This window comes from Sphingomonas sp. 3P27F8 (genome assembly GCF_005502745.1).
GTDB lineage: Bacteria > Pseudomonadota > Alphaproteobacteria > Sphingomonadales > Sphingomonadaceae > Sphingomonas.
The window spans coordinates 57,672-171,170 of record NZ_SCNL01000002.1 but is presented as its reverse complement, the minus strand read 5'-3'; the positions used below and the strand labels follow the sequence as shown (position 1 = coordinate 171,170).

Annotated in this window: 105 protein-coding genes, 3 tRNA genes and 1 pseudogene (2 of these 109 running past the window's edge); 69 read left to right on the top strand and 40 right to left on the bottom strand. The window is 64.7% G+C overall.

Going from position 1 to position 113,499, the window contains the following annotated elements; translation table 11 throughout:
* Positions 1-827 carry the 3' portion of an ATP-dependent Clp protease ATP-binding subunit ClpX gene (clpX, locus tag FFS35_RS03405; RefSeq protein WP_137785716.1) on the top strand. The gene continues 439 nt to the left of window position 1, outside the view, so only the last 827 of its 1,266 coding nucleotides appear in the window; the start codon falls outside the window, past its left edge; its stop codon occupies positions 825-827.
* Positions 828-919: 92 nt separating this feature from the next.
* Here clpX and FFS35_RS03400 read toward each other — a convergent pair whose 3' ends face one another.
* Complete coding sequence (locus FFS35_RS03400) at positions 920-1,699, bottom strand: DUF4019 domain-containing protein (protein WP_137785715.1); 780 nt, start codon at positions 1,697-1,699, stop codon at positions 920-922.
* A gap of 191 nt (positions 1,700-1,890) precedes the next feature.
* Between FFS35_RS03400 and FFS35_RS03395 the strand changes: the two genes are divergently transcribed.
* The 33 genes from FFS35_RS03395 (at position 1,891) to FFS35_RS03235 (ending at position 39,634) form a co-directional block, all read left to right on the top strand.
* The gene (locus FFS35_RS03395) at positions 1,891-3,009 is read left to right on the top strand and encodes an ionic transporter y4hA (RefSeq protein WP_137785714.1); all 1,119 of its coding nucleotides are present in this window, start codon (positions 1,891-1,893) and stop codon (positions 3,007-3,009) included.
* A complete protein-coding gene (locus tag FFS35_RS03390; RefSeq protein ID WP_137785713.1) occupies positions 3,006-3,590 on the top strand; it encodes a GNAT family N-acetyltransferase in 585 nt (194 codons plus the stop codon). The genes FFS35_RS03395 and FFS35_RS03390 overlap by 4 nt, the downstream gene beginning before the upstream one ends.
* A gap of 384 nt (positions 3,591-3,974) precedes the next feature.
* Positions 3,975-6,371 carry an endopeptidase La gene (gene lon / locus FFS35_RS03385; protein ID WP_137785712.1) on the top strand — a complete coding sequence of 799 codons (2,397 nt, stop codon included), beginning with the start codon at positions 3,975-3,977 and terminating at the stop codon, positions 6,369-6,371.
* A 161-nt stretch (positions 6,372-6,532) separates the two neighbouring features.
* Positions 6,533-6,805 carry an HU family DNA-binding protein gene (locus FFS35_RS03380; protein WP_137785711.1) on the top strand — a complete coding sequence of 91 codons (273 nt, stop codon included), beginning with the start codon at positions 6,533-6,535 and terminating at the stop codon, positions 6,803-6,805.
* Between the two features lie 75 nt (positions 6,806-6,880).
* Positions 6,881-6,955: transfer RNA gene (locus FFS35_RS03375), tRNA-Val, on the top strand.
* 197 nt (positions 6,956-7,152) lie between these two features.
* Complete coding sequence (locus tag FFS35_RS20275; protein ID WP_249341428.1) at positions 7,153-7,800, top strand: PEPxxWA-CTERM sorting domain-containing protein; 648 nt, start codon at positions 7,153-7,155, stop codon at positions 7,798-7,800.
* 274 nt (positions 7,801-8,074) lie between these two features.
* Entirely contained in the window at positions 8,075-8,905 is an 831-nt protein-coding gene (locus tag FFS35_RS03365; protein WP_137785710.1) for a type II secretion system protein N, read from the top strand.
* On the top strand, positions 8,902-11,088 hold the full coding sequence (gene gspD / locus FFS35_RS03360) for a type II secretion system secretin GspD (RefSeq protein ID WP_137785709.1): 2,187 nt from the start codon (positions 8,902-8,904) through the stop codon (positions 11,086-11,088). The genes FFS35_RS03365 and gspD overlap by 4 nt, the downstream gene beginning before the upstream one ends.
* Entirely contained in the window at positions 11,085-12,626 is a 1,542-nt protein-coding gene (gspE, locus tag FFS35_RS03355) for a type II secretion system ATPase GspE (protein ID WP_137785708.1), read from the top strand. The genes gspD and gspE overlap by 4 nt, the downstream gene beginning before the upstream one ends.
* Before the next feature lie 23 nt (positions 12,627-12,649).
* A complete protein-coding gene (gene gspF, locus FFS35_RS03350; RefSeq protein ID WP_137785939.1) occupies positions 12,650-13,873 on the top strand; it encodes a type II secretion system inner membrane protein GspF in 1,224 nt (407 codons plus the stop codon).
* Between the two features lie 8 nt (positions 13,874-13,881).
* Positions 13,882-14,325 carry a type II secretion system major pseudopilin GspG gene (gene gspG / locus FFS35_RS03345; RefSeq protein WP_137785707.1) on the top strand — a complete coding sequence of 148 codons (444 nt, stop codon included), beginning with the start codon at positions 13,882-13,884 and terminating at the stop codon, positions 14,323-14,325.
* Positions 14,300-14,866 carry a GspH/FimT family pseudopilin gene (locus tag FFS35_RS03340; RefSeq protein WP_137785706.1) on the top strand — a complete coding sequence of 189 codons (567 nt, stop codon included), beginning with the start codon at positions 14,300-14,302 and terminating at the stop codon, positions 14,864-14,866. Before gspG ends, FFS35_RS03340 begins: the two co-directional genes overlap by 26 nt.
* Entirely contained in the window at positions 14,859-15,272 is a 414-nt protein-coding gene (gspI, locus tag FFS35_RS03335) for a type II secretion system minor pseudopilin GspI (protein ID WP_137785705.1), read from the top strand. Before FFS35_RS03340 ends, gspI begins: the two co-directional genes overlap by 8 nt.
* A complete protein-coding gene (gspJ, locus tag FFS35_RS03330) occupies positions 15,269-15,994 on the top strand; it encodes a type II secretion system minor pseudopilin GspJ (RefSeq protein WP_137785704.1) in 726 nt (241 codons plus the stop codon). Before gspI ends, gspJ begins: the two co-directional genes overlap by 4 nt.
* Entirely contained in the window at positions 15,978-16,955 is a 978-nt protein-coding gene (gene gspK / locus FFS35_RS03325) for a type II secretion system minor pseudopilin GspK (RefSeq protein WP_249341427.1), read from the top strand. The genes gspJ and gspK overlap by 17 nt, the downstream gene beginning before the upstream one ends.
* On the top strand, positions 16,952-18,040 hold the full coding sequence (gene gspL / locus FFS35_RS03320) for a type II secretion system protein GspL (RefSeq protein WP_249341426.1): 1,089 nt from the start codon (positions 16,952-16,954) through the stop codon (positions 18,038-18,040). The genes gspK and gspL overlap by 4 nt, the downstream gene beginning before the upstream one ends.
* Positions 18,037-18,510, top strand: coding sequence for a type II secretion system protein GspM (gspM, locus tag FFS35_RS03315; protein WP_137785703.1), 474 nt, complete (start codon positions 18,037-18,039; stop codon positions 18,508-18,510). Before gspL ends, gspM begins: the two co-directional genes overlap by 4 nt.
* Positions 18,507-19,229, top strand: a complete 723-nt coding sequence (gene gspN, locus FFS35_RS03310) for a type II secretion system protein N (protein ID WP_137785702.1) — start codon at positions 18,507-18,509, stop codon at positions 19,227-19,229. Before gspM ends, gspN begins: the two co-directional genes overlap by 4 nt.
* A gap of 86 nt (positions 19,230-19,315) precedes the next feature.
* Positions 19,316-19,392: transfer RNA gene (locus FFS35_RS03305), tRNA-His, on the top strand.
* 93 nt (positions 19,393-19,485) lie between these two features.
* Positions 19,486-20,538, top strand: coding sequence for a Glu/Leu/Phe/Val dehydrogenase dimerization domain-containing protein (locus FFS35_RS03300; protein ID WP_137785701.1), 1,053 nt, complete (start codon positions 19,486-19,488; stop codon positions 20,536-20,538).
* Positions 20,539-20,599: 61 nt separating this feature from the next.
* Positions 20,600-21,325, top strand: coding sequence for a heme ABC transporter permease CcmC (gene ccmC / locus FFS35_RS03295; RefSeq protein ID WP_137785700.1), 726 nt, complete (start codon positions 20,600-20,602; stop codon positions 21,323-21,325).
* A gap of 97 nt (positions 21,326-21,422) precedes the next feature.
* Positions 21,423-21,857, top strand: a complete 435-nt coding sequence (ccmE, locus tag FFS35_RS03290; protein WP_137785699.1) for a cytochrome c maturation protein CcmE — start codon at positions 21,423-21,425, stop codon at positions 21,855-21,857.
* Positions 21,854-22,498, top strand: a complete 645-nt coding sequence (locus FFS35_RS03285; protein ID WP_137785698.1) for a hypothetical protein — start codon at positions 21,854-21,856, stop codon at positions 22,496-22,498. The genes ccmE and FFS35_RS03285 overlap by 4 nt, the downstream gene beginning before the upstream one ends.
* Before the next feature lie 164 nt (positions 22,499-22,662).
* Positions 22,663-24,543, top strand: coding sequence for a potassium transporter Kup (locus FFS35_RS03280; RefSeq protein WP_137785936.1), 1,881 nt, complete (start codon positions 22,663-22,665; stop codon positions 24,541-24,543).
* Between the two features lie 505 nt (positions 24,544-25,048).
* Positions 25,049-26,425 carry a M24 family metallopeptidase gene (locus FFS35_RS03275; protein ID WP_249341425.1) on the top strand — a complete coding sequence of 459 codons (1,377 nt, stop codon included), beginning with the start codon at positions 25,049-25,051 and terminating at the stop codon, positions 26,423-26,425.
* A gap of 24 nt (positions 26,426-26,449) precedes the next feature.
* Complete coding sequence (locus tag FFS35_RS03270; RefSeq protein WP_137785697.1) at positions 26,450-28,171, top strand: hypothetical protein; 1,722 nt, start codon at positions 26,450-26,452, stop codon at positions 28,169-28,171.
* Positions 28,172-28,289: 118 nt separating this feature from the next.
* Positions 28,290-31,370 (top strand): TonB-dependent receptor, encoded by a 3,081-nt coding sequence (locus FFS35_RS03265; RefSeq protein WP_137785696.1) that lies wholly within the window; start codon positions 28,290-28,292, stop codon positions 31,368-31,370.
* 65 nt (positions 31,371-31,435) lie between these two features.
* Positions 31,436-32,869 carry a M20/M25/M40 family metallo-hydrolase gene (locus tag FFS35_RS03260; protein WP_171007485.1) on the top strand — a complete coding sequence of 478 codons (1,434 nt, stop codon included), beginning with the start codon at positions 31,436-31,438 and terminating at the stop codon, positions 32,867-32,869.
* A gap of 51 nt (positions 32,870-32,920) precedes the next feature.
* Complete coding sequence (locus FFS35_RS03255) at positions 32,921-35,152, top strand: prolyl oligopeptidase family serine peptidase (RefSeq protein ID WP_137785694.1); 2,232 nt, start codon at positions 32,921-32,923, stop codon at positions 35,150-35,152.
* A 1-nt stretch (position 35,153) separates the two neighbouring features.
* A complete protein-coding gene (locus FFS35_RS03250) occupies positions 35,154-36,827 on the top strand; it encodes a DUF885 family protein (protein WP_137785693.1) in 1,674 nt (557 codons plus the stop codon).
* Positions 36,828-36,840: 13 nt separating this feature from the next.
* Positions 36,841-37,320 carry a DUF3830 family protein gene (locus FFS35_RS03245; protein ID WP_137785692.1) on the top strand — a complete coding sequence of 160 codons (480 nt, stop codon included), beginning with the start codon at positions 36,841-36,843 and terminating at the stop codon, positions 37,318-37,320.
* 12 nt (positions 37,321-37,332) lie between these two features.
* Positions 37,333-38,232: a bile acid:sodium symporter gene (locus tag FFS35_RS03240; RefSeq protein WP_137785691.1), complete on the top strand. Its 900-nt coding sequence runs from the start codon at positions 37,333-37,335 to the stop codon at positions 38,230-38,232.
* 115 nt (positions 38,233-38,347) lie between these two features.
* The gene (locus FFS35_RS03235) at positions 38,348-39,634 is read left to right on the top strand and encodes an FAD-binding oxidoreductase (protein WP_137785690.1); all 1,287 of its coding nucleotides are present in this window, start codon (positions 38,348-38,350) and stop codon (positions 39,632-39,634) included.
* A 98-nt stretch (positions 39,635-39,732) separates the two neighbouring features.
* Here FFS35_RS03235 and FFS35_RS03230 read toward each other — a convergent pair whose 3' ends face one another.
* Entirely contained in the window at positions 39,733-40,206 is a 474-nt protein-coding gene (locus FFS35_RS03230) for a MarR family winged helix-turn-helix transcriptional regulator (protein ID WP_171007484.1), read from the bottom strand.
* A 519-nt stretch (positions 40,207-40,725) separates the two neighbouring features.
* On the opposite strand from FFS35_RS03230, the gene FFS35_RS03225 reads away from it, so the two are divergent.
* The gene (locus FFS35_RS03225; protein WP_137785688.1) at positions 40,726-41,895 is read left to right on the top strand and encodes an aminotransferase class I/II-fold pyridoxal phosphate-dependent enzyme; all 1,170 of its coding nucleotides are present in this window, start codon (positions 40,726-40,728) and stop codon (positions 41,893-41,895) included.
* A gap of 83 nt (positions 41,896-41,978) precedes the next feature.
* On the opposite strand, the gene FFS35_RS03220 is transcribed toward FFS35_RS03225, so the two are convergent.
* From FFS35_RS03220 to purM, 4 genes are read right to left on the bottom strand one after another with little or no spacing between them, the layout of a single operon-like run.
* Entirely contained in the window at positions 41,979-42,566 is a 588-nt protein-coding gene (locus FFS35_RS03220; RefSeq protein WP_137785687.1) for a hypothetical protein, read from the bottom strand.
* A complete protein-coding gene (locus FFS35_RS03215; RefSeq protein WP_249341424.1) occupies positions 42,563-42,943 on the bottom strand; it encodes an MmcQ/YjbR family DNA-binding protein in 381 nt (126 codons plus the stop codon). Before FFS35_RS03215 ends, FFS35_RS03220 begins: the two co-directional genes overlap by 4 nt.
* A gap of 41 nt (positions 42,944-42,984) precedes the next feature.
* Positions 42,985-43,548 carry a phosphoribosylglycinamide formyltransferase gene (gene purN / locus FFS35_RS03210; protein ID WP_137785686.1) on the bottom strand — a complete coding sequence of 188 codons (564 nt, stop codon included), beginning with the start codon at positions 43,546-43,548 and terminating at the stop codon, positions 42,985-42,987.
* A complete protein-coding gene (purM, locus tag FFS35_RS03205) occupies positions 43,545-44,648 on the bottom strand; it encodes a phosphoribosylformylglycinamidine cyclo-ligase (protein WP_137785685.1) in 1,104 nt (367 codons plus the stop codon). Before purM ends, purN begins: the two co-directional genes overlap by 4 nt.
* A gap of 64 nt (positions 44,649-44,712) precedes the next feature.
* Here purM and FFS35_RS03200 point away from each other — a divergent pair, with 64 nt between their 5' ends.
* Genes FFS35_RS03200 through FFS35_RS03185 form a run of 4 tightly spaced genes read left to right on the top strand, consistent with a single transcriptional unit; the run spans position 44,713 to position 50,200 of the window.
* Positions 44,713-45,945 carry a heavy-metal-associated domain-containing protein gene (locus FFS35_RS03200; RefSeq protein WP_137785684.1) on the top strand — a complete coding sequence of 411 codons (1,233 nt, stop codon included), beginning with the start codon at positions 44,713-44,715 and terminating at the stop codon, positions 45,943-45,945.
* Complete coding sequence (locus FFS35_RS03195; protein ID WP_137785683.1) at positions 45,942-46,565, top strand: DnaA/Hda family protein; 624 nt, start codon at positions 45,942-45,944, stop codon at positions 46,563-46,565. The genes FFS35_RS03200 and FFS35_RS03195 overlap by 4 nt, the downstream gene beginning before the upstream one ends.
* Positions 46,562-48,739, top strand: coding sequence for an RNA degradosome polyphosphate kinase (locus FFS35_RS03190; protein ID WP_137785682.1), 2,178 nt, complete (start codon positions 46,562-46,564; stop codon positions 48,737-48,739). The genes FFS35_RS03195 and FFS35_RS03190 overlap by 4 nt, the downstream gene beginning before the upstream one ends.
* A gap of 9 nt (positions 48,740-48,748) precedes the next feature.
* Complete coding sequence (locus FFS35_RS03185; protein WP_137785681.1) at positions 48,749-50,200, top strand: Ppx/GppA family phosphatase; 1,452 nt, start codon at positions 48,749-48,751, stop codon at positions 50,198-50,200.
* A 6-nt stretch (positions 50,201-50,206) separates the two neighbouring features.
* On the opposite strand, the gene FFS35_RS03180 is transcribed toward FFS35_RS03185, so the two are convergent.
* Both FFS35_RS03180 and rnd read right to left on the bottom strand, forming a co-directional pair.
* Complete coding sequence (locus tag FFS35_RS03180) at positions 50,207-50,494, bottom strand: I78 family peptidase inhibitor (protein ID WP_137785680.1); 288 nt, start codon at positions 50,492-50,494, stop codon at positions 50,207-50,209.
* Positions 50,491-51,669: a ribonuclease D gene (gene rnd / locus FFS35_RS03175; RefSeq protein WP_137785933.1), complete on the bottom strand. Its 1,179-nt coding sequence runs from the start codon at positions 51,667-51,669 to the stop codon at positions 50,491-50,493. The genes FFS35_RS03180 and rnd overlap by 4 nt, the downstream gene beginning before the upstream one ends.
* A 131-nt stretch (positions 51,670-51,800) precedes the next feature.
* Here rnd and aspS point away from each other — a divergent pair, with 131 nt between their 5' ends.
* Entirely contained in the window at positions 51,801-53,621 is a 1,821-nt protein-coding gene (gene aspS, locus FFS35_RS03170; RefSeq protein ID WP_137785679.1) for an aspartate--tRNA ligase, read from the top strand.
* 44 nt (positions 53,622-53,665) lie between these two features.
* A complete protein-coding gene (locus FFS35_RS03165; RefSeq protein ID WP_137785678.1) occupies positions 53,666-54,436 on the top strand; it encodes a polyphosphate kinase in 771 nt (256 codons plus the stop codon).
* Positions 54,437-54,456: 20 nt separating this feature from the next.
* Here FFS35_RS03165 and FFS35_RS03160 read toward each other — a convergent pair whose 3' ends face one another.
* A complete protein-coding gene (locus FFS35_RS03160) occupies positions 54,457-55,086 on the bottom strand; it encodes a carbonic anhydrase (protein ID WP_137785677.1) in 630 nt (209 codons plus the stop codon).
* 54 nt (positions 55,087-55,140) lie between these two features.
* On the opposite strand from FFS35_RS03160, the gene lipA reads away from it, so the two are divergent.
* The gene (gene lipA, locus FFS35_RS03155) at positions 55,141-56,058 is read left to right on the top strand and encodes a lipoyl synthase (protein WP_137785676.1); all 918 of its coding nucleotides are present in this window, start codon (positions 55,141-55,143) and stop codon (positions 56,056-56,058) included.
* Complete coding sequence (locus FFS35_RS03150; RefSeq protein WP_137785675.1) at positions 56,045-56,527, top strand: type II toxin-antitoxin system RatA family toxin; 483 nt, start codon at positions 56,045-56,047, stop codon at positions 56,525-56,527. The genes lipA and FFS35_RS03150 overlap by 14 nt, the downstream gene beginning before the upstream one ends.
* Here FFS35_RS03150 and FFS35_RS03145 read toward each other — a convergent pair.
* The 3 genes from FFS35_RS03145 to FFS35_RS03135 are packed head-to-tail and all read right to left on the bottom strand — an operon-like array spanning position 56,464 to position 58,636.
* Positions 56,464-56,991, bottom strand: coding sequence for a CinA family protein (locus tag FFS35_RS03145; protein ID WP_137785674.1), 528 nt, complete (start codon positions 56,989-56,991; stop codon positions 56,464-56,466). The genes FFS35_RS03150 and FFS35_RS03145 overlap by 64 nt on opposite strands.
* On the bottom strand, positions 56,988-57,515 hold the full coding sequence (locus FFS35_RS03140; protein WP_137785673.1) for a hypothetical protein: 528 nt from the start codon (positions 57,513-57,515) through the stop codon (positions 56,988-56,990). The genes FFS35_RS03145 and FFS35_RS03140 overlap by 4 nt, the downstream gene beginning before the upstream one ends.
* Positions 57,512-58,636 (bottom strand): bifunctional 2-C-methyl-D-erythritol 4-phosphate cytidylyltransferase/2-C-methyl-D-erythritol 2,4-cyclodiphosphate synthase, encoded by a 1,125-nt coding sequence (locus tag FFS35_RS03135; RefSeq protein WP_137785672.1) that lies wholly within the window; start codon positions 58,634-58,636, stop codon positions 57,512-57,514. The genes FFS35_RS03140 and FFS35_RS03135 overlap by 4 nt, the downstream gene beginning before the upstream one ends.
* A gap of 269 nt (positions 58,637-58,905) precedes the next feature.
* On the opposite strand from FFS35_RS03135, the gene FFS35_RS03130 reads away from it, so the two are divergent.
* Positions 58,906-60,195, top strand: a complete 1,290-nt coding sequence (locus tag FFS35_RS03130; protein WP_137785671.1) for an MFS transporter — start codon at positions 58,906-58,908, stop codon at positions 60,193-60,195.
* On the opposite strand, the gene rsmD is transcribed toward FFS35_RS03130, so the two are convergent.
* Together rsmD and FFS35_RS03120 are read right to left on the bottom strand one after the other, a co-directional pair.
* Complete coding sequence (rsmD, locus tag FFS35_RS03125) at positions 60,192-60,731, bottom strand: 16S rRNA (guanine(966)-N(2))-methyltransferase RsmD (protein ID WP_137785670.1); 540 nt, start codon at positions 60,729-60,731, stop codon at positions 60,192-60,194. The genes FFS35_RS03130 and rsmD overlap by 4 nt on opposite strands.
* Before the next feature lie 269 nt (positions 60,732-61,000).
* Positions 61,001-61,702, bottom strand: a pseudogene (locus FFS35_RS03120) (pseudouridine synthase); the annotation flags it as partial.
* Positions 61,703-61,844: 142 nt separating this feature from the next.
* Here FFS35_RS03120 and FFS35_RS03115 point away from each other — a divergent pair.
* The gene (locus FFS35_RS03115; protein ID WP_137785932.1) at positions 61,845-62,276 is read left to right on the top strand and encodes a response regulator; all 432 of its coding nucleotides are present in this window, start codon (positions 61,845-61,847) and stop codon (positions 62,274-62,276) included.
* A 2-nt stretch (positions 62,277-62,278) separates the two neighbouring features.
* Here the strand turns inward: FFS35_RS03115 and FFS35_RS03110 are convergent, their stop codons facing one another.
* The 15 genes from FFS35_RS03110 to FFS35_RS03040 all read right to left on the bottom strand — a co-directional run bounded on the left by FFS35_RS03110 (position 62,279) and on the right by FFS35_RS03040 (position 75,832).
* Entirely contained in the window at positions 62,279-62,713 is a 435-nt protein-coding gene (locus FFS35_RS03110) for a DUF6628 family protein (RefSeq protein WP_137785668.1), read from the bottom strand.
* Positions 62,714-62,781: 68 nt separating this feature from the next.
* The gene (locus FFS35_RS03105) at positions 62,782-64,131 is read right to left on the bottom strand and encodes a bifunctional folylpolyglutamate synthase/dihydrofolate synthase (RefSeq protein WP_137785667.1); all 1,350 of its coding nucleotides are present in this window, start codon (positions 64,129-64,131) and stop codon (positions 62,782-62,784) included.
* Positions 64,132-64,140: 9 nt separating this feature from the next.
* Entirely contained in the window at positions 64,141-64,998 is an 858-nt protein-coding gene (gene accD / locus FFS35_RS03100) for an acetyl-CoA carboxylase, carboxyltransferase subunit beta (protein ID WP_137785666.1), read from the bottom strand.
* Complete coding sequence (gene trpA / locus FFS35_RS03095) at positions 64,995-65,795, bottom strand: tryptophan synthase subunit alpha (protein WP_137785665.1); 801 nt, start codon at positions 65,793-65,795, stop codon at positions 64,995-64,997. Before trpA ends, accD begins: the two co-directional genes overlap by 4 nt.
* Complete coding sequence (gene trpB, locus FFS35_RS03090) at positions 65,792-67,000, bottom strand: tryptophan synthase subunit beta (protein ID WP_137785664.1); 1,209 nt, start codon at positions 66,998-67,000, stop codon at positions 65,792-65,794. Before trpB ends, trpA begins: the two co-directional genes overlap by 4 nt.
* Positions 66,997-67,632: a phosphoribosylanthranilate isomerase gene (locus tag FFS35_RS03085; RefSeq protein ID WP_137785663.1), complete on the bottom strand. Its 636-nt coding sequence runs from the start codon at positions 67,630-67,632 to the stop codon at positions 66,997-66,999. Before FFS35_RS03085 ends, trpB begins: the two co-directional genes overlap by 4 nt.
* A gap of 93 nt (positions 67,633-67,725) precedes the next feature.
* Entirely contained in the window at positions 67,726-68,400 is a 675-nt protein-coding gene (pyrF, locus tag FFS35_RS03080; RefSeq protein ID WP_137785662.1) for an orotidine-5'-phosphate decarboxylase, read from the bottom strand.
* On the bottom strand, positions 68,397-68,711 hold the full coding sequence (locus FFS35_RS03075) for a lipopolysaccharide assembly protein LapA domain-containing protein (protein ID WP_137785661.1): 315 nt from the start codon (positions 68,709-68,711) through the stop codon (positions 68,397-68,399). Before FFS35_RS03075 ends, pyrF begins: the two co-directional genes overlap by 4 nt.
* A 54-nt stretch (positions 68,712-68,765) precedes the next feature.
* Positions 68,766-71,063, bottom strand: a complete 2,298-nt coding sequence (locus FFS35_RS03070; protein WP_137785660.1) for a patatin-like protein — start codon at positions 71,061-71,063, stop codon at positions 68,766-68,768.
* On the bottom strand, positions 71,060-71,755 hold the full coding sequence (locus FFS35_RS03065; protein WP_137785659.1) for an endonuclease/exonuclease/phosphatase family protein: 696 nt from the start codon (positions 71,753-71,755) through the stop codon (positions 71,060-71,062). Before FFS35_RS03065 ends, FFS35_RS03070 begins: the two co-directional genes overlap by 4 nt.
* 109 nt (positions 71,756-71,864) lie before the next feature.
* Positions 71,865-71,940 (bottom strand) — tRNA-Thr (locus FFS35_RS03060).
* Between the two features lie 33 nt (positions 71,941-71,973).
* Positions 71,974-72,831, bottom strand: coding sequence for a hypothetical protein (locus tag FFS35_RS03055; RefSeq protein ID WP_137785658.1), 858 nt, complete (start codon positions 72,829-72,831; stop codon positions 71,974-71,976).
* On the bottom strand, positions 72,818-73,162 hold the full coding sequence (locus FFS35_RS03050; protein ID WP_137785657.1) for a hypothetical protein: 345 nt from the start codon (positions 73,160-73,162) through the stop codon (positions 72,818-72,820). The genes FFS35_RS03055 and FFS35_RS03050 overlap by 14 nt, the downstream gene beginning before the upstream one ends.
* Positions 73,159-74,529, bottom strand: coding sequence for a serine hydrolase (locus FFS35_RS03045; RefSeq protein ID WP_249341423.1), 1,371 nt, complete (start codon positions 74,527-74,529; stop codon positions 73,159-73,161). Before FFS35_RS03045 ends, FFS35_RS03050 begins: the two co-directional genes overlap by 4 nt.
* The gene (locus FFS35_RS03040) at positions 74,513-75,832 is read right to left on the bottom strand and encodes a replication-associated recombination protein A (RefSeq protein ID WP_137785656.1); all 1,320 of its coding nucleotides are present in this window, start codon (positions 75,830-75,832) and stop codon (positions 74,513-74,515) included. Before FFS35_RS03040 ends, FFS35_RS03045 begins: the two co-directional genes overlap by 17 nt.
* A 97-nt stretch (positions 75,833-75,929) precedes the next feature.
* On the opposite strand from FFS35_RS03040, the gene FFS35_RS03035 reads away from it, so the two are divergent.
* Together FFS35_RS03035 and FFS35_RS03030 are read left to right on the top strand one after the other, a co-directional pair.
* On the top strand, positions 75,930-76,526 hold the full coding sequence (locus FFS35_RS03035) for a PadR family transcriptional regulator (RefSeq protein ID WP_137785655.1): 597 nt from the start codon (positions 75,930-75,932) through the stop codon (positions 76,524-76,526).
* A complete protein-coding gene (locus FFS35_RS03030) occupies positions 76,523-76,813 on the top strand; it encodes a DUF2218 domain-containing protein (protein ID WP_137785654.1) in 291 nt (96 codons plus the stop codon). Before FFS35_RS03035 ends, FFS35_RS03030 begins: the two co-directional genes overlap by 4 nt.
* Here FFS35_RS03030 and FFS35_RS03025 read toward each other — a convergent pair.
* The 3 genes from FFS35_RS03025 to FFS35_RS03015 all read right to left on the bottom strand — a co-directional run bounded on the left by FFS35_RS03025 (position 76,810) and on the right by FFS35_RS03015 (position 81,216).
* On the bottom strand, positions 76,810-77,949 hold the full coding sequence (locus tag FFS35_RS03025) for a glycosyltransferase family 1 protein (protein WP_137785653.1): 1,140 nt from the start codon (positions 77,947-77,949) through the stop codon (positions 76,810-76,812). The genes FFS35_RS03030 and FFS35_RS03025 overlap by 4 nt on opposite strands.
* A gap of 48 nt (positions 77,950-77,997) precedes the next feature.
* Positions 77,998-79,776: a cation:proton antiporter gene (locus FFS35_RS03020; RefSeq protein WP_137785652.1), complete on the bottom strand. Its 1,779-nt coding sequence runs from the start codon at positions 79,774-79,776 to the stop codon at positions 77,998-78,000.
* 219 nt (positions 79,777-79,995) lie between these two features.
* A complete protein-coding gene (locus tag FFS35_RS03015; protein WP_137785651.1) occupies positions 79,996-81,216 on the bottom strand; it encodes an NADP-dependent isocitrate dehydrogenase in 1,221 nt (406 codons plus the stop codon).
* Positions 81,217-81,359: 143 nt separating this feature from the next.
* On the opposite strand from FFS35_RS03015, the gene FFS35_RS03010 reads away from it, so the two are divergent.
* Together FFS35_RS03010 and FFS35_RS03005 are read left to right on the top strand one after the other, a co-directional pair.
* Positions 81,360-82,094: a phosphatidylserine decarboxylase gene (locus FFS35_RS03010; protein WP_137785930.1), complete on the top strand. Its 735-nt coding sequence runs from the start codon at positions 81,360-81,362 to the stop codon at positions 82,092-82,094.
* A 22-nt stretch (positions 82,095-82,116) separates the two neighbouring features.
* A complete protein-coding gene (locus tag FFS35_RS03005) occupies positions 82,117-82,908 on the top strand; it encodes a phosphatidylcholine/phosphatidylserine synthase (protein ID WP_137785650.1) in 792 nt (263 codons plus the stop codon).
* On the opposite strand, the gene FFS35_RS03000 is transcribed toward FFS35_RS03005, so the two are convergent.
* Entirely contained in the window at positions 82,850-83,203 is a 354-nt protein-coding gene (locus tag FFS35_RS03000; RefSeq protein ID WP_137785649.1) for a hypothetical protein, read from the bottom strand. The two genes, FFS35_RS03005 and FFS35_RS03000, sit on opposite strands and share 59 nt — an antisense overlap.
* A 142-nt stretch (positions 83,204-83,345) precedes the next feature.
* On the opposite strand from FFS35_RS03000, the gene rpsB reads away from it, so the two are divergent.
* From rpsB to FFS35_RS02935, 13 genes are all read left to right on the top strand, one after another.
* Positions 83,346-84,131, top strand: coding sequence for a 30S ribosomal protein S2 (gene rpsB / locus FFS35_RS02995; RefSeq protein WP_137785648.1), 786 nt, complete (start codon positions 83,346-83,348; stop codon positions 84,129-84,131).
* A gap of 137 nt (positions 84,132-84,268) precedes the next feature.
* On the top strand, positions 84,269-85,216 hold the full coding sequence (gene tsf, locus FFS35_RS02990; RefSeq protein WP_137785647.1) for a translation elongation factor Ts: 948 nt from the start codon (positions 84,269-84,271) through the stop codon (positions 85,214-85,216).
* A gap of 220 nt (positions 85,217-85,436) precedes the next feature.
* Complete coding sequence (pyrH, locus tag FFS35_RS02985) at positions 85,437-86,168, top strand: UMP kinase (RefSeq protein ID WP_137785646.1); 732 nt, start codon at positions 85,437-85,439, stop codon at positions 86,166-86,168.
* Positions 86,168-86,725 carry a ribosome recycling factor gene (gene frr / locus FFS35_RS02980; RefSeq protein ID WP_137785645.1) on the top strand — a complete coding sequence of 186 codons (558 nt, stop codon included), beginning with the start codon at positions 86,168-86,170 and terminating at the stop codon, positions 86,723-86,725. Before pyrH ends, frr begins: the two co-directional genes overlap by 1 nt.
* Positions 86,726-86,762: 37 nt before the next feature.
* Positions 86,763-87,494, top strand: a complete 732-nt coding sequence (locus tag FFS35_RS02975) for an isoprenyl transferase (RefSeq protein WP_137785644.1) — start codon at positions 86,763-86,765, stop codon at positions 87,492-87,494.
* Between the two features lie 32 nt (positions 87,495-87,526).
* The gene (locus tag FFS35_RS02970; RefSeq protein ID WP_283214514.1) at positions 87,527-88,282 is read left to right on the top strand and encodes a phosphatidate cytidylyltransferase; all 756 of its coding nucleotides are present in this window, start codon (positions 87,527-87,529) and stop codon (positions 88,280-88,282) included.
* Complete coding sequence (locus FFS35_RS02965; protein ID WP_137785642.1) at positions 88,279-89,436, top strand: 1-deoxy-D-xylulose-5-phosphate reductoisomerase; 1,158 nt, start codon at positions 88,279-88,281, stop codon at positions 89,434-89,436. Before FFS35_RS02970 ends, FFS35_RS02965 begins: the two co-directional genes overlap by 4 nt.
* The gene (rseP, locus tag FFS35_RS02960; protein ID WP_137785641.1) at positions 89,433-90,566 is read left to right on the top strand and encodes an RIP metalloprotease RseP; all 1,134 of its coding nucleotides are present in this window, start codon (positions 89,433-89,435) and stop codon (positions 90,564-90,566) included. The genes FFS35_RS02965 and rseP overlap by 4 nt, the downstream gene beginning before the upstream one ends.
* A gap of 118 nt (positions 90,567-90,684) precedes the next feature.
* Positions 90,685-93,381: an outer membrane protein assembly factor BamA gene (gene bamA, locus FFS35_RS02955; protein ID WP_137785929.1), complete on the top strand. Its 2,697-nt coding sequence runs from the start codon at positions 90,685-90,687 to the stop codon at positions 93,379-93,381.
* Positions 93,382-93,398: 17 nt separating this feature from the next.
* Complete coding sequence (locus tag FFS35_RS02950; RefSeq protein ID WP_249341422.1) at positions 93,399-94,031, top strand: OmpH family outer membrane protein; 633 nt, start codon at positions 93,399-93,401, stop codon at positions 94,029-94,031.
* The gene (fabZ, locus tag FFS35_RS02945) at positions 94,028-94,510 is read left to right on the top strand and encodes a 3-hydroxyacyl-ACP dehydratase FabZ (RefSeq protein ID WP_137785639.1); all 483 of its coding nucleotides are present in this window, start codon (positions 94,028-94,030) and stop codon (positions 94,508-94,510) included. Before FFS35_RS02950 ends, fabZ begins: the two co-directional genes overlap by 4 nt.
* Before the next feature lie 97 nt (positions 94,511-94,607).
* Positions 94,608-94,838, top strand: coding sequence for a 50S ribosomal protein L31 (gene rpmE, locus FFS35_RS02940; protein WP_137785638.1), 231 nt, complete (start codon positions 94,608-94,610; stop codon positions 94,836-94,838).
* Positions 94,839-94,882: 44 nt separating this feature from the next.
* A complete protein-coding gene (locus tag FFS35_RS02935; RefSeq protein WP_137785637.1) occupies positions 94,883-95,215 on the top strand; it encodes a PilZ domain-containing protein in 333 nt (110 codons plus the stop codon).
* A 111-nt stretch (positions 95,216-95,326) separates the two neighbouring features.
* Here FFS35_RS02935 and FFS35_RS02930 read toward each other — a convergent pair whose 3' ends face one another.
* Positions 95,327-95,791 (bottom strand): Hsp20 family protein, encoded by a 465-nt coding sequence (locus FFS35_RS02930; RefSeq protein ID WP_137785636.1) that lies wholly within the window; start codon positions 95,789-95,791, stop codon positions 95,327-95,329.
* 207 nt (positions 95,792-95,998) lie between these two features.
* Between FFS35_RS02930 and FFS35_RS02925 the strand changes: the two genes are divergently transcribed.
* The 5 genes from FFS35_RS02925 to FFS35_RS02905 all read left to right on the top strand — a co-directional run bounded on the left by FFS35_RS02925 (position 95,999) and on the right by FFS35_RS02905 (position 101,774).
* Entirely contained in the window at positions 95,999-98,473 is a 2,475-nt protein-coding gene (locus tag FFS35_RS02925; RefSeq protein WP_137785635.1) for a TonB-dependent receptor, read from the top strand.
* A gap of 295 nt (positions 98,474-98,768) precedes the next feature.
* Positions 98,769-100,019: a lipoprotein-releasing ABC transporter permease subunit gene (locus FFS35_RS02920; RefSeq protein WP_137785634.1), complete on the top strand. Its 1,251-nt coding sequence runs from the start codon at positions 98,769-98,771 to the stop codon at positions 100,017-100,019.
* Complete coding sequence (locus FFS35_RS02915; RefSeq protein ID WP_137785633.1) at positions 100,012-100,686, top strand: ABC transporter ATP-binding protein; 675 nt, start codon at positions 100,012-100,014, stop codon at positions 100,684-100,686. Before FFS35_RS02920 ends, FFS35_RS02915 begins: the two co-directional genes overlap by 8 nt.
* Entirely contained in the window at positions 100,683-101,276 is a 594-nt protein-coding gene (locus tag FFS35_RS02910) for a GNAT family protein (RefSeq protein ID WP_137785632.1), read from the top strand. The genes FFS35_RS02915 and FFS35_RS02910 overlap by 4 nt, the downstream gene beginning before the upstream one ends.
* A gap of 18 nt (positions 101,277-101,294) precedes the next feature.
* Entirely contained in the window at positions 101,295-101,774 is a 480-nt protein-coding gene (locus FFS35_RS02905) for a glutathione peroxidase (RefSeq protein ID WP_137785631.1), read from the top strand.
* A gap of 4 nt (positions 101,775-101,778) precedes the next feature.
* Here the strand turns inward: FFS35_RS02905 and FFS35_RS02900 are convergent, their stop codons facing one another.
* Complete coding sequence (locus tag FFS35_RS02900) at positions 101,779-102,321, bottom strand: DUF308 domain-containing protein (protein ID WP_137785630.1); 543 nt, start codon at positions 102,319-102,321, stop codon at positions 101,779-101,781.
* A 90-nt stretch (positions 102,322-102,411) separates the two neighbouring features.
* Here FFS35_RS02900 and dnaE point away from each other — a divergent pair, with 90 nt between their 5' ends.
* Complete coding sequence (gene dnaE / locus FFS35_RS02895; RefSeq protein WP_137785629.1) at positions 102,412-105,909, top strand: DNA polymerase III subunit alpha; 3,498 nt, start codon at positions 102,412-102,414, stop codon at positions 105,907-105,909.
* Here the strand turns inward: dnaE and FFS35_RS02890 are convergent.
* Complete coding sequence (locus FFS35_RS02890) at positions 105,906-106,532, bottom strand: peptidylprolyl isomerase (protein ID WP_137785628.1); 627 nt, start codon at positions 106,530-106,532, stop codon at positions 105,906-105,908. The two genes, dnaE and FFS35_RS02890, sit on opposite strands and share 4 nt — an antisense overlap.
* A 136-nt stretch (positions 106,533-106,668) precedes the next feature.
* On the opposite strand from FFS35_RS02890, the gene FFS35_RS02885 reads away from it, so the two are divergent.
* Positions 106,669-107,073: a phasin family protein gene (locus tag FFS35_RS02885; protein ID WP_137785627.1), complete on the top strand. Its 405-nt coding sequence runs from the start codon at positions 106,669-106,671 to the stop codon at positions 107,071-107,073.
* A 92-nt stretch (positions 107,074-107,165) separates the two neighbouring features.
* On the opposite strand, the gene FFS35_RS02880 is transcribed toward FFS35_RS02885, so the two are convergent.
* The 4 genes from FFS35_RS02880 to FFS35_RS02865 form a co-directional block, all read right to left on the bottom strand.
* Positions 107,166-108,608, bottom strand: coding sequence for an efflux transporter outer membrane subunit (locus FFS35_RS02880; protein ID WP_137785928.1), 1,443 nt, complete (start codon positions 108,606-108,608; stop codon positions 107,166-107,168).
* The gene (locus tag FFS35_RS02875) at positions 108,608-111,823 is read right to left on the bottom strand and encodes a multidrug efflux RND transporter permease subunit (protein ID WP_137785626.1); all 3,216 of its coding nucleotides are present in this window, start codon (positions 111,821-111,823) and stop codon (positions 108,608-108,610) included. Before FFS35_RS02875 ends, FFS35_RS02880 begins: the two co-directional genes overlap by 1 nt.
* A gap of 3 nt (positions 111,824-111,826) precedes the next feature.
* Positions 111,827-113,023 (bottom strand): efflux RND transporter periplasmic adaptor subunit, encoded by a 1,197-nt coding sequence (locus tag FFS35_RS02870; protein ID WP_249341421.1) that lies wholly within the window; start codon positions 113,021-113,023, stop codon positions 111,827-111,829.
* Positions 113,024-113,159: 136 nt separating this feature from the next.
* Positions 113,160-113,499: the end of an enoyl-CoA hydratase-related protein gene (locus tag FFS35_RS02865; protein ID WP_249341420.1), read on the bottom strand. 434 nt of this gene lie beyond the right edge of the window; only the last 340 of its 774 coding nucleotides appear in the window; its start codon lies beyond the right edge, outside the window; the stop codon is at positions 113,160-113,162.

Here is a 113,499-nt window from a genome sequence, read left to right as displayed (position 1 = left end):
CGCTGACCGAGGCCGGATATGTCGGCGAGGACGTCGAGAATATCATTCTCAAGCTGCTTCAGGCGTCCGACTATAATGTCGAGCGGGCGCAGCGCGGCATCGTCTATATCGACGAAATCGACAAGATCAGCCGCAAGGCCGAAAACCCCTCGATCACCCGCGACGTTTCAGGTGAAGGCGTTCAGCAGGCGTTGTTGAAGCTGATGGAAGGCACGACCGCGAGCGTGCCTCCGCAAGGCGGGCGCAAGCATCCACAGCAGGAATTCCTGCAGGTCGACACGACGAACATCCTGTTCATCTGTGGCGGCGCTTTCTCGGGGCTGGAAAAAATCATCGGCGACCGCCTGCAGGGCAAGTCGATCGGTTTTGGCGCTTACGTGGCTGCGCCGGAGGAAAGGCGCACCGGCGAGATGCTGCGCCAGACCGAGCCGGAGGATCTGCTCAAGTTTGGTCTGATCCCGGAATTCGTCGGCCGACTGCCGGTGATCGCGACACTCGAGGATCTCGATATCCCGGCGCTCGTCAAGATTCTTTCCGAGCCGAAGAATGCACTGGTAAAGCAGTATCAGAAGCTGTTCGAGATGGAGGAGGTGAAGCTTGGCTTCACCGACGACGCGCTCGTTTCGGCCGCCAAGAAGGCGATCGAACGCAAGACTGGCGCGCGTGGTCTCCGCTCGATCCTTGAGGCGATTTTGCTCGATACGATGTTCGACCTGCCAGGGATGGAAGGCGTCGACGAGGTGATGATCGACAAGGATGTGGTGGAAGGTCGCAAGGAGCCGATCCGCGTTTACGCGGAGAAGAAGAAAGCGGGCGATGCCGCCTGATAGTTTTCCAGTCTGAACACGAATAACGGGCGTCGCGATGAGCGGCGCCCGTTATTGTTCGGGGGGCGGCTTCGATCGCCCAATGCTGATCGCTATTCCATCGTCACACCTGCGACCCGCCATTCACCGTCCTCGCGTTCCAATGTCACGGTTTCAAGAACGTTTGCCTTGTTTGAGAAGGTGGTTCGGAATCTGACCACTTCATAACCGTTCGGAGGGGCGGCGAAATTCTCCTGACTGATTAGGGTGCGGGTGACAATCGCGCCAAGAGGCGCTCGCGCTCTTTCAGATGTCTCCTTCCATAGCTGGAGCGTATTCGCCTTGCGGAAGAAGCTATTTGTCGCCCGATAGCTATCGGACCATTGTCTTTGATCGATCGAGTTGAGCCAGTTCCGCGCGAATTCGACGACTTCGGCATCCGGCGTTCGATCCTGTGTCGCCGGTGACGGCAGCGAATTGAAGCCGACATTCGATATTCCCGCGAATGCCAGCAATCCAAGCGTAAGGGTCATGACAATAGCTCCTGCGATCAAGGGATAGCGGAATGACCGCTTCGCGCCGCGAACCGGCGCACCGCCCTGATCGGCTGGGGAGACGATCGTGCCATCCCCGAAAATCACGTGTCCAACTGATTTGGAGCTAATGCCGACACCATCCCCGATTTCCGCTTCAAGCAACAGTCGCGCTGCCTCACGACTGCTCGATACGGCCATCTTTCGCCGCGCGTCCCGAAGTCTCTCGTTGACCGTGTGCACCGACAGCCCGAGACTACGCGCCATCGATTTTGCGTCGTGCCCGCGGACGATCAGGCGGAGCGTCTGTTTCTCTTTTTCGGAAAGCGCCCAGAAATTTTCTTTGTCAGGCATATTCATACCGAGACGGAATTAAGATGCGCGGCTGAGCGCAGCTACCCCGAAAAATTTGTGCTTCGTCGGCGAGTTGCAGCGGGGTTCCTTCCGATCCTCCAACGGAGCTTCGGCTGCGAATTCGGCCGGCCCGGTCAAATGGGTGGAAAGATTCGCCCGCGTCATGCATTCGTTACCTGGACGCAGCGGGAGGATTGATGAGCGCCGAAGACAGCGCCTTGACAGAAGAACGAGGGTCGAAAGGTGGCGGGATCGACCTGCCCTGGTGGTCGATCGCGTTTCCGATCCTGGCCATTATTGCCGTGCCGCTTGGCCTGGCGAAGATGGGCACGATCGGCGTGGTGGTCGCGGCGATTGTGCTGATCGGCAGCGTATTGGCGGCTGTGCATCACGCTGAGGTGGTAGCGCACCGTGTTGGCGAACCGTTTGGCACACTCGTGCTCGCGGTCGCGGTGACGGTGATTGAGGTGTCGCTGATCGTCAGTCTGATGATGTCCGAAGCGGGCGATGCCTCGGCCCTCGCACGCGACACGGTATTTGCTGCGATCATGATCATCCTGAACGGCATTGTCGGCATTTGTCTGCTCGCGGGCGGTGTCCAGTTTCGCGAGCAGCGTTTCTCGCTGCGCGGCGTTTCCGCGGCGCTCAACGTACTGGTGGCGATGGCGGTTCTCACGCTGGTATTGCCTAACTATGTCGATAGCGCACCGGGGCCGACTTATGCGCCATCGCAACTCGTGTTTGTGGCGGTGGTCTCGCTGATCCTCTACGGCACGTTTGTCCTGGTGCAGACGGTTCGGCATCGCAGTTATTTCCTGCCGGAGGGCGACGCGGAAGAGGAGCACGTCGAACCTCCCGCGATGCGCACGGTGTGGACGGCTTTCGGCATCTTGCTTATCGCGCTTTGCGGCGTGGTGCTGCTGGCCAAGGGGCTGGCGGCGACGGTGGAGAAAGCGGTGCTGGAGGCCGGACTGCCGCTGGCCATGGTTGGCGTCGTAATCGCGGGTGTCGTACTCGCGCCCGAGAGCCTGGCAGCGTATCGCGCGGCGCGTCGGAATCGCCTGCAGACCAGCCTCAACCTCGCGCTCGGCTCGGCGCTGGCGACCATCGGACTGACGATCCCGAGTGTCGCAGTCGTGTCTCTATTGCTCGGCTTGCCACTGGCGCTGGGCATCGGGGTTAAGAGCCTGACGCTGCTGGTGCTGTCGCTGTTCTCGATCACGTTGTCGCTGGGCACTGGGCGCACCACGATCCTTGGCGGCGTGGTGCATCTCGTGATCTTTGCGGTTTATCTGTTCGTCACGGTGGTGCCATGACGATCTGCACGGCCGGTAACGCCGATCGGGACATGGTGGCCGCGATGCTGGCGCGTGCCTTTCAGGATGACCCGGCGACATCGTGGATACTGCCGGACCACGCTGATCGCGCACGCCGCCTGCCGCGATTGTTCCGCTTGCTGTTCGACGGAGACGCGGGCGGGATGCGGCTGATCACGCCGGGGGGAGAGGCGGCGACTTTGTGGCGCGGGCCGGGTCAGGCTGACATTTCGCTGTGGGAGATGGTGCGCAACGCGCCCGCATTGCTGCACGCGCTTGGCATGGCTGGCGCGCGACGTGCGTTGCTAGTGTCCGGTGCAATCGCGGCGCATCACCCGCCGGGTGATTACTGGTACCTGCATATCGCGGGCTGCGATCCGGCGATGCAAGGCAAGGGGCTCGGCGGCCTTGCGGTGCGGGCTGGCCTGCAGCGCGGTGCTGGACGTTTGCCAGCTTATCTTGAGACGGCGACGGAGCGTAACCTCGGATTCTATCGCGCGATCGGGTTCGAGATCGTGGACGAATGGAATGTGCCGAACGGTGGTCCGCGCTTCTGGTCGATGCTGCGTCCGGCGGGGTAGGGGCCAGTTTCAGCTTCTGCCGGCAATTGCTGCGCTTGGTCCGATATCGTTTAAATGCGCTTGAAGCATATGCGGTGGTGAAAGTTGACGCCAAGAGCATCGATCCATCAGCTGAGTGACCAGCGAATTTCCAACCTGCGAGAATTGGCGAAACGTGTTCGGGTGATCGAGGATGAACTGGGCGCGTCCTGGTAGCGGCGTTGCGAGATTGTTAAGTCTGCCTGGCATCAGGCAGCGTCTCTTTTTCTGGCGGCGACGCGACCACCGCGTTGGTGGCTAGCATCGTCGTCGGCCTGCGATACCCCACAGCAAGATTGATGCATCGCGCTGCATCACCATATAAGCCGAAAGAGCCGCCCTCATTCTGGCGGCTGTGGAGTATCCATGAGCCAGACCTATCCCGTTCTTCCGTTGCGCGACATCGTTGTGTTTCCGCAGATGATCGTGCCGCTGTTCGTCGGTCGCGACAAGTCGGTCGCCGCGCTTGAGGCGGCGATGGCGGGCGATAAGGAGATCTTCCTGGTCGCGCAGCTCGATCCCGCCCAGGACGATCCCAAGGAGGACGATCTTTACGATATCGGTGTCACCGCTACCGTGCTGCAACTGCTCAAGCTGCCCGACGGCACGGTTCGCGTTCTTGTCGAAGGCAAGACGCGCGGCCGGCTCGGCGGCCTTATTGAAGTGGACGGATATCTTACCACCCAATCCGTACCCGTCGAGGAGAAGGCGGCCGATGGCCTGGAAACGAGCGCGCTAATGCGCTCGGTAGTGGATCAGTTCGATAATTACGCGAAGCTAAACCGCAAGCTGCCGGCGGAAACATCCGTGCAGCTTGGCGAAATCGAGGAGGCCTCGCGGCTTGCCGATGCAGTTGCAGGCAATATCGCGATCAAGGTTGCCGACAAGCAGTCGCTGCTGGTGGAACTGGATCCGGTCAAGCGGCTGGAGATGGTCTACGCCTTTATGGAGGGCGAGCTCGGCGTTCTGCAGGTGGAACGCAAGATCAAGAGTCGCGTCAAGCGTCAGATGGAGAAAACGCAGCGCGAATATTATCTCAATGAACAGCTGAAGGCGATTCAGCGCGAACTCGGCAACGAAAGCGATGACGGCGATGGCGACGAGATCGCCGAGCTCACCCAGAAGATCGCGACGCTGAAGCTCTCCAAGGAAGCGCGGACCAAGGCTACCGCAGAGTTGAAGAAGCTCAAGACGATGGCGCCAATGTCAGCCGAGGCGACCGTCGTGCGAAACTATCTTGACGTGCTGCTCGGGCTGCCATGGGGCAAGAAATCCAAGCTGAAGAAAGATATCGCTGCGGCGCAGGCAATCCTGGACGAGGATCATTACGCGCTGGAGAAGGTGAAGGATCGTATTGTCGAATATCTCGCCGTGCAGGCGCGGACGAACAAGCTGAAAGGGCCGATTCTGTGTCTCGTCGGGCCGCCCGGCGTCGGCAAGACATCGCTGGGTAAGTCGATCGCCAAGGCGACCGGGCGCGAATTCATCCGTCAGTCGCTTGGCGGCGTTCGCGACGAGGCAGAGATCCGGGGGCATCGGCGCACGTACATCGGGTCGTTGCCGGGAAAGATCGTTACCAATCTTAAAAAGGCTGGTGCGTCGAACCCGCTGTTCCTGCTCGACGAGATCGACAAGCTTGGGCAGGATTTCCGTGGGGATCCCGCATCTGCGCTGCTCGAGGTTCTCGATCCCGAGCAGAACGGCAAGTTCAACGATCACTATCTGGAGATCGACATCGATTTGTCGGACGTGATGTTCGTCACCACGGCGAATACGCTGAATCTGCCGCAGCCGTTGCTGGATCGGATGGAGATCATCCGGCTGGAGGGCTATACCGAAGACGAGAAGGTAGAGATCGCCGAGCGTCATCTGATCGCGAAGCAGATTGAGGCGCATGGTTTGAAGGAAGGCGAGTTCGCGCTGACCAACGAGGGGCTCCGCGCGCTCATCCAGCGTTATACGCGTGAGGCGGGGGTTCGGACGCTGGAGCGCGAAATAGCGAAACTCGCCCGCAAGGCGTTGCGCCGTATTCTGGAGGGCAAGGCGGAATCGGTGACGATCACGCCTGATAATCTCCACGAATATGCTGGTGTGCAGAAATTCCGCCACGGCTTGTCCGAGCAGGAAGACCAGATCGGCGCCGTCACGGGTCTCGCCTGGACCGAGGTGGGCGGCGAATTGCTGACGATCGAGAGCCTCACGGTGCCGGGCAAGGGGGCGGTGAAGACCACCGGCAAGCTGGGCGACGTGATGAAAGAATCGGTGCAGGCCGCCTTCAGTTTCGTTCAGGCGCGCGCGCCGTCGTTCGGGATCAAACCGAGCCTGTTCCATCGAAAGGATATCCACATCCATTTGCCGGAGGGCGCGGTGCCGAAGGATGGGCCGTCGGCGGGCATCGGCATCGTTACGTCGATCGTCTCGACCTTGACCGGCATTCCAGTGCGGCGCGAGGTGGCGATGACCGGCGAGGTCACGCTGCGCGGTCGGGTGCTTCCGATCGGGGGGCTCAAGGAAAAGCTGCTGGCTGCGCTCCGCGGTGGCATCACGACGGTGCTGATCCCGGAGGAGAACGAGAAGGATCTGGCCGAAATCCCGCAAAACATTCTCGATGGGCTCAAGATCGTGCCAGTCGGGCATGTCGACGAGGTGCTCAAGCTCGCACTCTCAGCGCCGCTTGAAGCGATCGACTGGACGGATGCGGACGAGCTCGCCGCGTTACCACTTGCGCCGATCGCGCCGGCGGGCGGCGAGTTGCATCACTGAGCGGTACTGGCGCGGATGATCGATCGATCCGCCGTTTGGTGACGTCGCAGCGGATTCGTTTGACAGCGGCGAAACCACGCGCCTTACTGCGTCGATCGGCCGCGCGCCGCGAATCCATTATCAATTAATCCGTTTTTCCAGCCATTGGGGGGTCACTGGGCATGAACAAGCAGGAACTGATCGCGGCGGTGGCGAATGCCTCCGGCCTCGGCAAAGGCGATGCCGGCCGGGCCGTCGAAGCGGTATTCGATACCATCTCGGGCAGCCTGAAGAAGGGTGACGAAGTGCGTCTCGTCGGCTTCGGCACCTTTGCGGTGTCCAGGCGCAAGGCCTCCACCGGGCGCAATCCGCGCACCGGCGAGCCGATGACGATCAAGGCTTCCAGTCAGCCGAAATTCAAGGCCGGCAAGGTTCTGAAGGACTCGCTCAACTGAAATGATCTGACGGGCTGGACAGGCAGGATCGCCGCGCCTAAAGGCCCGCTTCCGGTTTAGTCGCTAGCGGCGGCCGGGCGCGTAGCTCAGCGGTAGAGCACACCCTTCACACGGGTGGGGTCACAGGTTCAATCCCTGTCGCGCCCACCATTTTAAGCCCGTCGGTCCCGCGACCGACGGGCTTTTTGCTGCAGTTGCGGCGATTTGTCCCAAATTGGGGCGTAGCGCTTTGGGGCGCCCGTAAAACGGTTAATTCTGTTGAAACATTTTGCGGGTCGGCTAGTTCTCGTGGGCAAGTGAAAAGCGAACAGGTCGCGAGTCGAAATTGGTCGAATAGGGAGGCCCTAATGCGTACATACCTGACGATTGCCGCTATCGCGGCTGCCGCCATGGCCGTCCCGGCCAATGCGGCGCCGGTTATCACGTCTGCCGCGGTAACGGGTCCTTCTGGAACCGTGTGGAACACCGCTGTTGACGGCTATTACACGCTGTTCGTTCAGCACCCGTACGGCACCACGCTCAACCCGAACGATAACTTCAGCTCCGCGCCTGTCGGTGCAGCAGGAGATTCGGATTACCAGGTGGCGGGCGATGGCTGGCCGCTGGGTGCCAAGTTCGGTAACTCGGACCCGTTCTATAACATAACGGTGGCTCTCACGGAGAACAATGTTACCAAGACGCTTACCGGCGTGTTCACCGAGGCAACGGGAACTTTTACCGCGATCAACGGCGTGGCGAGCTTCTCGAATGTTGATTACACGCTAACCGACTTCAACTGGGTGCGTGGTCTGTCGAACATTGTTGGTTCGTACAGCGTTGGCAGTGCGGTTTACGCCGGTCAGCCAATTGGTTCGAAGTCCGATTACCAGGGCGCGTTCACCATCAGTGCTTCCCCGGCGGTTCCAGAGCCTGCCACCTGGGCATTGATGATCGTTGGTTTTGGCGCGGTAGGTGCCACGATGCGTCGTCGCCGCTCGGTCGCTGCGATCGCCTAATCCTGGAATAGTATTGAGATTGAGCCGGCCGGTCGAAAGATCGGCCGGCTTTTTTGTTTTAATTCGACGAGGTCTGCAGTGGCGATTGCGCGCGCCCGATTTGCGCTGCGGACACCATAAGATCGCGTTTGAGCGTTTGCAGGACCGACGCACCCGTTGACGAGTGCCCGCTTCGGGCCGGATGACAGCTAGCTCGACAGAGAATTATTTACACGAGCGGGCCTTCGCGGGATAGGGTCATTTCTTCCGGCTGTGCGGGGAATGGTCACGCCACATGAAATTGACGTTTGACGCCCGCTCGCGAGCGATTTTGAGACGATTACCAGCCGTCAACATCTATTCGATGCTCGAAATCATTTTGCTCTTCGCTTTTGCCGTACAGGTTGCGCGGTTGGCGTGGGGGCTCGTCACACCTGTTGGCCCACTTGGTGAATGGCATCCTGCTAGTCCGACGATCCCGGCAGTCCCGATGGAAGCGCTTCGTGGTGCTGATCCGTTCTATCGGGCGGGTGGACAGGCTGATGGCGCACCGGCTGTGGTTACTTCTCTGCGCCTCACGCTGTTCGGGACCACGACCAACGAGGTTACCGGGCGAGGATCCGCGATCCTGTCCGGCCCGGACGGAGTGCAGAAAAGCGTAGCGGTTGGGGAAGAGGTTATTCCAGGGGTTCAGCTGAAAGAGGTGGCTTTCGATCATGTGACGATTGAGCGCGGAGGTGTGCGCGAGGATTTGTTCCTTGATCAGTCCGGCACTGCGGCTTCCCCCGGGGCGGTCTTCCCCCCTGCTGCTGCGGTTGCGCCAAACGGCGCGCCGGGCGAGGCAATCAATATCCGTAAGTTTCAGTCCGAGGTCGGCTTTGTGCCCCGTATCGATGGCGGGCGGATAACCGGGCTTGTTGTGCGGCCACAAGGTTCCGGCGCGTCGTTTCGTGCCGCCGGGTTGAGAGAGGGCGATATTATTACCGCGATTGCAGGTCGGCCGGTAAACAGTCCGGCCGATTTCGATAGCATTGCAACGGGCCTTGCTGACGGCGGCACCCTGGCACTTACAGTGCAGCGAAACGGGCAGACCGAAACGATCTCCATTCCGGTGGCGGGCCGATGAGGCTGGTTTCTCTCGCAACCGCGCTTGCGCTGGCTTTGGCAGCACCGGTGTATGCCCAGACCACCCTTAATGTGCGCGATGCGGATATCCGCGCCTTCATCGCCGATGCTGCGAAGGTTACGGGGCGCGTCTTCATCATCGATGGGCGGGTGCAGGGCAAGGTTACGGTGGTTACGGACCGGCCGTTAAGCAGATCGGAATATTTCGAGGTATTCCTTTCGACGCTTCGCGCCAACGGGCTGGTCGCCGTGCCGACCAGCAACGGGGCTCTACGTGTACAGCCGCTGGACAACGCAGCGGCGCAGCCCGGCCGCGTCGGCCTCGCCGGGGCGGCGCGTAACCAGTTCGTCACCGAGATCGTCCGCCTACGTTCGATCGATGCGCAGAGCGCGGTGGACACGGTGCGTCCGCTGGTCAGTCCCCAAGGATCGGTGACCGCCAACCGAGGTGGCAATTCAATCGTCGTCGCGGATTTCGCGGATAATATCCGCCGCGTGCGGGAGGTTTTGCAGCGGATTGACAACGATAACGCCTCGACGCGCGTGATCGCGCTGAAGAATGCGGGCTCGCGCGATATCGCGACCGCGCTTCAGGGGCTGATCGGTACGCCGGCACAGGGCGGCGGCCAGCAGACGACGGTGGTCGCGGTCGAAGGGGCAAACTCGGTCGCGTTGCGCGGCGACCCCTCAACCGTGGCGCGGCTGTCGCAGATAGCGTTGGATCTTGACCAGAAAGCCAAGAGCGGCACTGAGATTCGCGTCGTTTTTCTCGAACATGCCGACGCGGCGCAACTGCTGCCGGTGCTGCAGCAACTCGTGGGACAGACACCGGATCAAATCCCGCAAACCACACTGACGCAATCGAATTTCGGCGCATCATCGTCGTCCACCTCCGGCCGCTCGGGCAGCAGTGCGCCTTTGGCATCGACTGGATCGCAGGGGCAGGCGGCGCCGGGGAGCGGTAATAGCGGCCAGGCGGCGATTTCGACGCAGGGCGGGCGGGCGCCGGCGGTGGTGACACGGTTCGTCGGCGCCAACGCGATCGTGATCGCCGCACCGGCGGACATCCAGCGACAGCTTTCGGAAGTCGTGCGACAGCTCGATACCCGCCGCGAGCAGGTGCTGGTGGAGGCGATCGTCGCCGAGGTTTCGGACACGACGGCCAACAAGCTGGGCTTCCAGTTCCTGATCGGCAGCCTGAAGGGCGGCGCGTTCGGCGCCACCAGCTTTTCCAATTCGGCGCCGAACCTGTTGACGATTGCGGGCGCGATCGGCGCGCGCCAGCTCGCGACGACGACAACGACCGTGAACGGCAGCACGACCGTTACCACCACCAACAACACGATCAGCGACGCGCTGGCGCAACAGGCGGTCAACTCGATCCTCGGCGCGGGCGGCGCGTTCGCCGGTTATGGCGGCCAGATCGGGGACACGATCTTCGGCTCCATCATCAACGCGGTGAAATCCGACACCACCTCGAACCTGCTCCAGTCGCCGAGCCTCATCACGCTCGACAATCAGGAGGCGCGCATCCTGGTGGGGCAGGAAATCCCGATCACGACCGGGCAGGCGCTGAGCCAGAATTTCGACAACGCCTTCCGCACCGTGCAGCGCGAGAATGTGGGCATCCAGCTCGAGGTGCGCCCACAGGTCAACTCGTCCGGCTCGATCAAGCTGTTCCTGCACCAGCAGGTCAGCTCGATCGCCGGGCCGGTATCCAGCGACAATTCCGACCTGATCCTCAACAAGCGCGAGGTGGAGACGACGCTGACGGTGGATGACGGGCAGATCGCGATCATCGGCGGCCTGCTGGACGATAACGAGCGCCGCACGATCGAGAAGATCCCCCTGCTCGGCGACATACCGGGGCTGGGGCAGCTCTTCCGCTCGAAGGCCAAGACCCGCACCAAGACCAATCTGATGGTGTTCATCCGCCCGACCATCCTGCGTTCGGCGGACGACAACCGCAAGGTGACGGAGCAACGCTATGGCTATCTGCGCCTGAAGCAGGGGATGCAGGACCCCGCGCGCGAGCCATCGATCGACGAACTGGTGCGCGACTATATGGGTGCCGCCCCGCCGATCCCGCCCGCGCCGGTGCCCGGCAACATCGAGGATCCGCGCGTCAACGTGCCGGTGCAGCGCAATTCGACGACGATCCTGAAGCGCGGGAAACCGAAATGAGCGACGCGGGCGGCCAGCCCGGGTTCGAGAGCGCCGAGGCCTCAGCGCCCGCACCGGCGGTGATCGCGCCCGTGCAGCTTCCCTATGGCTTCGCACGCCGCTTTGGCGTGATCCTCGACGGCGCCAGGGTGGCATTGCGCGAGGGCGCCGATCCGAGGGCGCTGATCGAGGTGCGCCGGGCGGTGGGGCATCCGTTCGATGTCGAACGGCTCGACCAGGCCGCCTTCGACCGGCTGCTCAGCGACAATTACGCGATGGACGGCCAGGCCACGGCCCTGGCGGCGGTGGGCATGGGCGATGAACTCGATCTGCTCGCGGACGGCATCCCCACCGCGGAGGATCTGCTCGACACCGCCGATGACGCCCCGGCGATCCGCCTCATCAACGGCGTGATCGCCGATGCGGCGCGGCATGGCGTGAGCGATATTCATGTCGAGCCCTACGAAACCGGCCTTGTCGTGCGGATGCGGATCGATGGCGTGCTGCGCGAAACGCTGCGCATGCCGCCGCATGTCGCGCCGGTGGTGGTCAGCCGCATCAAGGTGATGGCGCGGCTCGACATCGCGGAACGGCGCGTGCCGCAGGACGGGCGCATGGCGCTGACGCTGGGCGGCAAGCTGCTCGACGTGCGCGTCTCGACGCTGCCGAGCCGCGCGGGCGAACGCGTGGTGCTGCGTATCCTCGACAAGGACAATGCCGGGATCGACCTCGATTCGCTGGGCATGAGCAAGCGGATGCACGCGCTGATCGAAAATGCGATCCGCGAACCGAACGGCATCGTTCTCGTCACCGGGCCGACCGGCAGCGGCAAGACCACCTCGCTCTACGCCGCGCTGCGCATGCTGAACGACGGCAGCCGCAATATCCTGACGGTCGAAGACCCGGTCGAATATGCGGTGGACGGCGTGGGGCAGACGCAGGTGAACCCCAAGGTGGGGCTTACGTTCGCCGCCGGGCTGCGCGCGATCCTGCGGCAGGACCCCGACGTTGTGATGGTCGGCGAAATCCGCGATCGCGAAACGGCGGAGATCGCGGTGCAGGCATCGCTGACCGGGCATCTCGTGCTTTCCACCGTCCACACCAACGATGCGATCGGCGCGATCACGCGGATGCGCGACATGAAGGTGGAGCCGTTCCTCCTCGCGTCCACGTTGCGCGCCGTGGTGGCGCAGCGGCTGGTGCGGCGGCTGTGCCCTGCCTGCCGCGTGGCTGTCGAGGCGGACGATGTGGTCGCGCGGATGCTCGGCATCGCGCCGAAGTCCACCGTCTATGAAGCGCGTGGTTGCGAGGCGTGCGGGCATAGCGGCTACAAGGGCCGGATCGGCGTGTTCGAGGCGGTGCGGGTGGACGATACGATCCGCCGCCTCATCAACGAGGGCGCGGACGAGGCGGAGATCGCGCGCCACGCCTTCGCCGTGAGCGAAACGCTGGCAGACGCCGCGCGCGGGCTGGTCGAGCGCGGCATCACGACGCCGGAAGAGGCGGTGCGGGTGTCGCGGCATGACGCGATGGATGTGGCGGAGAGCATCGATGAATGATCGCCGCCGCCGGCCCGCCCGGCATGGCTGATTTCGACTATGTCGCGATCGACACGCGCGGAAACGAAACGCGCGGTCAGATCGCCGCCGTCGATGCGGACACCGCACGGGCGATGCTCGATCGTCGCCGGCTCTATGTCGTGCGGATCGATGCGGGAACCGCGCAGCCGGGCCGGGGAAGGCCGCTGTTCGGGTTGCAATTGCTGCGCGGCCGGATGTCGTCGAAGCAGCTTACGCTCTTCACGCGGCAGCTCGCGACGCTGAACCGGGTGGCGCCGCTGGAAGAATCGCTGCGCACGATCACGCGCCAGACGGAGCAGGAGAGCGTGCAGGCGATCGTCGCCAATGTCCATGCGGGCGTGGTCGAGGGCCGGCGGCTGGCGGACGCGATGGCGCGGGAGGCGCGCAGTTTTCCGATATTGTATCGCGCCATGGTATCGGCCGGCGAAAGCTCCGGCACGTTGCCGACGATACTCGACCGGCTGGCGATCCTGCTCGAACGGCAGGCGGAAATACGCGGCAAGATCCTGACGGCCATCACCTATCCGGCGATCCTGGCGATCGTTGCGATGGGGGTGGTGCTCGCGCTGATGGCGTTCGTCGTGCCGCAGGTGGTGGAACAGTTCGACACGGTCGGCCAGCAACTGCCGCTGCTCACGCGGATCGTGATCGGCCTGTCGAACCTGTTGGTCGGCTGGTGGTGGCTGATGCTGCTGGTGCTGGCGGGGCTGGCGGCGCTCGCATGGGCGGCGCTGCGCCAACCGGCGATCCGGCTGCGCTTCGACAGCTGGGTGTTGCGCGTGCCGTTGCTGGGCCGGCTGATCCGCGATCTCCATGCGGCGCGGATGGCGCGAACGCTCGCCACGATGGTGGCGAGCCGGCTGCCGCTGATGGAGGGGCTGGCGCTGACGACGGGGACGGTGCGCAACCGCCGGCTGCAACTCGCGACGGAGGAGATCACGATCGCGATCCGTGGGGGCGGCAGCCTTTCGGGCGCGATGCGGCGGAGCGGCGTGTTCCCGCCGCTGCTGACCTATCTCGCCGCATCGGGCGAGGCGGCGGGGCGGCTGGACGAGATGCTGGAGCGCGCGGCCGATTATCTGGAGCGCGAGTTCGATCGCTTCACCGCGACCGCGCTTTCGCTGCTCGAGCCTGCTATCATCGTCGCGATGGGCGGTGTGGTGGCGACGATCGTCCTGTCGATCCTGCTGCCGATTCTCCAGCTCAACACGCTCGCAGGCCAATGAGGAAGTCCATGATTACCAAGGAAGAACGCCGCCGCCGTCGCCGCGAGGAAGGCTTCACGCTGGTGGAGCTGATGGTGGTGATCGTCATCATCGGGCTGCTGGCCACGATCGTCGCGCTCAATGTACTGCCCTCGGGCGATACCGCCCGCATCCAGAAGGCCAAGGCCGACATCGCCAATATCGAGCAGGCGCTGGAATTGTACAAGCTCCAGATCGGCACCTATCCCACGACGACGCAGGGGCTGGGCGCGCTCGTTTCCGCCCCGCAGGGCGTGGACGCGGCGCGCTATCAGGCGGGCGGCTATCTGAAGAAGCTGCCCAACGATCCGTGGAATCGCGCCTATCTGTATGCGGCCCCGGGCAAGCATTCGGCCGCCGATGTCTGGAGCCTTGGCGCCGACGGCAAGGAAGGCGGCGAGGGCGTCGATGCCGATATCGGCTCCTGGGAATAGGGCCGCGAACCGCGCCAGCGCCCCGGCGACCGCACGGTCGTCTGCCGGACGCGGCGCAATCGCTGCGCCCGGTTCCGTCGAGCGGGGGGGCGCACCGCGCGGACGCTCCGCGCAACATGGCTTCACGCTGATCGAGCTGATGGTGGTGGTGCTGGTGATCGCGCTGGCATCGACGGCGGCGGTGCTGGCGATGCCGGATCCGCACGGCCGGGTGATCGACGAGGCGGCGCGATTTGCGCTGCGGGTGCGCGCGGCGCGCGACGGGGCGATCGTCACCGCTCAGCCGACCAGCGTATGGGTGACACCGGGCGGCTATGGCTTCGATCGCTGGGACGGCGGACGCTGGGTGGCGATGGACGACAAGCCGCTGAAGGTCGCGCAATGGGGGCGGGGCACCAGCGTGTCGATCGGCGACCGGGTGCGCGTGATCTTCGATACCACCGGCATGGCGGATCGCCCGCTGTCGATCCCGCTGCTGCGCGAGCGCGCCCGTGCCACCGTGACGATCGGCGCCACCGGGGCGGTGCAGGTCGATGGCTGAACGACGCACGGGAGACGGCTTCGCACCTTGGAAGCGCTCCGCCGAACACGGTTTCACGTTAATCGAGATAATGGTTGCGCTGGCGGTGTTCAGTCTCGCCATACTGGCGCTGATCCGGCTGGAGGGCGCGACGATCCGCTCGACCGGCACGCTCGATTCGACGCTGCTCGCGCAGACGGTCGCCCGCAATGTCGCGATCGATGCGGTAACGGACGGGCGGCCCCCGCTCGCCGGCAGAAGCGAAGGGAACGAACGGAACGGCGGGCGGGACTGGCATTGGGTGCGCGACGTGCGCGCGATCGGCGACGGGCAGGTGATGCGCATCGACGTGTCGGTGACCGATCGCGACGGTCGCGTGATCGGCCGCCTCATGATGGTGCGGCCGGAAGCGATCGCGGCGCCATGAGAGCGCTGCCTCCCCAGCGTTCCGCCGAACCCGGCTCCGGGCTTTTCGAGCGTTCCGCCGAACACGGCTTCACGCCTTTCGAGCGTTCCGCCGAACACGGCTTCACGCCTTTCGAGCGTTCCGCCGAACACGGCTTCACGCTTGTCGAGGTGATGATCGCGCTGCTGATCTTCGGCATGATCGCCGCCGCCGGAGTGGCGATGCTGTCCTTCAGCATTCGTGCGCAAGATGCGGCTGGCGCGCGGCTGGATGATATCGGCGCGATCGAGCGGCTGTCCTCGATCCTCGGCGCCGATCTGGCGCAGGCGATGGACCGGCCGACCCGCGACGAGCGCGGGCTGCGTCTGCCGTCGTTCGCGGGCAATGCCGGCGGGCTGCGGCTGGTGCGCGGCGGATGGAGCAATCTGGACGAGGCGCCGCGCCCATCGCTCCAGAAGGTGGAATACCGGCTCGACGGCGACACGATCGACCGGATCGGCTACCCGATGCTGGACGGGGCGGACCCCTATCCGCCCGGCGCGATGCTGGAGCGCGTGAAGGCGATCACGCTGCGCTATCGCTTCAACGGCGCATGGAGCGATCGCTGGGACGGCACGCAGGGGGCGCCGCTGCCCCATGCGGTGGAACTGGTGGTCACACGGCGTGACGGCACGTTGCTGCGCCAGCTGTTCCTGGTGGGCACCGGCTATGCGCCCAGGAAGAGTGGTGGCCGTGCCGGCTGAGCGCGAACGCGGCGCCGCGCTGCTCACGGTGTTGCTGCTGGTCGCGGTGATCGCGGTGATGGCCGCGACCGGGCTGGAGAAGCTGCGGCTCGCGACGCGGCTGGGAAGCAACGCGATCGCGCTCGATCAGGCGCGCGCTTATGCCCAGGCGGTGGAGGCGCTGGCGACGACGCGGGTGACGGCGCTGCTGAAGCAGGACGCGACCCGCGTTACGCTGGCGGGGGGGTGGAGCGGACGCCCCTTCGCGCTGCCGGTGCCGGAGGGGACGGCGGTGGCGATCGTCACGGATGGCGGCAATTGCTTCAATCTCAACAGCCTCGTCACGCCCGAGCCGGACGGACGCTATATCGCCAACCCATCCACGGTGGAGCAGTTCGGGCGGCTGCTGCGCCTGCTGAACCTTTCGAACAGCGCCGCGATCGCCGCCGCCGCCGCCGACTGGATCGACAGCGACGATACGCCGCTTCCGGGCGGCGCGGAGGATCCCGCGTATCTGGGCGGCCAGCCCGCCTATCGCACCGCGGGAACGCTGATGGCCGACCCGAGCGAGCTGCGCGCGGTCGCGGGCGTATCGGCGGAGGCTTATGCCAGGCTGCGTCCATGGATCTGCACAATCCCGCGCGCCGAACGATCGGTGATAAACGCCAATACGCTTTTGCCCGACCAGGCGCCGCTGCTCGCGATGCTGCTGCCGGAAGGAGCCGGCATGGCCGGCGCGCGCGCGATCCTGATGCGCCGGCCGCCGGCAGGATATGCGAACCGCGACGAGCTGTGGAAAGCCGCGGGGCTGGCCGCGGTCACGCCCGATCCGGCCGCGCGCGATCAGGCGGACGTCACCTCGCGCTGGTTCGCGCTGCGCGTCGACGTGGCGCTTCGCGGCACCACGTTGCGCGAACGCGGGCTGATCGACGCAAGCGCTCTTCCCGCGCGGCTCGTATCGCGGCAATGGGGGGAACAGTGACGATCGCGACGCTGCTCTTTCTGCCGCCCCGCATGGGGGAACCGTGGCGCTGGCTGCGGATCGAGGGCGATGTGGTCGCCGAGCGGGGCACCGGCGTGCCGGTGGCCGATGGCGCGCCGATCGTGGCGGTAGCGCCCGCCGATGCGGTGACGCTGCATTGGGCGAGCCTGCCGGATCGCTCGCTGGCGCAGGCGGCCGCTGCCGCGCGGATCGTGGTGAGCGAGGCGAGCGCGACCCCGCAGGAGGGGCTGCATGTCGCGGTAGGGGTGCCGGATGGCGGCGATCGCCCGATCGGCGTCGTCGCGATCGAACGGATGCGGGAGTGGCTCGATTCGCTGCGCGCGATCGGAATGGACCCGGCGGTGCTGCTTCCCGCGCCGCTGCTGCTGCCGCCGGTCGAGCAAGGGTTCGTGCGGGCCGACCTCGGCGGGCAGGGCGTGGTGCGCGGGCAGGCGGCCGGGTTCGCCGACGAAGCGGGGCTGACCGAATGGGTCACTGGCGGCATCGCGCCCATGCTCATCGCCGGTGAGACGCTTGAACATGCGCTGGCCCACGCTGCGGCCAATCCGTCGCTCAACCTGCGGCAGGGGGCGTTCGCGCGCCGCCGCCGGCACGCGATCGACTGGGCGATGGTGCGCCGGGCGGCGCTGCTTCTCGCGCTGCTGCTGCTCTCGACGCTGGCGATCGATCTGGTGACGATCGCGCGATATTCGCTGGCGGCAAGCCGCGTGGAGGCGCAGGCCGACGCGATCGCGCGACAGGCGTTGCCGCGCGGCGCGGCCGAACGCACCGATCCGGCCCAGGCGCTCGACGAGCGGCTTTCGCGCCTGCGTGGGCCGGGGCAGGGCTTCACGCGCACCACCGCCGCCGTGGTTTCGGCGGTGCGGGCGACCCAGGGCGTTGAGATTGCGGCGCTCGATTTCCAGCCGAACGGCGATCTTCTCGTTACCGTGACCGCGGATGGCGACGCGCAGACGAGCGCGCTTCAGGCGCGCTTGCGGGAGGCTGGTTTCGGGGTAAGCGGCGGCACGTTCGAAGCCGCCGGCGGCCGGCTGAAGGGGCAGATCACGGTGACTTCGCGATGACGGCGCTGCGGAGCTGGTTCGATTCGCGCGCACCGCGCGAGCGCTGGCTGATCCTCGTGATGATCGCGCTGTTCGCGCTGACGATCGTGTGGGCCGGCGTGATCCGTCCGGTGCGCGACGGGCTCGCGTCAGCGCACGAGCGATACAATGACGCGGTAATCCGGCGCGGCGAAACGCAGGCTCGCGCCAACGCGGTGCATGCGATTCTGCGCGGCCATCCGCAGCCGCTGGGCGCGCCGCTGCCCGATGCCGTGCGCGAACGCGCCGATGCGGCTGGCTTTACGCTCGGCACGGTCGATCCCGGCGGGGATAATGTGCGCGTCGTGATTCCCAGCGCCAAGGCCGCGCCGCTGCTCGGCTGGCTTGCCGGAATGGAGGGAGACGGCGTGCTGGTCGATGCCGCGACGATCACGGGCAATGGCGACGGCACGGTCGCCGCGCAGCTCACGCTGAAGGCGCGCCGGCCATGATGCGCATCCGCCTTTCCACCGGACGCGGTACGCTGTTTCTCGCGGCGCTTGTCGTGGCGCTGATCGCGCTGCTGCCGATGCGGCTGGCGCTGGCCTGGTTCGGCCTGGCGGAGGCGGGGATGAGCGCGCGCGAGGTGCGTGGCAGCATCTGGTCGGGCGCGCTGACGGAGGCGCGGTTCGGCGATATCGCGCTGGGCGATCTTTCCGCCCATGTCTCTCCCCTGCAACTGCTGCTCGGGCGCGCGCGGGTGTCGCTCGCGGCGCCGGACAGTACGGGCGCCGCCCGCGTGACCGGCGCAATCGACGTGACGCGCCACAGCGTGGGCCTGAACAACCTTACCGCCAGCCTGCCGGTCGGCAGCGCCTTCGCCCCGGTGCCGGTGCGAACGCTGGAGCTCGAGGGCGTGAACGTCGGCTTCACCGACGACAGCTGCACCCACGCCGACGGCCGCGTACGTGCGGTGCTGAGCGGCGATGTCGCGGGCCAGCCGATCCCCCCGTCGATGAGCGGCACCCCGCGATGTGACGCGGGCGCGCTCCTGCTGCCGCTCACCAGCCCGGCGGGTGAGGGCTCTACGATCCGCATCTGGCCCGATGGGCGCTATCACGCCGACCTCACGCTAGCGGGCGGCGATCCCGCGCGCGCGGCGCGCTTGCAGGCGTCGGGCTTCGTCGAAACGCAGCACGGCTGGCAGCTCGCGATCGAGGGACGGTTCTGAGCGACGCGGGCCGCGTGCAACCGCAATCGCATTCTGATAGCTTGACCAGATGCCCGCACCACCGCTAGGGGCGCGCATTCCTTGCGGCGATCGTAGCTCAGTTGGTTAGAGCATCGGTTTGTGGTACCGAGGGTCGCGGGTTCAAGTCCCGTCGATCGCCCCATTTTCCCTCATCATAGCGAATTGGCTGGCGTTTGGCCGTCCATAACTTTATTGCGCCCATCGGTGTTTTTCTTGCGCGCTAGGTGAGATTGCGATGACCATCGACTGGGGCTTTCCGGATTTTGACGCCCATGAGGGCGTTCACCTGTTCACCGATCCCGGCTCGGGCCTTCACGCGATCATCGCGATCCATTCCACCACGCTTGGCCCGGCGGCGGGCGGCGTTCGCTTCTGGCATTACGCCTCCACCGATGGCGCGATCACCGATGCGCTGCGCCTGTCGCGCGGGATGAGCTACAAGAATGCGATGGCCGATCTCGCGCTGGGCGGCGGGAAGGGCGTGGTGCTCGCCCCCGCGGCCGGCGCGACGATCAGCGAGGCGCAGCTCAAGGCGTTCGGCCGCGCGGTCGAATCGCTGGGCGGCCGCTACGTGACCGCCGAGGATGTCGGCATGTCCGAGGCGCGCATGAAGGTGATCGCCGGCGAGACGCGCTATGTCTCGGGCCTGCCGGTCGCGAGCGGCGCGGCGGGCGGCGATCCCGGGCCATACACGGCGATGGGCGTCTATCTCGGCGTCAAGGCGGCGGCGAAGCGCGGGCTTGGTGCCGGCGACATGAAGGGCGTGCGGATCGCGGTGCAGGGGGTAGGCTCCGTCGGCGGCGGTGTCGCGCGGCTGCTGGCGAACGACGGCGCGATCCTGACGATCGCGGACGTGGACCGGGCGCGCGCCGAGGCGCTGGCGGCGGAGATCGGCGCGAACGTCGCGTCAACGGATGAGATCCTGTCGCTCGATGTCGATCTGGTCAGCCCCAATGCGCTGGGCGCGATCCTCGACGAGGCATCGATCGCCGCGATGAAGGCCAAGGTGGTCGCCGGCGGGGCGAACAATCAGCTCGCCACCAGTGCCGACGGGCGGCGAATCCACGAACGGGGCATTCTCTATACCCCCGATTACGTCATCAACGCCGGCGGGATCATCAACGTCGGGCTGGAGTATCTCGGGCAGGGCGACGAGGCGGAGGTGCGCGCGCGGATCGCCCGCATCCCGGATCGGCTCAATCAGGTGTGGGACGAGAGCGAGGCGAGCGGGGCGCCCGCGTCCGAAGTGGCGGATCGGATCGCGCAACGGCTGATCGGGCGCGGCTGACCATCTCAGCCGATCGTCGGGGGGTGACGCCCGGGCGATCTTGCCATATTGGCCCAGCATCGTGCCCGCGCTCCACGCCTTTGCCAATCCAGCCCGCTTCCTGAAGCTGGCGCGACCGCTCACCCCGGTGGCGACCTGGCTGGGCGTGGCGCTGATCGCGATCGGCTGCTGGGCCGGGCTGACCCAGACCCCGCCCGACTATCTGCAGGGCGAGACGGTGCGCATCCTCTATATCCATGTGCCCGCCGCGTGGCTCGGCATGGGCGGGTGGAGCGGGATCGCGCTGTCGAGCACCGCCTTCCTCGTCTGGCGCCATCCGCTCGCGGACGTGGCGGCGCGGGCGATCGCGGTGCCCGGCGCCGCCTTCGCGCTGATCTGCCTCTTCACCGGGGCATTATGGGGGCGGCCTACCTGGGGCACCTATTGGCAATGGGACGGGCGGCTCACCTCGATGCTGCTGCTGTTCTTCGTCTATCTCGCCTATATCGCGCTCGCCCGCGCGGATCGCGAGCGCGGCGGCGACGGGCGGATTCCGGCACTGTTCGGGATAGCGGGCACCGTGCTGTTGCCGATCATCCGCTATTCGGTCGTCTGGTGGAACACGTTGCATCAGGGGCAGAGCATCGGGCTGACCGGCTCGAAGATCGCTCCCGAACTGCTATGGCCGCTGCCGATCATGCTGGCCGGCTTCAGCCTGCTTTTCATCGGCATCGTCCTGATGCGGATGCGCGCGATCCTGGCGACGGCCAAGGCGGAGGCGCGGCTGCGCCGGAAGGCGGCGGCATGAGCCCGTGGCCCTTCGTCATGGCCGCCTATGCCGTCACGCTGGGCGGCGCGGCGCTCGTCGCTTTGTGGAGCTGGCGGGCGATGCGGAAGGCGGAGAAGTGAAGGCCAAGCATCAGCGGCTGACGCTGGCGCTGCTGGCGCTCGCGGCGGTCGTCGGCGCGGCGTTGCTCGCGCTTTCCGCGCTCAAGGATCAGGCAGCGTTCTTCTACGCGCCGTCGGACGTCAGCGCGCAGACGCTGCCACTGGGAAGGGCGGTGCGGCTCGGGGGTATGGTGCAGAACGGCTCGATCAAGCGCGCGGGCGACGGGGTGACGATCCATTTCGTCGTAACCGACGGCAAGGCGACCACCCCGGTGACGTTCACCGGCATCGCACCCGATCTGTTCAAGGAAAATTCCGGCGTGGTGGCGGAAGGCGAGTTCCGCCCCGACGGCTCGTTCGTCGCGAGCAATCTGCTTGCCAAGCACGACGAGAAATACATGCCCCCGGAAGTGGCGGGCAAGATGCACGAAACGAAGACGCTGGAGCAATGAGCGGCTATCTCACCCTGGCGCTGTTCGGGCTGCTGGCATTTTCGGCACTTGTCATCTTCCGGTTGCCGCGCGTCCTGTGGTCGATCGCCGGCGCCGCGCTGTTCCTCGGTGCGGCGGGCTATGCGTGGCAGGGGCGGCCCGGACTCGCTGCGCATCCCGCCACGCCGACGACCGAGCCGATCGCGGTGGAGCCGGCCGTGATCGCCCTGCGTGACCGGATGATCGGGCGCTACACCGCCGACACCGCCTATGTGATGGCATCGGACGCGATGCTGCGCACCGGCGATACCGCCGCCGCCACCCAGGTCGTGCTTGGTGGCATTCGGGCGATTCCCGGCAGCTACATCCTGTGGACCCAGCTCGGCACCAATCTGGCGCTGCATGACGGCAACCAGATGTCTCCGCCCGCGCTGGCGGCGTTCCGGCAGGCGATTCGTCTCGCGCCGCGCCATCCGGCGCCGGTCTATTATATGGGGCTCGCCTATGTCCGCGCCGGGAATCTCCCGGCGGCGCGCCCGCTGTGGAAGCGGGCGGCGCTGCTGTCCGCGCCCGGATCGGACTATGGCAAAGAGATCGTGCGCCAGTTGATAATGCTCGATCGGGTGCTGGCATTGCCGCTACGGAATCCGGGTCAGCGCTGAACAGCTTGAAACCGGCGGCGACGGGCCCGGCCATCGCGGCCCGCCGCGCTGTTGCGGGCCCAATGGGGCCGTGCTAGGCGCGCCGCTTCAACAGGTGATTGCAGGCTATCTGCCGTGAATCCGGTTTCCGCGACTCTTTCGTGAGCACATCCCAAACCCCGGGCGTGCCGCACGGCCACGACCTGCGCCGCGACAGCCTTGCCAAGCTGGCGGTGGGAGCAATCGGCGTCGTCTACGGCGATATCGGCACCAGCCCGCTGTATTCGATGAAGGAAGTGTTCGTCGGCCACCACCCGCTGACGGTCGATCAGCTGCATATCTTCGGTGTCGTCAGCCTGATCTTCTGGTCACTCGTGCTGATCGTCACGTTCAAATATGTGATGGTGATCCTGCGCGCCGACAATGAAGGCGAAGGCGGCAGCCTCGCGCTGCTTGCGCTGATCCAGCGCCGCAGCGCGACGGGCAAGCGATGGGGCACGAGCCTCGTCATCCTCGGCGTGCTGGCGACCGCCCTGTTCTTCGGCGATTGCATGATTACCCCGGCGGTGTCGGTGCTGTCCGCCGTCGAAGGGCTTGCGACCGTGGAGCAGGGATTCGGCAGCTTCGTCATCCCGATCGCCGTCGCGATCCTGGTAGCGCTGTTCTATTTCCAGTCGGTCGGCACGGCCAAGGTCGGCAATCTGTTCGGGCCGATCATGGCGATCTATTTCGTCACGATCGCGGTGCTCGGCGTGATCCACATCCTGCACCAGCCGCAGATCCTGTTGTCGCTCGATCCACGCTGGGCGGTGCGGTTCGCGGCGAGCGATGGCCGGCTGGCGTTTCTGGCGCTTGGCTCGGTCGTGCTCGCGTTGACCGGGGCGGAGGCGCTGTACGCCGATATGGGGCATTTCGGCCGGCGCCCGATCGCCGTGGCGTGGCTGTGGTTCATCTTCCCCGCGCTGATGCTCAACTATCTCGGGCAGGGGGCGCTGTTGCTCGGCAATCCGGCCGCCGCCGAGAATCCGTTCTTCCTTATGGCCAGCGAGCAGTGGCGGCTGCCGCTCGTCATCCTGGCGACGGTGGCGACGGTGATCGCCAGCCAGGCAGTCATCACCGGATGCTATTCGGTCGTGCATCAGGCGATCCAGCTCGGCCTGATGCCGCGCCTGCGCATCAGCCATACCAGCGCATCGGAGGCGGGCCAGATCTACATCGCCTCGGTCAACTGGTCACTGATGGTGATGGTGCTGCTGCTGATTTTCGGTTTCCGCGAATCGTCCAACCTCGCGGCGGCCTATGGCATCGCGGTGACGGGGACGATGTTCATCTCGACCTGTATGGTCGGGGTGTTGATCTATCGCGTTTGGCGCTGGCCGCTGTGGACGGTGGCGCCGTTCGTCGGCGTGTTCGTGTTTATCGACGGCCTGTACTTCACCTCTAACCTGACCAAGATCTTCGACGGTGGCTGGTTCCCGTTGCTGGTCGCGGCCGTCTGTTTCGTGCTGCTTACGACCTGGGCCACGGGGCGCAAGCTGATGATCCACCGGATGCGCGAGGGCGCGATGCCGATCAAGGTGTTCATCGGCTCGGCCGCCAACTCTGCCACGCGCGTGCCCGGCACCGCGGTGTTCATGACCTCGACGCCGGAGGGCGTGCCGCATGCGTTGCTCCACAACCTCAAGCACAATCGCGTGCTGCACGAGCGGGTGATCCTGTTAACCGTGAAGGTCACCGACATGCCCTATTTCCCCGAGGATGATCGCTTCCTGCACGATGATCTCGGGCAGGGTTTCCACCGGGTCATCCTGCGCTATGGCTTCATGGAGGCGCCGGATGTGCCCGCCGCACTGAAGCGGTTCCATGGTTGTGGCGCGGATATCCGCATGATCGACACCAGCTTCTTCCTCTCGCGGCAGACCCTGCTGCCGTCCGAGCGACCGGGTATGATGATCTGGCGCGAGAAACTGTTCGCCTGGATGTTGCGCAACGCCGAAAGCGCGATGGAATTCTTCCACCTGCCGACGAACCGTGTGGTGGAACTGGGCACGCAGATCGAGATCTGACGCGGCGCGAGCGCGGGCAAGCCGATGTCGGGAAGCAACGATCGATAGGCGCAATCGGCAGGATAAACCGCCGATGGTGCGGCTGATCGACGGCGGATAGATCATCGTCCGCGGGGTCAGGCCGGACCGGGCTTCGGCCGCTCTGATCTTTCAGCCGCGCCTTTGAAACCGGTGCGCGTGTTCTGCCGCGATTGATATCCCGTCAGTCCGGGAATCACTCTTCCCGCCGGATCCCGATAAACCATCACGCCCTTGCGGATATGCGGGCGATAAAGCGTGCTGTCCCGGTTTCGGGATAACGCTCCCCGCAACGATCAAGGGCCCGCTCGCGCGTCTCCGGCGGTGAAAGCTTGCGCTTTCCGGGCAATCGAACGGACCGATTTCGGTGGCGGCCGTAGCGCCCGCCCGCCGTTCGGTGAAAATTGACATACAACTGAAATATGTGCATTAGCATACGATAATGCATTCAATATGCGCCGGGGGGATCATGGGAAGAACGAGGTTTATGGCGCGCGTGGCAGGCGCGACTCCAATTGCTGCCGTGCTGGCGCTGGTCGCTCCGGCGGCTGCGACGGGTCAGGTTCCGCTCGCGGCGGTCCCCATGTCGGACGTCGAGCAGCAAGCCCCGGCCCTTCCGCAAATCCTCCCGATCCGGGAGCGCGCCGCCCTCGAGAACCGCATCCTCGCCGACCGGCTCGACACGGTGGTGCCGCGTCTGATGCGCGATCAGAAAATCGCGATGTGGGTGCTGATGGCGCGCGAGTATTTCGAAGAGCCCGTGGTCGCGACCATGCTGAACGCGGAGAGCCTTCATGCACGGCGCCGCACGATCCTCATCTTTTTCGATCCCGGCGGCGGCAAGCCGATCGAGCGTCTGACGGTCAGCCGCTACGGATTGGGCGGCCTGTTCAAGCCAGCATGGAACCCCGATGCGCAGCCCGATCAATGGAAGGCCGTTGCGGACATCATCGCGGCGCGCAATCCCGGCTCGATCGCCATCAATACCTCCGCGCTCTCCGCCTTCGCCGACGGCATGACGCTGAGCCAATTTGGCGAGATGAAGGCGGCGTTGCCCGAACCCTATCGTTCGCGGATCGTTTCGGGCGAGAAGCTGGCGATCGGCTGGCTCGAAACGCGCACGCCGCAGGAAATGCAGATTTATCCGGGTATTCTGCGGATGGCGCATGCGGTCATCGGCGAAGCCTTTTCGCGAAAGGTCATCACGCCGGGCAAGACCACGACGGACGACGTGGTGTGGTGGTATCGCCAGCGGCTGAGCGATCTGGGGCTGAAGACGTGGTTCCAGCCCTCGGTCGCGGTGCTTCGCCAGGGGCAGAAGGAGATGCTGGAGGGCGATACCGTCATCCAGCCGGGCGACATGCTGTGGACCGATTTCGGCATCACCTATCTCCGCCTCAACACCGACACCCAGCATCTGGCCTATGTGCTGAAGCCGGGCGAGACGCGGGCGCCGGAGGGGTTGCGCGCCGGATTGCGGGCCGCCAACGGCGTGCAGGACGCGCTGCTCGCCTCCTTCCGCGAAGGCGCGACCGGCAACGAGGTGCTGGCCGCGGCGCGCGCGAAGGCGATCGCGGCGGGGCTGAAGCCGTCGATCTACTCACACCCGCTGGGCTATCACGGCCATGCGGCGGGCACCGCGATCGGGTTCTGGGACAATCAGAACGGCGACGAGCGGGGGCTCTATCCGATCCATGCCAATACGACGTGGTCGATCGAACTGGCCGCGTACGCTCCAGTCCCGGAATGGGGCGGGCAGGAGGTGCAGTTCCGGTCAGAGGAGAACGCTTATTTCGATGGGCGCAAGGTGCGCTTCCTCGACGGGCGACAGACCGAGATCACGCTCATCAAGGGCGACCAGTAACGGCTATTGCAGGGGGGTAAGGCCATGAACTGTGGGAAGTTCTTGTTATCGGCAGCGGCAGCGTCGCTTGCGCTGGGCGCCGTGCCGGCGATGGCGGAGACATTCAAGGTAACCGTGCCGGCGTCCGCCACGGACGCATCGTTTGATGGTCGGATCATGGTGATCCTGACCCCGGACGGCGAAACCGAGCCGCGCTTCCAGACCCGGCCGGACTATTTCGGCGCCCAGATGTTCGGCGTGACGGTGGACGGGCTCAAGCGCGGTGAAAGCGCCACCATCGGCGGCGACGTGCTCGGCTTTCCGGCCGAGGCGCTCGGCAAGGTTCCGGCCGGGCGCTATCATGCGCAGGCGGTGCTTCACCGCTACGACACCTATCGCCTGGCCAGCGGCAAGACGGTGAAGCTGCCCGCCCCGCGCGGCGCGGGCCAGAACTGGCGGCTCGAGCCGGGCAATCTGGTGAGCACCCCGCAGGTTATCGATTTCGACCCGGCGAAGCCCGGCGCGATCGAACTGACGCTGGACAAGGTAAATCCCGCGATCGCCGAGCCGAAGGACAGCGAGTTCATACGGCGCTTCAAGTTCCGCAGCGAGAAGCTGTCGAAGTTCTGGGGCCGCGACATCTATCTGCGTGGCCATGTGCTGGTGCCGAAGGACTTCGACAAGCATCCCGAGGCGCATTATCCGCTGATGATCTTCCACGGCCATTTCCCGGCCGATTTCGGCGGATTTCGCACCACGCCGCCCGATCCCGACCTGAAGTGCGAACCAAGCGAGCGCTTCAATCTGCCGTGCTACAACCGCACCGAGCAGGAAGAGGCCTATAACTTCTACAAACAGTGGGTTTCGGAAAAATTCCCCCGCTATCTGGTGGTCGAGATCGACCATTCCAATCCGTATTACGACGATTCCTATGCGGTAAATTCTGCCAATATCGGGCCGTATGGCGATGCCATCACGTACGAATTCATTCCCGCGCTGGAAAAGAAGTTCCGCGGCCTGGGCAAGAACTGGTCACGCTTCATGTACGGCGGGTCGACCGGCGGCTGGGAAGCGCTGGGCGTGCAGGTGAAATACCCGGATCAATACAATGGCGCATTCGCCGCCTGCCCGGATCCGATCGATTTCCGCCAGATGATGCTGACCAACATCTACAAGGACAAGAACGCATATTATCACGAGGGGCCGTTCACGAAGGTCGCCCGCGCCGGAAAGCGCGATTATCTCGACAACTCCCCCTACACGATGGAGATGGAGAACCGCTGGGAACTGGTGATGGGCGACAAGACCCGTTCCGGCGGACAGTGGGATATCTGGGAAGCGGTGTTCTCGCCGAATGGAGCGGACGGCTATCCTCAACGTATCTGGGACAAGCGCACCGGCGTGATCGATCCGAAGGTCGCGGATTACTGGCGCGAGAATTACGATCTTCGCCATATCCTTGAGCGTGACTGGAAGACGCTGGCGCCAAAGCTTCAGGGGAAGATCCATATCTATGTGGGGGATATGGATAATTTCTATCTGAACAACGCAGTCTATCTGATGGAGGATTTCCTGAAGAAGGCCGATCCGCCGTATCAGGGCGAGGTGGATTACGGGGATCGCGCGGAACATTGCTGGAGCGGCGACCACGCCAATCCGAATGCCATTTCGCGACTGCGGTACAACACATTCTATCTGCCGAAGATACTTAAGCGGATCGAGGCGTCTGCCCCGCCGGGGGCGGACCTCACAAGCTGGCGATATTGATCGGCGAAAGCACGGCAACCGCCAGCATTTTTTGAGCACGAGCAAGCAGACGGGTCGCCAGCCGGCGGCCCGAACCGGGAGACGCGTCGCGCGCGGCGCATGAGGGGAAGGGTTACCAATGACCACGACATTTCAACGAATGGCGCTTTTGACGGGCACGGCCGTCATCGGGATCGTGACCGCGCAGATCGCGCAGGCGCAGGAGGCATCCGCGCCCGTATCGCCTGCCAGCGCACCGCTTTCGGACACGGCTGATTCCGGCTCGGCCACTGGCGGTGATGTGGTCGTCACCGGCTCGCGTATCCGCTCCGCGAACCTGGAGAGCGTAAGCCCGGTCGTGCAGATCGGCGCGGCGGAATTCACCAGCCGCGGCGTGAGCCGCGCCGAGGATCTGGTGAACCAGTTGCCGCAGGTGTTCGCCGCGCAGGGCTCGGCCAACTCGAACGAGGCGACCGGCACCGCCCAGGTCGATCTTCGCGGCCTAAGCCCGTCGCGCACGCTGGTGCTCGTGAACGGCCGGCGGCTGCCCTACGGTTCGCCCAAGTCGACGCCATCGGACATCAACCAGGTGCCCGCGGCGCTGGTCCGCAATGTCGAGGTGCTCACCGGGGGCGCCTCCGCCGTTTATGGTTCCGACGCGATCGCGGGCGTCGTCAACTTCAACCTCATCGACGATTTCCAGGGCGTGAAGATCACCGCCAATGTCGGCGGCTATCAGCATGGCAACGGTGACAAGGGCCTGCGCAGCCTGCTCGATGCGAACAACGCGCTCGTGCCGGGCGCCTATCCCAAGCCGGACAAGAACGTCTGGAACGGCTTCACGCAGGATTATTCCGTCGTCATCGGCAGCAACATGGCGGACGGTCGCGGAAACGTGACCGCCTATGGCACCTATCGCAAGATCAATCCCATCCTGCAGGCCGACTATGATTACAGCGCCTGCGCGCTGGGCGCGACCGGGCAGAACGGCAGCCAGTATTCGTGCAGCGGCTCCGGCTACAACTTCCCGTCGAACTTCGCCAACACCGGCGGGCTGGTGAACGTGCCGACCCAGTTCCGGGCGGACAACAAGACGTTCGTGGCCGGGCGCCGCACATACAATTTCGCGCCGGCCAATTATTATCAGCGGCCGGACGAGCGCTACACGCTGGGCGCCATGGGGCATTATGAGATCAGCGAACACGTCGTTCCGTATTTCGAAGTCAGCTTCATGGATGACAAATCCACCGCGCAGATCGCGCCGGGCGTCATCGCCGGCGGCATCTTCGGCAGCGCTGGCGGCCTGAATTGCGACAACGCCTTCCTCAGCGCGCAGCAGTCGCAGTTCCTGTGCGGCGCCGCGGGGCTGTCGACGGCGAGCAACTATGACGCCAACGGCAATTATGTCGGCGCGGCCGCCATCGCCAACGGGCTCATCATCAATCGCCGCAATGTCGAGGGTGGCAATCGTCGCGACAGCATCCACCACAGCACCTTCCGCCTTGTCGGCGGCGTGCGCGGCAAGATCGACGAAGCGTTCAGCTACGACGTGTTCGGATCCTATTCGAAGGTAAGCTACAACAGCCGCTTCGTCGGCAATGTCAGCACCGCGCGACTGGGCAATGCGCTGAACGCGGTGATCGACCGCCGGACCGGATCGGCCCCCAACGGCCAGATCGTCTGCGCCATCAACGCCGACGCAAGCTCGCTCAACGACGATTCGCGCTGCGCCCCGCTGGATCTCATCAGCGGCAACCCGGCCAGCGCCGCATCCGTTGCCTATATCGCGCAGGATCAGCAGATCACCGGCGAAACCGCGCTGACCAACATCGTCGCGTCGGTGAACGGCGATCTGGGCAAATACGGCGTCGTGCTTCCCTGGGCGACGCATGGCGTGGGGATCGCGTTCGGCCTGGAATATCGCAAGAACACGCTGAGCCTCAATCCCGACGAGGCATATCAGACCTCGCCGGAACCGGAATATCCGGTGAGCGGCTCGACGGTGGCGAAGGAATTGTTCGCCGAGCTTAACGTGCCGCTGGTTGAGAGCCGACCGTTCTTTGAACTGCTCTCGTTCGAAGGCGCATATCGCTATTCGGACTATAGCACCGGTTTCAAGACGAACACCTATAAGCTGGGGCTGAACTGGTCGCCAGTTCACGCGCTGCGGCTGCGTGGCAGCTATCAGCGCGCCGTCCGCGCGCCGAACGTCGTGGAGTTGTTCGCTTCGCAGTCGATCTTCGAGGTGGAACTGACGGAGCTGGCGAACGGCAGCTACGATCCGTGCTCGGGCGCGACGCCGCTGGCGACGGCGGCGCAATGCGCCAACACCGGTGTGACGGCGGCGCAATATGGCAACATCATCGACAACCCCGCAGGGCAGTTCAACTCGCTGATCGGTGGCAATCGGAACCTGAAGCCGGAAAAGGCCGATACCTGGTCGCTTGGCGCGGTGTTCCAGCCGGATTTCATTCCGAGGTTCACCATGTCGGTCGATTACTTCAACATCACCGTCAACGACCTGATCGGCAGCGTGAATCCGAACCTTGCGCTCAAGAACTGCCTGTACAACGCCGATCCGCGTTCGTGCGCCGCGATCCGCCGCGGGCCCGGCGGCACACTGTTCCTGACGTCGCAGGGGTATTTCGAGCGCTTCAACGTCAACACCGGATCGCTCAAGACCAGCGGCATCGATTTCTCCGTCGACTATCGCCTGCCGCTGAATTCGATGGGTACGTTCAACTTCAACCTTGTCGGCACCTATCTGCGCAGCTTCCGCACCCAGCCGCTGCCCAGTTCGCCCGCGGCGGACATCTATGAGTGCGTCGGCCTGTACGGCGGGCTGTGCGGCCGCCCGCGTCCGGAATGGCGGCACAAGCTGCTGACCACGTGGTCGAGCCCGTTCGGCGTCGATGTCGGCCTTACCTGGCGCTACGTTTCTTCGGTGAAGATTTCGCAGACCAGCAATCAGGAAGCGCTCAACGGCAGTTTCGCCGACGTGAACCGCTCGCTGAACAGCCGGAGCTATTTCGACCTGTCGTTTGGTTACGACCTGCTCGAGAACGCGCGCCTCACGCTGGGTGTGAACAACATTCTCGACAAGTCGCCGCCGCTGACGACCACCTCGGCGATCGAGGATGGCGGCAACGGCAATACCTACCCGCAGTTCTACGACGCGACGGGGCGGTATCTGTTCGCCAGCGTATCGGTAAAGTTCTGACGGACGGCCCGGCCGCTCTCCCTTCAGGGGGGCGGCCGGTGCACATCAAAAGGATAGGATTGCCCTTGCCCAAGCCCTGGTCCCTCCTCTTGCTTGCGGCGAGTGCCGCGATCCCCGTTTCCACTCTGGCCGCCGCGCCGCCCCAGCGCTGGGAGGCGACCGACAAGGATCGCGCCGACGCGCGCGCGCTGCTGGAGGAGATCGTCGCGATTCCGACGGCGAAGGGGCGCGGGAACGTCCCCCGGCTGATTGACGTGCTGGCGGCGCGGCTGAAGGGGGCAGGCTTCAGCGATGCCGATATCATCCGCGTTCCCGTAACGATCGACGGCGAGGTGACCTCGGGGTTCGTGGTGCGATACGCAGGGCGTAACACGGCGCTTCGGCCGGTCGCGTTGCTTGCGCACATGGACGTGGTGGATGCGGTGGCGGAAAACTGGTCCACCGATCCCTACAAGCCGGTGGAGAAGGACGGCTATCTTTACGGCCGCGGCACGCAGGACGACAAGTTCGGCGTCGCGCTCCTGGTTTCCACCTTCGCCCGGCTGAAGCGCGCGGGCTGGGTGCCGGAACGCGATCTGCTGCTCGCTTTTTCCGGCGATGAGGAAACGGGCATGCTCTCGACCCGCGCGGTGATCGCCAATCCGCTGGTGCGGAAGGCGGAATTCGCGCTCAACGCCGATGCCGGCGGCGGCTCCGTGACGAGCGCAGGCGTGCCGCTCGATTTCGGCATGCAGGCGGCCGAGAAGACCAACGCGACGTTCGAGGTGACGGCGCTCAACAAGGGCGGCCACAGCTCGGCACCTCGCGACGACAATGCGATCTACGATCTCGCAGCGGCGCTGACGCGGATCAAGGCGCTGCGCTTCCCGGTCATCTTCAATCCGATCACCCGCGCGATGACCGAAAAACTGGCGGCGGAGAAGGGCGGAGAAACCGGCACCGCGCTGCGCGCGCTGCTTGCGGATCCCAAGGATGCCAACGCGCTGGCGGTCGTGCGCCGGGATCCGTCCGCCGGCAACTTCCTGTGGACGACATGCGTGGCGACGATGCTGCGCGCGGGGAATGCGCCGAACGCACTTGCGCAGAATGCTGTCGCGACCGTCAATTGCCGCATCCTGCCCGGCACGCGCGTGGCCGATGTGCAGGCAGAGATCGCCAAGGCGGCCGGCAATCCGGCGATCGCGGTAAAGCTGACCGGCGAGGCCGTCGAAAGCCCCGCGTCGCCGATCCGCAGCGACGTGATGGCGATGCTGCAACGCGCGCTCGATGCAAGCTGGCCGGGCGCGCGCCTGACGCCCAACATGTCGTCCGGCGGAACCGAGGGGCGCGAATATCGCCGCGCCGGAATTCCGACCTATGGCGCAGGAAGTCTCGGTCTGGTGATGCCGCAAGATGCGCGGGCGCACGGCACCGACGAACGTATCCCGCTGGCCTCCTATTACAAGGAACTGGGATATTGGGACACGCTCGTGCGGGAAGTGGGCGGCAAGGCGCGGTAGCACTGGCTGTGCGGGCGCTCGCTGAAATACGTGGCTGTAAGGTGGTTTGAGATGTCGTTGTTCCTTGCCTCCGGGCGTTCGCTGGCCGCATTCTTGCTGGTGGCGCCATTCGCGGCTTTGCCGCCAGCCGCAGCGGCGCAGGCTCGGTCCCATGACGCCCCGAAGCTTGCCGGCACGAGCCTGTCGATCGACGGGCTGTATCGCTACAAGAGCCTGGTCGGCATCCCGCCGGAAGGATATAGCTGGGCGCGCGACGGCAGAACCGTCCTGTTCCTGTGGAACGAGGATGGTTATTCGTTCCGCGACATCTGGGCCTATTCGCCCGTCACCGGCAAAAAGTCCCGGCTCACGTTTCTCGGCCGCGATGCGCGCCCGGAAGCGGAGCGGAAGGGCATCGCGCAGGCGGTTTTCCTCGATCGCGGCAGGGTGGCGTTCACGCTCGACGGCCAGCTCCGCATCCGCGAAGCCGACGGTCGCGTTATCGAGGTCGAGAACGACAAGCACGGCGTGCGCAACCTGTCCGTCTCGGCGGACGGCAGCAAACTGGCATTCGTCTCGGGGAACCCCGCCGATCCGCGCGAAAGCGACGCGCAAGGTGGAATATTGTGGGTGCGAGACACAGCAGCCGGCGGGGGAGACGCCGCCCGGCGCCTTGCCGGCACTGACGATCCGAGAGTGTATGTCGCAGATTTTCAATGGTCCGCCGACAGCAAAACGATCGCTTTCCAGCAGGCGGATGATCGCGCGATGCCGGCGCGCGACATCTTTTATTATGCCAGGGGCGGTCTTCAGAACAACCGCGTGATCCGCGCCTTCCCCGGCGACGAAACGGCGAAGGCGACAATCGGTGTAGTCGACGTCGCCTCTGGGGCGGTGCGCCTCTTCGAGCGACCGGATGCGAAGGATCCGATCTGGGGATACGGCCTGTCATCGGACGGGAGGCGGCTCTTCATCAGCGGTGCGGACATGGAGGCCAAGGAACATACCGTCTATGTCTTCGATGTCGCGAGCGGCGTGCGCGAGACATTCTATACATTGCGCGAGCCCCGGCATCTTCGTCCCGACTGGAAGGTGGCGTGGGCGCCCGGCGACGATGGCCTCATCATCCTCACCGATCGTGACGGGTGGCTGCAGCTTTACCATCAGCGCAGGGCCGCCGAAGCACCGCGCCAGATCACGCGCGGAAACTGGGAGATCGCCTCGTTCGAGGTGGATGCCAAGAACCGTCAACTCTATTTCGTGGCCAATGAGTCGGCGCTTTCGGATCGGCAGCTCTATCGCGTTTCCGTGGCGGGCGGCCCGATCGAGCGGATCAGCGGAGCGGCGGCGGGCACCCACGAGCCGGTATATTCACCCGATTTCCGCCGGATCGCCGACTGGTACAGCAACGACACGACGCCGCCGGAACTGCACCTGATCGACACAGCGAAACCGGGCAGGGCGGTGCAGGTCACCCGATCACCCCAGCCGGATTTCTACACGCAGACCTGGGCGGACGTCCGCTACGTGCAGTTTCCCAGTCATGTCGACGGGGTGAATCTGGTCGCGCGCGTCAGCCTGCCGGCGAACTACGATCCGGCGAGGCGCTATCCGGTGATCGTCGGCTCCGTTTATTCGGATTCCGTGCATAATCAGTGGGGTGGCCGCCGCGCGCACCCGACCTGGGGCATCGACCAATATTTCGTGGCGCAGGGCTATATCGTTCTCAACGTCAATGTCCGCGGATCATGGGGCCAGGGCCGCGACCACAACCAGACGCAGTATGAAAGCTATGGCGAAACCGACATCAACGATCTGGAGAGCGGGGTCCGCTATCTGATCGAGAAGGGCTATGCCGACCCGAAGCGCATCGGAATCTGGGGATCGAGCTACGGCGGGCTGATGACGATCATGTCCCTGTCGAAAAAGCCGGGGCTCTATGCGGCGGGCATCGCGGGGGCGCCAGCCACCAATGTGTGGCACGCCTATCCCGAGCAGATGTGGATCATGGGGCCGACCGAAGGCGCCGACATGCCCAAACGATACGAAGCGCAATCGGCGCTTTATCAGGCGCAGGGCATCCGTGACCCGCTGATGATTATCCACGGCACGCGGGACCCGGTCGTGCTCTATTCTGATACGATGGCGCTGGCGGAGGGGATGATCCGGCGCGAGCAGATGTTCGAGCTGGTTACCCTGCCCGGCGCCAACCATGCGTGGGCGAGCGACAATCTTCCGCAGGCGCGCTTCGCGTTCAAGAAGATGGTCGATTTCTTCGATCGCAATGTGAAGAACCGGAAGTAACATGCTGCGTAGCGCTATCGCCGGCATCATCGCCTGCGCCACGATGCTGGCGGCGCAGGCGGCCGCCGCACAACCGGCAATACAGAATCTCGGTGCGGAGTTCTGGGCCTGGCGAGCCGTCACCCAGCCGGCGAGCAGCGATGACATTCCGCGTATCGTGCGACCGGCGAAATGGGTGCCGGACTGGTCGCCGGCCTCGATCGCAGCCCAGCGGGCGACCCTTGCCGCGTTCGAGGCGCGGTGGCAGGCGCTGGCCGGCTCGCCCCGCACGGTGAGCGAAAGGGTAGATTATCGCTTGGTCGGTTCCGCGCTGGCGAGGGTGAGGTGGGAAATAGACCATGTCGCCGCGTGGCGTCGGCAACCGCATTTTTACACCGCCCAGGCGCTCAATCCCGTGTTCGAGGTGCTGTTGCCGCCACCGCCGTTGTCGCGCGAGCGGATCGAGGAGGTGATCCGCCTGCTTGAAAATGCGCCAGCCGTTCTGGTGGCCGGCCGCGCCAATCTCACCGACATGCGCGGACCGTTCGTCGATATCGCGCTGGCGCAGATCGCCGAGATTCCGCCGAGCCTGCGCGCCATGGCTACCGGGCTTGGCCCTTATGCCGATGCCGGACAGCGCCGGCGGCTGAAGAGCGCGGTGGAACGGAGTGTCGGCGCCTTCGCCGGTTATCGTTCCTTTCTGGAGGCGCACCGCGCGGGGCTGCCGACGACGACGGCGGTAGGGCGCGAGAGCTACCGGTATTTCCTCGGCAGCGTCGCGCTCTATCCCTACTCACCTGAAGAGCTTCTGGTGATGGGGCGACAGGAGTGGGCCCGCTCTGTCCTGTTCGAAACAATCGAACGGAACCGGAATACGGGCCAGCCAGAACTGCCCATCGGCTCGACGATCGGCGAAGTCACGGCGAGACTGGATGCGGAGGAGCTGAAGGTTCGGCGCTTCCTGACGGAGCACAATTTGCTGAGCGTGCCGGAATGGGCCGGTCATTATAACGCGCGTGCCTTCCCCGCCTATCTTGCGCCGATCGGCTGGCTTGGGCGGACATTCGATTTCACCAGCATCGCGCGGGTGGGGCAAAACGCCACCGTCTATCTGCCCGATCCGTCGCCGACGCTGGGCTATTTCAACCTGTCGCTGATGCGCGATCCGCGCCCTGTGATCGTCCACGAGGGCGTGCCGGGTCATTTCTTTCAGCTTACTTTGGGCTGGAAGCACCCCGATCCGCTGCGTCGCCATTATTATGACAGCGGCGCGAACGAAGGCACCGGCTTTTACGCCGAAGAGATGATGCTTCAGGCGGGGTTCTGGGCAGATGCGCCGCGAACGCGCGAGATCATCTATAATTTCGCGCGATTGCGCGCGCTGCGGGTCGAGGTCGATGTGAAGCTGGCCATGGGCGAATTCACCATAGCCCAGGCGGCCGACTATCTGGAGCGGATGGTGCCCATGGACCGGGCGACCGCGCGGGAGGAGGCCACGTTCTTCGCCGCCGCGCCGGGCCAGGCGATCAGCTATCAGATCGGCAAGATGCAAACGACGGAATTTCTCGCCGAGGCGCGCGTGCGCGAAGGAAAGTCATTCGATATCAAGCGCTTTCACGATTATCTCTGGCAGAACGGCAATGTGCCGATCGCGCTGCAGAAAGAAGAATATCTGTCGATGACGGCGGGCAAATAGGGGAGTGCTTTCGATGGACATGATCCGCTTTACGGAGCCCGCCTCGGGATTGTCCGCACGCTGCCGGTTACTGGTGGATGCGGCACCGCAATCCTGCGCGTTCCTGCGCGATCTCGCGTCCCGACGGGCCGCGTTCGAGGCGATGCATGCGATCTGGACCGGCCCGGAAATTTCGGTGCCGATGCCGTCGTCCGCGCTGCCCGAAGGCATCGCCACGCCAGCAATAGCCCCGGAGAATGCCACATCCTATCCCCGCGAGGGGGATGTGGTGCTCGCGTATCTGGCTGCCGGGAGCACGCATGGATTACCGCCCGGCCCATTTTATGACATCGGCATCTTTTACGGGGCGGGCGGCCGTCTGCTGATGCCGTTCGGCTGGATTCAGGCAAATGTGTGTGCCCGGATTATCGACGAGGATCTTCCCAAGGCAGTCGCTGATTGCCGCGCCATTCGCCGTGCCGGCGCCTGCACCATAACGGTCGAGCCGGTCTGAGGAGGCGTGGGCATGACTTACGCTGATCTGATGGCGATCCTGAGCCATTCCGTGCTTCCGGCATCGCTCGTCGCGATCATGACAGCGATGGGGCTTTCGCTCACCGCGGCCGACTTTCGCCAGGTGTTTCGCAACAAGCGTGCGCTGATCTTCGGCGTCTGCTCGATGCTGATCGTCCCGCCGCTGATCGGCCTGACGCTGGCGCTTACGGTCGCGCCGACGCCGGCGCTGGCGGTGGGTTTCGTGCTTCTGGCCACGACGCCCGGGGGGATGCTGTCCAATCTGTTCACTGACATGGCGAAGGGCGATCTGGCGCTGTCGATGTCGATGACGTTGATCCTGAGCATGACATATATCCTGCTGGTGCCGTTCTACGCCCATTTCGCGCTGCTGCATTTCATGGGCCTGGAAGCCGATGTGAATGTGCCGCTGGGCTCTTTCTTCTGGGACATATTTTCGATCACGGTGCTGCCGGCGGCGGCGGGTTTCGCTCTGCGGGCGCTGCGACCCAATATCGCGGGAACAGTGAGGAAGTACCTGAAGAAGGCCGCGACGATCGTATTGTTCACCGCGTTCGGCTTCATCCTGTTCGATCAAATGCCGGTGCTGCGCGAGAATCTTGGCGCGCTTTTCTGGATCACGGTGATCCTCAACCTCATCATGATCTGTGTCGTGATGCTGATCGTGCGCTTTGCCGGTTTCGCGCGCCGCGAGAACATCGCGATCGGGATCGAGCATCTGATGCGTCAGGAGGGTACCGCAATCTTCATCGCGGTGAGCATTGTCGGCAATAACGAGATGTCACTGCCGATGATCATGAACACACCGGTAGCGCTCTGCTTCGTCCTGCTGTTCGTCACGATCGCGCGGCGGGGCGAGCGCGGACGTGTCGCGCCTGCGGCAGTCGCCTGAAATTAGCCAATTATTGCCCACTTCGGGCGAACGAGAAAGTTCCAGAGTATATGAGAATCACCGAAGCCGCGCCGTTCGCGGCAGCCAGCGATCATACGCTTAAGATGGAGCGGTGATGCGGCGTCAGGCTAATTCCTGCCCGTCCACCCGTGCCGTGTGGGCGACTACTTCGGCGCCCGGGCCGGATCTTGGCGTATTGACGGCCAGCGTCGAGGCCGATGTGCTCGTCGTTGGTGGCGGGATCGCGGGCATGACGACCGCGCTCCATCTCGCAGAGGCGGGCGTGGACGCGGTGTTGCTGGAGGCCGGCGAGCCGGGCGATCGCTCTACCGGGTGGAGCGGCGGCATCGTCGCGCCCGATTACATCCGCCATACACCGGAAACCATCCGCCAGACGCTCGGGGCGGCGAGCGGCGAGCGGATGACGCGGATGATCGGCGGATCGGCGCGGGCGGTTTTTGATCTGATCGCCCGCCACGGGATCGATTGCGACGCGCGGCAGGACGGCTTCTACACCCCTGCGCACACCGACGCGCTGGTCGAGCAACAGCGCGGCTATGCCGCCCAATGGTGGTCGCGCGGTTATGACGTCACGTTTGTCGAGGGCGGGGAGACGCGGCGGCTGTTCGGAGTGGAGCGGTATCGCGGCGCGCTGCGGTTCGCGGAGGGCGGGGGCGTCAACCCGCTCGGCTATGTTCGTGGCATAGCGCGGGCCGCGCTGCGGCAGGGCGCGCGGCTATACGCCGAAAGCCCGGTAGCAGCGCTGGAACACGATGGCGCGCGCTGGTTGGCGCGCACGCCGGAAGGGGCTGTCGCAGCGCGACGTGTCGTGCTCGCGGCCAATGCCGGCAACGCCGCCCTTCACCCGGCGCTGCATCGCACCGTGCTGCCGCTGCATGTCGTTCAGTTCGCAAGCGCGCCACAAGAGGCCGCGCAGCGCGCCCTTCTGATGCCGGAAGGTGGCGCGCTGACGGACAAGGTTCCCTATCTCTTCACGGCGCGCCTCGATGGGTACGGACGCATGATTTCGGCCTTCCCGAAATCGTTTCTCCTATCCGGGCCGAAGGCGCATGTGCGGGAGGCAAGGCGTCGCCTGATCCGGCACTTCCCCGCCATGTCCGATCCGCAGATCGACTTCATGTGGGAGGGCGTGGCCTGTGTGAACACGTCGTTTCTGCCCGAACTCTATGATCTGGGGAATGGAGCGATCGCGATACAGGCTGATAACGGCCGCGGTATCGGCGTGAATACCCAGCTTGGCATCGAAGTCGCTGCGGCAATCGCGTCGAACAGCAACGAAATTTTATCCGTAACGCCGCGTCAGCCGCATCCGATCCGTTTTCACGCCGCGGCCACGCTGTTGCCCAAACTATTGATGACGATGGCCTATCTGTCGGACTGACATCTTCGACGCCATAAGCCGCGATCCACGCAGCGCCGGTGATCTTAAATCTTTCGGCAGCAATGCCTGGAGGGCGCCGTTCTCGGCCGGCCGGCCCGTTACTCTATCGGAAGCTTGCTGAGGTTCGCGCCGATCTTCTGCAGGGTCGCGAGCAATCGGGCGATGTCGCTATCGCTCACGCCGTCCATTGCCCGGTTGAACTGCCGCCCGACGATCGGCGTGAGCGTACGCAACGTTTCGTGGCCCGCCGGTGTCAGTGTTACCTCGGTGACCCGCTGATCGTCGGCATTGGGCGCGGTGCAAGCCAATCCCTGCTCGACCATGCGATCGATGATCCGGCTGATCGTCGATCGCTTGGTCAGCGCCGCCTCCGCAATCGCGCCGATGCTGGCCGGCTCGCGTTCGCGCAATACCGTCATCACGCGATAGATCGGTTTGGAAACACCATGCTTGTGCAGCACGATGTCCATATCCTCGTGATATTTGAAGTCTGCGTGGGCCATCAAATAGAATGGCGAATTTTCAAGACGGAAATCCGGGCTGCTCGGATCGTAGACACTGCGGTTACTCATCGAATCCTTCGCCCTTCCCGCCAGCTTTCCGGGTGCTCTGGTCGCCATGTTTCCCTCAACTATTACTCGGGATCAAGCGCAGGCTCGCCAGCGCTGGCACGTGCGGGGCAAATTCATCTGAAATCATATACTTCATACCTGTTACTGACAATTTGAGCCAAAGCGGAATGCGGGTGGGGGAGCGCCCGGCTGATCTCGGCATGTTGGGTTGAATTAACGGGTTGATTGGCAACTGGCACGGGCGCCGCGTGTCTGAAACGGAAGCGGGATGCCGATTGTCATCCGATCGGAAAATGCAATCGGGTCGTAGTAAAATCAACGAAAATCGTGTGATAACTGTTGCTTCATCGCGTTGCGCGAACAACGCGGCTGATGCCCGGGCGTGACGCGAGCTGAAGGCGGTCTTCTGACCGTTCCACCTAACGGCAGAGGCTTGCGCACTTCAAGACTGATACTTCTGGAATTGATAGTATATATCACACGAATATTCACGTAATGTGGTTCATCTGGAGGTCGATGATGAAGTGGCCGGCACGGCGCCTGACAGGCGGATCGAGAAAAAGCTTCGGCATGTATGATGAGGCTGCCGCTATGGATGCAGCCGGCTTCGATCTGATCCACCTCGAATTTGGCCGGCCCCATGCGGATACGCCGGATCATATCAAAGCGGCGGCAAAGGCCGCGCTGGACGCGGGCATCGTCCATTACGGGGATTTCCGCGGCACACCGTCGTTCCGAAAGGCGCTGACGAGAAAATTGCGCGAATTCAACCGGCTCGACTATGCCATCGATGAAGTACTGGTATGCAACGGCCTCACCCACGCGTCGTTCGCGGCGATGATGGCGGCCATCGATCCGGGCGATGAGGTGATCCTGCTCGATCCCTATTACCCGCAGCACATCGGCAAGATCGAACTGGCCGGCGGCACCGTGGTGATCGCGGAGTTGGACAGCGCGAACAACTTCGCCATCTCGCGGGATAAGATCGCCGCGAAGATTACCGAACGGACCAGGATGATCGTTCTGGTGAACCCGGCCAATCCTACCGGGCGCGTCTATAGCCGGGATGAGCTTCAGCACATCGCCGCACTTGCGATCGAACACGATCTGCTGGTTCTTTCCGACGAAGTGTACGAGCATATCACTTATGGAAACGCGAAGCATGTGAGCATCGCCAGTCTGCCCGGCATGCGCGAGCGCACGATCACCTGCTTCGCGTTTACCAAGGCATATTCGATGGATGGCTGGCGCGTGGGATACCTTGCTGCCGACGCACGACTGATGCCGGCGATCCTGCGTATCGCCATGACCGACATCACCCACGTCAACGTGTTCGTCCAGGAAGGCGCCCGCGCGGCGATAGAAGGGCCGCAGGACGCGATGCTGGCGATGGTCGAGGCCGATCGGCGCAAGCGCGACATAGTTGTTCGGGCGCTGAACCAGATGCCGGGCGTCACATGCGCAGAACCCGAAGGTACGATTTACGCGTTCCCGGATATCCGGGGCACGGGGCTGTCATCGAACGAACTGGCGATGCGTATCCTGCACGACGCGCATGTCGTGGTCGAGGCCGGCAGCTTCTATGGCCCGGCGGGCGAGGGGCATCTGCGAATCTGCTTCGGATCTGAATCCGAAAAGCGCGTCGTCGAGGCGATGGAAAGGCTGACGCGGCTTTTCAACTCGTTGTGATGGAAGCGGGTCGTTGGCACGGATACGCCGGTGTCGTGAATAAGCGCGGGATCACGGTGAATTTTTGCGGTGGCGGATCACGACTATTTCTTCGGTCGGGTTCGCTCCCACGCCGCATCCAGCACCGTTGCCGATTTGCTTCGCGAAGTGAGTGCCAGCCCCGTCAGCACAAGCTTCCGCCCGCGCAGGAAGCGGCCCTCGGTGCGCCATAATATGTCGTAGAGGGCGGTTTCCGTATGGCTCCTGTCGCCGTCCCACCAGCTTACCGAGATCAGCACGGGAAGGCGTCCGTGATCCTTGTCGACGCCTTCAATCGCCTTCAACAACCCGGCGGCGAACCAGTCGCCGGCGATGCGCGGGCCGGGAAGCGCGTCCTGCGGAGCGACGCCAAGTGCCTTGGGGAAAGTGACGGTCGCGGCACTGAACACACGATCCCCGTCGCTCAGCGCGAGTGCGTCGCCGCCGCCGGATACTTTGCCCACGAGCGTTACGACACCGCGCGCATGCTCGGCGCTGGCCTCCTGCGCGGCGCGCGCAGCTTCGTCGGCGCGGCGGCCGGACCAGTTTAGGTACAGGGTTGCCGCGCCGATCAGCATGCCGACCACGGCAAGCAGTTCCGCCAGCGTGATCCAGCGGCGTCGCGTGGCGGCCTGGTCTGCGGTTTCGCTCATCGTCCGCCCATCTCCAGCAACCGGCGTGGCGCGACCAGCTCCCAACTCCGCGCGATCCGGTCGCCGACGCGATCCCAGTCCGTATCGGTGCGGTCCAGCCGCATCGCCACCCAGCCGGACGGGCCTAGATAGGCGGGGCGGAAATAGCAGTCGGGATCCATTTCGATCAGCATCGCCTGTTCATCACTATCCGCCGCCTTCACGATCACCACGGTTTCGCCGTCCCCGTGGTGATCGTGCCAGAAATAGGCGAAGAACTTGCCCTTTTCGAGATGGAATCCGGGCGAGCCGTGGCTAGGGCGCTCCATCGCAGCCGGCAGGGTGAGTGCGATCTCTCGCACCTTTTGCAGCAATGGAGCCGGATCGGTCGTCGTCACGGTGGCTCCTTCCACAAGATGCTGCGCGCACGGCGGACGCGTCAGCGCGCCAACCACTCGGCGAGGACGCGCGGGTAAAGGCGATGTTCCTCCGCCAGCACGCGCGCGGCAAGCGTTTCGGCGTCGTCCCCGGGCAGGATCGGTACGCGGGCCTGACCCAGCACCTCGCCGCCGTCGAGTTCCTCGGTGACGACATGTACCGAGCAGCCGGCTTCTGCATCGCCGGCCGCGATGGCGCGCGCATGGGTATCGAGGCCCTTGTACCTCGGCAGCAGCGAGGGATGGATATTGACGATGCGCCCGCGCCAGCCGGCGACGAATTCGTCCGACAGCAGCCTCATGTAGCCCGCGAGCGCGATATATTCCGCGCCCGCCCGCCGGAGCGCCGCGTCGAGCGCGGTCTCATAGGCCGCCTTGCCGATGTCCTTGGGCGAGAGCGCGAAAGTGGGGATACCACGCTCGCGCGCCCAGGCGAGACCGGCGGCGTCCGGCTTGTCGGAGGCGACGACGACGATCTCATAGGCGTCACCCGCCGCCGCGACCAACGATTGCATATTCGATCCGCGCCCCGAAACGAGGATCGCGACTTTGGCCGGGGAGTTCATGCGTTGTGCGTCGCCGTCCAGCCGGCCCGCGCGCTCCAGGTTTCGACCGAGCCGCGCACCGTGCAGCCTCGCTCCCCGGCGGCGATCGTTCCAATGCGGTGGGCGGTTTCGCCGGCGGCTTCGAGCGCGGCGATGACCGTGTCCGCGACATCGGGCGCGACGATCGCCGCCATGCCGATGCCACAGTTGAAGGTGCGCGCCATCTCTTCCGGCTCGATCGCGCCCTGCGCTTGCAAGAAGGCCATGAGGCGCGGCTGGGGCCATGCATCCGCATCGATCAGCGCATGACGCTCCGCAGGGAGCACACGTGGAATATTCTCCAGCAGTCCCCCGCCGGTGATATGAGCCAGCCCCTTGATCCGCCGGTCACGCACTAGCGGCAGCAGGCTTTTCACATAGATGCGCGTGGGGGCCATCAACGTATCGATCAGCAGGCGATCCTGATCGAACAGGGCGGGGCGATCAAGCCGCCATCCCTTGTCGGCGGCGAGCCGGCGAACGAGCGAAAAGCCGTTGGAGTGGACGCCCGACGAGGCGATGCCGAGGATCACGTCTCCCACCGCGATTTCCCGCCCGGTGAGCACTTCGTCCCGCTCGACCGCGCCGACGCAGAACCCGGCGAGATCGTAATCGCCATCGGCATACATCCCCGGCATTTCCGCCGTCTCGCCACCGATCAGTGCGCATCCGGCGATTTTGCACCCTTCCGCGATCGAGGCGACGACCTGTTCCGCAACCCCGTTATCGAGCCGGCCGGTCGCGTAATAATCGAGGAAGAACAGCGGCTCCGCGCCCTGGACGATCAGGTCGTTCGCGCACATCGCGACCAGATCGATCCCGACGCCCTCGTGCCGCTCGTGCTCGATCGCAAGCTTCAGCTTGGTGCCGACGCCGTCATTGGCGGCCACGAGCAGAGGATCTCTGAACCCTGCGGCGCGCAAATCGAAGAAGCCGCCGAATCCGCCGAGATCCGCATCCGCCCCCGCCCGGCGCGTCGCGCGGGCGAGGGGGGCTATTGCGCGGACCAGGGCATTTCCGCCGGCGATCGAAACGCCGGCATCGGCGTAGGTATAAGACGTATTGCGACTATCTGTGGTCATATGCTGTGCGACTAGCCATATCTCGCTTGGATTTCCACGCTTGCTTCGCCAAAAGGCGGGCAAGATGCGTCTTCGCCCGATTTTCCTCGCTCCCGCCATCGGCGTGATACTGCTTGGCAGCGGGATCGGCATCGCGCAGATCGAAGGCGGCGATCGCGGCGTCGCGCCGATCGACAGTTCGTCGGATTTTGAAGTCAGCGGCGTGGCTGTCGATGTGTCCGCCAAGGATGCCGATGCCGCGCGCTATGGCGGCTGGCGGCTGGCGCAGCGCAAGGCGTGGGTGCAACTGTCGAAGCGTCTGGGCGCCGGTGGCGGTCTCATTGCGGACGGCACGCTCGATTCGCTCGTGTCCGGCATCGTTGTCGAGAACGAGCAGATCGGTCCGAACCGCTATATCGCGAAGCTGGGTGTGCTTTTCGATCGCGCGCGGGCGAGTGCTGCACTCGGCGTCAGCAATTATGTCAGCCGCTCCGCGCCGATGGTCGTGATCCCGGTGATGTGGACCGGCGGCACGGCGACAGTATTCGAACAGCGCACACCGTGGCAGGAGGCCTGGGCACGCTTCCGCACCGGCGGCAGCACGGTGGATTACATTCGCCCCGTCGGCAACGGCGCGGACCCGCTGCTGCTCAATTATGGACAGACGCAGCGGCCGGGGCGTGGCTGGTGGCGATCGGTGCTCGATCAATATGGCGGCAGCGATGTGCTGATGCCCACCGTCAGTCTTTCCCGCCAATGGCCGGGTGGCCCGATCATCGGGGTGTTTCAGGCGCGGGGAGGACCAGATAACCGGCTGTTCGGCCAGTTCGCGCTGCGCGTCGGCTCGCCAGCCGGGCTTGGGCAGCTGCTCGACGTCGGTGTGAAGCGGCTCGATGATCTTTATCAAACAGCGCTGAACAGCGGGGCGCTGCGGCGGGATCCCGGCCTTGCCTATGTCGCGCCGGTGGCGGCGACCGCCGAAACGGCGGCACCGGACGACTCGCAGCCGGTCGACGGCCTTACAGTGGGCGGTACGACGATCTCCGTGCAGTTCGATTCGCCAGGGGCGGCGGCGGTGAATGGCACTGAGGCGGCAATGCGCGGCGTGCCCGGGGTTTCAAGCGCGGCAACGTCCAGCCTGGCGCTCGGCGGTGTATCGGTGATGACGATAACCTATGGCGGCACCCCCGACGCCTTCCGTGCCGCGCTCCAATCCCGCGGCTGGCAGGTGTTGGGCAACGGCACCACGCTCCGCATCCGCCGCGCGCCCCAATTGCTCCCGCCGGACGTGGCGGCGGACAACGCGACCGCCGGATGAACCAGATCGCGCTGCCGCTGGAGTGGCCCGCCGATCCCCGCGACGAGGAGTTTCTGGTCACACCCTCGAACGCGCGTGCGGCACATATGGTGGAACATTGGGGCGCGTGGCCGGTGATGACCGCGCTGCTCACCGGCCCGAGGAAATCGGGGCGCAGCCTGCTTGCCCGCATCTTCGCCTCGAAAAGTGGCGGCGCGATCATCGACGACGCGGAAAAGCGCTCCGAAACCGAACTTTTCCACGAATGGAACCGCGCACAAGCCGAGCGCAAGCCGCTGCTGATCGTTGCGGATGCCCCGCCACCCGAGTGGCGGATCAAGCTCCCAGACCTGCGGTCGCGTCTGGGCGCCTCGCCGGTGGCCACGATCGGCGCGCCAGACGACGAGTTGATGCGGGTGCTGCTGGGGCGGCAGTTCCTGCGGCGCGGGCTGGATGCGCGACCCGATCTGATCGACTGGCTGGTAACGCGGATCGAGCGTAGTCATATTGCTGTCATGCGAACGGTGGATGCGCTGGACCAGGAGGTGCTGGAGCGCCGCAAGCGGCTGTCGATCCCGCTGGCGCGCACCACACTTGCCGCCGCCGCCCTTATCCCGCTCCCGACGACGGATTACGAATGACCCGCCCAGCCCATATCGCCGCCAGCATCCGCGAAGACGACGATCCGTTCGAGCCGAGCACGTCGGGGCGTTATTTCAATCGCGAGCTTTCGTGGCTGGCGTTCAACCGGCGCGTGCTGGAGGAGGCGTGCAATCCTGCGCATCCGTTGCTGGAACGGTTGCGGTTCCTGTCCATTTCCGGCTCGAACCTCGACGAGTTCTTCATGGTTCGCGTCGCCGGGCTGAAGGGGCAACAGATTCTGGAGGTGGAGGCGCGCTCCGCGGACGGGCTGACGCCGACCCAGCAGCTGAACGCAATCACCGCGGCGGCGGACAAACTGCTGATGGATCAGGAGACCGTATGGCGCGATATCCGCCATGCGCTGGCTGATACCGGTCTTCAGGTGCTGGGCTCGAGCCGGGTCGATGCGGTGCTCTCGGCGGAGGAGATCGCATGGCTGGAAACGCATTTCCGCGAGCAGCTTCTGCCGATCCTGACGCCGCAGGCGCTCGATCCTGCGCATCCCTTCCCGTTCATGCCCAACAAGGGCCTGGCGGTGATGTTCGATCTGATGCGGCTCTCCGACGACGAGCCGATCCGTGAACTGGTGATGCTTTCCGCGTCGATGCGTCGTTTCGTCAGGCTGCCGGGTGAGCAGGCGCGCTACGTGGCGATCGAATCGATCGTCAAGCGGTTCTCGCACGTGCTGTTCCCCGGTTATCGTGTGCTCGGCGCGGCGGAATTTCGCGTGCTGCGCGATAGCGATATCGAAATCGAGGAAGAGGCGGAGGATCTTGTCCGCTACTTCGCCAATGCGATCAAGCGGCGGCGGCGCGGGCGGGTCATCCGTCTGGAGCTGGAAACCGGGATGCCAGATGCGCTGGAAAACGCGCTGCGCGGTGAACTGGGCGAGGCCGGCGCGCTGATTACCGAGAGCGGATCGTTCCTGGGAATCGGGGATCTCGATCAGCTTTACGAAGAAGATCGGCCAGATCTGAAATTTCCGCCATTCACACCGCGCTTTCCCGAACGCATCCGCGAGTTCGGCGGCGATTGCTTCGCCGCAATCCGCTCGAAGGACATCATCGTCCACCACCCTTACGAGACGTTCGACGTGGTGCTGGCCTTTCTGAAACAGGCTGCGAACGACCCGGACGTGGTGGCGATCAAGCAGACGCTGTATCGCGCCGGCAAGCAGTCCGCGGTCATCAACGCGCTGATCGCCGCTGCGGAGGCGGGCAAGTCCGTGACGGCGGTGGTCGAATTGAAGGCGCGCTTCGACGAGGAGCAGAACATGCTGTGGGCCAGCGCGCTCGAGCGCGCCGGCGTGCAGGTGGTCTATGGCTTCATCGACTGGAAGACCCATGCCAAGATATCGATGGTGGTGCGGCGCGAGGGCGGGCAGTTCCGCACTTACTGTCATTTCGGCACCGGCAATTATCACCCGATCACCGCACGCATCTATACCGATCTCAGTTTCTTCACCGCCGATCCGCGCATCGGGCGCGATGCGGCGCAGGTGTTCAATTACATCACCGGCTATGTCGAGCCGCAAGGGATGGAGCTTCTCGTCATCTCCCCGCGCGGTCTGCGTGACCGGCTGATCGAACTGATCGACGCAGAGATCGCCTTCGCACGTGCAGGCAAGCCTGCGGCAATCTGGGCGAAGATGAATTCGGTGGTCGATCCTGCGATCATCGAGAAGCTCTACGAGGCGAGCGGGGCCGGGGTGGAGATCGATCTGGTCGTGCGCGGCATCTGCTGCCTGCGCCCGAAGGTGCCGGGAATGTCGGATAACATCCGGGTGAAATCGGTGATCGGGCGCTTCCTTGAGCACAGCCGCATCGCGTGTTTCGGCAATGGGGCGGCATTGCCCAACGATGGGGCGCATGTGCTGATCTCATCGGCAGACTGGATGCCGCGCAATTTCGATCGCCGGGTCGAATATATGTTGCCGCTCATCAACGAGACGGTTCACGATCAGGTGCTCGATCAGGTAATGGTGGCGAACCTTATCGATGACGAGCAAAGCTGGGAGCTGGAGCCGGACGGCAGCTACGTTCGCCTGAAGCCCGGTGACAAACCATTCAACCTCCACCGTTATTTCATGACCAACCCGTCGCTTTCCGGGCGCGGCGCGGCGCTCGCCGAGGGCGGCGAGGTGCCGACCCTTTCGCTCCGCCGGCAGGGCTGAGGAACCCCGGTGGCGGCGCCGCGCACGGCGATCATCGATATCGGATCGAACTCGATCCGACTCGTCGTCTATCAGGGGCCGGCGCGGCTGCCGGCGATCCTCTTCAATGAAAAAGTGCTCGCGGGGCTGGGAAGAAGCCTGGCGCAGACCGGCGCGATCGATGCGGAAGCGATGGCGGCGGCGGAGATCGCGCTTGCCCGTTTCGAGGCGCTGACCCGGGAGATGCGGTGCGACACGGTTCGCACCGTCGCAACGGCGGCTGCACGAGATGCCGCCAACGGCGACGACTTGCTGGCGATCGCGGCGCAACACGGCCTGACCGTGGAACTGCTTTCCGGGGAGCAAGAGGCGCGGGCGGCAGGGTATGGCGTGATTTCCGCGATACCCGGTGCGGATGGAATCGTCGGCGATCTTGGCGGCGGCAGCCTCGAGCTTGTCCGCGTCAGGGACGGGGCGATATTGCAGCACGCATCCTTCCCGCTCGGCGTGCTGCGTATCGCGGCACTCCGCGAAAAGGGCGGTCTGGACCGGAGGGTCGGAAAATTGCTGCGCGATGCCGGATGGGGCGGGGCGGGCAAGGGGTTGCCGCTGTATCTCGTCGGCGGATCATGGCGCGGGCTGGCGCGGCTCGACATGGACCGGACCCATTATCCGCTGCCGATCATCCACGAATATGCGATGACCGCGGAAACGGTGACGCGGCTGGGGCGCACGATATCGCATCTTGCAAAGGGACGGCTGAAGGCAGTGCCTGGCCTGTCCACCGGCCGGATCCCGACCTTGGGCGATGCGGCGGCGGTGCTGACCTCATTGCTCAAGCACCTGAAAAGCCGGGGCACGATCGTTTCAGCTTACGGCCTGCGCGAGGGATTGCTCTATGGCGCGCTGGATGAGCGGACGCGCGCGCAGGACCCCTTGGTGGTCGCAACGCGCGACGAGGGGCGGCGGGCGGGCCGCTTCCCCGAACATGGCGATCTGCTTTACGAATGGATCGCGCCGCCGTTCGCCGGTGAATCCGGCGCGGATGCGCGGCTGCGCCATGCCGCCTGCCAGCTTGCCGATGTGGGCTGGCGCGCGAACCCGGAATTCCGCGCCGAGCGCGGAATGGAGATCGCCCTTCACGGCAATTGGGTCGGCGTCGATGCGCGCGGCCGTGCGATGATTGCGCAGGCGCTGTGGACCGGGCTTGGCGGGAGCACCGCGAGCGCGCCGCCACTGCCGCTGCTGGCCAGCGATCTCGATCTGCGACGCGCGGTTGGCTGGGGGCTTGCGATGCGGCTCGGCCAGCGGTTGTCCGGTGGGCTGGCGGGGCCATTGCAGCGCTCGCATCTGTCAATCGATGCCAAAACGCTCACGCTTGATCTGAATTCCGAGGATCAGGGCCTTTATGGCGAAGCGGTCGAGAAGCGGCACAATGCGCTGGCGGCGGCGCTGGGCCGCGCGCCGATCGTCACCGCGTGAAGATTGTCATCCGCAGTTGAGGCTGCGGATGATGTTGCGCTCGCCAACGTTGATGTTCAGCCGGTCCGCCCGAAAGTCCATTGTCGCCGCCTGACCGGGATAGAGCACGCGAACGCTACGGGCGCCGGCGGCGCGTTGTGCCTGGCGGACGAGCGCAGGGCGGAACGGGGCACCGACGAAGCGCTGCGCCGGGCCGGCGCGACATTCGCGTACCGGCCCCGGCATCCCGGGGCGGTCATCGACGCAGCCGGCGAGCGCAATCAGCGGCAGCGCGGCGAAAAGGGCCTTGGTCATGCGGCAGTCCCCTCTGTTCGTGTCATCTTGAGCTTGCCACTCTGGACCGCGAAGCCGAGCCTTCCCTCGACCAGATCGAGTGCGTCACGCCCGAACTGATCATAGCGCCAGCCGGTGAGAATCGCGAGGCCTTCACGCTGCCCGGCCGCCAGCGCCTCCAACTCTTCGCCGCGCGCGAGCAAGCGCGGCGCGACATCGATATCGCGCGCGCGAATCTTCAGCAGCAGTTTCAACAGATCGGCGACCAGCGAGCCTTCCTTGCCCAGCCCCGGCTTGCGATCGTCGCGCGGCGGCATCTCGCTGGCGGGCATCGGCGCAGCCTCGGCGATCGCGGTCATGAGGCGCTTGCCGATATCGTTCGAGGCCCAGGTTGCGGAAAGCCCGCGGACCTTCGACAGGTCGGCCTGTTTCTTCGGCGGATGGCCGGCGAGATCGGCCAGCGTTTCATCCTTCACGATGCGGCCGCGCGGCAGATCCTTGCTGCGGGCTTCCAGCTCGCGCCATTTGGCGATCGCCTTCAGCCGCCCCAGCACATCGGGCTTGCGACCGGATATCCGCACGCGCTTCCACGAAAGCTCGGGATCGTTCGCGTAGTTCGCCGGATCGGCGAGCCGCTCCATCTCCTGATCCAGCCACGCGCCACGCCCGGTCTTTTTCAGGCGTTCGAGCATCTTGGGGAAGATGTTCGAAAGGTGTGTCACGTCGCCGATCGCATAATCCACCTGCCGCTGATCGAGCGGGCGGCGCGACCAATCGGTGAAGCGCGCGCCCTTGTCGATCTGGATACCGAGCCAGCTATCAACCAGGTTCGAATAGCCGATCTGCTCCCCCTGACCGAGCGCCATCGCCGCCACCTGTGTGTCGAACAGCGGATAAGGAGTCTTGCCGGTCAGGTTGTAGATGATCTCGATATCCTGGCCGCCGGCGTGGAATACCTTCAGGACTTCCTCATTATCGACCAGCAGATCCAGCAACGGCGCCATATCGAGCCCCGGCGCCTTTGGATCAATGGCCGCTGCCTCTTCGGTATCGGCGATCTGGATCAGGCACAGCTCGGGCCAGTAGGTGCTTTCGCGCATGAATTCGGTATCGACGCAGATGAAGGGGGCGTCTGCGAGGCGCGCGCACAGATTGGCGAGCGTCGCATTGTCGGTGATCAGCGGGTGAACATGCATAAGCCGCCGCCCATAGCCCCACGCGCGCGCCTTGACAAAGCGTGGATGGAAGGGGAGGGCGCGGGCTTTCATTTACCCGCCATTCCGGCGGCCCCCGTTCCGACGGGGTGATGCCAGTCAGAGATCACAAGATGCACGCCTACCGCACCCATAATTGCGCCGCGCTGACCGCCGCGAATGTCGGCGACGCCGTTCGCCTTTCGGGCTGGGTTCATCGCAAGCGCGACCATGGCGGCGTATTGTTCGTCGATCTGCGCGACCATTACGGGCTGACCCAGATCGTGGCGGACAGCGATTCGCCCGCGCTGCCGGTGCTGGAATCGCTGCGCACCGAATCGGTCGTCACGATCGACGGCAATGTGAAGAAGCGTTCCGACGCGACGATCAATCCCAACCTCGCCACCGGTGAGATCGAGGTATTCGCAACCGCCGTGACCGTCCAGTCGGTGGCACAGGAACTGCCGATGCCGGTCGCGGGAGAGGCGGAATATCCGGAAGATATCCGCCTGCGCTATCGCTTCCTCGATCTGCGGCGCGAAAAGCTGCACGCCAATATCATGCTGCGGTCAGCGGTGATCGCCTCGATCCGCAAGCGGATGATCGACCAGGGCTTCACCGAGTTCCAGACGCCGATCCTGACCGCTTCCAGCCCCGAAGGCGCGCGCGACTATCTCGTTCCCAGCCGTGTGCACCCCGGCAAATTCTATGCGCTGCCGCAGGCCCCGCAGATGTTCAAGCAACTCCTGATGGTTGCCGGCTTCGATCGCTATTTCCAGATCGCGCCCTGCTTCCGCGACGAGGACGCGCGCGCCGATCGCTCGCCGGGAGAGTTCTATCAGCTCGATTTCGAGATGAGCTATGTCACGCAGGAAGACGTGTTCGCCGCGATCGAGCCAGTATTGCACGGCGTATTCACCGAATTCGCGGACTGGCAGGGCAAAGGGCGCACCGTCAGTGCCCTGCCGTTCCGCCAGATACCGTATCGCGAGTCGATGCTGAAATACGGCAACGACAAGCCGGACCTGCGCAACCCGATCCTGATTTCCGATGTCTCCGCGCATTTCGCCGGGTCCGGCTTCGGCCGCTTCGCCGCGATCGTCGAGGCCGGTGATGTAGTCCGCGCTATCCCCGCGCCGAAAACGGCGGAGAAATCGCGCAAGTTCTTCGACGATATGAATGCCTGGGCGCAGGCGGAAGGGTTCGCGGGGCTCGGCTATGCGACGCGCAAGGGCGGCGAATGGGGCGGCCCGATCGCGAAGAACCATGGCGAGGACAAAATGTCCGCGCTGGCCGACGAACTCGGGCTCGGCCCGGACGACGGCATCTTTTTCGCCGCTGGCAAGGAAGGACAGGCAGCGAAGCTCGCCGGCCTCGCCCGCACGCGCGTGGGCGAACAACTCGGCCTGATCGACGAAAGCCGCTTCGAATTCTGCTGGATCGTCGATTTCCCGATGTTCGAATATGACGAGGACAACAAGAAGATTGATTTCAGCCACAACCCGTTCAGCATGCCGCAGGGCGAACTGGACGCGCTGGAGACCAAAGACCCGCTCGATATCCTCGCCTATCAATATGACATCGTTTGCAACGGCGTAGAGCTGTCTTCCGGCGCGATCCGAAATCACCGGCCCGAAATCATGTACAAGGCGTTCGAGATTGCCGGGTATAGCCGCGAGGACGTCGATACGAACTTTGCGGGGATGATAAACGCGTTCAAATACGGCGCGCCGCCGCACGGCGGCTCCGCGCCCGGCATCGATCGCATCGTGATGCTGCTCGCCGATCAGCCCAACATCCGCGAGGTGATCGTCTTCCCGATGACGCAGAAGGCGGAAGACCTGATGATGGGGGCGCCCAGCTTCGTTTCGGCCAAGCAGCTTCGCGAACTCAATCTTCGCTCCACCGCCGATATCGCCAATGTGGACAAGGCGGTGGCACCGGGCGCCGGATGAGATCATGTCTGGCGTCAGGCGCGCTTTCACGGCAGGCTGGCGCAATGATCGATCTTGCCGATTATGAGAAGGGAAAACCCTACCGGGGTAATTACCGTCGCGATCTCGCCAAGCTGCAGCAGCGGCTGAGGAAGATACTGGTCGCCCATATCGAGCATGCGCGCCCCGCAGTCGTGATGCTGGAGGGCTGGGATGCGGCGGGGAAGGGCGGTATCATCCAGCGGCTCGTGAGCACCTGGGATCCCCGTCATTTCGAGGTCTATCCGATCTCAGCACCGACGCCAGAGGAAAAGGCGCATCCCTTCCTCTGGCGCTTTCGCAACAAACTGCCCGCACCGGGCGACGTCACGGTATTTGATCGCAGCTGGTACGGGCGCGTGCTGGTGGAGCGGGTCGAGGGCTTTGCGACCCGCGCGGAATGGAAACGCAGTTACGGCCAGATCAACGATTTCGAGACGCGGCTAGTCGATTCGGGCACGACGCTGGTGAAGCTGTTTGTCCATGTCGGGCAAAAGGAGCAGGACAAGCGCCTGCGCGAACGCATCGATGATCCCTGGAAACGCTGGAAAACCGGGTTGGAGGATTATCGCAACCGCGCCAAGCGCGCCGACTATCTGGAGGCGATGCACGAGATGTTCGAGCGCACCGATACCGGCGCCGCCCCGTGGCATGTGATCGACTGCAACCACAAGAAGGCTGGCCGGATAGCGGCGCTCACGGTGGTGGCGGACGTTTTGTCCGCCAACGTGCCGATGGATCCGCCCACGCTCGACCCGGAACTGGCCCGCATCGCGCACGAGGCGCTGGACGGGTAAACGGGCTGCCTCTCGCCGGGTCAGGCGGGCGCGAACTCGCCGTCCGCGCCCATGACCCACAGCACGCCGCCACGGATCGAGAACCATGCGCCGCGCAACGCAAGCTGCCCCGCGGCTTCCGCCTCGCGCACGCAAGGGAAACTGCGCAGGTTGGCGATGCTGACCCGTACGGTTTCAAGCTCAAGCTGGTGTGCGGCTTCCTCACCGTCTCCATATTGCGCGGCGACGCGATCCCGCGCTTCGTCCAGCATGTCGATCCAGCGCGCGATGAAGCCGCCTTCGCCCGGCTTCGCCTCTTCGAAGCGGCGGGTAAGCGACGCATGGACGCCCCCGCATGATCCGTGGCCCATGACGACCACTTCCTGCACCTTGAGCTGCGTCACCGCGAATTCCAGCGCGGCCGATACGCCGTGGCGACCGCCACCCAACTCGAACGGCGGCACGAGGTTTGCGACATTGCGCACGACGAAGATTTCGCCCGGGGACACGTCGAAAACGGTCGCCGGATCGGTGCGGCTGTCCGAACAGGCTATCACCATCACCTTGGGGCTCTGCCCCTCCGACAATTCGGCCCAGCGCTCGCGCTGTTCGATCCAGCCATGTTCGCGGAAACGCCGATATCCGGCGACGAGATCGGTAAAGTCGGTCATGACGCCGCTCTTAGCGCGTTGTCTCGCCCGTGTGCAGACGCTATCTGCGCTGTCATGAACGAGATGTCCCCCGTCACTGCGCCGCGCACCCGCAAGCCTGACTGGATCCGTGTGAAGGCGCCGACCTCGACCGGCTTCGCCGAGACCAGGCAACTCATGCGTCGCCTCAACCTGGCGACCGTATGCGAGGAAGCGGCCTGCCCGAACATCGGGGAATGCTGGACGAAGAAACACGCGACGGTGATGATCCTCGGCGATACGTGCACCCGCGCCTGCGCCTTCTGCAACGTCAAGACGGGTATGCCGCGGGCGGTCGATCCGCTCGAGCCGGAGCATGTCGCGGTCGCGGCGGCGGAGCTGGGGCTGGAGCATATCGTCATCACCTCGGTCGATCGCGACGATCTGCCGGATGGCGGCGCGTCGCAGTTCGTGAAGGTGATCGAGGCGCTGCGCCGCAACACGCCGAACACGACGATCGAGATTCTGACACCCGATTTCCGCAACAAAGCGGATCGCGCGGTCGAGTCCATCGTGGCGGCGCGGCCCGACGTGTATAATCACAACCTTGAAACCGTGCCGCGGCTTTACCCCACGATCCGGCCCGGCGCCCGCTATTACGCTTCGCTGCGGCTGTTGGAGAGCGTGAAGCGGCACGATCCGTCGATTTTCACGAAATCCGGCGTGATGGTGGGCCTCGGCGAAGAGCGGCTGGAAGTGCATCAGGTGATGGATGACATGCGCTCCGCCGACATCGATTTCCTGACGATGGGGCAATATCTCCAGCCGACGCCGCGCCACGCGAAGGTCGCAGATTTCGTCACGCCCAAGGCGTTCGATGCTTATGCCGCAATCGCCCGGGCCAAGGGCTTCCTGCTGGTAGCCGCTTCGCCGCTGACCCGATCCAGCTACCACGCCGGTGACGATTTCGCGAAGATGAAGGCGGCGCGAGAGGCGCAGTTTGCCAAAGCATAAGGAAACGCGCCGGCTGCCCTATACGAGCGAGCAGATGTTCGATCTGGTCGCCGATGTGGCCCGGTATGCGGAATTCCTGCCGTGGGTGATCGCGATGCGCGTGCGCAGCGATAGCGCGGAGGAGACGATCGCCGACATGATCGTCGGCTTCAAAGGGCTGCGCGAAACGTTTACCTCGCGCGTTGTGAAGCAGCGGCCAGGCAAATTGCATGTCGATTACGTCGACGGTCCACTCAAGTTCTTGCACAATGACTGGACGTTCCGACCCGACGGCGACGGGTGCTTCGTGGATTTTTCGGTAGACTTCGCGTTCAAGAACCGGGTGTTCGAAATGATGGCAGGTCAGGTCTTCGCGGCGGCACTGCGCCGGATGATCGGCGCGTTCGAGGATCGCGCCAGGGCGCTTTACGGCCCTGGAGCGTCGCCTGAGACCGGCATTAACAGATCGAGCGCGCACAACGCGGCCTGAAGCCGGATACCGCTACGGCCGATATCGCCGAACAGGTGCTTGTCCGCCACCACATCTGCCGGATCGCCGACCCGCTCCGCACGCGCAAAGACGACCGTCCCGACCGGCTTCTTTTCCGATCCGCCCCCGGGGCCGGCGATGCCTGTTATGGCGACAGCAACATCGGCATGCGTCACTTCCAGCGCGCCCTGCGCCATGCTCCACGCGACCGCGATCGATACCGCGCCGAACGTATCGATCACGTCGTTGCTGACGTGCAGCAGGGCGTGCTTGGCCTCGTTCGAATAAGTGACGAGGCTTGCCTCCAGCACATCGGACGAGCCGGGAATTTCGGTCAGCGCGGCGGCGACGAGCCCGCCGGTGCAGCTTTCCGCCACGGCGATGCGGCGGCCTGCCGCGCGATTGGCCTCGATCACCCGCGCTGCGGCCTCAACGAGTTCGGCTGGGAGGAAGCTGTCCGTCATTGTGATGAGGCCGCGCATACGGGAAGGTCGGGAACGGCGGCAACCTGCTTCCCGCGCGCCTTGCGGGTCTTGAGATATTGCAGCGTCGCCACGATGATCCCGGCGGTATTACGCGCGGGCAGCGGCTCGAGCAGAGTCACCAGCCGATCGATCGTGGGGCAGTCCGCGGACTGGACGTGACCGACAATCTGCGGCGCAAAGATCGAGGTTAGCAGCGGCCGCGCATAATCGGATTGGAGCAACAGATCGACCGCCGGGTCGCTCAGCTTGACGATCGCCGCACGAGCAGCGGGCCATGCCGAGTCGGCGGCGCTCTCATACCGGGCGAGAAACGCGCTCGTGGGCCTGCGAACAAGGCTGGCGGCGGGAAGGGCGGTGCAGACCCGGCCGGTTTCACGGATGATATCCGGCATCGCAACGAGCGCTATCGCTTCGGCGTCGGCTGCTGACAGGCATGGCGTCTGTGCCGCTGCGATACCCGGCAGCGTGGCGAGCGCCAGCGAGGCGGCGATACGGGCGATCATAAGGTCGTCGCCGGCAGGGACGCGGTGACGATCGCCTGAGCCGCGATACCCTCGCCCCGACCGGCGAAGCCCAGGCGTTCTGTGGTAGTTGCCTTCACGCTGACCCGATCGATCGACAGCGCGAGAAGTTCCGCGACACGTGCGCGGATCGCGTCCCGATGCGGGCCGATCTTCGGGGCCTCGCAGATCAGCGTGAGATCGACGAATGTCATCCGGCCGCCCCGGGCCGCAAGCAGCGATAGGGCGTGGCGCAGGAACTGCCCCGATTCGGCCCCGCGCCATTGCGGATCGCTCGGCGGGAAATGCATGCCGATATCGCCCGCCGCGATCGTTCCGAGCAGCGCATCGGTGATGGCGTGGAGCGCAACGTCGGCGTCGCTGTGCCCTGAAAGGCCCTGATGATGCGGGATCAGCACGCCGCCGAGCCAGAGCTCCTCACCATCTTCGAGCCGGTGAACATCGAACCCCAGCGCAGAGCGGGTTTCCACGCCCGTCCGCCCTTCCACCGCCGCGATATCGCCCGGATAGGTGATCTTTTCCAGCATCCGATCGCCCTGCACCAACGCCACCGATCCGCCAAGCGCACGGACCATCTGGGCGTCGTCGGTGGCCTCCCCGCCGCTCCACCGGCGGTGCGCTTCCGCGAGACGATCGAAGCGGAATGCCTGTGGCGTTTGTACGCGGTGCAGCGACTCGCGGGATACCGTGCGGCCGTCGTCGTGCACAAGCGTATCGGCAAGCGGCAGGACGGGCACGGCGCCGTCGTTCGAATCCAGCGCGGCGAGCACCCGATCGATAACCGCAGCGGGAAGGAACGGGCGCGCCGCGTCATGGACCAGCACGCGATCGGCTCCGGCGAGCGCGGCGATCCCGGCCGCAACCGATTCGCGCCGCGTCGCGGCGCCTGTCACGAAGCGCGCGTCGTGGAGTGCTTCCGTCAAAAGCGATTCCTGTCCCTCGCCAATCACCACCAGCACCTCGTCTATGCACGGATGGCTCCTGAGCGCATCATAACCCCAGGCGAGCATCGGACGACCGCGGATCGGCAAATATTGCTTGGGAAGCGTCGTGCCCGCCCGTTCTCCACGGCCGGCAGCCACGATGATTGCAACGGTCCTCATGGCGCGGCGCCTTAGGCCTGTCGAACGCGCCGGGCAATGGATGGTGGTGCCGGAGAAAATCCGGGGCGGCCAGACAGGGGGGAACGGCCGCCCCGTAGTTCAGGGAACAGCCGGGAAAAGGGAGGGCCCGGCCATGTCGACGCCGAGGGGACGTCGTCGACGTTCCTAGCGCTAGAGGTGACATGTTGCGGGAATGTGTCCGCGGCGAACGATCGTGTTTCCGCCGCGAAATGTTGACGCGGGCTGGGGCAATGCGGAAGGAAGATGACATGACATCGGCCGCATCCACCCGCCGCATCCTGATCGCCAGCCTAGTGGGCACGACGGTCGAATTCTATGATTTCTATATTTATGCGACGGCCGCCGCGCTGGTTTTCGGCCCGCTGTTCTTTCCGGCGGAAAGCGCATCGGTACAACTGCTTTCCTCCTATGCCAGCCTCGCCGTTGCCTTTGTCGCACGGCCGGTCGGGGCATGGGTATTCGGGCACTACGGCGACCGGATCGGGCGGAAATCGACGCTTGTCGCCTCGCTGATGCTGATGGGCGGTTCGACGCTCGCGATCGCATTCCTTCCCACCTTCGCGACGATCGGATGGTGGGCGCCGATTTTGCTGTGCTTTTTGCGGTTCGGGCAGGGCTTTGGGCTGGGCGGCGAATGGGGCGGTGCGGCGCTGCTCGCTGTCGAGAATGCTCCGCCAGGATGGCGCGGGCGTTACGGCATGGTGCCGCAACTCGGCGCGCCGATCGGTTTTATCGCGGCGAATGGGCTGTTTCTGGTGCTCGGGCTGACGATGACGGCAGAGGACTTCATGGCATGGGGCTGGCGCGTGCCGTTCCTGCTCTCGATCGTGCTGGTCGGGCTTGGCCTGTGGGTGCGGCTGCGGATCGCGGAGACGCCGGCGTTTGCGAAAGTGCTGGAGGAAGGCGCGCCACCCGCCGTGCCGATGGGCGAACTGCTGCGCAATCACTGGCGGCCAGCGCTCGGCGGCACGTTTGGAGCGATCGCCTGTTTCGCGGTCTATTATATCGCGACGGCGTTTGCGCTCGGCTACGCGACCACGACACTCGGGATCGATCGCCAGACGTTCCTGGCGCTCCAGCTTGGCGCTATCCTGTTCATGGCGGTCGGCATCGTCCTGTCGGGTATCTGGGCTGACCGCACCTCGCCCGCGAACGTGCTGATCTGGGGATGTATCGGTGCGATCGTCGCGGGGTTCGTGCTGGTGCCCGGTCTCGGCTCAGGCACGCTGCCGACCATCTTCAGCGCGCTGTCGTTCGCGCTGCTGGTGATGGGCTTCGTCTATGGTCCGCTGGGTGCGTGGCTGCCGGGGCTTTTTCCGGCGCGGGTGCGCTATACCGGCGTCAGCCTTGCCTTCAACATGGCGGGGATCATCGGAGGAGGGCTGACGCCCGTGGTGGCGCAATGGCTTTCGCAGCGCGGCGGCGGGATCGCTTCGGTCGGTCTGTATCTCGCCGTGGCGGCGCTGCTCAGCCTGATCGCGCTGATTGCGTTGCGGCCGCGGCGCGGGGTGCTGCCGATGGTGGTCGAGGGTCCCTAGGCCAGGCGCAGGAGCGTCAGCCGCGCGCGCCCGTGCCTGCGATCCGCGTCGATCGTGAATCCGGTCACGTCGACCGGCTCGTTGTGCGCGGTCTCGATGCTCACCCAAGTCGCCGGTCCGATCCAGCCGAGCCGCGCCAGCCGGTCCAGCGCGACATTCCCAGCGCCGGTGGCATAGGGCGGGTCCATCATCACGACGTCCAGTGGCTGGTTCGACAGCGCGAGCGACAGAACGGAGGTAGCGCGTACTTCCGCGCCGGTCGCACCCATCTTGGCGATATTGGTGCGCAAGGCGTCCAGGGCGGGCTTGTCCTGCTCGACAAACACGCAACGTTCGGCGCCGCGTGACAGCGCTTCGAGGCCGAGCGCGCCTGATCCCGCGAACAGATCCGCCACCGCGAGCCCCTCGAAACTGCCAACGCGACTGGCGAGCATCGAGAACAATGCCTCACGCGTGCGATCGGCGGTCGGGCGGGTGGTGTCGCCCTTCGGCGCGACGAGCGGGCGTCCGCGCCACTGACCGGCGATGATCCTCATTTGCGTGGCTTTCCAGGCCCAGGCCGCGGCTTCGGCCTGGCCCAGCCGGCCTTGCGCTGCGGCGGCCGCGCAGGACGCGCGGCGGGCGTGGCGCCGGGCGGACTGCCGGGACGCGGCTTGCCGTCGGTCGCGGGCGCCGGTGCGGTAGCTGTTGAAACCGGGCGAGCGGGGCGCGGTCCGCCGGCGTCTGTCTTTCGTCGTGGGCGCGACGCGGGTGAGGAGGCGGATGCGGTCACGGCGATCGCGCCAAGCTGCAGCCCCTTGCGCTCGAGCGATTGGCGAAAGGCGACCAGATCGTTCTGTCGTATCTCACCGATCGCCCCGACCGGAAGGTCCGCCAGCACGAATGGGCCGTATCGAATGCGGATCAGGCGATTCACCTCCAGCCCGAGATGTTCGAGAACGCGGCGGACCTCGCGGTTCTTCCCTTCGGTAAGGATCATCTCGATCCACAGATTGGCACCGGTGCGACGCTCGATATTGGCATCGATCGAGCCATAGCGGATGCCATCGATCTCTACGCCCTCGATCAGCGATTCGAGCTGTTGCTGCGAAACCTGGCCGAAAGCGCGCGCCCGATAGGCGCGCTCAACGCCGGTAGCGGGTAACTCAAGCTGGCGCTTCAATCCGCCGTCGTTGGTCATCAGCAGCAGGCCCTCGGTATTATAATCGAGGCGACCGACCGGGACCAGGCGTGGAAGATCGCGTGGCAGACGGTCGTAGATCGTCGGCCGCCCGCGCGGATCGCGCTCGGTTGTGAGCACGCCCGATGGCTTGTGAAAGATGAAGAGACGGGGCGGCGGCGTTTCCGCCACCGGCTCGCCATCGACCGTCACGCCGTGAAGCGATGTGAGCAACGTTGCGGCGGTCGTGAGAGCCACGCCGTCCTTTGCGACGCGCCCCTCGGCGATCATCCGCTCCACCTCGCGGCGGGAGGCTATTCCGGCGCGCGCCAGGAGCTTTGCGATGCGGTGAGTGGGGCGCTGGTCTGAAGAACGGCTCGGCATGACGCGGCTGATACATTGCTTGCGTTGCGTGCGCGAAAAAATTTGCGTCGAATGTGAAATCGCCGCGTTAAGGCGAGAGGGCACAGCAGGCGGCATGATACACACGATGTTGTTCGGGCGTAAAAAGCGGCGGATCACGCGCCTTCTGCTGGTCGAGGACGAGCCGCTCGTCGCTTTCGACGCAGAGCATCTGCTAATCGATGAAGGGTATGAGATCGTCGCCACTGTCGATTCCGTCGGGCAGGCCGTGGCGATCATCGACCGCGAGAACGAGATCGATCTGGTGCTCGTCGATGTAGAGCTGGCGGACGGGAGCGGCCTGGATGTAGCGCGAGCCGCGAACGCGCGCGGCGTACAGGTGCTGTTCGTAACGGGTAATCTGCCCGCGGAAGCGCAAACCCTGGCGGCGGGCTGCCTCGCCAAGCCGTTTGCGCAGCGCGATCTGCTGGCGGCGATCCGCGCGATCGAGGCGCTGCTTGATGGTGCAGCGCCACGTCGGCTTCCGAATGGGCTTCGGCTCTTCGCTTCCGCCGCCTGAGACTAGCGAAAGACGGGGCGACCTTCATCGGCAAATGCGGCGGCAACCGCGGCGGCGCTGGCCAGCACGCTATCGGGACGACGAACACCGATCAGATCCGCGAGCAACAGGGCGGCCGTCTCCGGCGCGGTTTCGACCCGCGCGATAATCGTGAGCAGACTCGACTCGGCGATCGTCATCCGCGCGCAACAGCAAGGTGCGATCGCGATCGGCAGGGCAGCGTTTCCCGCCAGATCGGCCATCAGTGCGCGCAGCAACGTGAGCGGCCGGCGAAAGCGCTCCCGAAACAGCGTGAAGATCGCATGGGCGGCACGCGCGTCTGAAAGGCCATGCGCTCCCATCCGCCTGATCGCGAACAAGAGCGTGCGTGCATTCGCGCAAGGGGGCAGCGGATAGGGAAGCGCTGCCGAAGCTAGGGCGGTTGAAGGCAGGGACATATGGAGCGATTCCTCTCGCTCGCGATCCTGATATTTCCGCTACTGCAAGTCAATCGCAATTAAATCGATCAGTTCGGCAATTCGTCGTTTGCCGCCAGAACTTCACCGGCGAGATAGAGCGAACCGGCTATCAATACGGATTCACCGATACCCGATTGTGCCAGAAGCTCGACCGCATCGATTACGCTCGCCGCTATCCCCGCAGAGGCTGCGCCATATCGTTCTGCTATGCTGACCAAAGTGGCAGGCTGGTGACAGGCGTGGCCGGGTACGGGGATCGCAATCACGTGGCAGTCGGCCCGGTTGCCGATCAAATGGCTGAGCACGCCCTCCGCATCCTTGTTCGCAAGCATGCCGATGATGATGGTGGTCGGCGCGTCGGGACCCCACGATCCGGCGATCGCGGCGGCGGCGGATGGGTTGTGCGCGCCATCAAGCCACACGCCGTGGCGGCGCTGATTAGGTTGCAGACGATCGACCAGCGGGCCGTTGCCCAGCCGCTGCATCCGGGCTGGCCAGCCGGCGCCAGCAATACCGGCCGCGATGGCGGGGGTGTCAATCGTGAACAGGTGCTGGTGTCGCAGCATGGCGACCGCGAGGCCCGCGTTTGCCGATTGATAGGCCCCGACCAAGGCGGGTTGCGGAAGCGTGATGTCGCCGTTGCTATCACGATAGCGAAGCGTATCCCGTTCTTCCCTGATCTCCCATGCCACCCCGCGCGCGATAATCGGTGCGCGGCGTTCCTCAGCGACCGCCGCAATGCTCGCAGCCACGGACGGCGGATAATGCTGCGTTACGAGCGGCACGTTCGCTTTGGCGATTCCCGCTTTTTCGAAACCGATACGGTCAAGCGGCGCGGGAGGGGTGCCCTCTTCGGGCACAAGCAGGAAGGCTTCATGATCTATGCCGAGAGCCGCGATGCCGCAGACGAGCGGCGCCGGGATCACGTTGGTCGCGTCCAGGCGACCGCCCAGCCCGACTTCGATCACACAGACGTCCGCAGGAATGCGGGCGAAAGCAAGAAAAGCGGCGGCGGTAGTCACCTCGAAGAAGCTGGCGCCGAGATTTCCGCCGGCGTCCAGCACCTCCGCCAGCAGCCAGGCGAGCGCGGCGTCGTCAATCAACTGCCCCGCAAGCCGGATACGCTCGTTGAAGCGAACGAGGTGCGGGCTTGTATAGGCATGCACCTGCAAGCCCGAGGCCTCGAGCGCCGCCCGCAAGAAGGCGCAGGTCGATCCCTTGCCGTTGGTGCCGGCGACATGGAAAACCGGCGGCAAGCGCAAATGCGGATTGCCGATGCGATCCAGCAGCCGGGTGATCCGCTCCAGCCCGAGCACGTCCGCGCCAGGCGATAACGACCACAGGCGATCAAGCTGCGCCTGCACCGCCGGATCGGCCGAAATCGCATGATCGGCCATGACCGCGTTTCAGGCGGCGGCGCGCCGGTGGCAAAGATATGAAATGACGGTGGCCAGTTGTTCGCGCAGATGCTTGCGATGCACGACCATGTCGATCATGCCATGCTCGAGATAATATTCCGACGTCTGGAAATCGTCCGGGAGCTTCTCGCGGATGGTATTCTCGATCACGCGGCGACCGGTGAACGCCAGCGTCGCCTTGGGCTCGGCGATGTGGATGTCGCCCAGCATCGCGTAAGCGGCCATCACCCCGCCGGAGGTGGGATCGGTCAGTACGACGATATAGGGCAGGCCCGCGTCGTGCAGCATCTGGATCGCCACTGTCGAGCGCGGCATCTGCATCAGGCTGAGAATGCCTTCCTGCATCCGCGCGCCGCCCGATGCGGTGAAAACGATATAGGGCGCCTTGTCCGCAATCGCCGCCTCGACGCCCTGGATGAATGCCTCGCCCACGGCCTGGCCCATCGATCCGCCCATGAACGCGAAATCCTGCACGCCGATCACGACACGATGGTCTTCGATTGTGCCGCGAGCGTTGATGAAGGCGTCACTCTCGCCGGTGCTGGCGCGGGCTGCCTTCAGGCGATCGACGTAACGCTTGGAATCACGGAACTTCAATGGGTCTTCCGGGGTGCGCGGTGCATTGAGTTCGACGCAGCTCCCCTCATCAAGCAATTGCGCGAAGCGCTCCTTGGGGCCGATCCGCTCGTGATGATCGCATTTCGGGCAGACATAGAGGTTTTCCTCCATCTCCCGCGTGAAGACCATCTGCCCACAACCCTTGCACTTGTGCCATAGATTGTCGGGCGTGTCCTTTTTCGTGATGACCGAAGACAGCGCGTTGCGGACGCTCGAAAGCCAGCTCATTTCGTTTCCTTGCGGGCGGCGCGGATCGCGTCGCTCAACGTGCGTATATATGTGGTTATGGCTGCTGGCGCATCCACACCGTGTCTGCCCACCAGTTCGACGATCGCGGAGCCGACCACCACTCCATCGGCGACTCGCGCGATCGCCCCCGCCTGTTCGGGCGTACGGACACCGAAGCCGACCGCTACGGGAAGATCGGTGGCTGCCTTGAGGCGCGCGACCGCTTCCTCGATCGAGGCCTGCGCGGCTTGCTGCAAGCCGGTGATCCCGGCAACCGACACATAATAGAGAAAGCCGCCCGCGCCCGCCAGAACGGCCGGCAGGCGCGCCGCGTCGGTGGTCGGCGTGGCAAGCCGGATGAAATCTACGCCTGCTGTTCGCAACGCCGGGCCGATCGCGTCATCCTCCTCGGACGGCACATCGACGCAGATCACGCCATCCACCCCGGCGTCGGTCGCAGCGGCGGCGAACCAGTCCGCGCCGCGCCGCAGCATCGGATTGGCATAGCCCATCAGCACGAGCGGCACATCCGGGTGCCGCACGCGGAATGCGCGGGCGATATCCAGGATCGCGGCGGTCGTCGTTCCGGCGGCGAGACTGCGCAGGTTGGCGGCCTGGATCGCCGGACCATCGGCCATCGGATCGGTGAAGGGCATGCCGAGCTCGATCACGTCCGCGCCCCCGGCGACGAGCGCGTCGAGGATCGCACCGGTGGCGCCCGGCGTCGGATCGCCGGCCGTCACGAAGCAGATCAGGGCAGCGCGATCGGCCGTGAACGCACTGGCGAACCGGCTCATATCTTCACTCCCAGCGCCTCTGCGACGGTAAAGATGTCCTTGTCACCACGACCGCACAAATTGGCGAGTATGATTTGATCGGGCCGCATCGTGCGCGCCTCCCGCGCGACGGCGGCGATCGCGTGGCTTGGCTCAAGCGCGGGAATGATCCCCTCGGTCCGGCAGAGCAGCTGGAACGCGTCGAGCGCCTCCGTATCGGTTACGCTCTCATAACGGACCCGCCCGATATCCTTTAGCCACGAATGCTCCGGACCTATCCCCGGATAATCGAGCCCCGCCGAGATCGAGTGCGCTTCGGCGATCTGGCCATCCTCGTCCTGCAGCAGATAGGTCTTGTTACCGTGTAGAATTCCCGGGGAGCCGCCCGCCAGGCTGGCGGCATGCCGCAGGTCCAGCCCCTCGCCGGCCGCCTCGATACCGAGCATCTGGACTTCGGAATCGTCGAGAAAGGGATGGAACAGCCCGATCGCGTTCGATCCACCCCCGATCGCGGCGACCAGCAGATCTGGCAGCCGGCCGGTTCGATCGAGCATCTGCGCGCGTGCCTCGCGGCCAATCACGCTCTGAAAATCGCGGACGAGTTCCGGATAGGGGTGCGGGCCGGCGGCGGTGCCGATGATATAGAACGTATCATCGACATTCGCGACCCAATCGCGCAGCGCCTCGTTCATCGCATCCTTGAGCGTGTTGGCGCCAGAGGTGACCGCGCGCACCTCCGCGCCAAGCAGCTTCATGCGGAACACGTTGGGCTGCTGCCGCTCCACATCCTTCGCGCCCATGTAGATCACGCAAGGCAGGCCGAAGCGCGCGCAGACGGTAGCGGTGGCCACGCCGTGCTGGCCCGCGCCCGTCTCGGCGATGATCCGCGTCTTGCCCATGCGGATCGCAAGCAGGATCTGGCCGATGCAATTGTTGATCTTGTGTGCGCCGGTGTGGTTCAACTCGTCGCGCTTGAACCATATCTGCGCACCGCCGATCTCCGCGGTCAGCCTGGGGGCGAAATAAAGCGGGCTCGGGCGGCCGACATAATGTTCGAGCAGATCCTCGAATTCCGCCTTGAATGCGGGGTCGGTCTGCGCCGCGCGATATTCGCGCTCCAGGTCAAGGATCAGCGGCATCAGCGTCTCGGCGACATAGCGGCCGCCGAAATCGCCGAAATGCCCGCGTTCGTCAGGCTGGGCGCGAAAGGAATTGGGCGTGGTCATCGTGAAATCGCCTTAAGGAAAGCCGCGATCTTGTCCACGTCCTTCACGCCCGGTGTGATCTCCACGCCGGAACAGACGTCGACGAGCGGCGCGCCTGTGCGCCGTATTGCCTCCCCGACATTGCCGGCATCGAGTCCGCCCGAGAGCGCCCAGGGTAGCGGGTGGCGGAAGCCGTCGAGCAGCGACCAGTCGAAGCGGAGGCCCATGCCGGCGGGCAACATGGCCCCATCGGGCGTCTTGGCGTCGTAGAGGATACGCTGGGCCGAGCCGGCATAGTCGCGCGCCTGATCGAGATCGTCGCGCGTCTTGACCGCGACGACCGCCCAGGTTTCGAGGCCGGTGCGCCGCGCGACCTCGGCGATCCTGGCGGCACTGGTCTTGTGCAGTTGCAGCGCCTCCAGCCGGCCGGCCGCGACCGCCATCTCGACCAATGCGTCATCGGGATCGACGAATACGCCGACGCGGCGAACCTGCGTGGGCATGCGCATCGTCAACGCCGCCACGCGCTCCGGATCTACGTGACGCGGAGAAGGCGCGAAGAAATTGAAACCGATGTGGCTCGCCCCGCCGCCAATGGCGGCATCGAGTGTCTCGGGTGTGGTGATGCCACAGATTTTGACGGCCGAGGGCATGGTCGCGGTCCATATAAGAGTGGCGATGGACAATCGCATCCGCTCGGTTTCGGGCGCAGGGCAAATTGTCCGGTAATCTTGATCGAGGCGGCGTCAGAGCATCGCGCCGATCGCGCGCGCTGCTGCATCCGGGTCGTCTGCCTGCGTAATCGGGCGACCAATCACGAGGATCGACGCGCCGTCGTTCAGCGCTGCGCGCGGGGTGACCACACGCTTCTGGTCGCCCACGGCGCCATCGGCGGGCCGCACGCCCGGGACAACGAAAAAGCCCTTCGGCCACAATTTGTGTGCTGCTTTCACCTCTGCCCCAGAGCAGACGATGCCATCCACACCCGCGTTCATCGCCAGTTCCGTCAGTCGCAGCACCTGATCGTGTGGTGAACCGACGACGCCGGTCGCTTCGAGATCGCGCTGGTCGAGGCTGGTCAGCATCGTGACGGCCACCACCTTAGTACCGGTCGGCGCGGCCGCCTTCGCATCCTCCAGCATCGCGCGGCCGCCAGAGGCGTGGACGGTCAGGATCGCCGGCTCCAGCCCGCGCAGCGCTTGTACCGCCTTGGCGACGGTATTCGGAATGTCATGCAGCTTGAGATCGAGGAAGATCGGCAGCCCCAGTTCCGCCATATCGCGCACACCGCTGCGGCCGTTGGCGGCGAAGAACTCCAGACCCAGCTTGATCCCGCCGACATGGTGGCGAACCCGCTCCGCAAGGGCGCGGGCGCGGCCGATGTCCGGCGTATCGAGTGCGACATAGATTCTGCTGGTCACAGCGAGGCTACTCCAGCGGCGGGCGCGGCATCCACCGGCGTTGATACCGGGTTGGGCGTGGTAGCACGCAGATCGGCGAGCGCGCGTTCCGCATTGGTCAGCCGCAGCCGCAGCCGCCAGCGCATCGCGCGCTGGTAGAGCAGCGTCGGGAGGAATCCGATCAGGAAGGTCGCGAGCAGGAGCACCGGCAGATTCACCTCCGCGACGAGGTTGCCGAAGATCTGGATCGTCACCCATTTCCAGTTGCCGACGGTGAATACGGCCGCGACAAATGCGATCAGGCACCAGAAGAGTATTTTCAGGAATTGCATCGGTGTTCTCCCGCCTGTCGCGGGACTAACCGGCGGCGCGCACTTTTTCCAGTCTCAGCCGATTTCCCGGCGCAATGCCTCGATCAGCGCACTGGCGGTGTGGAGGCGGGGGGCTTCCTCGTCGAGAATGGCGATGAACGCCGCACGTTTGATGGCGGCAACGCGCCCAGGCCGAAGGCTTGCGTCGGCGGCAAGGGCGGAAACCGCGATATCGATCATCCGTTCGGCGCCGTGGAGACGTCCCCAAAGATAGTCGTTTTCACGATAGGCACGGCTGAAGAACGCGCCGAAGTTATTGAACTGAATGCCCTTGAGCGTGGCCTCGGCGCCGCCGCTGCGGATCGAGGGCGCGTCGTCGGGCGCGATGCGATCGACCTGGATCGGATCATATTCATCGATGCCCTCGCCCTGTAGCAGCGGCAGTGTCGCGACGTCGAAATAGGGAAAGCCTAGGTAGCGCAGCAGCATGTCGCGGCGCAGTTCCTTGGGCAGCCTGCCAAGTGCCTGCGCCAGCCGCGCGTCGGTTTCTGCATCGAGAGCGGTCAGCCCCATCGACTCCGCCAGTTGGTCAAGCACCGCCCCGGCGTTATTGCCCAGCGCGCGCACCTCGCCGCTCAATGCGCGGTGCGATCGCGGGTTCTGTCGATCAAGATAGGCGGAAAGCGATTCGTAGATTGCGTCGCGGATCGGCAGCAGCGTCTCGGTCGTCTCGCCCGCCTCAAGCTCCGTCAGCCGGCGCGACATCAGCCGCAGGCGCCGGATGCGGAAGCCGAGATCAAAGGTGCGCAGGAAGTCGATCGTCGTCGCGCTGCCCGCGACATCTGGCGACTTTTCATCATAGCCACGATCGACCAGCGCCGCTTCGATCCGGCGACGGATGCGCTGCCAGCGTTGCGGCCCCGGCTCGCCGCCAACGCCATGGAGCAGCACGGTAATTGATTCGATCACACCCACCAGCTTGAGATGTGCATAAGCGGCATAGCCATATCCCGCCTGCTCGACGGCCGCTATTTGCGCACGCCGCCGCCACGATGCGATACGCGCTCCGGTCGGGTGATCGAGGAAGAATGTGCGGCCGAACAGCGCCTCGACCTTTGCCTCCACTTCCGGCCGTACCGAATCCAGGATCGAACGCATCCTTTCGATCCGCGCGGAACGTCCCGCGATCGCCTCCAGATTGTCGCGAATCGGCTGCTGGCGCGGCAATTCGCTGATCGCGCCAAGGATCGTCTGGAAAAAGCCAGGTACGCCCTGGCTCTCTCCGGACAGGCGGAATTTGGTGCCGGGAGAAGGGTCGATATATACGAAGCGGCGATCCACCTGCCGTCGCGCGGGGCGCTGTCGCAGCGCATCGAGCGCTGGACGGAACGGCGCGTTGGCCAATACCGACCCGTCGATAAGTACTGCCTTTTCCGCAGCATTCGCCGCCGACTGGCGTGGGAGCACGCGACGGAGAAAAGCACTGCGCGATCGCCATTCGACGCCGCGTTCCTTCAATACGCCATCGAGCTCGCTCACCGTGAACGGCGGAAAGGCGCCGGGAAAGCTGGACGTTGCGCGGGCGGCGAACGCGAGTTCGGCCGCGGGAGCCAGCGTATCGTGCACCTCACCGTAATCGCTGAACGGGAAAACCAGGCGGTGCTCGGTTTCCACCACTTCGGGTGGCGAATGAAGTCGCAGCCGCTCGGGATGGCCCGTGAAGTCGGTGACGGTGACGAAAAGATCGAGCGGTTGACCCGGCGGCAAAAGCCTCGGTCCGCGCGGCGCGGCGGCCATCGCATCGAAAGCATCGAGCAACATTCCGGTGAACCCCGCGCCGCTGAAGGGCGGCTCGAACCAGCGCGAGCGAACAAAGAGCGACAGCTTGCTGCGCACCTCCTCCCGTGTGCCCTCGTCAATCGCCTCCAGTTTCTCGGCGCTGCGTCCCGCCGCCATCCATGCCAGCGGGAGTGCCCAAGCCTTTGAGAAGCGCGAGGCAGGTGCGGCATCCGAGTCGATAAGCGCCTCCACGTCGCCGCGCTCGAGCCACATGTCGGTGAGGGGATCGAGGGACTGGCCCGAGGAAATCGCCTGCGCCAGAAAGATGCCGTTTATTCCCCCCGCGCTCGCCCCGGCCAGAATATCGGGGAGGATGCGGAGGCGTAGCGCGCCTTCCGCCGCCATCTCGTCGAGCAACGCGCAGTAAACTCCGGCACTGCCGGCCAAAGGTTCGCCGTCATGGCTTGCCCGGCTGGCGCGGGCGAGGTGCCAAACCTCTTTGGTGATACCGTGCATGTATACCGCAAGGCTGATTCCGCCATAGCATACTAGCGCCAGCCGCAATTCCTTCTCATGCGGTCGCAACGTGCTCATGCCGCCGCGATATCCGCCCAGATCGGCAGATGGTCGCTCGCCTTGCGCGCCGCATAGGAGTGATGCACCCCGCAATCGAGCACGCGCAGCCCCGACGATACCATGATGCGGTCGAGCCGCCCGACTGGTCTGCGCGCGTGGAAGCTCGGTCCGGTTTCGGCGAACGAAAATTCGCGGTCGAAATCGCGCAGACATCCCGCAGCGCGCGTCCATTCGTTGAGGTCGCCCATCATCACGGTCGGATGTTGATGCAGGCTCGCGTTTATGTGCGCGAGGATCGCATGGGCTTGCCGTCGCCGCCACAAACCGGAAAGATCGAGGTGCATGCCCACGACGCGCAGCGTCCGTCCATTCAAGCGCAGATCGGCCATCACCGCCCCGCGCGGTTCTAGCGCGGGCAGGTGGATCACCTCGCAGTCGACGATTTCAGCGGACTTGGGCACCAGCAGCGCATTGCCATGCCATCCCATCGACCCGCTTCGCGTGCCAAAATCGACTGGCTTCCACGCGCTGTTCTCAGCGATGAGATGCGGAGACATTACAGCCGATTTGGTACCGAACCGGCGGTCGGCTTCCTGCAACGCCACAACGTCGGCATCGATTTCCCGCAACACTTCCAGCGTGCGATCGGGATTACGGCGCCGGTCGGTGCCGATGCCCTTTCGCATGTTATAACTGGCGACGCGGATCATTGATGGTTCGTAACGCTTCTGAGGGGCGTCGGGTTGCCTGGGGTCATTATAGTAAAATACGTCGTAAATTGGCCAGGTTGGCCGAAATTCCCGTCGGCGCGGAAATCTATGGTGCCGGTTGCAGGGATCGAACCCGCGGCCCCCTGATTACAAATCAGGTGCTCTACCATCTGAGCTAAACCGGCCCATGGAGCCTTGCGATTGGATGTGTCCATGCGTCAGATGGCGCCGAACGTCCAGCCCTCGCTTTGCGCGACAAGCGGGATCATGCGCTCCGGCTGCCAGAGTTCTCTGCGCGTAGAAGCGCGGCGAAGCCAGGCCGAGGCAAGAACGGCGTCGGTGGCGTGATCGTCGTAGCACGCAAGCGCCAGGTGCGGCGCAGACCCGAGCGCGGCGAGCGTCGCGTCCAGAGCCTGCCCGGTGCGCACCTTGCTCCGCCCCTTGCGCAAGCCCCCGGCGCGCGCGGCGATCGCGGTATAAATCTCCACGATCGTGGCGCCGCGGGATGGCACTGGATCGAACGGCCAGATCGCCACCCGGCCCGACAGGCGATGCAGCAGCCGCATCCCGGCGAAGCTCGCCTTCGCCACCTGCGCCGCCCCGATCGCGTCATAGACGCTGGAAGGCTTGGTCGAACCCTCCCCGCCGGTCTCGCATACCCGCCAGTGCAGGAAATCGCGCTTCACCCCATCGGCCGCCCCGAGATAGAAATGCCGCCCGCGCCGCGCCTCGAGAAAACTCGCCGCGCCGAGATCGATATCCTCGCTGTGCTCGTCGACATGACGCCACAGCGCCCGCGCATCGCTCGCCGTGGTCTCGCCAGGCAGATGCGCGCCGCGACCGACGTAAGGCGCGGAAAAGCTGAAATCGAACCCGATCAGGACAGGAGCTTCGGCGCGCGCGAGAATCCACTCAAGGACACCGGTGCGCGACCAGATGCCGCCGGGGGGCACGACCAGGGCCGGCGCCGCATCGCCAATCCCGCACTCCGCGATGGCGATCCCGCGATGGCGATCGCCCTTCGCGCCGGACCAGTCGATCGCGACGAACCGCTCGAACCGCTCAGGGCCGCGCACAGAACACCGCGCGCTGCGCTTTCTTCGCGCGATCCCACCACGCGCGCACGATGACGCTGCGCACCCGATCCTGATCGGGCGCGCCATAGCGGACGAGCAGGCCAGGCCAGCCCTCGTAATGCGCGGTCTGCCAGAAAGTGGCTGGATCGGTATGCAGCAGCAGCAGCGCCTTTTCCTCATGCGTCGCCATGACGTGAAAACTGTCTGCCTCGCGTCCGGGGGAAACGAACGCCTTGCCGTTAACCTTGGGGCAGGGCGTGCCGTAGAACGGCCTCATCTCCACATCGGGGAGCGAACGCGCGAACGCCACGACATCCGCCCAACCCCTCATTGCGTGGCCTGAATCACCTCGGCGGAGAAGCGCGCGATATCGAAACGCGCCGCGCCAGGATCCTCGCCGCGCCGGACGATCACCAGCCGGTGCTGCGGGATCACCATGACGGACTGGCCGCGATTGCCCTGCGCGGCGTAGCTGCCGGCGGGAAGACCCTGTTTCGGGCCGAACAGCCACATGGTCGCGCCATAGCCGGGGCCGTCGGCCGGCTGTGGTCCGCCCGGGGTCGTCATGTAGCGCATCCAGCCGGCGGGGAGGAGGCGGCGACCCTGCCACACGCCATCCTGCAACCAGAACTGTCCCAGCCGGGCGAGATCGCGGGCGGTGGTCCAGATCTGGCTGGAGAGGATGTAATTGCCCTGCCAGTCCGTGCCGGTAACCGTATGTTCCATCCCGAGCGGGCGAAACAGGCTGTCGTGCGGCAGGCTGGCGTAACGCGGCTCGCCCAGGGTCGCGCGCAGGCTCCGCACGGCGAGCATGATATCGTTGTTGGCATAGCGAAAGCGTGTGCCAGGCATCGCTTCCAGCGGCCATGCGGTGGCCTGCTCGGTAACGGCCGTGCCGCCGAAATAGATCGCGTCGGTGCGGTTGCCGGCGGTGTCGCTGTGAAGGCCGCTTGCCATTCGCAGGAGATTATCGAGCGTGATCGACGCGCGCGGATCGCCGGCGCGGCGCCATTCCGGGATCGTCGCGGGCCGGTGTGGATCGATCTTCGCCGTGGTCGAGGCGATGCCCACCAGCGTGCCAGCGATACTCTTGGCGACCGACCAGGTGCGGTTCGACACTAGCGGGCCGAAACCGGGCGCATATTGCTCCGCGACGATACGACCGTCCTTCACGATCACCACGCCTGTGGTCGTGCTTTCCTCGCCGAAGCTGGCGCGATCGAAGGCGCGGGCGAGCAAACCGGCGAGCGCGGGGGAAGGGCGGGGCGCGATGCCCGCATCCCCCATCGGCCACGGGCGCGGGTCGGCGGGGACGGGGACCGGCGCATCGGCAACGGGATTGGCGCGGGGCGTCGCCGTGCTGATCGGCGACAGATAACAGCCGTAGCGCGGGCGCCACATCGCGCGGCGCGGGGCAAGCCGCGCATCGAACGCGACGGTGACGGCACGCGTCTGCCGATCGACGCTGGCGGCCAGCATCGGCACGATCGCGTCATATTCGGGGTAGATGCCGCGCAGTTCGACCGCTGCGATCTGCGCCTCGCTGCGCCCGGCGTCGAATATCCCCTCGCACAGGGTCAGCGCCTTGTACCCGGCGGCGATCGCATGATTATAGGGCTGCAGCGAGCTGGGACGGATCTGTTGCGCCGAAACGGGAACGGCGAGCGCAAGCAGCGCAATGCTAATCGCTTTTTTCACGCCGCCGTTCGTCCCACCACGCCAGCCGCTCGGCAACCCTTTTTTCGTAGCCGCGACCTGTCGGTTCGTAGAAACGCTGCGCGGCCATGCCATCGGGCCAGTAATTCGCGCCCGAAAACGCGCCATCGGCATCGTGATCGTATTCATAGCCCTTGCCATAGCCGATGTCCTTCATCAGCCGTGTCGGCGCGTTGAGAATATTGGCGGGAGGCATCAGCGATCCGGTTTCACGCGCGATCCGCCATGCGTCTTTCATCGCCCTGTATGACGCATTCGATTTGGGCGCAGTGGCAAGATACAGGCAGGCCTGCACGATCGCCAGTTCGCCTTCCGGTGAGCCGAGCAGCTCGTAGGCGTCCTTGGCGGCGATGCACTGCGGCAGCGCCTGGGGATCGGCCATGCCGATATCTTCGATCGCCATGCGCGTCAGGCGGCGCAGCGCATAGAGCGGCTCCTCGCCAGCGGTGAGCATACGGGCGAGATAATAGAGCGCCGCCTGCGGATCCGACCCGCGCACCGCTTTGTGCAGGGCGGAGATGATATTGTAATGGCCCTCGCGATCCTTGTCGTAAACCGCGACACGGCGCTGGAGAAAGGATGACAGCCCGGCCGGATCGAGCGGGTCGCCGATCTCCACCGAGAACAATGTCTCGGCCTGATTGAGCAGGAACCGGCCATCGCCATCCGCGCTCGCCACCAGCGCCTCGCGCGCAGCGGTCGTGAGGGGCAGGGGGCGGCCCATCTCCTCCACGGCGCGGTCGAGCAGCCTGTCGAGCGCCGCGCGATCGAGCCGGTGCAGGATCAGCACCTGCGCGCGGCTGAGCAGCGCGGCGTTCAGCTCGAACGAGGGATTCTCGGTCGTGGCGCCGATCAGCGTGACGGTGCCGTTCTCGACATAGGGCAGGAAGCCATCCTGTTGCGCGCGGTTGAAGCGGTGGATCTCGTCCACGAACAGCAGGGTGCGCCGTCCCGCCCGGGCATGATCGCGCGCTTCGGCAAAAGCCTTCTTCAGATCGGCGACGCCGGAGAAAACAGCGGAGATCGGCGCGAAGCGCAGGCCGACCGCGTCCGCCAGCAGCCGCGCGATCGTCGTCTTGCCGGTGCCGGGCGGGCCCCACAGGATCATCGAGGAGAGCCGCCCGGCCGCGACCATCCGCCCGATCGCGCCCTCCGGCCCGGTGAGATGCTCCTGGCCCACCACGTCGCCCAGCCGGCGCGGACGCAGCCGATCGGCCAGCGGCGCATCGGCGGCGGGCGTGTCGTCGGGGGAGGCGGGCTCATAGCCCGCGAACAGGTCGGCCATGGCCGCAAGATAGGGCGCGCGAAAGATTTTTGCAGCAGGACTTGCGAGCGATATAAAAAGATATATCTTAGAACGATCAAGATACGAAAGGACGAAGATGTTTCCAGGATTGCACAGCGGGAAGGGCCGCCATTGCGGGCCGCGCGGCGAATGGTCGCGCGGGCCATTCAGCGTCGAGTGGGATTTCAGGGGCAGGCGCGGCGGCCACGGTGGCGGCGGCGGGCGGGGCAAGCGGATGTTCGACGGCGGCGAACTCCGGCTCGTATTGCTCAAGCTGATCGCGGATGAACCGCGCCACGGCTATGAACTGATCCGCGCGGTGGAGGAGTTGACCGGGGGCGAGTATGCGCCCAGCCCCGGCATCGTCTATCCGACGCTGACGTTGCTCGACGAAATGGGCTTTATCGCCGATCAGGCGTCGGGCGACGAGAAGCGCAAGCGCTATGCCGCCACCGACGAGGGGCGCGCGCACCTCGAAGAGAACCGCGAACAGGTCGAGGCGCTGATCGAGCGGCTGGAGAATGTGGGCGAGCGGCGGCAGCGCACGGATGGTGCCCCGATCCGCCGCGCGATGGGCAATCTGCGCGTGGCGCTGGAGCACCGGCTAACCAAGGGCGATTTCTCGCAAGATACGCTGCACGATGTCGCCGCGCTGATCGATGAGGTGGCGCAGAAGATCGAGCGGCTGCGGTGAGCGTCTCGGTTGCCCGCGTGCCGACCGCATTGGCAAGCCGCTATCTCCAGCAACTCGCCAAGCACTGGAGCCACAAGATGACCGTCACCTTCTCGCCGGAGGAGGCGACGATCGAATTTCCCGACGGCAGCCGGCTCGATATGCGCGCCGATGCCGAGACGCTCGATCTCGCGCTGTCGGTGGTGGCGGGCGCGGATATCGATCGGATGCGCGCGGTGGTTTCCGGTCACCTCGATCGCTTCGCCTTTCGTGAAGCGCCGCTTACCTTCGACTGGCGTGAGGCCTAGGCGCGCAGCGCGAGATAGGCATCGAGCACCGCCTGGTTCGCGATATCCCAGCGATAGCCGGCTGCCTTGCGGTGGCCGGCTTCGCCCATCGCGTGGCGCAACGCAGGATCGGCGACAATCCGCGCGATCGCGTCCGCATAAGCGGCAATATCGCGGGGCGATGCGAGGAAGCCGTTCACGCCTTCCTCGACCAGATCGACAGCCCCGGTCGCCCGCGCCGCCACGACCGGCACCGCGCTGGCCATCGCCTCGGTGGTGACGTTGCCGAAGGTCTCGGTCACGCTCGGGTTGAAGAACACATCCATCGAGGCCACCGCGCGGCCGAGCGCATCGCCGGACTGGAAGCCGGTGAACACCGCATCCGGCACCCGCTCGGCGAACCATTCGCGCGCGGGCCCTTCGCCCACCACCAGGATCTTGTGCGCCACGCCGCGCCGCTTCAATTCGGCCGAGACGTCGGCAAAGATATCTAGGCCCTTTTCTTTCACCAGCCGCCCCAGAAAGCCGACGGCCATCTCGTGATCCGCGACGCCAAGCGAGCGCCGCCAGGCGAGATCGCGGCGCTCCGGGCGGAAGCGATCATGGTTGATCCCGCGCGACCAGATTCCCATCGGCGCCTTGACGCCCCATTCACCGAGCAGCTCGATCATGCTGTTGCTGGGCACCAGCACACGATCGAAGCGATTGTAGAAGCGGGTCATCAGCGCCTTCACCGCCGGCTCCAGGAAGCCGACGCCATAATAGCCGAAATATGTCTCGAACCGCGTGTGGAACGAGGCGACCGCGGGCACATGATTGGCCTTCGCCCAGCGCACGGCCGCATGACCGAGGAATTCCGGGGCGGAGACGTGCACGATGTTCGGGGCGAATGCCTCCAGGTCGGCGCGCGGCCTCGCGGGCAGGCCGCGGGCCAGCTTGTATTCTCCGCGCCCAGCGATCATCGGGATGGAGGGAACATCGACGAGATCGCCGACCGCCGGAAAGGCGGGTTGCGGCACGGTCGGCGAATAGACGCGCACTTTCACGCCACGCTCCAGCAAATAGCCGACCAGCAGATTGAGCGACTGATTGGCGCCGTCGCGGACGTAATTATAGTTGCCGCTGAACAGGGCTACGCGAAGGTCAGACGGCTGCATGACGTCGCCGTTAACCGCCGATCATGGCGAAAACTAGATGGCGCGCGATCAGCTCTCCGCCGCGATCTCGCTCTTGCGGCGAACGCGGCGAATGCGCGGCTCGCGGGTGAGCGCGGCCTCTCGCCGGATCATCTCGCGCATTTCGTCGCGCTTTTCATGGATCGAGGCAATCACCGGCCCCATCGCGACCCCGAGATCGACGAGCACCGCTTCGGATAGCTGAAGCGAGCTTTCGAGTGTTTCCGGCACTGCATCGGTCACCCCGGCGCGATACAGTTCGGCGGCGTGTCGCGTGTCGCGCGCGCGCGCGATGATCGGCAGCTCCGGAACCAGCGCGCGGATGCGACGGACGAGTTGCACGGTCAGCACCGGATCGTCCATCGTGAGGATCAGCGCGCGCGCCGCAGGCAGATCGAGCCGGTCGACAAGCTGCCCGCGCGCCACATCGCCGAACATCACCGGATAGCCGGCGATCCGCGCCTCCTTCACTGCATCTATATCCGCTTCCACCGCGATATAGGGCTGGGCATGCACCGCCAGCATGTCGGCGACCATCCGGCCGACACGGCCGAACCCGATCACGACCGTGCGGGCGCTGTCGCCGATTTCGGGCACGGCATGGTGGTCCGTCCGGTCGAGCCGGCGCGAAATCGCCGTGCCGGCCTTGGCGAGCAGCGGCGTGATCGTCAGTCCGATCGCGGTCACCGTTTGCCAGAAGGCGGCGGTGGATGCCTGGATCAACTGCGCCTGTGCCGCGGTCGCCAGCACGATCAGCGTGGTTTCGGACGGGCTGCCCATCAGCAGCCCGGTTTCCGCCGCCACGCCGTGGCGGGCATTCGCAACCCGCAGCAGCAGATAGGTGACGGCCGCCTTGATCGCGACCACCCCCGTCACCGCCAGCGCGAGGGCGACCCAATTCTCGACGATCGACGACAGGTTCACGCTCATGCCGACGGTGATGAGGAAGACGCCGAGCGCAAGGCCCTTGAACGGCGCGGTCATCACCTCGACCTCGGTGTGATATTCGGTTTCGGCGATCAGCAACCCGGCGAGCAGCGCGCCGACGATTGGCGACAGGCCGGCGGCGGTGGTGGCCACGCTGGCAACGATCACCACCAGCAGCGAGGCGGCGAGAAACAATTCGGGGCTCTTGGTGCGCGCCGCCTGCGAAAACAATCGCGGCAGCACCAGCCGGCCGCCGACATACATCGCCACCACCGTAAGCCCGCCGCGCAGCGCCACGCCGGCCAGGCCCTGCCAGCCGTCCGCCGTCGCGGTGGGCGCCATCGCCCCGAGCGCGAAGATGATCGGCACCAGCGCGATATCCTCGAACAGCAGCATCGCGAACGCGCCGCGGCCCACAGCGCTCGTCGTGCCGACCAGCGGCAGCACCAGCGCCGTGGAGGAAAGCGCCAGCGCCATGCCCAGGCCGATCGCGCCCGCCCAGTTCTGCCCCAGCAGATGCAGCGCCGCGCCGATCAGCAGCGCGGAACCGATCAGTTCCGCCGCGCCTGTGCCGAACACGAGCTGCCGCATCGCCCACAATCGCCGGAACGACAGCTCAAGCCCGATCGAGAACAGCAACAGGATGATGCCGAATTCCGCCAAGGGCTCGATCGCGTGCGGATTGGTGATCGTGAAATAATAGAGCCACGGCGCCTGATCGACCAACCCGCCGAGCCCCGCCGGGCCCACGAGCATTCCGACTAGGATGAAGCCGATCACCGGGCTGATCCTGAAACGCGCGAAGGCCGGGATCACCATGCCCGCCGCGCCCAGAATCACGAGCGTGTCACTGAAACCCTGATTGTCCAATCCGATCGCCATCGACGCACCCTAAACGGATGCGGTGGTGGCTGTCAGGACGCCGGCAATGAAAAAACATAAATCGGTCTGCGGCGCTGCGGCGCGCTGTTGGCGCGATAAGCGCCCGACAGCGCTTCCGCGCGGCCAACCGTCAGGCGCGATCCGGCTCGTTACCCCCCGCCGCGGGCGACCTGGCGGCGCTTTCGGCGGGGGACACCGGCAGACGGCCGGATCTGGCGATCAGGCCCAGTCGGCCATCTTGTTCTCAAGGTTCAGGCGAACCTTTTCGAAGAACTGCTCGGTCGTCATCCACTTCTGATCCGGGCCAATCAGGATCGCGAGATCCTTGGTCATGTCACCGGCCTCGACGGTTTCGATGCAGACCTGTTCCAGCGTTTCGGCAAAGCGCGTCACGTCCGGCGTACCGTCGAACTTGCCGCGATACTTGAGGCCGCCCGTCCACGCGAAGATCGACGCGATCGGATTGGTCGAGGTCGCCTTGCCCTGCTGATGCTGGCGATAGTGGCGCGTGACGGTTCCGTGAGCCGCTTCCGCCTCGATCGTCCGGCCATCCGGGGTCATCAGCACGCTCGTCATCAGGCCGAGGCTGCCAAAGCCCTGCGCGACCTGATCGGACTGCACGTCGCCGTCATAGTTCTTGCATGCCCAGACGAACTCGCCGTTCCACTTCAGCGCCGATGCAACCATGTCGTCGATCAGGCGATGCTCGTACACGATGCCCGCATCCGCGAACTTTGCCTTGAATTCGGACTCGAACACTTCGGCAAAGATATCCTTGAAACGGCCGTCATAGGCCTTGAGGATGGTGTTCTTGGTCGAAAGATACAGCGGCCAATTGCGGCCCAGCGCGTAATTCATGCTGGCATGGGCGAAATCGCGGATCGATTCGTCAAGGTTGTACATCCCCATCGCGACGCCGGCGGCGGGGAAATCATAGACGTCCTTCTCGATGACCGTCCCGTCCTCGCCCTCGAACTTCATCGTCAGCTTGCCCTTGCCGGGCACCTTGAAATCGGTCGCGCGATACTGATCGCCGAAGGCATGGCGGCCGACGACGATCGGGTGCGTCCAGCCCGGGATCAGACGGGGCACGTTGCGGATCACGATCGGCTCGCGGAAGATCACGCCGCCCAGGATGTTGCGGATCGTGCCGTTGGGCGATTTCCACATCTGCTTGAGGCCGAATTCCTCGACACGGGCCTCGTCGGGCGTGATCGTGGCGCATTTCACGGCGACGCCATACTTCTGTGTCGCCTTCGCGCTGTCCACCGTGACCTGATCGTCGGTGGCGTCGCGGTGCTCGATGCCGAGATCGTAATAGTCGAGCTCGATGTCGACATAGGGCTTGATCAGGCGCTCGCGGATCCATTCCCAGATGATCCGCGTCATCTCGTCGCCATCGATCTCCACGACCGGCGTTTTCACCTTGATCTTCGCCATATCCATTTCCTTGAGAGGGGAGGTTTGGCGAGCGCGATAGGGGGAAGGGCGCGGAGGATCAACCTTTCGCCCGCCAAGACCCACGCGCGCAAAATGCGCAGCTGCGCGTTGTGTGTCACGAACCGTGCGGCTACATCATGCCGATGCCATCTCTAGATAAACCGGAAGGCCCGGGCCTTCCCGTCACCACTACCGTCAAGTGGCGCTTTCCCGCCGTGCATCCCGAGGGGCAGAAATTCGTCGCCATCGCTTTCGCGCTGACCCTGCTGCTCACCATCGCGTCGAACATATTCTTCTGGCCGATGCTCGGGCTTACGGTTTGGGTCGCCGCCTTCTTCCGCGATCCCGTGCGCACCACGCCGCGCGGGGATGATCTGGTCGTCGCGCCGGCGGACGGGCTCGTCACGATGATCGAGCGCGTGCCTGTGCCCCGTGAACTGACCGGCGAGCTGGGCAGCGATCCGATGGTGCGCGTGTCGATCTTCATGTCGGTGTTCGACGTGCATATAAATCGCGCGCCGATCGCCGGCACGATCAAGCAGGTCGTCTATATTTCGGGCAAGTTCCTCAATGCGGACCTCGACAAGGCATCGGAGGATAACGAGCGCCAGCATTTCGTTGTCGAGGGATATGATGGCCGCCGTGTGGGCTTCACGCAGATCGCGGGGCTGGTGGCGCGCCGTATCGTGGGTTTCGCCAAGGTCGGCGATATCGTCGCGGTGGGCCAGCGCGTTGGCCTGATCCGCTTCGGCAGCCGCGTGGACGTCTATCTTCCCGAAGGATGCACGCCGCAGGTCGCGCTCGGCCAGCGGTCGGTTGCAGGCGAGACGGTGATCGGGCGTTACGGCCAGCCCGCCGTCAGCGGCACCGCGCAGTGATCGCGCGACGGGGCGATTACCGGTGAGACAGCCGCAGCGCCGGCTGCGCGGACTGCCGCTGCGTGCGGTGCTGCCCAATGCGGTCACCGCGCTTGGGCTGTGTTCGGGGCTTTCCGGTGTGCGGTTTGCTGTTTCGGGGTGGTGGGAACTCGCCGTCGCGATGATCCTGCTCGCCGGGGTGCTGGACGGGCTGGATGGACGCATCGCGCGGATGCTGCGCGGCCAAAGCCGGTTTGGCGCGGAACTCGATTCGCTCGCCGACGCGATCTCGTTCGGCGTATCGCCCGCGCTGATCCTTTATCTGTGGTCCCTGTCAGCGCTGCCGCGATTCGGGTGGACCGCGGCGCTTATGCTGGCGGTGTTCTGCGCGCTCCGCCTCGCGCGGTTCAACGCCAACATCGACGTGACGGAGCAGCCGCACAAATCCGCCGGCTTCCTCACCGGCGTGCCTGCGCCTGCCGGTGCGGGCCTCGCGTTGCTGCCGATGTTCCTCTGGTTCTGGACGGGCGAGACCTGGCTGCGGTCCCCGTATCTTGTCGCGCCATGGACCGCGCTGGTGGCGTTGCTGATGATCTCCAGTCTCGCCACCTATTCCTGGGGTTCGCTCCGCCTCCGCAGGAACATTCGCTTCGAAGTGCTGGCGGGGGTGGTGGTGCTTGGCGCCGCCGCAGTGTCGACCCCATGGCACACCGCCACGGCATTATGCATCGCATACCTTCTCTCGATGCCGTTCAGCATCGCGAACTATGCGCGGATCAGGCGGCAGCGCGCAGCGGCGCTGTCGACCGAGGCTGCGGACCCGACCGGCGCCTGACCGCCGAGCGCTTTTCCAGGCGCGGCATTTCCGCGGCGAGCGCGGCGGCCAGCCGAGACTGCCCCAAGAGCGCGAATCTGATCTTCGCGATGTTGGGCGTCAGCGTGGCCAGCAGGGCATAAGCGGTGACGCCGGCAGCGGAGCCAAAAATCGCGATTGCCAGAAGAAACATCGTTTTCGCCTCCTGTAGCGTCACCGATCCGTTCCGGATCAAGACGCATATTGATGTCCAGAGGTTCCAAGCGACCGCTCGTTCCCGCTCTGTTCGGTTTTTCATGTTCCACGTTTGTTCCATTTCGTCAAGCGATTGCTTTTGGCAGCGAGGTGCGCTAACGCCGCGCCCTCAACTCCGCATGGGAAGCATCATCACCGGTGCGTCGGCTTGCAGCCGATCGTCATTCCGCTTCCCAGAGGCATAACCGGAAAGGAAATACCCTATGGCGGCACCTGTCGTCACGATGCAGCAGCTTATCGAGACCGGCGCGCATTTCGGCCACCAGACCCATCGCTGGAACCCGAAGATGAAGCCGTATATTTTCGGTGACCGCAACGGCGTCCACATCATCGATCTGTCGCAGACCGTGCCGCTCTTTGCGCGTGCGCTCGAGTTCGTGTCGTCCACCGTCGCGGCGGGCGGCAAGGTGCTGTTCGTCGGCACGAAGCGCCAGGCGCAGGAGCCGATCGCGGACGCGGCGCGCCGCGCGGGCCAGCATTTCGTCAACCATCGCTGGCTGGGCGGCATGCTCACCAACTGGAAGACGATCTCGAACTCGATCAAGCGCCTCAAGAGCCTCGAGGAGCAGCTTTCCGGGAATACCGCCGGTCTGACCAAGAAGGAGGTGCTCCAGCTCACCCGTGAGCGCGACAAGCTCGAGCTGTCGCTGGGCGGCATCCGCGACATGGGCGGCATCCCGGACGTGATGTTCGTGATCGACGCCAACAAGGAAGAGCTGGCTATCAAGGAAGCCAACACACTCGGCATTCCGGTCGTCGCGATCCTGGATTCGAACGTGTCGCCGGACGGCATCGCCTTCCCGGTGCCCGCGAACGACGACGCGAGCCGCGCGATCCGCCTGTATTGCGAGGCGGTGGCGATCGCCTCCACGCGCGGCAATCAGGAGCAGCAGCGGCGCGGCGGTGCGGATATCGGCGCGCTCGCCGAGCCGCCAGCCGAGGAAGCGCTGGCCGTCGAGGCAGAGCCCGCTGTGCAGGCTGACGCGTAACTGAAACACGGTCGGCCTACGGGCCGGCCTTCTCTTCCGATCGGCCGAGCTTGTCGGCGCTCTTCGCGACACCAGATTAAGCGGAGCGCGTTCCGGCGGGATCGGAACGAACCGATCAATAAATCGAGGACACGAACATGGCCGACATCACGGCTTCGATGGTCAAGGACCTGCGCGAGAAGAGCGGCGCGGGCATGATGGACTGCAAGAAGGCGCTCAACGAGACGAACGGCGATACCGACGCGGCGCTCGACTGGCTGCGCACCAAGGGCCTCGCGGCAGCCGCCAAGAAATCCAGCCGCACTGCGGCCGAGGGCCTTGTCGGTATCGAGGTTTCCGGCACGAAGGGCGCGGCGGTCGAGGTGAATTCCGAGACCGATTTCGTCGCGAAGAACGACCAGTTCCAGACCTTCGTGCGCGACGTCACTTCGGTGGCGCTCGAACTCGGCGACGATATCGCCACGATCAAGGCGGCGTCGCTGGCCGGCAAGACCGTCGAGGAAGTGCTGACCAACAACATCGCCACGATCGGCGAGAACCAGAACATTCGCCGTGCGAAGAAGCTGGAAGTCTCGCAGGGCGCGGTGGTCGGCTATGTCCATAACCAGCAGGCTCCGGGCCTCGGCAAGATCGGCGTTCTCGTCGCGCTGGAGAGCGACGCGTCGAACGACGTGCTCCAGGGGCTGGGCAAGCAGCTTGCGATGCACGTCGCGGCGGCTTTCCCGAAGGCGCTGAACGAGGACGACCTCGACGAGGAAGAGATCGAGCGCGAGCGCGCGATCGCGACCGAGAAGGCGGCCGAGAGCGGCAAGCCCGCCGAGATCATCGCCAAGATGGTCGAGGGATCGATCGCGAAATACCGCAAGGAGCATGCATTGGTCAGCCAGCTGTTCGTGATGGATGGCAAGACCAAGATCAGCGACGTGGTGGCGAAGGCGGCGAAGGACGCCGGCGCCGCGATCGTGCTGAAGGACTATGTGCGCTTCCAGCTGGGCGAAGGCATCGAAAAGGAGCAGTCCGATTTCGCCGCCGAAGTGGCCGCCGCATCCGGCGTGCCGCAGAAGCAGGCCGAGCCTGCCGCCTGATAATATCGGGGGAGGCCGGCCCTTCCTCGCAACAATCTCACCCCGGCGGGGATCGGGGCATTGGCCGTCGCGGCGATAGAGCGATCAGGCCGATGCCCGGACTCCCATGCCGGGGTGACGTTTATCAAACTACGGCTGATACGTGCGGGTATTCGATGGTTGCGGCCTCATGCCGCCCCGCCTAAGGTCCGGCGCCTTGTCTCCAACAGTTTCGGAACGCATGACCAACCCCCGCTACAAACGCATCCTCCTGAAACTTTCGGGCGAAGTCCTGATGGGCGAGGGGGGCAAGACGATCGACCCTGCAGTCACCGCGCGCGTGGCTGAGGAGATCGCCGGCGTGAAGGCCGAGGGCTATGAACTGTGCATTGTTGTTGGCGGCGGCAATATCTTCCGTGGTCTGGCGGCGGCGGCGCAGGGGTTCGAACGCGCGACCGCCGATTACATGGGCATGCTGGCGACGGTGATGAACGCGCTCGCAGTGCAGAACGCGCTCGAGCAGATCGGCGTCGATACGCGCGTGCAATCCGCGATCCCGATGCAATCGGTCTGCGAACCTTTCATTCGCCGCCGCGCCGCGCGGCATCTGGAAAAGGGACGCGTCGTGATCTTCGCGGCGGGCGTCGGCTCACCGTTCTTCACGACCGATAGCGGCGCGGCGCTGCGCGCGGCCGAAATGGGCTGTGACGCGTTGTTCAAGGGCACGTCGGTCGATGGCGTCTATGACGCGGATCCGAAGCAGGTGTCCACCGCGACGCGATATGAATCAGTAAGTTACGATACGGTTCTATCGAAGAATCTGAAGGTCATGGATGCGAGTGCCATCGCCTTGTGTCGTGACAGCAATATCCCGATCGTCGTCTTCAATATCCGCGAGCACGGCAATTTCGCTGCCGTCCTGCGCGGTGAAGGAGTGTCGACGGTCGTTCGCAACGAACAGGAGACCAAGTGATGGCGGCCTATGACAAGGCGGATCTGGAGCGCAGGATGCATGGCGCGGTGGAGTCGCTGAAAGGCGATCTGAGCGGGCTGCGCACCGGCCGTGCCTCCACCTCGCTGCTCGATCCGGTGACGGTCGAGGTTTATGGCGCGCACATGCCGCTCAACCAGGTCGCCACGGTATCGGCGCCGGAGCCGCGGATGCTGTCGGTTCAGGTGTGGGACAAGTCGAACGTGGGGCCGGTGGAAAAGGCGATCCGTTCTGCGGGGCTTGGCCTCAATCCGATCAATGACGGACAGACGTTGCGCCTGCCCATCCCCGATCTCACTGAGGAGCGTCGGAAGGAACTGGCGAAGCTTGCCGGCCAATATGCCGAGAAGGCGCGCGTCGCCGTGCGCAATGTGCGTCGTGACGGCATGGACGCGCTCAAGACCGACGAGAAGAAGGGCGTCTTTGGCGAGGACGAGCGCAAGCGGCACGAAACCGAAGTGCAGAAACTGACCGACAGCACGATCGCCGATCTCGATGCGGCGGCGGCGGCGAAGGAGAAGGAAATTCTCGGCAAGTGACCGCATCTCGCCGTCCGGTCTTGATATGGATGCGTCCATGAGTAGCGCGCCCGCTCTCGTGAGCGACGGCGGTAGCCTGCCGCGCCATGTCGCGATCATCATGGACGGGAACGGCCGCTGGGCGAAGAAGCGTTTCCTGCCGCGCGTCGCGGGGCATCGCGCCGGCGTGGAGGCGGTGCGCGCGGTAAGCCGCGCGGCGCGTGCGATGGGGATCGAGGCGCTGACGCTATATGCGTTCTCGAGCGAAAACTGGCGCCGGCCGGAGGAGGAGGTTGGCGACCTGATGGGTCTGCTACGCCTGTTCATCCGATCCGATCTGGCGGAGCTGGTCCGCGAAAATGTCCGTCTGCGCGTGATCGGGGATTTTCGTCGCTTTCCCGCCGACGTGGTGTCGCTGATCGACGATGCGATCGCACGCACCGTGGACAATAACGGCCCGCTGCTGGTGATCGCGCTCAATTATGGCGGACAAGCGGAATTGATCGCCGTCACTCAGCGGCTGGCTGCCCGCGCTGCGGCCGGCAATCTTGACCCGGCAGCGATCAACGCTGGCATGGTCGAGCGCGAACTTGAAACCCATGATCTCCCCCCGCTCGATTTGCTGATCCGCACCTCCGGCGAGCACCGTCTGTCCAATTTCCTGCTGTGGCAGGCCGCCTATGCCGAGCTGCTGTTCGTCGACACGCTATGGCCCGATTTCGGCGCGGCGGATCTGGAGGCGGCGGTGGCGGATTTCGGGCGGCGCCAGCGACGGTTCGGGGGCTTGTGACGGCGAAGGGCTCAGACCTGCAGAAACGCGTCGTGGCGGGCCTTGCAATGATCGGCATCGCGCTTGGCGCGCTGTGGCTTGGCGGCATCGCCTTCTGGCTTCTCGCGGTGGTCGGCGCGCTGGTGATGCTGCACGAATGGGGCGGCCTCGATCATGCTGGCGCGCGCGAGACGCGGCTGGCGCAATTCGCGCTTTCCGTGCCGCTCGCGGTGATGGCGCCGGCATCGCTGACGATCGTGCCGCACGATTTCTTTTCGCTCGGCCTCATCGGCGGCGCGGCTTTCTTCGTCGCGATCGTGTCGCGCCGGTCGCGCCTTGCGATAGGGGTCGTCTATTGCGGACTGCCCGTGCTCGCGCTCGTTTTCCTGCGCCGCCAGCATGAGGGGCTCGTGTTCACGCTGTGGGCGCTGGCGCTGGTTTGGGCATGCGATATCGGTGCCTATTTCGCCGGCCGCACCATCGGCGGACCGAAGCTCGCGCCGGCGATCAGCCCGAACAAGACGTGGGCGGGGCTGCTTGGCGGAGTAGCGGCGGCAAGCCTGTTCGGGATGTTCATGCACTGGCGCTTCGGCCTGCCGTGGCGGATGACGCTGGCGACACCGGCGCTGGCGGTGCTGTCTCAGGCCGGCGATCTCTATGAAAGCTGGCTGAAACGCCGCGCCGGGGTGAAGGATTCCGGCGCGCTCATCCCCGGACACGGCGGCGTAATGGATCGGCTCGACGGACTCGTGCCGGTCGCGCCGGTCGCGGCCTTTGTCGTCATCATCCCGCATTTCTATCCATCATGAAATCAGTAACTATCCTAGGCGCGACCGGCTCGGTCGGCACCTCGACCCTCGACCTTATCGAGCGTGCGCCGGAGCGCTTCCGCATCCGCGCGCTGACCGCCAACAGCGACGTGGCCAAGCTTGCTGCGGCCGCGATCCGCACGCGGGCGGAAGTGGCGGTGATCGCGGACGAAACCTTTCTACCCGCGCTGCGCACGCTGCTTGCCGGCTCCGGCATCGACGCAGCGGGCGGGGCGGACGCCGTGACAGCGGCGGCCGGAGCGGGCGCCGATGTGACGGTTGCGGCGATCGTCGGCTGTGCAGGGCTGCGCCCGGTGATGGCAGCGATCCGCGCCGGCGGCACGATCGCGCTCGCGAACAAGGAGGCGCTGGTTTCCGCGGGTGACGTCATGAAGGCGGCGGTGGCCGATCATGGCGCGACCCTGCTGCCGGTCGACAGCGAGCACAATGCGATTTTCCAGTGCCTCGACGCGCGGCTGACGAACCGTATCCGCCGCATCATCCTCACCGCCAGTGGCGGCCCGTTTCGCGATCGTTCGCTCGAGCAGATGGCCGATATAACGCCAGCGCAGGCGGTCGCGCATCCGAACTGGTCGATGGGCGCGAAGATCTCGGTCGATTCGGCGACCATGATGAACAAGGGGCTGGAGCTGATCGAGGCGTTTCACCTCTTTCCGCTCGGCGGCGATCAGATCGATATCGTCGTGCATCGCCAGTCTGTGATCCATTCGATGGTCGAATATGTCGATGGTTCGACGCTCGCGCAGCTCGGCACCCCCGATATGCGCACCCCGATCGCCTACGCGCTGGCCTGGCCTGATCGAATGGTGACGCCAAATGAGCCGCTTGACCTCGTGCGTATCGGCCGGCTCGATTTCGAGGCACCCGATCCGGTGCGCTTTCCTGCGCTAGCGCTTGCCCGCGCCGCGCTCGAGGCGGGCGGCGCGCGGCCGGCGATCCTTAACGCGGCGAACGAGGTCGCGGTGGCGGCGTTCCTGGGCGGTCGCGCGGGTTTCCTCGAAATTGCCGCAATCGTCGCCGATACGCTGGAGCGCTTCGACCCGCCCGCGCCTGAAACGCTCGATGCGGTGCTGGATATCGACCGTGAAGCGCGGCGATTGGCGGCGGAGCGTGTGAAGGAACGCGTCGCTTGATTCAGTCCCCGGGCCTTCTGCTGTCGTTGCTGGCATTCGTGCTGGTGATCGGCCCGCTCGTTTTCATTCACGAAATGGGCCACTATCTTGCCGCGCGCTTCTTTGGCGTTAAATGTGACGTTTTCTCAATTGGTTTTGGCCGCGAGCTTGCGGGCTGGACTGATCGGCGCGGCATGCGCTGGAAGATCGGCTGGGTTCCGCTTGGCGGCTATGTCCGCTTCGCCGGGGACATGAACGCGATAAGTCAGCCGTCGGCCGAATGGCTCGCGCTGCCGGCGGATGAGCGCCAGCGCACGTTTCAGGCCAAGCCGGTTTGGCAGCGCGCGATCATCGTCGCCGCCGGCCCGGTGGTGAATTTTCTCGCGGCGATATTGATTCTGGCGGGCTTCGCGCTGGCCTATGGCCAGAGCGTTACGCCAACCGTTGTCGGAGTGGTCGTGCCCAATTCGGCGGCCGCGCAGATCGGGCTTCGTCCCGGCGATCGCATCACCGCGCTTAACGGGCGCTCCGTCGAAACTTTCGATGACATGGCGCGCTATTCGCGGATCCGTCCTGAAGAGAGTGTGCGCATCGATTACGTGCGCAATGGCGCCCGGCTTGCCGGCACGACGATGATCGGTCTGCGGCTAGAGCGTGATCGCTTCGGCAACGAATATCGCGTCGGGCAGCTTGGGATCGGCGCCGCGACGCCGGTGCGACGGCAGATCGGCCCGCTGGAGGCTCCGTTGATCGCGGTGCGGCAGACCAGCCAGATCGTGTCAATGATGGTCGAGACGGTAGGGCAGGTGATTTCAGGTCGCCGTTCTGTCAAGGAACTGGGCGGGCCACTTTCAATCGCGAAGGTGTCCGGCGAGCAGATTTCGCTGGGTATGGAGGCGTTCGTCTTCCTGATCGCCTTGGTATCGATCAATCTCGGGTTCATCAATCTGCTGCCAGTTCCGACACTGGATGGTGGGCACCTGCTCTTTTATGCGATAGAAGCTCTCCGTCGCCGCCCGGTGGGACCGGAGGCGCAGGAATTGGCCTATCGTGGTGGGCTGGCCGCGATATTCGCTCTCATGCTGCTGGTGACGTTCAATGATCTTGGCAATTTCGGTTTGTGGCGCAGTCTGGCTGGCTTGATCGGGTGAGCAAGGTGGGGCAGGGCGCGCGACACGCGGTCGATATGTGTTTCTTCGGGGTGGATTGGTGAAGGCTTTGACGACAACTCTACGCCCGCAACCTGTGGCGCTGCTGCTCGCCGGGACCATGCTTGCCGGCGTGCCCCTGGCGGCCGCCGCGCAGTCCGCACCCAAGGCGCCGCCCGCAGCCAGGCAGCAGCAGGCGCCGGCGCAGGCTGCTCCCGTGGCGCCTGCCGTGGCGCCAGTGGTGCGCACGATCAAGACCCTGCGCGTCGATGGCTCGCAGCGGATCGAGCCGGAGACAGTGCTCAGCTACACCAAGCTGCGCCTTGGCGATCAATATACCAACGAAACGCTCGATCAGGCGATCAAGGATCTCTATGCGAGTGATCTGTTCGCCGATGTGACGGTCGCGGGTGCCGAGACGGGCGACATCGTGCTGCGCGTGCGCGAGAATCCGATCATCAACCGTGTGATCCTCGAGGGCAACAAGCGCCTCAAGGAAGACAAGATCACCAAGGAGATCAAGCTCAAGCCGCGCCAGATCTTCACCCGGTCGGCGGTGCGCGCGGATGTTGCGCGGATCATCGAGCTGTATCGGCGTCAGGGCCGGTTCGCAGCCAGCGTCGATCCGAAGATGGTCAATCTGGACCAGAATCGCGTCGATGTGGTCTTCGAGATCAGCGAAGGCCCCAAATCCAAGGTTCGGCAGATCAACATCATCGGCAACGAGGTGTTCCCGGATTCGAAGCTTCGCTCCACGATGGCGACCAAGCAATCGCGGTTCTTCCGCCTTATGTCGTCGAACACGTCCTACGATCAGGATCGGCTGGCCTATGACCAGCAGAAGCTGCGGCAGTTCTACCTCACCAACGGTTATGCCGATTTCCGCGTCACCAGCGCGGTGGCGGAGCTTACGCCGGATAAGCGTGATTTCATCATCACCTACGTGGTGGAGGAAGGTCCGCGCTACAAATTCGGCGATGTGAACGTCGACAGCGATATCCGCGATTTCGACAACAAGGGCATGGCCAAGACGCTCTCGATCAAGAAGGGCGACTGGTATGACGCGAAGAAGGTTGAGGATACCGTTGACAGCCTGAGCCAGACGGCTGGCCTGTTCGGCTATGCCTTCACCGATGTGAACCCGGAATTCCAGCGCGATCGCGATGCGCTGACGATGTCGATCAACTTCCACATCGGCCAGGCCCAGCGCACCTATGTCGAGCGGGTCGAGATCACCGGGAACACGCAGACGCAGGACAAGGTAATCCGCCGCGAAGTGCGCCTCGCCGAAGGCGACGCGTTCAACAGCTTTCAGGTGAAGCGATCGACCGATCGCATCAACAGCCTGGGCTATTTCCAGGACAAGTTCGAACTCAAGCAGACGCCGGGTTCGTCACCCGACCGCGTGGTGCTGGAGGCTAACGTCGAGGAAAAGGCGACCGGCCAGCTTCAGCTTTCGGCGGGTTATTCGAGCCTCGAACGCTTCATCATCCAGGCGAACATCACCCAATCGAATTTCCGCGGGAAGGCGCAGGAGCTTCGCGCGGGCGTCAATTACTCGGCCTATTCCAAGTCGGTGGAGCTTGGCTTTACCGAACCGTATCTGTTCGACAAGAACATCGCGCTGGGCGTCGATCTGTTCCGACGCGATTACAACGCGTTCAATTATGTCGGCACGGATCGCCAGACCACATACAGCCAGACATCGACCGGCTTCCAGATCCGCGCGGGCGTGCCGCTGAACGAATACTGGTCATTGTCGGGCCGCTACGGCCTCTCCTATGACGAGGTCGGGCTCGACAAGGCAACATATTACACGGATCTCAACGGCGACGGCATTCGTGGCAATAGCCCGGGTGACAAGTGCGATCCGCTGCAGGCCGGGCGTTATCTGTGCGATTCGCTTGGCAATCGCTGGACGTCATCGGTCGGCTATTCGTTAATCTACAACAGTTTGAACAGCCGCTTGCGGCCGACGGCTGGATCGCGCTTCTCGTTCAGCCAGGACTTCGCGGGGCTGGGCGGCGACGTGCGCTATATCCGGACGCGCGCGGAAGGCGCGAAATACTGGGGCGTCGGCAAGGGGTTTGTCCTGTCGGTGGTGGGTGAGGGCGGCTTCATCAAGTCGCTGGAGTCCAGCCGCGGGCCTGGCATCGATTCGGTGCGCATCACCGATCGCTTTTATCTGGGCGAGCCGCAATTCCGCGGCTTCGATATTCGCGGCGTCGGGCCGCGTGTGATCCGGCAATATTACACGACCGATTCTACCGGCAAGCAGGTGCTGATCACCGACAAGAACCAGATCGTCGACGACGCATTGGGCGGCAAGGCCTATTATCTCGGCCGCCTCGAGCTGGAAATTCCGCTCGGCTCGGGCGCGCGCGAGCTCGGGCTGCGGCCGTCAATCTATGTTCAGGCGGGCAGCCTGTGGAGCATCACCCGCCCGTTGCCGACAGCGGTTTTCCCGGTCGCAGCCGACGGAACGGTGCTTGCCCTGCCGAAAACCAACGAAAGCGGGCAACCGCTGTTCAGTTATACAAACGCCGCCGGTTTATCGGTCACGACGATTTGCGCGGCCGGCGTGCCCGACCCAAGCGGGAAGTGTAATGGCATCATCCCGAATACCGCGCTGATCGCGTCGCAGCCGTTCAAGGAAACCTTCTATGGCGGCACGGCCAGCCCGCGCCTTTCGGTTGGTTTCGGCGTGAATTGGACATCGCCGTTCGGCCCGCTGCGCATCGATATCGCCAAGGCATTGTTGACCCAGCCTGGCGACGACAAGAAGCTTGTAACTTTCAACGTAGGGACTCAGTTCTGATGAATAGCAAGAAGACCATGCTGATCGCCGCGGCGCTGCTTGCACCCGGCGCGCTGCTCGCGGGCGTTTCGCACGCCCAGGTCAACGGCATCGCCGTCGTTGATCCGGACGGTGCCGTTGCGGGCAGCAACGCCTGGAAGACCGCTGCCGGCCAGCTCCAGACAACGTACAAGGCGACCCTGGATCAGGCCGAGGCGCGCCGTCAGGCGATCGCCACCGAACTGCAGCCGCTCGTCGCAAAGCTTCAGAGCGACCAGAAGGCGAATGTGCCGCAGGCGCAGCTGCAGACGCAGGTCCAGTCGATCCAGGCCAAGGAGCAGGCAGGCAACGCCGAGCTGCAGCGGATGACGACGCCTTACGCGCGCGCACGCGGCTATGCGATCGAGCAGATCCAGCAGCAGCTGAAACCCGCGATCGACGCCGCGGCGACCCGGAAGCGTGCGAGCATCGTGCTCGGCCCGAACGACGTCGTCCACCTCGATCCGGCCGGTGACATCACTGCCGACGTCACCACGGAGCTCAATCGCCTCGTGCCAAGCGTGAACATCACGCCCCCGGCGAACTGGCAGCCCGGCCAGCAGGGTCAGCAGGGTCAGGCTCCCGCCCAGGCACCCGCGCAGCCCGCCACGAAGAAGCCACAGGGACGGTGAACGAGGCCGATACGACGAGCGGGTCGGTCGGCCCGCTCGATATTGCACGGGTGATGGCCGCGCTGCCGCATCGCTATCCGATGCTGCTGGTCGATCGGGTCGAGGAGCTTGTTCCTGACCGGTCGATCGCGGCGATCAAGGCGGTGACGATCAACGAAGGCTTCTTCCAGGGGCATTTCCCCGGCCGGCCGATCATGCCGGGCGTGCTCATCGTGGAGGCGCTGGCGCAGGCGGCAGGGGTACTTGCCGTGGAAAGCCTTGGCCTCGCCGGATCCGGAAAGCTGGTTTACTTCATGGCGATCGAGAATGCGAAGTTTCGCAAGCCGGTGGAACCCGGCGTGCTGCTTCGTCTCGAGGTCGAGTTCGTGCAGAAGCGCAGCAGCGTGTGCAAGTTCGCGGGCGTCGCCAGGATCGACGAACAGGTCGTGGCCGAAGCGAACTTCACCGCGATGATCGCCGACCCGCCCAAGGCGGCGTGAACAGCAAGCGATCGTTTTGACTTTACGGCGCGCCTGCGTTAGGCGCGCCGCTTCCTTTCGGGCTGGTCGGAAACCAGCCACATTCAAGGACGACGACGTGAAGAAAGACATTCATCCCGACTATCACACCATCAAGGTGCAGATGACCGACGGCACCGTGTTCGAAACCCGCTCCACCTGGGGCAAGGAAGGCGACACGATGCAGCTGGATATCGATCCGCTGGCGCATCCGGCATGGACCGGCGGCCGTGGCCAGATGCTCGACAGTGGCGGCCAGGTCGCGCGTTTCAACAAGCGTTTCGGTGGCGGGCTGACGCTCCGCAAGTGACGTCGTTAACGCGGCATTAGGCATGCCGGGCTAGGTTGCCCGGCATGTTTGCAGCGGAATTCGAACCAGCACCCAGCGATATCCGGCGCCGCGCTCAGCGCGCGCCGGTTTCGCTCGATTCACCCCTGAACTCCGGGGGGCTCGCGCGGGCGCTGTGCAAGGTGATCGACCTGTCGATCCACGGTGCGAAGCTCAACACCTATTCGGCGCTGCGCAAGGGCATGGCCATTTGGTTGACGCTGCCGGAGATCGGCCGCGTCGGCGCCGACGTGATGTGGGCGGACGATTTCGCGGCCGGTTGCCGCTTTCACGCGCCGCTCGATCCCACGATCTTCGAACAATTGCTCAAGCGCGAAGGCCATATCGCCGCGCACTGAGCGTAGCCGCGCCCGCCCGTTCTTAACGGATTAGGCGCCCGGGCCTCTCGGCCCGGACGCCCGCGACGCCTCGGAAAGGGAGCAAGGAGGCGTCGATCCGCGGTTCGGCTCTTACGCTGCCTTGGCGTCGCCGCTGTCGATTTCGACCGCAGCGAGCGGTGCGCCGGTCTTGATGGTGATGCTCTTCGGCTTCATCGCTTCCGGCACTTCGCGCACCAGATCGATCACGAGCAGGCCGTCGTTCAACCGGGCATCTTCCACGAAAACGAAGTCTGCCAGCTCGAAGCGACGCTCGAAGTTGCGGTTCGCGATCCCGACGTGCAGGAAATTGCCGTTATCCTGCGTCTCCGCCTTCTTGCCGGAAACGAGCAGCAGATTCTGCTGGGCGGTGATGTCGATCTCGTCGCGACCGAAACCGGCGATGGCCAGCGTGATCCGGTAACGATCCTCGGCAAGTCGTTCCAGATTGAAGGGCGGGTAATTGTCGGCAGCCGAGCGCGCGTTGGTCTCAAGCAGGTCGAAAAGCCGATCGAAGCCGATCGTCGAGCGGCGATAGGGAGTAAGATCCAGTCGCATATCAAATCCTCCAGTTGAGCGAATTGACGACATGAGATGCCCGAAAATCGCGGCATCCCGCGCGGCCCGATCAGTGGCGCCGCGCAACCGACAAATGGGAGGCGTGATGAAGTTTTCAAGCGGGTAGGCTCAAAACCTACTTTCTTGGTCGGCATTTATTCCCGCGGTACATCGTCGCCGACAATAGAATCGGATCAGGGAAAACTCATGTCGATCACGCTCGCATTACTTTCGATTGCCGCGCAATCCGCCCCGGCCGTCGAGCAGTCGGCCGTCCCCCCGGCGCCGGCACCCGCGCAATCGACTGACTCCCAGGAAGAACCCGGCCGCCTCGGGCCAGCGCAGCAGGGCGGGGGGGATATCGTCGTCACCGCGCGGCGCCGCGCTGAATCAGTCCAAAGCGTGCCGATCGCGATCTCGGTGATCGGCGGCAAGGCGCTTGCGGATACCGGCGCATATAACGTCAACCGGCTGACGCAGCTTCAACCATCGCTGCAGTTCTATTCGACCAACCCGCGTAACTCGGCCGCGAATATCCGTGGCCTCGGCGCGCCATTCGGCCTCACCAACGACGGGATCGAACAAGGCGTCGGCATCTATGTCGATCAGGTATATTACAGCCGTATCGCCTCCGCCACTTTCGATTTCACGGATACCGAGCGGATCGAGGTGCTGCGTGGGCCGCAGGGAACGCTCTATGGCAAGAACACCACCGCCGGTGCGATCAACATCACCACACGCAAGCCCAGCTTCGAGACCGAGGCGCGCTTCGAACTGACCGGCGGCAATTACGATTTTTTCCAGGGGAAGGGGTCGATTTCCGGCCCGCTGGTCGGCGATGTCGTGGCGGGGCGGCTCTCCGCATCCTTCACCACGCGCCGCGGCACGATCTGGAACACGACGCAGCAGCAGTGGCAGAACAGCCAGGATAACCTCAGCCTGCGCGGGCAGATGCTGTTCCAGGCGGCGCCGAACCTCGATATCACGCTATACGCGGACTATAACCGCCAGGCGCCGAATTGCTGCGTGCAATATTATGCGCGGGTCGCGCCGACCCAGCGCCCCACCAACCGGCAATATGCGGCACTAGCCGCCGCAGCGGGATACCGCGTCCCGTCGACCGACGCCTTCGATCGAGTGACCGATGTCGATACGCCGCTGCGCGCGGAGCAGCAATTAGGCGGGGCTTCCGCGGTGGTGAACTGGGATCTTGGGCCGGCGACGCTCACCTCGGTCACGGCGTGGCGGTTCTGGAACTGGAACCCGTCGAACGATCGTGACTTCATCGGGCTGCCGATCACCACTGTCTCGGCCAACCCCTCACAGCAGGATCAGTACAGCCAGGAGATTCGCCTTGGCTCGAACGGCACCCACGCGATCGACTACACGGTAGGCGTGTTCTATTTCCACCAGAAAATCGATACGCAGGGGCTTCAGGTGCAAGGTCCGGCGGCCAGCGCGTGGCTGCTCAATCCGACGAGCGCCAACGGCAAGAACCCGGCAGTGCTGAATGGCCTGACCGCGCGCAACACGATCGGTTTCAAGAACACGTCGGCAGCGTTGTTCGGCAAGCTGACCTGGCATGTCACGGACCGGTTCCAGATTTCTCCTGGCGCAAGGCTCAATTACGACAAGAAGGACGGATCGTATATCTCGACCGTCACAACCGGGGCGGGCCTAGTTCTTAGCTGCACCTCCGCGGCGCAGGCGGCAAGCAGCGTGGTGAAGGATCAGTGCTCGGTTCTGTCGCCGCAGCGCTATACGCCGAGCTTCGATAACTGGAATCTATCCGGCGATCTCACGGCGTCCTATCAGTTTTCGTCCGACATCCACAGTTACGCCACGATTGCGCGCAGTTACAAATCGGGCGGTATCAATCTCTCCGGTCTGCCGCTCGATCCGAATAATAGCCCGATCCTTTCAACCGCGACAGTGAAGCCGGAGAAGGTCAACCATTTCGAAATCGGGCTCAAGACGCAATTGCTCGATCGTCGGGCCACGATCAACTTCGCGGGATTCTGGACGGACATAACCGACTATCAGGCGACGGTGAACAATTTCCAGCTCTCGGTGTTGCGCGGCTATCTCGCGAACGCCGGAAAGGTGCGGACGCGCGGGTTCGAGGTCGATTCGGCATTCCGGCCTACCTCAGGCCTCAATCTCTATGCCAACGCAGCTTTCACCGACGCGAAATACGTTCGCTTCACGAACGCGCCATGTGCCCCGGAGTTGTCGGGCGGCACGGCGCTCCCGATCGTCAACGGTCAGATCGTCGGAACGCCGGCCCCGGCGGGAACGCCGGGAAGCAGCTTGCCGTATTGCGATATCTCCGGTCAGCGGCTGCCAGGCGTCTCCAAATGGGCGTTCAGCTATGGCGCTGAATACAACGTGCCGGTCGGTGAGGGGCAGGTGTATCTTGGCTATGACGGCAGCTATCGCTCCGATTTCTCGTCAAATCCGTCGCCGTCACCCTATACCGACGTCAAGGGCTATTCGCTTTCGAACTTCCGCCTGGGGTATCGCAAGGGGGACAAATTCAACGTGTTCGCCTGGGTGCGCAACGCGTTCGACCAGAATTACTACGAGGTTCTCGCGACGCAATCGGGCAGCACGGGCCTTATCGTCGGGCAGCCCGGTGATCCGCGAACCTTCGGTCTGACTTTGTCGGTCGGCGTCCGTTAAGGATCAGTCCGCAAATACAAACGCCCGGGTCGGTGATCCGACCCGGGCGCCTGCGTGACGATCGCTCGTCAGCCCCCTATCCAATCGCTGCCATCATGCTCCGGTTACGAAGCGAGGCGGCGAAATTCCCCGAACCACGGCCATTTGCCTGTGTGCCAGTGCCCGCAGTGGTACTGGCCAAGCATGTCGCGTGTCGATCAAAATGAACGCCAGCTAAACCGAATGTCCACCGCATGTGTTGATTCCGCCACAGCACCCGTTGCCAGCGGTGAAATCGGCGGATAGACGGCTGGGCATGATCCTGTCGCGCTATGAACGAATGATCGCGCGGCGCTATCTCCTTCCAGGCAAGGGCGAGCGGTTCATCGTTCTCGTCGCCGGTTTCAGCCTCGGCGCGGTGATGCTGGGCGTCGCGGCGCTCGTCATCGTCATGAGCGTGATGAACGGGTTTCGGGCCGAGCTTTTCGACAAGATCGTCGGGCTTAACGGCCATGCCGTGGTCCAGGGCGTCGACGGGCGCCTCGCCGACTGGCAGGAGATCGCGCGCTGGGCGAAGGATACGCCCGGCGTCACCAGCGCCGTGCCGCTTATCGAACAGCCGCTGATGTCCTCCTACAATGGCCGCGTGGAAGGCGTGCTGGTGCGTGGCATGCGCGTATCGGATATCCGCTCCAATATGACGATCGGGCAGAAGGTCGTCGCCGGCTCGCTGGCGGAGCTGAAGCCAGGCAGCAGCAACGTGGCGATCGGCGCACGGCTGGCGGAGGCGCTGGGCGCGACCGTCGGTTCGCAGATCACGCTGATAAACCCATCCGGCCAGTCGACGCCGTTCGGTACGGTGCCGCGCTATGTGAGCTATACGGTCGCCGCGATCTTCGAGATCGGGGTGTATGACTACGACAAGGCCTATGTCGTCATGCCGATGGAGGATGCGCAGACGCTGCTCCTGCTGGGCGACAAGGTCGGCATGATCGAGTTGCAAACGGACAATCCGGACAAGGTGGGCCAGATACTCGCGCCGCTGGCGCAGAAAGTCGGCCGGCTCGCGGTGATTTCGGACTGGCGACAGATGAACGCGCAGCTGTTCGATGCGCTCGCCGTCGAGCGGGTCGCGATGTTCACCGTGCTGTGCATCATCATCCTGGTGGCGGCGTTCAACATCGCCAGCTCGCTGATCATGCTGGTTCGCGCCAAGACCCGCGACATCGCGATCATGCGCACGATGGGCGCCACCCGCGGTGCGATGGTGCGCATCTTCATGACGGTCGGCGTGACGATCGGCGCGCTCGGGATCGTCGCAGGTCTCGTTCTCGGAGCGATCTTCCTGTTCTACCGGCAGGCGGTGGTGAATTTTGTCCAGCTCGTAACCGGCCAGAACCTGTGGGATCCCTCGATCCGCTATTTGACCGAGCTGCCATCGAAGCCCGATCCGGTGGAAATCATCGCGATCGTGCTGATTACCGCGCTGATGACCGTGCTGGCGACGCTTTACCCCGCGTTCAAGGCGGCAAGCACCGATCCGGTGCAGGTGCTGCGCTATGAATAGCGCCGTGCTTCAAACCACGGGTCTCGCGCGCAGCTTCACTCAGGGCGGCGAGACGATCGAGGTGCTGCGCCGCGTGAACCTGTCGGTCGCGCCGGGCGAGATCGTGGCATTGCTCGGGCCATCGGGCTCCGGCAAATCGACGCTGTTACAGGCGGTCGGGCTTCTCGAGGGCGGGTTCGAGGGCTCGATCCGGATCGCTGGCAAGGAAGCGGCGCAGCTCGACGCGCACGGGCGAACGATGGTGCGGCGCGATTTCCTGGGTTTCGTCTATCAGTTTCATCACCTGCTCCCGGATTTCGACGCGCGCGAGAATGTCGTGCTGCCGCAACTCATCCATGGCGCAACACAGCGGGATGCTGAAGCGCGGGCTGATGCATTGTTGACCGCGCTCGGCCTCGGGCATCGGCTGACGCACCGGCCGAGCCAGCTTTCCGGCGGCGAGCAGCAGCGCGTCGCGGTGGCGCGGGCGCTCGCCAATCGGCCGGCGCTGGTGCTGGCGGACGAGCCGACCGGCAATCTGGACGAGCATACCGCCGATATCGTTCTGGCCGAATTCCTCCGCCTCGTGCGCGTCGAGGGATCGGCCGCGCTCGTCGCCACCCATAACGAGCGACTCGCCGCGAAAATGGACCGTGTGGTGCGATTGCAGGAGGGCGTGCTGCAATGAGCGCCTGGCGCGATCAGCCGGTGCTCCGCGGAAATCATGTGACATTGCGGCCGCTCGCGATGGCGGATCGCGATGCGCTGGTCGCGGCCGCGGCGGACGGCGATCTCACCGAACTTTTCTTCACCAACGTGTCCGGGCTCGCCGATCCCGATACTTTCATGGCGGCGACGTTTCGAGAGCGAGATTATGGTCGCGCGATGCCGTTCGCGGTGGAAACGCCGGATGGCAGCGTTGTGGGCCTCACGCGGTTCATGCGCATGAACGAGCCGAACCGGCGCGTGGAGATCGGCGGCACATTCTACGCGCGTTCCGTCCAGCGCAGCGGCGTCAATACCGAGGCAAAGAAGCTGCTGCTGACCCACGCCTTCGACGTATTGGGATGCAACGTGGTGCAAATCCGTACCGACTGGTTCAATCGTGATTCCCAGCGTGCGATCGAGCGGCTCGGTGCCAAGCGAGATGGCGTGCTGCGCTCGCATCAGCTGATGGACGGGCGGGTGCGCGATCTGGTCGTCTACTCGATCATCGCTTGCGAATGGCCGGGTGTGCGTGTCAATCTGGAGCATATGCTGGCGCGCCATCGGGGCTGAACAGAGGGGAGACGGGCAATGGGAGCGATCACCGATTTCGAGGTCAAGGCCGCGGACGGGGGCATCGCCTCGCTCGACACCTGGCGCGGCAAGGTGCTCCTGATCGTCAATACCGCCTCGAAGTGCGGGTTCACGCCTCAATATGAGGGGCTGGAGGCACTGCATCGCGAATATGCCGATCGCGGCTTCGAGGTGCTGGCCTTCCCTTGCAACCAGTTCGGCGCGCAGGAGCCGGGGGACGCGGAGGAAATCGCGAACTTCTGCTCGCTGACCTATGACGTCACGTTTCCCGTGTTCGCCAAGGTCGAGGTGAATGGGCCAAACGCCGACCCGCTGTTCGAACGGCTCAAGAGCGATGCACCGGGCCTGCTCGGATCGAAGGCGATCAAGTGGAACTTCACCAAGTTCCTGGTGAACCGCGACGGGCAGGTGGTGGAGCGGTATGCGCCCACGACCAAGCCGGCCGATATCGTCGCCGACATCGAGAAGCTGCTGTAGCGGTTCAGATGTCCAGCGCGACCCGCTCGCCTCGATGATCGAGCGCGAAAGTCGTCCACGTAGCGCCAGAGACGAGGAAGCTGATGCCTAGCACGATGCCGGGCAGCGTCAGCGCGGCAACCGGCATCGAATAAAGGATATATGCCGCGAGCAGCAGATTAAGCACGCCCAGGACGATCATCAATCCGCGCCGTCGGCGGAATCGGAATCCCCATACCAGTTCAAGCACGCCGCGCGCGATAAGCCACAGCGCGAGCAGCAAGGTTAGGGATACAGCGCCGGTCGCCGGCTCAAGAACCATGATCCCGCCGCCGATCAGCGAGACCAGGCCGAACAGGATCGCATAGCCGCGCCCCTCGTGCCCGCGTCCGAAAGCGCCGGCAAGCAACCCGAATATGCCGCCCGCGATCAGATATGCGCCCACCACCAGCGTTGCCGCGAACGTCGCCGGCACCGGCATGAAAATGGCCGCCGCCCCGAGGATGAGGCTGGCGATACCAAAGGCCAGGATCCAGCCCCAGCCGATGCCACGTGCCGCAAGCGTCATCACCCATCCTCCGTTTCACCAGCGAAACTATGGCGCGCGAACTTGGTTCCGGGACTGTGCGAATCGCGCGGTAGCGGCTAGCGTTTCGCGATGTCGCATTCCGGTTTCGTCCCGCTCCGTATCTTTTCGTCATATACGATGCTGGACGGGGCGATCGAGCCAAAGGCGATCGCGAAGCGGGCGGCGGCGCTCGGCTTTCCGGCGGCTGCGCTTACCGACCGCAACGGGCTTTACGCCGCGATGGCTTATTCGGATGCGGCGTGCGATGCGGGCGTTCAGCCGGTGATAGGCGTGATGCTGGGGGTTGCCCGCCCGGATCTGCCCGACGGGGTGGCGCCGATCATCGACTGGCTCGCGCTCTATGCGCAGGATGAGCGGGGCTATGACAATCTGTGTGCATTGGTCAGCATGGCGCATCTCGATCGCCCGATCGAGCAGGTGCCGCATGTCGATTTCGCGGCGCTGGCACGTCACGCGGAGGGGCTGATCGCGCTGACCGCCGGCGGCGAGGGCGGCCTGGCCCGACTTTTCGCGGAGGATCAGCCAGCGCGGGCGCACGCATATGCCGATCGCTTGCTGGGGTTGTTCCCGGATCGGCTCTACATAGAAGTGGTGCGCCGCCTGAACGAGGTGGAGGGGCGCGCGGAGCCGCATCTGCTCGATCTCGCTTATACCCGCGATCTGCCGCTGGTGGCGACCAATCCGTGCTGCTTCGCGGAACAGGATTTTCTCGACGCTCATGACGTGATGCTCTGCATCGCGAATTCGACCTATGTGGAGAGCGACGACCGGCCGCGCAGTTCGCCGGACGCCTGGATGAAGCCGGCGAACGAGATGCGGGCGCTGTTCGCCGATCTGCCGGAGGCGATCGCGAACACGCTCGTCGTCGCACGGCGCTGCGCGGTAGCCGCGCCCAGGCGCAAGCCGATCCTGCCCAGTCTCGCGGGCGATCGCGACGGCGAAGCGGCGATGCTCCGCCAAGATGCGGCGGCGGGGCTCGAACAGCGTCTGGAGCGCATCGCGCAGCTTGGGCAGGCAGATGGAGACGATTGGCGCGAGGCCTATCGCGATCGCCTGCAGTTCGAGCTCGACGTCATCATCCAGATGGGCTTTCCTGGATACTTCCTGATCGTCGCCGATTTCATCAAATGGGCAAAGGAACGCGACATTCCGGTCGGCCCGGGGCGTGGTTCGGGCGCCGGCTCGGTGGTGGCCTGGGCGCTGACGATCACCGATCTCGATCCGATCCGGCTGGGGCTGCTTTTCGAGCGCTTCCTCAATCCCGAGCGCGTTTCGATGCCGGATTTCGATATCGATTTCTGCGAAACGCGGCGCGTGGAAGTGATCCGCTATGTGCAGGAGAAATACGGCCGGGATCAGGTGGCGCAGATCATCACCTTCGGCAAGCTGAAGGCGCGCGCGGTGCTGAAAGATACCGGGCGTGTCCTTCAGATGAGCTACGGTCAGGTCGATCGCCTCGCAAAGCTGGTCCCGAATCACCCGACGGACCCGTGGACGCTGGAGCGAGCGCTGAATGGCGTATCCGAGCTCGCGCGCGAATATGCCAACGAGAACGATGTCCGGCGGCTGCTCGATCTGGCGATGAAGCTGGAGGGGCTGCCGCGGCACTCCTCCACGCACGCGGCGGGTGTGGTGATCGGGGATCGCCCGCTTGCGCAACTGGTGCCGCTCTATCGCGATCCGCGTTCGGACATGCCGGTCACCCAATTCGACATGAAGTACGTCGAGGGCGCCGGGCTGGTGAAGTTCGACTTTCTTGGTCTGAAAACGCTCTCTGTGCTCAAGAAAGCGGTGGAGATGCTGGCGAAGCGCGGCATCTCGATCGATCTCGATGCGCTGGGCTGGGATGATGTGGAAACCTATGAACTTCTACAGGCCGGCAACACCGTCGGCGTGTTTCAGGTGGAATCGGAGGGGATGCGGCGCACGCTGTCGGCGGTGAAGCCCACCGTTTTCGAAGACATCATCGCCCTTGGCGCGCTCTATCGCCCCGGCCCGATGGATAATATCCCGATGTTCGGCCGCCGAAAGAACGGGCAGGAGGATATTCTCTATCCGCATCCGCTGCTCGAAGGCATCCTCGCGGAAACCTATGGCATTTTCGTTTATCAGGAACAGGTGATGCAGGCGGCGCAGGTGCTCGCCGGCTACACCCTTGGTGGCGCGGACCTGTTGCGCCGCGCGATGGGCAAGAAGATCAAGGCGGAGATGGACGCGCAGCGCGCGATCTTCGTCGAGGGTTGCGCCACGACGAACAACATTCCCGCCGCAAAGGCTAACGAGCTCTTTGACTTGATCGATAAGTTCGCTGGCTATGGCTTCAACAAGAGCCACGCAGCGGCTTATGCGCTGCTCACCTATCAGACGGCGTGGCTGAAGGCGCATTACCCGCACGAATTCTTTGCGGCCTCAATGTGTTACGATATTCATCTCACCGACAAGCTCGCGGTGTTCGTCGACGATATGCGACGGATGGGCATCGAATTGCTTCCCCCCGATATCAATGCGAGCCAGGCGGAATTCGACGTTGAGGTCGATGATCACGGCCGCCCGGCCGTCCGCTATGCGCTTGCGGCGCTCAAATCGGTCGGCGAAGGGGCGATGGAGCGCCTCGTCGCCGAGCGTGAGGAGCGCGGGCGGTTCAAGAGCCTCGACGATCTCGCGCATCGCGTCGATCCCCGACTGGTCAACAAGCGGCAACTGGAAACGCTGGCAGCCGGCGGCGCGTTCGACGCTATGGAACCCAACCGGGCCGGCGTGTTTGCGATCGCCGAAACGATCCTGGCGGTAGCGGCGCGCACGCATGACCAGCGCACCAGCGGGCAGGGCGGGCTCTTCGGCGATTCAAGCCATGCGGGCGACACGATCAAGCTGCCGCGATCGGTCCACTGGACGATGGCGCAAAAGATGGAACAGGAGAAGGAGGCGTTTGGCTTCTATTTCTCTGCTCACCCGGTCGACCGCCACGCGCATCTCGCCAAGATGCATGGCGCGCGGCAGTTCGCGGCGCTGGGCGAGCTTTCGATTCCCGATGACGGCACGCGCGCCGGGGCGACGATGGCCGTGCTGGTCGAAGAGGCGCGATGGCGGACGTCCGCGCGCGGGCGGCGCTACATGATGGCGACGCTCTCCGACCAGAGTGGGCAATTCATCGCCACCTGCTTCGACGATCAGGTGGCGGCCGACCTGGAAGAGGCGGCGCGCGCTGGCGCCTGCGGCCTGGCCACCGTAGAACTGGATCGGCGGCCCGGAGAGGATCAGCCGCGTGTTTCGATCAAGCGCCTCCAGCCGTTCGAATCGCTCGCGTCGATCGCGCGCTTCGTGGCGGAGATCGTCGTGGACCGGGCGGACGCGGTCGCGGCGCTCGCCACTTTGCTGGAAGGGCAGCGCGGCGCGCGCGGCGAGGTGCGTCTCAAGATCAGGCTGCCGCATGGCGGGGAGGCGACGCTGCTGCTCGGCCGCGACTTCCTGCTGGATGCCGAGCTGATCGATCGCGCGAATCTCCTGCCCGGCGTGATCTCCGCCACGCTCGGTCGGGCGGAAACGATGCTGACGCTCGCGGGCTAAGGCGCGGGCGGGCCGCGCCGCACGGTCGTCACCTTGATGGTCGGTTCGAGCATCTGACCCTTCATCAAGCCCTCGCCACGCGTCGGTGAGGTGGGGGCATCAAGGATGTGGTGAATGATGTCCATGCCGCTGACGACGTGGCCGAAAACCGCATAGCCCGGCTCGGTCGCCGTTGCGTCCATCGTGCTGAGATCGCCGACGATGATGAAGAAATCGCCGGACGCCGTGCCCGGCTTGCCCATCGCCATTGAGATCGCGCCGTCCTTGTGGCTGAGGCCCGTCTTGCTGGTCGGCTCATGCGGGATCGGCGGGAGTGCGCGCTTGGGATCGTTAGCGGCACCGAACTGGACGAAGCCGTAGCCTGGTTGAATTTTTACTGCACGATAGAAGTTTACCCCATCGAGCCGCTTCTGATCGACATATCTCAGAAAATTCGCCGCCGTGATCGGGGCGTGTTCCTTGTCCACGGCTATGACGATCGGCCCGAGCGAGGTCGTAACCGTCACGTTGACGAGCGCTGTGGGCGTCGCTGCGGCTGGCTGCGCCGCCGGCGTGCCGGTCTGTGCGGTGGCGGTTGTGGCGGGCAACGCAAGCAGCGCTGCGAGAGGGAGGAAGATGCGCATAGGCCAGTATCTAGCATTGTCGTGGCCGCGCTGTCAGCCGCCGGAAACCGCATCTGTGCGATGCGTTGAGCATCTTGCCGCGAATGCGCGAGAGGTTCAGCATGCCGATCGCAGGCTGAAGCCAAGGAGAGGAACAATGGCTGCATCACGCAAGACCGCCGGAGATCGGGCCAAGGAAGCCACCGGGAAGATGCGCGAGGGCGCAGGAAAGGCGAAGCAGGCGTTTGAGGACCACGTCGTCGATCCGGCAAGGCGTGTGGGCGAGGCGGTAAAGGCATCGGGCGAAAAGGTCGCCGAGCAGAACAAGGCGGTCGGCCTGAAAATGATCGATCAGGCCGAAGCCAATGCGCGGGAGGCCTTTGCGGCGATGCGCGCTGCCGCCGTCGCGAAGGATCTTTCGGACGTGATGAAGATCCAGGGCGATTTCCTGCGTGAACAGAGCAATCGATCGATGGCGCACGCGCGCGAGGTCGGCGAGCTCATCATGCAGTTCGGACGGGATGCGGTCGGCACGATGAAGGGCAGCGCGGGGAAGGGGTGACTAGTCGCCAGTTCGGGCGATCCCGTACGGCACGTGCAGGAAATCATGACGGCTTGCGCTGATTTCGCGGCCTTGTCGCAATGGCCCGTTCGTTATTGTCGCGGGTCCTGCTGGCCAGAAAGCGTCGGTCCGGTCGGGGCGCTCTGGAGCAGCGAATCTCCGCCCAAGACACGGTACAGAGTGACCAGATTGGTGGCGCGGGTCAGCTTGGTCTGCACGAGGCCGCGCTGCGCGGTGTAAAGCGAACGCTGGGCGACCAGCGATGCAAGAAAGGTATCGATAGCCCCGCGATAGCGCGCGTCTGCCAGCCGGTAATTGTCCAGTGCGGCATCCACGTTTCGTTGATCCGCGCCAAGCTGATCAGCGATGGTTCCCTGTCGGGCGAGCGCATCGGCGACCTCGCTGAACGCCGTCTGGATCGCCTTTTCATAACTGGCGACCGCGGCGTCGCGCTGCGCCTCGGATTGAGCGACGCCGGCGCGCGCCGCGCCGCCGCTGAAAATGGGATAAGCAGCGTTCGCGCTTCCCGAATAACTGAACGCGCCGCTACTGAACAGCGAGGAGAGCGCGCCGCTGGCCAAACCTAGGAGGCCGGTGAGCGTGATCCGGGGAAACAGCGCGGCGCGAGCGGCGCCGATCTCGGCATTGGCCGCACGAAGCGTATATTCCGCACTCACTACATCGGGGCGGCGCAGCAAGACGCCCGAATCGAGCCCGGCTGGCAAGGCGGCGATGTTGCTGGCCGCTTCATCGATCGATCCGGGCAGCAGCGCGGGGTCGATCGGCGCGCCGACCAGTAGTTGAAGGGCGTTCACATCCTGCGCGAGCGCGGTCTTCTGCTGTGCGAGATCGGATTCAGCGCTCGCGAGCACCTGTTCCGCCTGCCGCAGATCGGTGCGAGGCGCGATGCCACCTTTCAGACGCGCATCGGTCAGCGATACGCTGCGGCGCGCGTTGGCTGCCGTTTCCTCTGCGATGCCGAGCAGGCTGCGATCCGCCGCATAACTCAGCCACGCACCGGCGATATCGCCGACGAGCGTCAGCCGGGTGGCGCGCGCGGTCGCTTCCTGCGCGAAATAGCGGTTCAGCGCGGCACTGGTCAGCGAGCGGACCCGGCCGAACAAGTCGATTTCGAAGCCGGTAATCCCGATTCCCGCGGAAAGAGAGTCCGTCGTGGCCGCGTTTCCGGCGGCCGGGCTATTGCTGTGACTGTAACTGTATGCGCCGTTGGCGGCGATCGTGGGAAACAGTTCGCCGCGCTGGATGCGATATTGCGCACGGGCGGCAGCGATATTCGCCGCCGCAATGCGCAAGTCGCGGTTATTGGCGAGCGCCTGATCGATGACGCGCTGGAGCCGCGTGTCCCGGAAGATATCGCGATAGGTGACACTGGGCAGCGCCGCCTCGCTTTGCCTCAGATACGCGTCGCCCACCGGCCATGACGAGGGAACGGGCAGATCCGGACGCACATATTTTGGCGTCATGCTGCACGCCGAAAGCGCGGCGCCGCCGGCCAGCAGAAATGCGCGACGCATCATGATTCACCGGCCTGCGATACGGGCGGGGACGGGCGATACCCTCTATGCTCGCCATGCAATCGCGCGAGCGTATCTCGGAAACCACGCCGCACCAGCACGAAGAACATCGGAATATAGAAGATCGCCAGGATTGTAGCGGTAAGCATCCCGCCGATCACGGCCGTGCCGATCGCGATGCGGCTGTTCGCCCCCGCGCCGGTGGAGATCGCCAGCGGCAGCACGCCGAAGATGAAGGCGAAGCTGGTCATCAGGATCGGGCGCAGGCGGATGCGTGCGGCCGCGAGCGCTGCTTCGATCACGCGCTTGCCCTTCTTTTCCTCCTGCTCCGCGAATTCGATCATGAGGATGGCGTTCTTGGCGGCTAGCCCCATCGTCGTCAGCAGGCCGATCTGGAGATAGACGTCATTGGTAAGCCCGCGCAGCGTTACGAACAGGATCGCTCCGACAAGCCCGAGCGGGATGACCAGCAGCACGGCAAGCGGGATCGACCAGCTTTCGTAAAGCGCGGCGAGGCAGAGGAACACCACGATGAGCGACAGGCCGTAAAGCAAAGGGGCCTGGCCGGACGACAAACGTTCCTGATAGGAGACGCCCGCCCATGCGATGCTGGTTCCCGGTATCTGCGCGGCGAGCGCGGCGATCCGGTTCATGGCGTCGCCCGAGCTTACCCCTTGTGCGCCAGCACCCTGGAATTCGAAGCTCTGAACGCCATTGAAACGTGACAGCGTCGTCGGCGCCTGCGACCAGCTGGTGGAGGCGAAGGAAGAGAAGGGGGCCATCTGCCCGTTCGTGCCGCGTACGAACCATTGGCCAATATCCTCCGGCTTCGACCGGAACGGCGCATCGCCCTGAACATACACGCGCTTGACCCGGCCGCGATCCACGAAGTCGTTGACGTAACGGCCGCCCCATGCGGTGGAAAGCGTGGTGTTGACGTCATTCTGCGTCAGGCCCAGCGCAGCGATCTTCTGCGCATCGGTGTCAACCTGAAGCGTGCCGATATCGGGCAGTTCGGTAAGCCGGATGCCGCCGAGTTTCGTATCGGCCATCGCCATCGCCAGCAACTTGTCTCGCGCCGCCTCGAACTCCTGCAACGACAGGCCGCCGGTGTTCTGCAACTCCATCGTGAAGCCTTCGGACTGGCCGAGGCCGCGAATGGCCGGCGGGATCAGCGCGAAAACCTGCGCGTCGCGAAAACCGCTGAATGCGGCGGCTGCGCGGGCGACGATCGCGTCCGCGCCATTCTCTGTGCCCTTGCGCGCATCCCAGTCCGTGAAGGCGAGAAAGCCCTGTCCCGTGTTTTGACCGCTAACGCCGCCGCCGCCGCCGCCAGCGACCGTGAACAGTGTTTTCGTGTTGGCGCCCTCATGTTCCGCGAAATATTTCTCGATCTCGCGCTGGACCTGCGTAGTGCGGCCTAGCGTCGCGCCGGCCGGCAGGCGGAACTGGACGATCGCGCCACCCTGATCCTCGGTCGGCAAAAAGCCGGTCGGCAAGCGCAGGAACAATACGGCCAACAACGCCACGGTGACGGCGTAGATGCCCAGGAACAGCCATTTGCGCTCCACCACCCGGCCAACCGCGGCGGTATAGCGTTGCACGCCGCGATCGAAATTGTGATTGAACCACGTCTTGGCGCGATCGGCGCCCGAAATCAGCCATGGCGCGCGGCGACCAAGCCATGTTTCATCGGCGGGCCGCTCCTTGCTTTTCTGCTTCAGGAGATGCGAGGTGATTGCCGGTGACAAGATGATCGCCACCGCCACGGAAAGCATCATCGCGGAAATGATCGTCAGCGAGAACTGGCGATAGATCACGCCTGTCGATCCGCCGAAAAACGCCATCGGCAGGAACACCGCGGACAGCACCAGCGCGATCGCGACCAGCGCCACCGTGATCTCGTTCATCGATTCGATCGTCGCTTCCCGAGGCGTCATCTCGGGATTTTCCTCCATCAGCCGTTCGACATTCTCCACCACCACGATCGCATCATCGACGAGCAGCCCGATCGCCAGCACAAGGCCGAACAGCGTGAGCGTGTTGATCGTGAAGCCGACGATGTAGAAGATCGCGAACGTGCCGAGCAACACCACCGGCACCGCGATCGTGGGCACCAGCGTCGCGCGCCAGCTTTGCAGGAAAACGAACATGACGATCACGACGAGTATGATTGCCTCGATCAGCGTTTTCACCACCTCGTGGATCGACAGTTTGATAAAGTCCGTTGAATCGCTTGAATAGGCGATGCGCAGATTGGGTGGAAAGGTCTTGGCGACGCGCGCGATTTCAGCCTTGACGAGTTCCGCGGTCTTGAGCGCATCCGCGCCCGGCGCGAGCAACACGGCGATGCCCGCGCCGGGGTGGCGGTTCACGCGGCTGGTTGCCGCGTAGCTCTCCGCCCCCAGCTCGATCCGCGCCACATCCGCCAGCCGCACCGTTGCGCCCGAGGGCAGCGTCTTCAGGATGATCGCGCGGAACTGTTCGGGTGTCTGGAGCCGCGACTGCGCTGTGACGGTGGCGTTCAGCATCTGATCCTGCGGCATCGGCTGGCCGCCGATCTCGCCCGCCGCCACCTCGGTGTTCTGGTTGGTGATAGCGGTGATGACGTCACCCGGGATCAGCGAGAAACTGGCCAGCTTCGCCGGATCCAGCCAGATCCGCATCGCATATTGCGATCCGAACACGTTGGTGTCGCCCACGCCCTGAAGACGACCGAGCGGCTCCTGCAGGTTCGATACGAGATAATCCGACACATCCTGATTGGTCAGCTTGTCGGTGATGTCATAAACGCCGGCGATCAGCAGAAAGTCGGGGTTGGACTTGCGGACGACCAGCCCCTGTTGCTGCACCTGGGTGGGCAGGCGGCTGATCGCCTGCTGCACCTGGTTCTGCACCTGAACCTGCGCGATATCGGGGTCGGTGCCCTTGGCGAACGTGGCGGTGATCGACACCGAGCCGCGCGACGAGGAGGACGAGCTGAAATAGAGCAGACCGTCGATGCCGGTGAGCTGCTGCTCGATAATCTGCGTCACAGAATTCTGGATCGTCTGTGCGTTCGCGCCGGGATAGGTGGCGCGGATCGATACCTGCGGCGGCGCGACATCGGGATATTGCGCGATCGGCAACCCCATGATCGCGCCGATTCCCGCCATCATCACGATGATTGCGAGAACCCAGGCGAAGATCGGGCGATCGATGAAAATGCGCGACATGGTTCAGCCGGCTTTCTTGCCCTGAGACTGCTGCTGCGACGGCGGCGCGATGCGTTGCGGCGAATCGGCGGGCACCGGATTGATCGCCATGTTCGCCTGCAACTTCCCGGTTCCCTGCGTGATGACGCGATCGCCGGGCGCAAGGCCGCGCGTCACCACCCAGAACGAACCCTGCGTGCGATCGGCCACGATGCTCTTCTGCGTGGCCCTGTTATTGGGGCCGACCACCCAGACGGTGGCATTTCCCTTCGGATCGCGCGCCACCGCCGCCTGCGGCACAAGAATAGCGGTCGGATCGATCGCCTGCGCGAATATCGCGCGCACGAACATGCCGGGCAGCAACAGGCCGGTCGGATTGGGAAAGCGTGCGCGCAGCGTCACCGTGCCGGTGCTCGGATCGACGACGACTTCCGAAAACTCCACGCTCCCGGCAAGATCATATTCCCCGCCGTCCTCGAGCTTGAGCCGTACCGCAGCGCGCGTCGGCACCGCCCCGCCGGACGCGAGGCTGCGGCGCAACTGCAGAAGCGCCGCGGAAGATTGCTGGATGTCGACGTAGATCGGATCGAGCTGCTGGATCGTCGCCAACGGATCGGTCTGGCTGGTCGTGACGAGCGCGCCGACGGTGAACAGGGACCGTCCGATCCGCCCGGTGATCGGTGCGGGAACGGTGGTGAAGCGCAGGTTGGTTCGCGCGGTATCCAGCTGCGCCTTGTTTTGCAGGATCGATGCCTGTGCCTGCCGCTGGGCGGCGAGCGCATCGGTGTAATCCTGCTTGCTCACCGCCTCGATCTCGGCGAGCGGGCGATATCGATCCGCCTTGATCTTGGCGGCGGCGGCGGTCGCTTCAGCGCTGGCGAGATTGGCCGACGCCTGGTTGGTCGCGGCGCGATAGAGGCTGGGATCGATCTGATAGAGCGGCTGGCCCTGCTTGACGATCGATCCCTCGGTAAAGAAGCGGCGCTGGATTACCCCGCTCACCTGCGGCCGCACCTCGGAACTCTGGAACGCGACGGTGCGGCCGGGCAACTCGGCCGGGATCGGCACGCTTGCCGTGCGCGCAACGATGTAGCCGACCTGCACCGCGCCGTTGCTTGCCCGCTTCTTGCTGGAAGCGTCGGTCCCACCGCTTCCACATGCCGCCAGGATCAGCGCAAGCGAAATAATGGGCGTCAGTTCGCCGATCGTCCTCGTGCGCAAAATCCTGTTCCTGCCGAAGGTTTAAGCCGCGTTTCGGTCGGGAAAATGCCCGGTGCGGCGTTTCGATCCGTTCGATAATCGGATCGGACGCAAACGTGAAGCCTCAAGCGACGAACGATCGCACCGGCACAGGCGTTTATCGCCGGGTGAAGTTACCTGGGCGACGCTCCGCCACAGCCTTGATGCCCTCGCGAAAATCGCCCGTCGCCATCAATCGATCCTGCTCGGCGCGTTCATGCTGGGTCTGCCGCTCCACCGCCGCGGCGAGCTCTGCGCGTAATGTCGCGCGGGTCGCCTCCACGCCAAGCGGCGCCGCCGCCGCTATTTCCTCAGCGAGCCCCGCCGCCGCCGCGTCGAGGCGGTCTGCCGGCACAAGCTCATCGATCAGGCCGAAGGCGAGCGCCTCCTCCGCCTTCACGCGACGGCCGGTCAGCAGCATCAGCGATGCCTTCTGCACGCCGATCACGCGCGGCAGC

What these genes read in the sequence shown, in the direction of transcription:
- bamA (WP_137785929.1), top strand. Translation starts at nt 90,685, where the DNA reads ATGCTTGCCGGCGTGCCCCTGGCGGCCGCCGCGCAGTCCGCACCCAAG.
- FFS35_RS03190 (WP_137785682.1), top strand. Translation starts at nt 46,562, where the DNA reads ATGACCCGCCCAGCCCATATCGCCGCCAGCATCCGCGAAGACGACGAT.
- FFS35_RS02915 (WP_137785633.1), top strand. Translation starts at nt 100,012, where the DNA reads ATGAATAGCGCCGTGCTTCAAACCACGGGTCTCGCGCGCAGCTTCACT.
- rsmD (WP_137785670.1), bottom strand. Translation starts at nt 60,731, where the DNA reads ATGAGGATCATCGCCGGTCAGTGGCGCGGACGCCCGCTCGTCGCGCCG.
- FFS35_RS03110 (WP_137785668.1), bottom strand. Translation starts at nt 62,713, where the DNA reads ATGTCCCTGCCTTCAACCGCCCTAGCTTCGGCAGCGCTTCCCTATCCG.
- FFS35_RS03230 (WP_171007484.1), bottom strand. Translation starts at nt 40,206, where the DNA reads ATGAGTAACCGCAGTGTCTACGATCCGAGCAGCCCGGATTTCCGTCTT.
- trpA (WP_137785665.1), bottom strand. Translation starts at nt 65,795, where the DNA reads ATGAGCCGGTTCGCCAGTGCGTTCACGGCCGATCGCGCTGCCCTGATC.
- FFS35_RS03000 (WP_137785649.1), bottom strand. Translation starts at nt 83,203, where the DNA reads ATGGAACAAACGTGGAACATGAAAAACCGAACAGAGCGGGAACGAGCG.
- FFS35_RS03225 (WP_137785688.1), top strand. Translation starts at nt 40,726, where the DNA reads ATGAAGTGGCCGGCACGGCGCCTGACAGGCGGATCGAGAAAAAGCTTC.
- FFS35_RS03025 (WP_137785653.1), bottom strand. Translation starts at nt 77,949, where the DNA reads ATGCAGCCGTCTGACCTTCGCGTAGCCCTGTTCAGCGGCAACTATAAT.
- pyrH (WP_137785646.1), top strand. Translation starts at nt 85,437, where the DNA reads ATGACCAACCCCCGCTACAAACGCATCCTCCTGAAACTTTCGGGCGAA.
- FFS35_RS03200 (WP_137785684.1), top strand. Translation starts at nt 44,713, where the DNA reads ATGCGTCTTCGCCCGATTTTCCTCGCTCCCGCCATCGGCGTGATACTG.
- FFS35_RS03140 (WP_137785673.1), bottom strand. Translation starts at nt 57,515, where the DNA reads ATGATCGCCCGTATCGCCGCCTCGCTGGCGCTCGCCACGCTGCCGGGT.
- gspE (WP_137785708.1), top strand. Translation starts at nt 11,085, where the DNA reads ATGAGCGACGCGGGCGGCCAGCCCGGGTTCGAGAGCGCCGAGGCCTCA.
- FFS35_RS02935 (WP_137785637.1), top strand. Translation starts at nt 94,883, where the DNA reads ATGTTTGCAGCGGAATTCGAACCAGCACCCAGCGATATCCGGCGCCGC.
- FFS35_RS02905 (WP_137785631.1), top strand. Translation starts at nt 101,295, where the DNA reads ATGGGAGCGATCACCGATTTCGAGGTCAAGGCCGCGGACGGGGGCATC.
- rnd (WP_137785933.1), bottom strand. Translation starts at nt 51,669, where the DNA reads ATGCATGTTCACCCGCTGATCACCGACAATGCGACGCTCGCCAATCTG.
- FFS35_RS03020 (WP_137785652.1), bottom strand. Translation starts at nt 79,776, where the DNA reads ATGGCGATCGGATTGGACAATCAGGGTTTCAGTGACACGCTCGTGATT.
- FFS35_RS03010 (WP_137785930.1), top strand. Translation starts at nt 81,360, where the DNA reads ATGCCATCTCTAGATAAACCGGAAGGCCCGGGCCTTCCCGTCACCACT.
- FFS35_RS03240 (WP_137785691.1), top strand. Translation starts at nt 37,333, where the DNA reads ATGACTTACGCTGATCTGATGGCGATCCTGAGCCATTCCGTGCTTCCG.
- accD (WP_137785666.1), bottom strand. Translation starts at nt 64,998, where the DNA reads ATGAGCTGGCTTTCGAGCGTCCGCAACGCGCTGTCTTCGGTCATCACG.
- FFS35_RS03180 (WP_137785680.1), bottom strand. Translation starts at nt 50,494, where the DNA reads ATGACCAAGGCCCTTTTCGCCGCGCTGCCGCTGATTGCGCTCGCCGGC.
- FFS35_RS03065 (WP_137785659.1), bottom strand. Translation starts at nt 71,755, where the DNA reads ATGATCCGCGTCGCCAGTTATAACATGCGAAAGGGCATCGGCACCGAC.
- FFS35_RS03275 (WP_249341425.1), top strand. Translation starts at nt 25,049, where the DNA reads ATGGCGCGCGTGGCAGGCGCGACTCCAATTGCTGCCGTGCTGGCGCTG.
- FFS35_RS03265 (WP_137785696.1), top strand. Translation starts at nt 28,290, where the DNA reads ATGACCACGACATTTCAACGAATGGCGCTTTTGACGGGCACGGCCGTC.
- lon (WP_137785712.1), top strand. Translation starts at nt 3,975, where the DNA reads ATGAGCCAGACCTATCCCGTTCTTCCGTTGCGCGACATCGTTGTGTTT.
- FFS35_RS03270 (WP_137785697.1), top strand. Translation starts at nt 26,450, where the DNA reads ATGAACTGTGGGAAGTTCTTGTTATCGGCAGCGGCAGCGTCGCTTGCG.
- FFS35_RS03145 (WP_137785674.1), bottom strand. Translation starts at nt 56,991, where the DNA reads ATGACGGACAGCTTCCTCCCAGCCGAACTCGTTGAGGCCGCAGCGCGG.
- purN (WP_137785686.1), bottom strand. Translation starts at nt 43,548, where the DNA reads ATGAACTCCCCGGCCAAAGTCGCGATCCTCGTTTCGGGGCGCGGATCG.
- FFS35_RS03070 (WP_137785660.1), bottom strand. Translation starts at nt 71,063, where the DNA reads ATGAGCACGTTGCGACCGCATGAGAAGGAATTGCGGCTGGCGCTAGTA.
- FFS35_RS03245 (WP_137785692.1), top strand. Translation starts at nt 36,841, where the DNA reads ATGGACATGATCCGCTTTACGGAGCCCGCCTCGGGATTGTCCGCACGC.
- dnaE (WP_137785629.1), top strand. Translation starts at nt 102,412, where the DNA reads ATGTCGCATTCCGGTTTCGTCCCGCTCCGTATCTTTTCGTCATATACG.
- FFS35_RS02965 (WP_137785642.1), top strand. Translation starts at nt 88,279, where the DNA reads ATGAAATCAGTAACTATCCTAGGCGCGACCGGCTCGGTCGGCACCTCG.
- FFS35_RS03400 (WP_137785715.1), bottom strand. Translation starts at nt 1,699, where the DNA reads ATGAATATGCCTGACAAAGAAAATTTCTGGGCGCTTTCCGAAAAAGAG.
- FFS35_RS03075 (WP_137785661.1), bottom strand. Translation starts at nt 68,711, where the DNA reads ATGCAATTCCTGAAAATACTCTTCTGGTGCCTGATCGCATTTGTCGCG.
- FFS35_RS20275 (WP_249341428.1), top strand. Translation starts at nt 7,153, where the DNA reads ATGCGTACATACCTGACGATTGCCGCTATCGCGGCTGCCGCCATGGCC.
- FFS35_RS03035 (WP_137785655.1), top strand. Translation starts at nt 75,930, where the DNA reads ATGTTTCCAGGATTGCACAGCGGGAAGGGCCGCCATTGCGGGCCGCGC.
- FFS35_RS03115 (WP_137785932.1), top strand. Translation starts at nt 61,845, where the DNA reads ATGTTGTTCGGGCGTAAAAAGCGGCGGATCACGCGCCTTCTGCTGGTC.
- FFS35_RS03085 (WP_137785663.1), bottom strand. Translation starts at nt 67,632, where the DNA reads ATGCCCTCGGCCGTCAAAATCTGTGGCATCACCACACCCGAGACACTC.
- rpsB (WP_137785648.1), top strand. Translation starts at nt 83,346, where the DNA reads ATGGCGGCACCTGTCGTCACGATGCAGCAGCTTATCGAGACCGGCGCG.
- FFS35_RS02890 (WP_137785628.1), bottom strand. Translation starts at nt 106,532, where the DNA reads ATGCGCATCTTCCTCCCTCTCGCAGCGCTGCTTGCGTTGCCCGCCACA.
- lipA (WP_137785676.1), top strand. Translation starts at nt 55,141, where the DNA reads ATGAACGAGATGTCCCCCGTCACTGCGCCGCGCACCCGCAAGCCTGAC.
- FFS35_RS02910 (WP_137785632.1), top strand. Translation starts at nt 100,683, where the DNA reads ATGAGCGCCTGGCGCGATCAGCCGGTGCTCCGCGGAAATCATGTGACA.
- FFS35_RS03040 (WP_137785656.1), bottom strand. Translation starts at nt 75,832, where the DNA reads ATGGCCGACCTGTTCGCGGGCTATGAGCCCGCCTCCCCCGACGACACG.
- aspS (WP_137785679.1), top strand. Translation starts at nt 51,801, where the DNA reads ATGCACGCCTACCGCACCCATAATTGCGCCGCGCTGACCGCCGCGAAT.
- frr (WP_137785645.1), top strand. Translation starts at nt 86,168, where the DNA reads ATGGCGGCCTATGACAAGGCGGATCTGGAGCGCAGGATGCATGGCGCG.
- FFS35_RS03340 (WP_137785706.1), top strand. Translation starts at nt 14,300, where the DNA reads ATGCCGATATCGGCTCCTGGGAATAGGGCCGCGAACCGCGCCAGCGCC.
- FFS35_RS03250 (WP_137785693.1), top strand. Translation starts at nt 35,154, where the DNA reads ATGCTGCGTAGCGCTATCGCCGGCATCATCGCCTGCGCCACGATGCTG.
- FFS35_RS03390 (WP_137785713.1), top strand. Translation starts at nt 3,006, where the DNA reads ATGACGATCTGCACGGCCGGTAACGCCGATCGGGACATGGTGGCCGCG.
- gspG (WP_137785707.1), top strand. Translation starts at nt 13,882, where the DNA reads ATGATTACCAAGGAAGAACGCCGCCGCCGTCGCCGCGAGGAAGGCTTC.
- FFS35_RS02950 (WP_249341422.1), top strand. Translation starts at nt 93,399, where the DNA reads ATGCTGATCGCCGCGGCGCTGCTTGCACCCGGCGCGCTGCTCGCGGGC.
- FFS35_RS03255 (WP_137785694.1), top strand. Translation starts at nt 32,921, where the DNA reads ATGTCGTTGTTCCTTGCCTCCGGGCGTTCGCTGGCCGCATTCTTGCTG.
- gspM (WP_137785703.1), top strand. Translation starts at nt 18,037, where the DNA reads ATGACGGCGCTGCGGAGCTGGTTCGATTCGCGCGCACCGCGCGAGCGC.
- FFS35_RS03130 (WP_137785671.1), top strand. Translation starts at nt 58,906, where the DNA reads ATGACATCGGCCGCATCCACCCGCCGCATCCTGATCGCCAGCCTAGTG.
- FFS35_RS03160 (WP_137785677.1), bottom strand. Translation starts at nt 55,086, where the DNA reads ATGACCGACTTTACCGATCTCGTCGCCGGATATCGGCGTTTCCGCGAA.
- FFS35_RS03135 (WP_137785672.1), bottom strand. Translation starts at nt 58,636, where the DNA reads ATGAGGACCGTTGCAATCATCGTGGCTGCCGGCCGTGGAGAACGGGCG.
- FFS35_RS02875 (WP_137785626.1), bottom strand. Translation starts at nt 111,823, where the DNA reads ATGTCGCGCATTTTCATCGATCGCCCGATCTTCGCCTGGGTTCTCGCA.
- FFS35_RS02925 (WP_137785635.1), top strand. Translation starts at nt 95,999, where the DNA reads ATGTCGATCACGCTCGCATTACTTTCGATTGCCGCGCAATCCGCCCCG.
- FFS35_RS03365 (WP_137785710.1), top strand. Translation starts at nt 8,075, where the DNA reads ATGAAATTGACGTTTGACGCCCGCTCGCGAGCGATTTTGAGACGATTA.
- FFS35_RS03380 (WP_137785711.1), top strand. Translation starts at nt 6,533, where the DNA reads ATGAACAAGCAGGAACTGATCGCGGCGGTGGCGAATGCCTCCGGCCTC.
- FFS35_RS03300 (WP_137785701.1), top strand. Translation starts at nt 19,486, where the DNA reads ATGACCATCGACTGGGGCTTTCCGGATTTTGACGCCCATGAGGGCGTT.
- FFS35_RS03235 (WP_137785690.1), top strand. Translation starts at nt 38,348, where the DNA reads ATGCGGCGTCAGGCTAATTCCTGCCCGTCCACCCGTGCCGTGTGGGCG.
- purM (WP_137785685.1), bottom strand. Translation starts at nt 44,648, where the DNA reads ATGACCACAGATAGTCGCAATACGTCTTATACCTACGCCGATGCCGGC.
- gspD (WP_137785709.1), top strand. Translation starts at nt 8,902, where the DNA reads ATGAGGCTGGTTTCTCTCGCAACCGCGCTTGCGCTGGCTTTGGCAGCA.
- FFS35_RS03015 (WP_137785651.1), bottom strand. Translation starts at nt 81,216, where the DNA reads ATGGCGAAGATCAAGGTGAAAACGCCGGTCGTGGAGATCGATGGCGAC.
- FFS35_RS03220 (WP_137785687.1), bottom strand. Translation starts at nt 42,566, where the DNA reads ATGAGCGAAACCGCAGACCAGGCCGCCACGCGACGCCGCTGGATCACG.
- gspJ (WP_137785704.1), top strand. Translation starts at nt 15,269, where the DNA reads ATGAGAGCGCTGCCTCCCCAGCGTTCCGCCGAACCCGGCTCCGGGCTT.
- FFS35_RS03165 (WP_137785678.1), top strand. Translation starts at nt 53,666, where the DNA reads ATGATCGATCTTGCCGATTATGAGAAGGGAAAACCCTACCGGGGTAAT.
- FFS35_RS02930 (WP_137785636.1), bottom strand. Translation starts at nt 95,791, where the DNA reads ATGCGACTGGATCTTACTCCCTATCGCCGCTCGACGATCGGCTTCGAT.
- FFS35_RS03395 (WP_137785714.1), top strand. Translation starts at nt 1,891, where the DNA reads ATGAGCGCCGAAGACAGCGCCTTGACAGAAGAACGAGGGTCGAAAGGT.
- FFS35_RS03195 (WP_137785683.1), top strand. Translation starts at nt 45,942, where the DNA reads ATGAACCAGATCGCGCTGCCGCTGGAGTGGCCCGCCGATCCCCGCGAC.
- gspI (WP_137785705.1), top strand. Translation starts at nt 14,859, where the DNA reads ATGGCTGAACGACGCACGGGAGACGGCTTCGCACCTTGGAAGCGCTCC.
- FFS35_RS02885 (WP_137785627.1), top strand. Translation starts at nt 106,669, where the DNA reads ATGGCTGCATCACGCAAGACCGCCGGAGATCGGGCCAAGGAAGCCACC.
- trpB (WP_137785664.1), bottom strand. Translation starts at nt 67,000, where the DNA reads ATGACCACGCCCAATTCCTTTCGCGCCCAGCCTGACGAACGCGGGCAT.
- gspN (WP_137785702.1), top strand. Translation starts at nt 18,507, where the DNA reads ATGATGCGCATCCGCCTTTCCACCGGACGCGGTACGCTGTTTCTCGCG.
- gspF (WP_137785939.1), top strand. Translation starts at nt 12,650, where the DNA reads ATGGCTGATTTCGACTATGTCGCGATCGACACGCGCGGAAACGAAACG.
- FFS35_RS03285 (WP_137785698.1), top strand. Translation starts at nt 21,854, where the DNA reads ATGAGCGGCTATCTCACCCTGGCGCTGTTCGGGCTGCTGGCATTTTCG.
- FFS35_RS03050 (WP_137785657.1), bottom strand. Translation starts at nt 73,162, where the DNA reads ATGAGGGGTTGGGCGGATGTCGTGGCGTTCGCGCGTTCGCTCCCCGAT.
- FFS35_RS03105 (WP_137785667.1), bottom strand. Translation starts at nt 64,131, where the DNA reads ATGGCCGATCATGCGATTTCGGCCGATCCGGCGGTGCAGGCGCAGCTT.
- tsf (WP_137785647.1), top strand. Translation starts at nt 84,269, where the DNA reads ATGGCCGACATCACGGCTTCGATGGTCAAGGACCTGCGCGAGAAGAGC.
- FFS35_RS02920 (WP_137785634.1), top strand. Translation starts at nt 98,769, where the DNA reads ATGATCCTGTCGCGCTATGAACGAATGATCGCGCGGCGCTATCTCCTT.
- FFS35_RS02880 (WP_137785928.1), bottom strand. Translation starts at nt 108,608, where the DNA reads ATGCGTCGCGCATTTCTGCTGGCCGGCGGCGCCGCGCTTTCGGCGTGC.
- FFS35_RS02975 (WP_137785644.1), top strand. Translation starts at nt 86,763, where the DNA reads ATGAGTAGCGCGCCCGCTCTCGTGAGCGACGGCGGTAGCCTGCCGCGC.
- FFS35_RS02900 (WP_137785630.1), bottom strand. Translation starts at nt 102,321, where the DNA reads ATGACGCTTGCGGCACGTGGCATCGGCTGGGGCTGGATCCTGGCCTTT.